Source organism: Zooshikella harenae (assembly GCF_018837975.1).
GTDB classification, from domain to species: Bacteria; Pseudomonadota; Gammaproteobacteria; order Pseudomonadales; family Zooshikellaceae; genus Zooshikella; species Zooshikella harenae.
Genome location: NZ_JAGSOY010000005.1, coordinates 1 through 115,343, shown reverse-complemented (window position 1 = coordinate 115,343; position 115,343 = coordinate 1). Strand labels below are relative to the sequence as shown.

Annotated in this window: 83 protein-coding genes and 3 tRNA genes (1 of these 86 running past the window's edge); 33 read left to right on the top strand and 53 right to left on the bottom strand. The window is 40.5% G+C overall.

Features of this window, described 5'->3' with window-relative positions:
- On the top strand, nt 1-205 hold the end of the coding sequence (locus KCG35_RS03955; protein ID WP_215818367.1) for a Z-ring associated ZapG family protein. The gene continues 269 nt to the left of window position 1, outside the view; 205 of the gene's 474 nt are visible here — the last part of the coding sequence; its start codon lies off the left edge, out of view; its stop codon occupies nt 203-205.
- On the opposite strand, the gene KCG35_RS03950 is transcribed toward KCG35_RS03955, so the two are convergent.
- The 4 genes from KCG35_RS03950 to trxB all read right to left on the bottom strand — a co-directional run bounded on the left by KCG35_RS03950 (nt 198) and on the right by trxB (nt 5,535).
- Nucleotides 198-2,261, bottom strand: coding sequence for a flavohemoglobin expression-modulating QEGLA motif protein (locus KCG35_RS03950; protein ID WP_215818366.1), 2,064 nt, complete (start codon nt 2,259-2,261; stop codon nt 198-200). The two genes, KCG35_RS03955 and KCG35_RS03950, sit on opposite strands and share 8 nt — an antisense overlap.
- Nucleotides 2,248-3,282 carry a glutathione synthetase gene (locus tag KCG35_RS03945; protein WP_215818365.1) on the bottom strand — a complete coding sequence of 345 codons (1,035 nt, stop codon included), beginning with the start codon at nt 3,280-3,282 and terminating at the stop codon, nt 2,248-2,250. The genes KCG35_RS03950 and KCG35_RS03945 overlap by 14 nt, the downstream gene beginning before the upstream one ends.
- Nucleotides 3,283-3,576: 294 nt before the next feature.
- Entirely contained in the window at nt 3,577-4,359 is a 783-nt protein-coding gene (locus KCG35_RS03940; RefSeq protein WP_215818364.1) for a GumC domain-containing protein, read from the bottom strand.
- A 219-nt stretch (nt 4,360-4,578) separates the two neighbouring features.
- The gene (gene trxB, locus KCG35_RS03935) at nt 4,579-5,535 is read right to left on the bottom strand and encodes a thioredoxin-disulfide reductase (RefSeq protein WP_215818363.1); all 957 of its coding nucleotides are present in this window, start codon (nt 5,533-5,535) and stop codon (nt 4,579-4,581) included.
- 445 nt (nt 5,536-5,980) lie between these two features.
- On the opposite strand from trxB, the gene cysZ reads away from it, so the two are divergent.
- Complete coding sequence (gene cysZ, locus KCG35_RS03930) at nt 5,981-6,727, top strand: sulfate transporter CysZ (protein ID WP_215818362.1); 747 nt, start codon at nt 5,981-5,983, stop codon at nt 6,725-6,727.
- Nucleotides 6,728-6,805: 78 nt separating this feature from the next.
- Nucleotides 6,806-7,981: a glycosyltransferase gene (locus KCG35_RS03925; RefSeq protein ID WP_215818361.1), complete on the top strand. Its 1,176-nt coding sequence runs from the start codon at nt 6,806-6,808 to the stop codon at nt 7,979-7,981.
- Between the two features lie 12 nt (nt 7,982-7,993).
- Here the strand turns inward: KCG35_RS03925 and KCG35_RS03920 are convergent, their stop codons facing one another.
- From KCG35_RS03920 to KCG35_RS03910, 3 genes are all read right to left on the bottom strand, one after another.
- Entirely contained in the window at nt 7,994-8,596 is a 603-nt protein-coding gene (locus tag KCG35_RS03920) for a Yip1 family protein (protein WP_215818359.1), read from the bottom strand.
- A 518-nt stretch (nt 8,597-9,114) separates the two neighbouring features.
- Entirely contained in the window at nt 9,115-11,610 is a 2,496-nt protein-coding gene (locus KCG35_RS03915) for an ABC transporter permease (RefSeq protein WP_215818358.1), read from the bottom strand.
- On the bottom strand, nt 11,607-12,287 hold the full coding sequence (locus tag KCG35_RS03910) for an ABC transporter ATP-binding protein (RefSeq protein WP_215818357.1): 681 nt from the start codon (nt 12,285-12,287) through the stop codon (nt 11,607-11,609). The genes KCG35_RS03915 and KCG35_RS03910 overlap by 4 nt, the downstream gene beginning before the upstream one ends.
- Here KCG35_RS03910 and KCG35_RS03905 point away from each other — a divergent pair.
- From KCG35_RS03905 to yihG, 4 genes are all read left to right on the top strand, one after another.
- Nucleotides 12,286-12,966 carry an arylesterase gene (locus tag KCG35_RS03905; RefSeq protein WP_230408988.1) on the top strand — a complete coding sequence of 227 codons (681 nt, stop codon included), beginning with the start codon at nt 12,286-12,288 and terminating at the stop codon, nt 12,964-12,966. The two genes, KCG35_RS03910 and KCG35_RS03905, sit on opposite strands and share 2 nt — an antisense overlap.
- A 573-nt stretch (nt 12,967-13,539) precedes the next feature.
- Nucleotides 13,540-14,730, top strand: a complete 1,191-nt coding sequence (locus KCG35_RS03900; protein WP_215818356.1) for an acetate kinase — start codon at nt 13,540-13,542, stop codon at nt 14,728-14,730.
- A gap of 108 nt (nt 14,731-14,838) precedes the next feature.
- Nucleotides 14,839-16,971 (top strand): phosphate acetyltransferase, encoded by a 2,133-nt coding sequence (gene pta, locus KCG35_RS03895; protein WP_215818355.1) that lies wholly within the window; start codon nt 14,839-14,841, stop codon nt 16,969-16,971.
- Nucleotides 16,972-17,247: 276 nt separating this feature from the next.
- On the top strand, nt 17,248-18,168 hold the full coding sequence (gene yihG / locus KCG35_RS03890; protein WP_215818354.1) for a 1-acylglycerol-3-phosphate O-acyltransferase, YihG family: 921 nt from the start codon (nt 17,248-17,250) through the stop codon (nt 18,166-18,168).
- A 57-nt stretch (nt 18,169-18,225) separates the two neighbouring features.
- On the opposite strand, the gene KCG35_RS03885 is transcribed toward yihG, so the two are convergent.
- From KCG35_RS03885 to KCG35_RS03875, 3 genes are all read right to left on the bottom strand, one after another.
- Complete coding sequence (locus KCG35_RS03885; RefSeq protein WP_215818353.1) at nt 18,226-18,822, bottom strand: OmpA family protein; 597 nt, start codon at nt 18,820-18,822, stop codon at nt 18,226-18,228.
- Nucleotides 18,823-18,925: 103 nt separating this feature from the next.
- Nucleotides 18,926-20,104 carry a hypothetical protein gene (locus tag KCG35_RS03880; RefSeq protein ID WP_215818352.1) on the bottom strand — a complete coding sequence of 393 codons (1,179 nt, stop codon included), beginning with the start codon at nt 20,102-20,104 and terminating at the stop codon, nt 18,926-18,928.
- A gap of 44 nt (nt 20,105-20,148) precedes the next feature.
- Entirely contained in the window at nt 20,149-21,795 is a 1,647-nt protein-coding gene (locus tag KCG35_RS03875) for a fatty acid--CoA ligase (RefSeq protein ID WP_215818351.1), read from the bottom strand.
- Nucleotides 21,796-22,215: 420 nt separating this feature from the next.
- On the opposite strand from KCG35_RS03875, the gene KCG35_RS03870 reads away from it, so the two are divergent.
- On the top strand, nt 22,216-23,403 hold the full coding sequence (locus KCG35_RS03870; RefSeq protein WP_215818350.1) for a thiolase family protein: 1,188 nt from the start codon (nt 22,216-22,218) through the stop codon (nt 23,401-23,403).
- Between the two features lie 121 nt (nt 23,404-23,524).
- On the top strand, nt 23,525-23,761 hold the full coding sequence (locus KCG35_RS03865) for a DUF3094 family protein (protein WP_215818349.1): 237 nt from the start codon (nt 23,525-23,527) through the stop codon (nt 23,759-23,761).
- A 96-nt stretch (nt 23,762-23,857) separates the two neighbouring features.
- On the opposite strand, the gene KCG35_RS03860 is transcribed toward KCG35_RS03865, so the two are convergent.
- The 3 genes from KCG35_RS03860 to KCG35_RS03850 form a co-directional block, all read right to left on the bottom strand.
- Nucleotides 23,858-23,933 (bottom strand) — tRNA-Lys (locus KCG35_RS03860).
- Nucleotides 23,934-23,938: 5 nt separating this feature from the next.
- Nucleotides 23,939-24,015, bottom strand: a tRNA-Pro gene (locus tag KCG35_RS03855).
- 5 nt (nt 24,016-24,020) lie between these two features.
- Nucleotides 24,021-24,096, bottom strand: a tRNA-Asn gene (locus tag KCG35_RS03850).
- Between the two features lie 415 nt (nt 24,097-24,511).
- Here KCG35_RS03850 and KCG35_RS03845 point away from each other — a divergent pair.
- Nucleotides 24,512-27,031, top strand: a complete 2,520-nt coding sequence (locus tag KCG35_RS03845; RefSeq protein ID WP_215818348.1) for a DUF1631 domain-containing protein — start codon at nt 24,512-24,514, stop codon at nt 27,029-27,031.
- A gap of 15 nt (nt 27,032-27,046) precedes the next feature.
- Nucleotides 27,047-27,412 carry a PilZ domain-containing protein gene (locus tag KCG35_RS03840; RefSeq protein ID WP_215818347.1) on the top strand — a complete coding sequence of 122 codons (366 nt, stop codon included), beginning with the start codon at nt 27,047-27,049 and terminating at the stop codon, nt 27,410-27,412.
- A gap of 48 nt (nt 27,413-27,460) precedes the next feature.
- Here KCG35_RS03840 and clpB read toward each other — a convergent pair whose 3' ends face one another.
- The 3 genes from clpB to rluD form a co-directional block, all read right to left on the bottom strand.
- A complete protein-coding gene (clpB, locus tag KCG35_RS03835; protein ID WP_215818346.1) occupies nt 27,461-30,034 on the bottom strand; it encodes an ATP-dependent chaperone ClpB in 2,574 nt (857 codons plus the stop codon).
- Nucleotides 30,035-30,407: 373 nt separating this feature from the next.
- Nucleotides 30,408-31,172, bottom strand: coding sequence for a peptidoglycan editing factor PgeF (gene pgeF, locus KCG35_RS03830; RefSeq protein ID WP_215818345.1), 765 nt, complete (start codon nt 31,170-31,172; stop codon nt 30,408-30,410).
- 32 nt (nt 31,173-31,204) lie between these two features.
- A complete protein-coding gene (gene rluD / locus KCG35_RS03825; RefSeq protein ID WP_215818344.1) occupies nt 31,205-32,167 on the bottom strand; it encodes a 23S rRNA pseudouridine(1911/1915/1917) synthase RluD in 963 nt (320 codons plus the stop codon).
- A 371-nt stretch (nt 32,168-32,538) separates the two neighbouring features.
- Here rluD and KCG35_RS03820 point away from each other — a divergent pair, with 371 nt between their 5' ends.
- Nucleotides 32,539-33,567, top strand: coding sequence for an outer membrane protein assembly factor BamD (locus tag KCG35_RS03820; RefSeq protein WP_215818343.1), 1,029 nt, complete (start codon nt 32,539-32,541; stop codon nt 33,565-33,567).
- A gap of 97 nt (nt 33,568-33,664) precedes the next feature.
- Here KCG35_RS03820 and KCG35_RS03815 read toward each other — a convergent pair whose 3' ends face one another.
- Entirely contained in the window at nt 33,665-35,275 is a 1,611-nt protein-coding gene (locus KCG35_RS03815; RefSeq protein ID WP_215818342.1) for an NAD+ synthase, read from the bottom strand.
- Between the two features lie 246 nt (nt 35,276-35,521).
- Here KCG35_RS03815 and KCG35_RS03810 point away from each other — a divergent pair, with 246 nt between their 5' ends.
- The 3 genes from KCG35_RS03810 (at nt 35,522) to KCG35_RS03800 (ending at nt 39,549) form a co-directional block, all read left to right on the top strand.
- Nucleotides 35,522-37,132, top strand: a complete 1,611-nt coding sequence (locus KCG35_RS03810; RefSeq protein WP_215818341.1) for a sensor histidine kinase — start codon at nt 35,522-35,524, stop codon at nt 37,130-37,132.
- Entirely contained in the window at nt 37,125-38,507 is a 1,383-nt protein-coding gene (locus tag KCG35_RS03805; RefSeq protein WP_215818340.1) for a sigma-54-dependent transcriptional regulator, read from the top strand. Before KCG35_RS03810 ends, KCG35_RS03805 begins: the two co-directional genes overlap by 8 nt.
- A gap of 409 nt (nt 38,508-38,916) precedes the next feature.
- Nucleotides 38,917-39,549 carry a GspH/FimT family pseudopilin gene (locus KCG35_RS03800; protein WP_215818339.1) on the top strand — a complete coding sequence of 211 codons (633 nt, stop codon included), beginning with the start codon at nt 38,917-38,919 and terminating at the stop codon, nt 39,547-39,549.
- Nucleotides 39,550-39,570: 21 nt separating this feature from the next.
- Here the strand turns inward: KCG35_RS03800 and KCG35_RS03795 are convergent, their stop codons facing one another.
- Entirely contained in the window at nt 39,571-39,795 is a 225-nt protein-coding gene (locus KCG35_RS03795) for a DUF2835 domain-containing protein (protein WP_215818338.1), read from the bottom strand.
- Between the two features lie 354 nt (nt 39,796-40,149).
- On the opposite strand from KCG35_RS03795, the gene KCG35_RS03790 reads away from it, so the two are divergent.
- Nucleotides 40,150-40,767 (top strand): carbohydrate binding domain-containing protein, encoded by a 618-nt coding sequence (locus KCG35_RS03790; protein WP_215818337.1) that lies wholly within the window; start codon nt 40,150-40,152, stop codon nt 40,765-40,767.
- Nucleotides 40,768-40,913: 146 nt separating this feature from the next.
- Here the strand turns inward: KCG35_RS03790 and KCG35_RS03785 are convergent, their stop codons facing one another.
- The gene (locus KCG35_RS03785; RefSeq protein WP_215818336.1) at nt 40,914-41,657 is read right to left on the bottom strand and encodes a substrate-binding periplasmic protein; all 744 of its coding nucleotides are present in this window, start codon (nt 41,655-41,657) and stop codon (nt 40,914-40,916) included.
- A gap of 318 nt (nt 41,658-41,975) precedes the next feature.
- On the bottom strand, nt 41,976-42,473 hold the full coding sequence (locus tag KCG35_RS03780; RefSeq protein WP_215818335.1) for a hypothetical protein: 498 nt from the start codon (nt 42,471-42,473) through the stop codon (nt 41,976-41,978).
- Nucleotides 42,474-42,867: 394 nt separating this feature from the next.
- Between KCG35_RS03780 and KCG35_RS03775 the strand changes: the two genes are divergently transcribed.
- Entirely contained in the window at nt 42,868-44,043 is a 1,176-nt protein-coding gene (locus KCG35_RS03775) for an efflux RND transporter periplasmic adaptor subunit (protein WP_215818334.1), read from the top strand.
- Between the two features lie 14 nt (nt 44,044-44,057).
- A complete protein-coding gene (locus KCG35_RS03770) occupies nt 44,058-47,171 on the top strand; it encodes an efflux RND transporter permease subunit (protein ID WP_215818333.1) in 3,114 nt (1,037 codons plus the stop codon).
- Between the two features lie 545 nt (nt 47,172-47,716).
- Here KCG35_RS03770 and KCG35_RS03765 read toward each other — a convergent pair.
- Nucleotides 47,717-48,595 (bottom strand): TPR end-of-group domain-containing protein, encoded by an 879-nt coding sequence (locus tag KCG35_RS03765; RefSeq protein WP_230408987.1) that lies wholly within the window; start codon nt 48,593-48,595, stop codon nt 47,717-47,719.
- Between the two features lie 656 nt (nt 48,596-49,251).
- On the opposite strand from KCG35_RS03765, the gene KCG35_RS03760 reads away from it, so the two are divergent.
- Nucleotides 49,252-50,544 carry a hypothetical protein gene (locus KCG35_RS03760; RefSeq protein ID WP_215818332.1) on the top strand — a complete coding sequence of 431 codons (1,293 nt, stop codon included), beginning with the start codon at nt 49,252-49,254 and terminating at the stop codon, nt 50,542-50,544.
- A 373-nt stretch (nt 50,545-50,917) separates the two neighbouring features.
- On the opposite strand, the gene KCG35_RS03755 is transcribed toward KCG35_RS03760, so the two are convergent.
- The 4 genes from KCG35_RS03755 to pdsR all read right to left on the bottom strand — a co-directional run bounded on the left by KCG35_RS03755 (nt 50,918) and on the right by pdsR (nt 57,607).
- Complete coding sequence (locus tag KCG35_RS03755) at nt 50,918-51,328, bottom strand: ASCH domain-containing protein (protein ID WP_215818331.1); 411 nt, start codon at nt 51,326-51,328, stop codon at nt 50,918-50,920.
- A 138-nt stretch (nt 51,329-51,466) separates the two neighbouring features.
- A complete protein-coding gene (locus KCG35_RS03750; RefSeq protein ID WP_215818330.1) occupies nt 51,467-54,712 on the bottom strand; it encodes a DEAD/DEAH box helicase in 3,246 nt (1,081 codons plus the stop codon).
- A 79-nt stretch (nt 54,713-54,791) separates the two neighbouring features.
- Complete coding sequence (locus tag KCG35_RS03745) at nt 54,792-56,897, bottom strand: ATP-binding protein (protein WP_215818329.1); 2,106 nt, start codon at nt 56,895-56,897, stop codon at nt 54,792-54,794.
- A gap of 8 nt (nt 56,898-56,905) precedes the next feature.
- Nucleotides 56,906-57,607 (bottom strand): proteobacterial dedicated sortase system response regulator, encoded by a 702-nt coding sequence (gene pdsR, locus KCG35_RS03740; RefSeq protein ID WP_215818328.1) that lies wholly within the window; start codon nt 57,605-57,607, stop codon nt 56,906-56,908.
- A 306-nt stretch (nt 57,608-57,913) separates the two neighbouring features.
- On the opposite strand from pdsR, the gene KCG35_RS03735 reads away from it, so the two are divergent.
- The 3 genes from KCG35_RS03735 (at nt 57,914) to KCG35_RS03725 (ending at nt 63,303) form a co-directional block, all read left to right on the top strand.
- Nucleotides 57,914-58,363, top strand: a complete 450-nt coding sequence (locus KCG35_RS03735; protein WP_215818327.1) for a transposase — start codon at nt 57,914-57,916, stop codon at nt 58,361-58,363.
- Between the two features lie 456 nt (nt 58,364-58,819).
- Entirely contained in the window at nt 58,820-60,067 is a 1,248-nt protein-coding gene (locus tag KCG35_RS03730; RefSeq protein ID WP_215818326.1) for an efflux RND transporter periplasmic adaptor subunit, read from the top strand.
- Between the two features lie 101 nt (nt 60,068-60,168).
- Nucleotides 60,169-63,303 carry an efflux RND transporter permease subunit gene (locus tag KCG35_RS03725; RefSeq protein ID WP_215818325.1) on the top strand — a complete coding sequence of 1,045 codons (3,135 nt, stop codon included), beginning with the start codon at nt 60,169-60,171 and terminating at the stop codon, nt 63,301-63,303.
- A gap of 103 nt (nt 63,304-63,406) precedes the next feature.
- Here the strand turns inward: KCG35_RS03725 and KCG35_RS03720 are convergent, their stop codons facing one another.
- Nucleotides 63,407-63,799, bottom strand: a complete 393-nt coding sequence (locus KCG35_RS03720) for a VanZ family protein (protein WP_215818324.1) — start codon at nt 63,797-63,799, stop codon at nt 63,407-63,409.
- A 210-nt stretch (nt 63,800-64,009) separates the two neighbouring features.
- On the opposite strand from KCG35_RS03720, the gene KCG35_RS03715 reads away from it, so the two are divergent.
- The 6 genes from KCG35_RS03715 (at nt 64,010) to KCG35_RS03690 (ending at nt 71,710) form a co-directional block, all read left to right on the top strand.
- On the top strand, nt 64,010-66,064 hold the full coding sequence (locus KCG35_RS03715) for a marine proteobacterial sortase target protein (RefSeq protein WP_215818323.1): 2,055 nt from the start codon (nt 64,010-64,012) through the stop codon (nt 66,062-66,064).
- The gene (locus KCG35_RS03710) at nt 66,054-66,668 is read left to right on the top strand and encodes a class GN sortase (RefSeq protein ID WP_215818322.1); all 615 of its coding nucleotides are present in this window, start codon (nt 66,054-66,056) and stop codon (nt 66,666-66,668) included. The genes KCG35_RS03715 and KCG35_RS03710 overlap by 11 nt, the downstream gene beginning before the upstream one ends.
- Nucleotides 66,669-66,727: 59 nt before the next feature.
- Nucleotides 66,728-67,171 carry a hypothetical protein gene (locus KCG35_RS03705; RefSeq protein WP_215818321.1) on the top strand — a complete coding sequence of 148 codons (444 nt, stop codon included), beginning with the start codon at nt 66,728-66,730 and terminating at the stop codon, nt 67,169-67,171.
- A 335-nt stretch (nt 67,172-67,506) separates the two neighbouring features.
- The gene (gene rhlB, locus KCG35_RS03700) at nt 67,507-68,973 is read left to right on the top strand and encodes an ATP-dependent RNA helicase RhlB (RefSeq protein WP_230408986.1); all 1,467 of its coding nucleotides are present in this window, start codon (nt 67,507-67,509) and stop codon (nt 68,971-68,973) included.
- 577 nt (nt 68,974-69,550) lie between these two features.
- Entirely contained in the window at nt 69,551-70,951 is a 1,401-nt protein-coding gene (locus tag KCG35_RS03695; protein WP_215818320.1) for a PhoH family protein, read from the top strand.
- A 339-nt stretch (nt 70,952-71,290) separates the two neighbouring features.
- Entirely contained in the window at nt 71,291-71,710 is a 420-nt protein-coding gene (locus tag KCG35_RS03690; protein ID WP_215818409.1) for a type IV pilin protein, read from the top strand.
- A gap of 47 nt (nt 71,711-71,757) precedes the next feature.
- Here KCG35_RS03690 and KCG35_RS03685 read toward each other — a convergent pair whose 3' ends face one another.
- The 18 genes from KCG35_RS03685 to murJ all read right to left on the bottom strand — a co-directional run bounded on the left by KCG35_RS03685 (nt 71,758) and on the right by murJ (nt 96,145).
- Nucleotides 71,758-76,260: a VWA domain-containing protein gene (locus KCG35_RS03685; RefSeq protein WP_215818319.1), complete on the bottom strand. Its 4,503-nt coding sequence runs from the start codon at nt 76,258-76,260 to the stop codon at nt 71,758-71,760.
- A gap of 18 nt (nt 76,261-76,278) precedes the next feature.
- Nucleotides 76,279-76,833: a hypothetical protein gene (locus tag KCG35_RS03680; protein WP_215818318.1), complete on the bottom strand. Its 555-nt coding sequence runs from the start codon at nt 76,831-76,833 to the stop codon at nt 76,279-76,281.
- Nucleotides 76,833-77,675: a prepilin-type N-terminal cleavage/methylation domain-containing protein gene (locus KCG35_RS03675; protein ID WP_215818317.1), complete on the bottom strand. Its 843-nt coding sequence runs from the start codon at nt 77,673-77,675 to the stop codon at nt 76,833-76,835. The genes KCG35_RS03680 and KCG35_RS03675 overlap by 1 nt, the downstream gene beginning before the upstream one ends.
- Before the next feature lie 11 nt (nt 77,676-77,686).
- A complete protein-coding gene (gene pilV / locus KCG35_RS03670; protein WP_215818316.1) occupies nt 77,687-78,067 on the bottom strand; it encodes a type IV pilus modification protein PilV in 381 nt (126 codons plus the stop codon).
- A gap of 12 nt (nt 78,068-78,079) precedes the next feature.
- Nucleotides 78,080-78,511: a pilus assembly FimT family protein gene (locus KCG35_RS26820; protein ID WP_215818315.1), complete on the bottom strand. Its 432-nt coding sequence runs from the start codon at nt 78,509-78,511 to the stop codon at nt 78,080-78,082.
- 472 nt (nt 78,512-78,983) lie between these two features.
- Nucleotides 78,984-81,248, bottom strand: coding sequence for a selenide, water dikinase SelD (locus KCG35_RS03660; protein WP_215818314.1), 2,265 nt, complete (start codon nt 81,246-81,248; stop codon nt 78,984-78,986).
- Entirely contained in the window at nt 81,200-82,291 is a 1,092-nt protein-coding gene (gene mnmH, locus KCG35_RS03655) for a tRNA 2-selenouridine(34) synthase MnmH (protein WP_215818313.1), read from the bottom strand. The genes KCG35_RS03660 and mnmH overlap by 49 nt, the downstream gene beginning before the upstream one ends.
- 76 nt (nt 82,292-82,367) lie before the next feature.
- Nucleotides 82,368-85,577 carry a VWA domain-containing protein gene (locus KCG35_RS03650; RefSeq protein ID WP_215818312.1) on the bottom strand — a complete coding sequence of 1,070 codons (3,210 nt, stop codon included), beginning with the start codon at nt 85,575-85,577 and terminating at the stop codon, nt 82,368-82,370.
- Between the two features lie 21 nt (nt 85,578-85,598).
- The gene (locus KCG35_RS03645; protein ID WP_215818311.1) at nt 85,599-86,045 is read right to left on the bottom strand and encodes a pilus assembly PilX family protein; all 447 of its coding nucleotides are present in this window, start codon (nt 86,043-86,045) and stop codon (nt 85,599-85,601) included.
- Nucleotides 86,046-86,057: 12 nt separating this feature from the next.
- The gene (locus KCG35_RS03640; RefSeq protein WP_215818310.1) at nt 86,058-86,843 is read right to left on the bottom strand and encodes a PilW family protein; all 786 of its coding nucleotides are present in this window, start codon (nt 86,841-86,843) and stop codon (nt 86,058-86,060) included.
- A 1-nt stretch (nt 86,844) separates the two neighbouring features.
- Nucleotides 86,845-87,471: a type IV pilus modification protein PilV gene (gene pilV, locus KCG35_RS03635; protein WP_215818309.1), complete on the bottom strand. Its 627-nt coding sequence runs from the start codon at nt 87,469-87,471 to the stop codon at nt 86,845-86,847.
- 42 nt (nt 87,472-87,513) lie between these two features.
- A complete protein-coding gene (locus KCG35_RS03630) occupies nt 87,514-88,002 on the bottom strand; it encodes a GspH/FimT family pseudopilin (RefSeq protein ID WP_215818308.1) in 489 nt (162 codons plus the stop codon).
- Nucleotides 88,003-88,566: 564 nt separating this feature from the next.
- Nucleotides 88,567-89,526, bottom strand: coding sequence for a 4-hydroxy-3-methylbut-2-enyl diphosphate reductase (ispH, locus tag KCG35_RS03625; protein ID WP_215818307.1), 960 nt, complete (start codon nt 89,524-89,526; stop codon nt 88,567-88,569).
- A 2-nt stretch (nt 89,527-89,528) separates the two neighbouring features.
- Nucleotides 89,529-90,032, bottom strand: coding sequence for an FKBP-type peptidyl-prolyl cis-trans isomerase (gene fkpB, locus KCG35_RS03620; protein WP_230408985.1), 504 nt, complete (start codon nt 90,030-90,032; stop codon nt 89,529-89,531).
- Nucleotides 90,033-90,049: 17 nt separating this feature from the next.
- Nucleotides 90,050-90,559, bottom strand: a complete 510-nt coding sequence (gene lspA / locus KCG35_RS03615) for a signal peptidase II (protein WP_215818306.1) — start codon at nt 90,557-90,559, stop codon at nt 90,050-90,052.
- Between the two features lie 107 nt (nt 90,560-90,666).
- Nucleotides 90,667-93,489, bottom strand: coding sequence for an isoleucine--tRNA ligase (gene ileS / locus KCG35_RS03610; protein ID WP_215818305.1), 2,823 nt, complete (start codon nt 93,487-93,489; stop codon nt 90,667-90,669).
- A 45-nt stretch (nt 93,490-93,534) separates the two neighbouring features.
- Nucleotides 93,535-94,470, bottom strand: coding sequence for a bifunctional riboflavin kinase/FAD synthetase (gene ribF / locus KCG35_RS03605; protein ID WP_309227276.1), 936 nt, complete (start codon nt 94,468-94,470; stop codon nt 93,535-93,537).
- 94 nt (nt 94,471-94,564) lie between these two features.
- The gene (murJ, locus tag KCG35_RS03600) at nt 94,565-96,145 is read right to left on the bottom strand and encodes a murein biosynthesis integral membrane protein MurJ (protein WP_215818304.1); all 1,581 of its coding nucleotides are present in this window, start codon (nt 96,143-96,145) and stop codon (nt 94,565-94,567) included.
- A gap of 360 nt (nt 96,146-96,505) precedes the next feature.
- On the opposite strand from murJ, the gene rpsT reads away from it, so the two are divergent.
- Entirely contained in the window at nt 96,506-96,775 is a 270-nt protein-coding gene (gene rpsT, locus KCG35_RS03595) for a 30S ribosomal protein S20 (protein WP_215818303.1), read from the top strand.
- Between the two features lie 100 nt (nt 96,776-96,875).
- Here rpsT and proB read toward each other — a convergent pair whose 3' ends face one another.
- The 4 genes from proB to rplU all read right to left on the bottom strand — a co-directional run bounded on the left by proB (nt 96,876) and on the right by rplU (nt 100,085).
- Nucleotides 96,876-98,015, bottom strand: coding sequence for a glutamate 5-kinase (gene proB, locus KCG35_RS03590; protein WP_215818302.1), 1,140 nt, complete (start codon nt 98,013-98,015; stop codon nt 96,876-96,878).
- Nucleotides 98,016-98,140: 125 nt separating this feature from the next.
- Nucleotides 98,141-99,337, bottom strand: a complete 1,197-nt coding sequence (gene cgtA / locus KCG35_RS03585; protein WP_215818301.1) for an Obg family GTPase CgtA — start codon at nt 99,335-99,337, stop codon at nt 98,141-98,143.
- 154 nt (nt 99,338-99,491) lie between these two features.
- Nucleotides 99,492-99,749: a 50S ribosomal protein L27 gene (gene rpmA / locus KCG35_RS03580; protein ID WP_027707084.1), complete on the bottom strand. Its 258-nt coding sequence runs from the start codon at nt 99,747-99,749 to the stop codon at nt 99,492-99,494.
- Between the two features lie 21 nt (nt 99,750-99,770).
- Nucleotides 99,771-100,085, bottom strand: a complete 315-nt coding sequence (gene rplU / locus KCG35_RS03575; RefSeq protein ID WP_215818300.1) for a 50S ribosomal protein L21 — start codon at nt 100,083-100,085, stop codon at nt 99,771-99,773.
- 562 nt (nt 100,086-100,647) lie between these two features.
- Here rplU and KCG35_RS03570 point away from each other — a divergent pair.
- The 3 genes from KCG35_RS03570 (at nt 100,648) to KCG35_RS03560 (ending at nt 103,558) form a co-directional block, all read left to right on the top strand.
- On the top strand, nt 100,648-101,628 hold the full coding sequence (locus KCG35_RS03570) for a polyprenyl synthetase family protein (protein WP_215818299.1): 981 nt from the start codon (nt 100,648-100,650) through the stop codon (nt 101,626-101,628).
- Between the two features lie 347 nt (nt 101,629-101,975).
- Nucleotides 101,976-103,055: a GIY-YIG nuclease family protein gene (locus tag KCG35_RS03565; protein WP_215818298.1), complete on the top strand. Its 1,080-nt coding sequence runs from the start codon at nt 101,976-101,978 to the stop codon at nt 103,053-103,055.
- 245 nt (nt 103,056-103,300) lie between these two features.
- Complete coding sequence (locus KCG35_RS03560) at nt 103,301-103,558, top strand: hypothetical protein (protein WP_215818297.1); 258 nt, start codon at nt 103,301-103,303, stop codon at nt 103,556-103,558.
- Here the strand turns inward: KCG35_RS03560 and KCG35_RS03555 are convergent.
- The 3 genes from KCG35_RS03555 to gorA all read right to left on the bottom strand — a co-directional run bounded on the left by KCG35_RS03555 (nt 103,520) and on the right by gorA (nt 109,731).
- Nucleotides 103,520-104,845, bottom strand: coding sequence for a Na+/H+ antiporter family protein (locus KCG35_RS03555; protein WP_215818296.1), 1,326 nt, complete (start codon nt 104,843-104,845; stop codon nt 103,520-103,522). The two genes, KCG35_RS03560 and KCG35_RS03555, sit on opposite strands and share 39 nt — an antisense overlap.
- A gap of 492 nt (nt 104,846-105,337) precedes the next feature.
- Complete coding sequence (locus KCG35_RS03550) at nt 105,338-108,100, bottom strand: response regulator (RefSeq protein WP_215818295.1); 2,763 nt, start codon at nt 108,098-108,100, stop codon at nt 105,338-105,340.
- Between the two features lie 263 nt (nt 108,101-108,363).
- Complete coding sequence (gene gorA, locus KCG35_RS03545; protein ID WP_215818294.1) at nt 108,364-109,731, bottom strand: glutathione-disulfide reductase; 1,368 nt, start codon at nt 109,729-109,731, stop codon at nt 108,364-108,366.
- A 134-nt stretch (nt 109,732-109,865) separates the two neighbouring features.
- Here gorA and KCG35_RS03540 point away from each other — a divergent pair, with 134 nt between their 5' ends.
- The gene (locus KCG35_RS03540) at nt 109,866-111,005 is read left to right on the top strand and encodes a methyltransferase (protein ID WP_215818293.1); all 1,140 of its coding nucleotides are present in this window, start codon (nt 109,866-109,868) and stop codon (nt 111,003-111,005) included.
- A gap of 66 nt (nt 111,006-111,071) precedes the next feature.
- Here the strand turns inward: KCG35_RS03540 and KCG35_RS03535 are convergent, their stop codons facing one another.
- Entirely contained in the window at nt 111,072-112,604 is a 1,533-nt protein-coding gene (locus tag KCG35_RS03535) for a TolC family protein (RefSeq protein ID WP_215818292.1), read from the bottom strand.
- Between the two features lie 422 nt (nt 112,605-113,026).
- On the bottom strand, nt 113,027-115,343 hold a 2,317-nt coding region (locus KCG35_RS03530; protein WP_215818291.1), incomplete at its 5' end, for a beta strand repeat-containing protein.

Sequence of the window (115,343 nt, the reverse complement as noted above, 5' to 3'; positions counted from 1 at the left end):
AGATCCAACAGCATCTCACCAGCTTACTGATACATTATTAGCCAGCCAAACTTTATCTCCTGAGCCTGAGAGTCGTGAAAAGAGTGACGATACCTTATTAACGCCTCCCAAAGACTATGCCCCTAAATCAACACCCGATGAAAAAGGGACGTTGTCAGAGGAGTTTGGCTTACAACAACCAATACAACCACAGCCAGCTAAATAGCTTGTCTGATCTCACTTGTTACTTTTGGCATCATCATTGTTGCTTGATGCCTGTTGACATCAAAAGGCTGAATGGACTGCAATAGGTAGTCCATTACAGGACCTGCTTCCACAGGACTAGAGAGAAACTCAGGTAACCACTCCGGCTTTTTAGCCATACCCCGCTCTATCATTTCATTGATAATGGGTAAGAAACGAAAACCTGTTTTACCAATAAATAAGTTACGAATAGGTTGCTTTTTATGGAGTTGCAAAGCCTGACAAAGACCTTGTAAATACAAATAATCTTTAGTAAAGCCTCCGCCACGATGAACACGGGTCGTTAAACGAAATGCCTCATCAGGCTTCATATGATGCTCTTCAGTCAAATACAGCCAAGTATGACGAAAATCCCGGTAAAGTAGCATTTGCTCAACAGCAAGCACACGAAGCGCAAGCATCTTCAGACGTTTTAAAGTTAAATTCCCTGATAAATGCTCACTCAAAATCGCCAACCCTTCTTGAGTTAATGTGTTATCTGGAAGCCCCAGTGAAAACACCTTTAATGGCTGTAAACTGGCATTCAAGGTGGTCACCATATGAACACCCAACTCATGATGTGCTAACGCCTGTAATTCTGTTGCCGTTACCCTAGCATCCTTACGAACCAGTAAAGCACGACGCCCATTACTCACCATAGCCGCAGCCACTAAGCGAGAGCTGGTTTCAACTTTACAGTTCAACCCCCAAGCAGCAGCCTTTTCCTGCAAAATGTCACGCATCTGCTCAGCCTCATAAGCAAGATTCTCCTCCTGCTCAGCAATTGCAGGGGCATAAAGCAAAAAGCGTGCATTATCAATATCCTGCTTACCTGGCTCGCCATAGTAACGCAAAGAGTTATAAATAAAACGTTCACTACCAATGCTTACTAGCAGATCAACCTTCATAGAAATGGTATCAATGACCTCACGATACAGTTGTTGAATGCCAGCATCTCGAATTTCATCAACAGGTAAGCGATATAATTTTTCTCTTAGCAAGTAAGGATCCATCGCCAGCTGCCGATAGGTAAAATCAGGTTGATAGTTTGTTCGATGCGAAAAAAATCGCTTCATTTCATGAGAAATGTTAATGGGGTTTACATAATGTAAAGTGCTAACCCCTTTAGCTAACTGATGCAGCGCTCGATCAACTCGCTTAATCGCAGGGTCAACTAAACTTGCCAGCATATGCTTACGCTTAGCTTGTTTTTTTTGTGTAAAACGTCGCGAAAAAAATGCTGCCGTATCAACTACAGTATGCTTCATTCCTTCACTTAAACTCTGCAATACTAATGGGTAAAGCTCACCACTTTTTTCATCCATAAATACCTTTTTGATTTCAGTAGGGATAACCAAGGTATTTTCAAAGCGGCTATTTACATGGGCGATCATATATCCTCGCCCATAAAATACCCGATTAATTTCGACACTTGTCTTCACGTTAGGTAACTGCAAAGCTTGCAAACTATTTTGATAACGCTCTATAACAGGCATCCAACGATCCATATCCACTTGCTCCAATCCCAAGTTAAATACTGGAGCATCATCAGGTTGTCGCCCTTTGTTATAAGAGTGAATATCAAATACAAGACAGGCACCAAAACGTTGTTCCAGTGCTGCTACTAATACATCAAGTATGCGATAAAATTGGCGGTGTTTTTCCGTGCTTCGATGCCACTGCTTATCCGTTAATGGCGAACGCCAAACCTTTAATCCCCATGCCCGTTTATAGACACATTGCGCTAATGGACGGTTTAAGTCGTATTCATAACGAGAGTCACAAGCCACCAATGTTATTGGCAAAGACCGAATTAACTCTCCTGTATAGGGATCTTCCTCAAAATAACGCTGCCCCTCATCCAGCAGGCAACGGTTTACTAGCTCTGAACGTAGCTGACAACCGTTATGAATTGCAGTACAAATAAAGGGGATATAATCCTCTACTTTAATAAGAAAAGAGCCATCTTCAATACTGCACTCAAAGGGTTCTCCTGCGTTAATCGCCTTGATAATGTCAGCTTCACTACGCTTCTGCATCTTCAATTACCTTGCGAAACTCAGTTTTTCGCTGTGCTATCATTTCTTTAGCAGAAACCACATTTTCCACAAAGTCGATTACCTTCTTCTGTAACTTCGTTCTATTAAGGCGATTAATACGTGTAATTCCACCAGGACTTAATACATTTACCTCAATCAACTTACCATGGATGACATCAAGCCCGGCAAAGAATAATCCATCACGCGCCAGTTTAGGTCCTATTGCCAGACATAACGCTTTTTCTTCTTTGCTCAGAACGTGTTTAATTTCAGTACCACCCGCATGTATATTTGAACGCACATCATTTTCTGCAGGTCGACGACGCATGGCTCCTATAGGCTCACCATTCAACATTAGGATACGCACATCACCGTTTTCAGCACCCTCTACAAACTCTTGCAGAATGACATAATTGCTTTTATCACCACTGCCAATATAAAAATCCAAAAGTGAGCGAAAGCTTTGCCGCGCCCTTTTTTCAATTACAATAACACCCTGGCCACCAAAACCATTGAGTGGTTTAAGAATCATTCGGTCTGCTTCATTTTCCATCAACACACGCTCTAAGTACTCTCGGCTCTTTGATACATGTGTAACAGGAATATACTTTTGCGCCTCACCACTAAAAGAAGCTGTATACAGCTTATTATTAGCAATACGCAGACCATCAATATCATTCATAATGAATGTATCGTCACGAACAGAATCTAAAAAGTTTAACGCTACCGTATCCAATGGTGGATTTGCCCGCATAATAATGGCATCAAAACCCGCTAAGGGTAATTTAGACCGTTTAAAGTCTGCTGTTTTATAAAAGTTGGGAATATTTGCAGTTAGTTTTGTCGTTTTCTTAAATACATTACAAAACGCATGCGCCGTATTATCACGAATGGTTAAACTATTGGGTGTTGTCAGGGCCACCGTGTGACCACGACTAACTGTTTCGTGTATCAAGCGCAGAGTTGTATCCGTCTCAGGAGAAATACGCTCCCAAGGATACATAAGAAAACAAATTTTCACTTAATTACACTCCAAAGGCCGGACTGGCACAGATTAAATGATAGCTACGCCAAACTGTGGAAGAGATACAGGGAGTATCAGCAGTAGGAAGAGAAAATCAGCGTAACTTAGGAGTCTTTTTATACTGAATAGGGTAGAAAAACAATCTTTTTATCTTGTTTATTGGTAAAGATTTTTACACCTATCCATAACCACCCAAAGACCCAATCTTATGCCATGGTTTAACACAAAGTTTTACTCTTTTTACCTCTAGTTGATAGGCTGGTTAATTTCATTATTATTATGAATAACTGTCTACGTAGACATAGATAAATTAAAACGTACCCGATTAACTAGCTCAACAATAAAGGCCCCAAACATTCCAAACATAATCGCTAGCAAACAACCAATAATAATCAAAACAATTTTACTTATACCCTTTGGCTTCAAACTTTGTGTTGCTGTCTCAATAATTGCACCTGGTTGTAATTCATTAAGCTGATTTTCTAGCGAAGAAACTCTCATTAGTAATTCCATTGTCTTAGCCGACTGTGAATTACCTTCAACTTGCTCTAGCATTTTCTGCCCAGACAATATTTGTTGTCTCATGCTCCTTGATGCCTGTTCAACCATTTCAGTTTGTGAAACATGAATCTTGTCAACGATGATCTTATGAAACGCCCTTACTTTATCTTTCTCACTTAGGCGTGCATCACTGGATATCATAATTAAGCCTGTGTCTTTTAACGCCTGAAAAGACACCTTAAAGGGTAAATCTGTTAATTGATATTGTTGCGTAAACTCACGAGATACTTGTGGGTAGTAAACTCTATTTGCTTTCTGAACAAGCGCTTCAGGAGGCTCAATGAAGTCACTCCAGCTCCGTTTCGCTAACTGATAAATACTGACAAAGTTGTATGTATCGGGTTTCATTAAAGCCACTATTAATGTTGCAGCAATAATTGTAGAGGTAATTCCACATAGCCAACGCCAATGGATTACTAATACTTTAACAATATCAGTCAAAGAAATTTCATCATCTACCGATGTCATCGGCTGCAAAGTATGACTGTTTTTTAACGGTACTTGATTATCCATGGCTCGCAGTCCTTGCGATATTTAATACAAAACAGAGTATATTGCTCATTTTTTATTATCAATATTTTTAAAGTAGCACATAAAGTCTTCTACTTTAAAAATTAAATAACCTTGTCAACAATTTATCATCACATGTCTTTTTTATTAGAAGCAAATTATTCACAACAAAAAAAGCCGGCAGTGCCGGCTAAATCGTTCACATGTAAAGTCTTTAATGTTTCATTTTTTCATCTCATCTAAAAAACGCTCTGCATCAAGTGCTGCCATACAGCCTGTTCCTGCAGAGGTGATTGCTTGGCGGTAAACATAATCCATCACATCTCCAGCCGCAAAAACACCTGATACGCTTGCGGCTGTTGCATTGCCATTCAGTCCACTGTTGACCTTAATATAACCATCTTTCATGTCTAACTGATCAACAAACAAGTCTGTGTTAGGTGTATGACCAATGGCAATAAAGACACCTGAAACAGCTATTTCTGCAAGATCACCTGACTTGACATTTTTCACGCTGATGCCTGTCACCCCTTGCTCATTACCCAAAACCTCATGCAAGGTACTATCCAACACTAGCTTTATATTGCCATTATTAACCTTCTCAAGTAGCTTTTGCTGCAAGATTTTTTCAGCACGAAACTCATCACGGCGATGCACAAGAGTTACTGATTTAGCAATATTTGACAGGTAAAGTGCTTCCTCAACGGCAGTATTACCACCACCAATGACAGCTACATCTTGTTGTTTATAGAAAAAGCCATCACAAGTGGCACAGGCTGAAACACCTTTTCCTTTATAAGCTTCTTCACTCGGTAGCCCCAAATAACGTGCGCTGGCACCAGTAGTGATGATCAGAGCATCGCAGGTATAAACACCACTATCACCTTCTAGTCGAAATGGGCGCTGGGATAAGTCAGTCTTATTGATATGGTCAAAGATAATCTCTGTGTTAAAACGCTCTGCGTGTTCACGCATCCTTTCCATCAAAGCAGGACCTTGCAACCCTTCTACATCCCCAGGCCAGTTATCAACATCTGTTGTAGTGGTCAGCTGCCCCCCCATTTGCATGCCAGTAATCAATACAGGATTAAGATTAGCTCTCGCGGCATAAACGGCTGCAGTGTATCCTGCAGGACCTGACCCTAATATCAACAAACGTGCATGCTTTGTTTCGGCCATTACTTATCTCCAATTAATTCTTTGCAAAGCCTTATTAGTTCACTGTATTAGCTGGATGTTATACTGAACCTTACCCAGTTATAAGGTTAAGCAGGCGATAAATCCAGCCAACAAATGAGTATGTCACACAAAGCCGTAATATTAACATCTTACATGCACTCTCTCGCCTTCTTATTTGGTGAGAAATAACATCCACTGTGAGAGATATACAATCGACAACGCTTTTCAGGTCATTATGATACGTTAACTACACAACAATTTAATAGTTGATAAAAACAATCACGCTAATAAAGAAAAACTATTTAGTATCAAAAGGCTCTTATTAGTGACATGTTTGCTTAAAGAGTCAGGTATTAGATGGACTTGATGAGCATACTTATGTTCCAAGGTATACTCAGCATTTACAACGAAGATTAATCAGAATTATCCTAAAGCTATGGCGACTATGCAGCAATCCAATCATTCGACCCACTACTTTTTTGCAGGCTTACAACTTATTTTCCAACCAGGGATGCGTCGATTTGTATTCATTCCATTAGCAATCAATATCATCCTGTTCTCTGTGATGATTTACTACTCCATTGGTTTCATTGACACACAAATCAACAACTTTACTGCTTGGCTACCAGAATTTCTGAGCTTCCTCAGTTGGCTGATTTGGCCTATAGCCTTAATCCTAATGTGCTTACTGGTGTTTTTCTCTTTTTCCCTGGTAGCCAACTTTATTGCTGCCCCATTTAATGGTTTTTTATCTGAAGCTGTTGAAAAACATACCCGTCAACAATTAGGCCTGTCAGTATCAGAAACTCCTTTAGACTGGAAAGAGCTTTCTTTGCTCATCCCCAGAACACTAAGCCGTGAGCTACGCAAGTTAGGTTACATTCTTCCCCGTTGGCTATTGTTAGTGATATTGACATTTGTTCCAGTGATTAACTTTATTGCCCCTGTTGTATGGATAATATGGGGAGCATGGATGATGGCAGTTCAATATGCTGACTTTCCTGCCGATAATAACAAAGTACCGTTTCCTGCGCTTATTTCTAAACTAAAACAGCGTAAAAGTATGACGTACAGCTTTGGTGGACTCGTGTACCTGATGACACTTATCCCTTTTGTCAATTTACTGGTTATTCCTGCAGCCGTAGCCGGTGGAACGATTCTTTGGGTAAACGAAAAGCTCTACGACCAATAATATTAACATCATATTTTTTTCATACAGTCGTCATAGTGAAGTTGCATAGTCTCTGATAATCTGACTAGTAGCTTCCCTATGACCCCCAAACCAAACACTATCGCTATCGTCACCAATACACCTGTGCCTCTCGATCAGGCGCACAATACTATGCTGTGCCATTTGATGGATGGTATGCTCCATCTTGGTTTACAAGTACAGTTAATATCTCCTCATATCCGAGACGAAGATCACCGTTATCACCCAGCCTTAACCTGCCTAGCACCTTCACACATAACAACAAGCACCAAATTACCACAGCTGTCGTCTATATCATGGCTTACGGACTACTGGTTACAACACCCTCCTGATGCCGTATATATCGCTTCGCCAAGTTTAATCGGCTGGCAGGTAGCTCGCTTAGCTAACAGGTTAAACATCCAAACTGTAACTGGCCTCTTTAGTTACACAATGGCCTCACCCTTTCATTGTGTTCAGCACTTAATCAATCATTTAGTGCTGCCATGGTTTAACAGCAAAAGCAAATATACTCTGGTCAACTCAATCCACCACGCTAAGCAGTTTAAATCTCTACGCTTAAAACGTTTAGCCATTCTTAGTCATGGTGTTGATAGTAAACGTTTTGCCCCATGTTACCGAAGTAATGAACTCCGCCAACAGTGGCAAGCAGACCGCCATGATTTAGTTTTTTTATATACAGGCCCTTTAGACCAGTACCATAATGTTGAGCTCGCTTTACGTACATTTCGGATTATAAGAGAACACTTCCCTAATAAAAAACATAAAATGGTATGTATTGGCGATGGCAAAAATGCAGAGAATTTAAAGCACAAATTCCCAGGCATCTTCTATATAAGCCATGCCCCTACCAGTCAGTTACCAGAAATATATGCTTCAGCCGATATATTATTACAACCGAATAAACAAGGGTTACTCGGAAATAATATAATAGAGGCTATGGCTAGTGGTGTTGTTGTGGTTGGATTTCAACGAGGAGCTGTAGCTCAACATATACAAAACCATGTATCAGGGCTATCCATTCCTTTAAACGGTGGCTGGGTTGATGGTGAAACCTTTATTGACCGGGTATTAGCATTGTGCGATCGCCCAGACAAAATTGCCTCAATAAAACGTAATGCCCGCTATACGGCATTACGTCAGGATTGGCAGTATGTTACTCAACAGTTTATCCACTTAATGCTCTCTCCTGCACCACATACTCCCAAAAAACAAATTCAACAACCTTCTCATTAATAAATAGTTGTATTAAAAGCTATAGACGGGGCCTATACCAATTCCCCAGAAAATTGCGGTCACTACTTTCATCGATACTAATAAAACAAGACCAACACACACCACTGAAGTAGAAAATAAAAAGCCTCGCTCAGGCGGTATTTCCATTACACGAGGAATTCCAATATACAACAAATAAGCAGTATACCCGATGGCTAATATAATTGCGGTCATTGTGATTGGAATGGATGGGTAAATACCTACAATACCCACCAAGTACAGTGGGGTACCAACATAAGCCGTAAAAATAATACACTTTAGTAAGCTAGGGTTAGTTCCGTAGGTTTTTGCCATCCAATGAATGAAGCCTCCCATTATAAACACCGCCCCAATAATCGCTAAATAAGACAGGAGGGACATTGTCAAGGCACTTGTGGCTGTAAGTTTGGCCGCATCCAGTTGACCTACAGACCACCCTGTCCATGTCGCGCCAATATAAGAACTAATGGCAGGCACAGCAGCCAGAATCAAAACATGAGATAAATAGCGGTTTTTATTTACCAGCGTTTCTTTGCGAATATCCACCCATTCTTCGCGGGGATGAGTAAAAAGCCCCCATACATGATTAAGTACCATCGCCGATCTCTCCCTTACATTTGCTTAATCTATAGCACTAAAAGCACAATCCATGTAGCACATAAAGATCACTTTCTTCTACATTTTCTCCCGCTTAAGTTTCTCCCGCTTAAGTTTCTCCCGCTTAATCGCAGTAAACTTTTGGCAAGAGTTTGACAATAATTCACTGCGACCAGTGTGACTTACTTAATGGGCTTGACACAGGTAATGGAGCGTTACCGTTTTTAGTCCCGAAGCCAACAGGTTCCTATCGTCTTTATTATTGGTTTTATAGCAGCTTTTTGTGCCTGGGTTGGAGGTATGATAAGTACTACACATGACAATTATCGAATAGTGCTTTATCACAAACATTTAAAGAAAGGAAAATTTATACTTACTAGTGGATATTAAACCATAACCGTTAGTCAATGTGCGGTAAAGAATACAACAGCAAACAAGTGCATTATGGGCCTACAATATAGGCCCATTCGATGGTACACACTTTTTAACATGCTCAAAATTTCTAGCAAAACCAATCACTAACCACTGCTTGTTAAAAGCTTCATTGGTGAAACTGTGGTTACCTGTCGAGTTGTTAACCAGCCTATGGCACCAATCAAACATGTTCCACTTATAGGTAATATAAACCAGTACTGAATATGCAAACTAAAAACCAGGTTAAATACCTGCTCATATAAGAACCAGGTAATTAACTCAAGTCCAACCACACCAAGTACACCCGCTAAGGCGCCCAATAAAGCAAACTCAGTAATAATGGTTCGTCGGATGCGTACTGTCTCAGCACCTAGCGCTCTAAGAATCACCGCCTCTTGAAGTCGTTCATCGCGACTTGATGCAATAGCCGCAGCCAATACAGCCAATGCAGCCGCCAACACAAACCCCAACACACATTCAATAGCTAAAGTGACTTGCGCCAAAATCTGTCGGACTTGTCGTATAACTAAGTCAATATCCAACAAAGTCACACTAGGAAAACGCTTAATTAAATCAATTATAAAGCGCTCCTGACCTGGTGGCAGATAAAAACTCAATAAATTAGTTGCCGCATATTCATCCAACACTTTTTTAGGAAATATAAAATAAAAGTTTGGCTTAAATGACTCCCAGGTTACTTCACGAATGCTGGTGACTTTTACCGTAAATGCCTGCCCCGTGATATTGAACATCAATTGATCACCAAGGGTTATGCCCAACTTTTTAGCCAATTGCGACTCTATTGACACCTCTGAGGAGTTAGCCCCCTTGGACCACCACCGCCCTGCAACCAGTTTATTATCAGCAGGCAACTCATCAGACCAAGTAAAATTAAGTTCTCGCCGAAGGGCATTATTATCTTGTGCCTCTTTAGTCACAGCCTGTTTAATAGGCACTTCATTAAGCGCTTGCAGCCTGCCACGAATGATCGGGTAGACTGCTGACCGGTTGATTTGTCCCTGCGTCAACTGCTGTAAAAGCTCAGGGACCTGGTCAGACATTATATTCAATGCAAAATAATTAGGTGCCTCGATGGGTAACTGCTTCTGCCAATCGCTCAGTAAGTCCGTCCGTAATAAAAAAATTAATGCCATCACCATCAGCGTTAAACCAAGCGCAAGGACTTGCCCTACCACAAACCGAAGATGACGTAATAGACGGCGGCTCGCAAAGCGCAACAAAAGAGGTAGTTTCTGCTGCTGCAGGCGCTGTAGTAAAAGCCTGATCGCAATCAGCAACAACATGCTTAATACAAACCCAGAACCCAGCATACCCAGCAGAACTGCAACGGCCAAAACCCAGTCCTGAGTTATCCACCACATCAACAGTCCCAAGGTGATCAAAGCAACGCTGTACCACAATTGGCTGCGGATTGAAGGGGGTAATAAATCTCTGCGCAGCACTCTTAACGGAGGAACTTGTTTGAGCTGTAACAAGCTTGGCAATGCAAACCCTAACATGACGCCTAACCCAGCAAACAAGCCAATACCCCATGGCTGCCAACCAACAGGAGGAAGAGACGGAGGTAGAAGCTCCCCCAGAATTAAAATAACTCCTTGGTGAATCACTAGACCCAAAATTGAGCCAATAAACCATGCCCCACAAACCAAGAACACCAGTTGTAGCATGTGCAATTGCAACACTGCAGCTTGGGTGTAACCCAAGGCCCGCATAATCGCAACAGCATCATAGTGTCGCTGAGCATAACGTTGCACGCCAACCGCAATTGCCACGCCAGCCAGCGCTAATGCAATTAAACCTGCCAACCTCAAATAGCGCTCTGCTCGTTCCAACGCATTCCTTAATCCTGGTCGACTGGCTTTTACATCTAACAAGCGCTGACTGGGTTGTAACTTGGGTGTGAGTCGTTCTTTAAGTTGCTCGATATGTTCAGGTGAGCCACTGAATAAATAAAAGTAGGCTACCCGGCTACCCGGTTGTATGACTTTAGTCTCAGGCAAAAACTTAAGATTAAAAAGCACACGAGGAGATAATGTGTAAAAATCGCCACTTCGGTCTGACTCATAAGTAAGCACCTTCGTCACTTTGAAGTTAGCATCACCAATCGATAAAGTGTCTCCAAGCTTGATATTGAGTAACCCAAATAGTCGAGGTTCTAGCCATACTTCACCCTCAGCAGGAATGGTTTGAGTCTTCTTACCAGGACCATAAACCTGTTGCCCAACTCTTAACTCACCACGTAATGGGTACCCCTCGCTCACCGCCTTAACGGCAGCCAGTTGAAAGTTATCATTAACCACGACAACACTTGGAAAAGTAACTGTTTCTGCTCGCTTTAACGGCAAATCCTTTGCTAAAGCCAATAGCGAGTCTTTTGCCGGATAGGCACTCCGTAACACCAAATCAGCCCCCAATAGCTCAGTCGCCTGGCGGCTCATCACTTTTTCCAAACGCTCTGTAATGCTGTTTATTGCAACGACTGTAGCAATTGCCACTAACAATGCTGCAATAATGACATTGAGCTCTCCTGAACGAATATCACGTAATAACAGGCGTAAACTTAACAGCACTTGTTTCATGATGACGTTACCAGCTGTCCAGCATCAATATGAAGTTGTCGTTGACATGCATTTGCTAGTTGCATGTCATGAGTAACCAGAATAAGTGTCGTATTCTCCTCTTCATTTAACTGAAACAGCAATTCAATAATACGCTCGCCTGTATGAGTATCTAAATTACCTGTTGGCTCATCCGCAAATAAAATAGGAGGACGACAGACAAAGGCTCGTGCAATCGCGACACGCTGTTGCTCACCACCAGAAAGTTGTTTTGGATAATGCTGCAAACGGTGAGCTAACCCTACACGGGTCATAAGTGACTTGGCTTCAGCTTCAGGTGAAGGATGTCCTGCAAGCTCCAATGGCAACATTACATTTTCGAGAGCAGTCAGTGCAGGAATTAGGTGAAATGCCTGAAAGACAAAGCCAACTTTTTCACCTCGCAGTTTAGCCCGTTCATCTTCATCTAAGACGCTAATGACCTTTCCATTTAGCATGACTTCCCCCTGGCTGGGGGTATCCAAACCCGCTAATAGCCCTAACAGGGTGGACTTCCCTGAACCAGAAGCACCTACTACAGCAACAGATTCCCCCTGCTTGATCTCAAAGCTAATCCCCTCCAATATAGTGAGCACTCCATTGGGGGTTGTGACATGTTTTCCGATATTTTTCGCCGCTACAGCACTGGGTATCGACATGGAAATCCTTCTTTCGTATTGGCAACAGACTGTTCGAGTTATTCTGATGATATTGACTCTCAGCTTAACGCAAAATGTATTTGCGAAAACCCTTTTAGTCGTGGGTGATAGCCTTAGTGCTGGCTATGGTATTGATCCATCTGTTGGCTGGGTTAGTCAATTGGCTACGCGGCTCAAGGAGGAAAGTATCCCTTTAACCATCGCTAATATCAGCATAAGCGGGGAAACCTCTGCAGGAGCCTTACGCCGTTTACCCACAGCACTCAACAAATATACACCTTCTATTGTATTGATTGAACTTGGTGCAAATGATGGACTACAAGGTCTTCCCTTAAAACTACTTGAGCAAAATCTTCGAAAAATGATCCAGCTATGTAAGCAGCAAAATGCCTTACCTGTGCTATTTACAATGCATATTCCACCCAATTATGGCAAACGCTATACGGATGCTTTTAACGAGCTTTTTACGACAATTAGTCAAGACGAAAACATACCACTTATGCCTTTCTTCCTTAAAGGTGTTGCTGGCAACCCAGACTTTATCCAAGCTGATGGCTTACATCCCAACCAAGCCGCTCAGCCTATTATTTTAAAAAATGTATGGCCCGTTCTAGAGCCTATCATTAAACAGCAAATGCTTATTGAAAAGAGTGAGCACTCTGCAGTGAAGCGTTCATAAAGCCATATCAAAACAATGTATTAGCATATGTGCGCTCCACCATCTTCCTGCTTAACTGAATGTGCAGCATAGGCATTTAAAGTGTACAACTCTGACAACTTTTTTGTGTAACCAGCAATAAAAATCTTACAAAATGGCAGCCTTATTGTAGTAATTTTAACAAATTTGTACGTATGAAAAGCTTATAAAGCAAGTGAATCATTTTCCAAAACATGCAGCTATTTCAATCTGTTCAACAACCTCCTACTCAGATCAATTAATACGTGTTTTTCCGTAGCTTTACGTATACCCTGCACTACTTTTCCGGTTACACTTCCCTGCATAATCGCTACAAGTCCATAATCACCCGTCATTAACCCATTTTCAGCACTATACTGACTTGGGACAGAATGATATGGGTGATCAAACAGCAGCGTCTGACACCACGCGTTTAAGAAAACATACCGGTATATTTCCGGACTCGTGTAAATGATCGTCCCCTACAGCCTTCGGCCTCTGACACCGCAGGCATAGACGACATAGTCAGTGTGTAAGGCCTGTCAAACTCTAGCTTTAGCAGTTGTGAAGGTAACTATGAGTAAGCAAAATATTCTTGTCATTAATTCAGGCAGTTCCTCGATAAAGTTTGCAGTCATCAACCCCCAAAATGAACATGAATATGTCAGTGGTCTCGCTGAACGTTTAAGCCAACCAGAAGCGCGAATTATTTGGAAGCAAGATGGTGAAAAAACCATTTATGACATGCCCAATGCAGACCACGACATCGTCTTCCAGAAAATTTTACACTTACTGGAAGAACAACAACTTACTGATACGCTTGCAGCCATTGGGCATCGTGTTGTTCATGGTGGTGAGCTCTTCAAGGCTTCTACCCTGATTAATGATGAAGTAGTTCAAGCTATAGAAGACTGTATAGGTCTTGCCCCCTTACATAACCCTGCACACTTGCTGGGTATTCGCATTACCCAAAAGTATTTTCCTAACTTGCCTCAAGCGGCTGTATTTGACACTTCATTCCACCAGACAATGCCTTCTAAAGCTTATCTATATGCTATCCCTCACACTCTGTATCGTGATCATCATGTGCGCCGTTACGGTGCACATGGCACCAGTTACCGCTTTGTTACAGGAGAAGCCTGTCAGCGCCTTAATATTCCAGTAAATGAAAGCAACATTTTGTGTGCACATTTGGGTAATGGGTGTAGTGCTGCTGCCATCTATCACGGTCAATCTGTAGATACAACAATGGGTTTAACACCATTGGAAGGACTGGTCATGGGCACTCGCTGTGGAAATATTGATGCCAATATCTTCAACTTCCTGCATAAACAGCTTGGTTATGATATTGACCGTATTACCACACTGCTTAACAAAGAAAGTGGTTTATTAGGCCTTTCTGAGCTAAGCAATGATTGCCGTACACTTGAAGAAGCCATGGAACAAGGTCATGAACAAGCAACGCTGGCAATCGATGTATTCAGTTATGTGTTAGCAAAATCATTAAGTGGTCTTGCCTGTGCACTGGACCGTATTGATGCTCTCGTCTTCACTGGTGGTATTGGCGAAAACTCACGAGTAATACGTGCTAAGGTTTTACAACAGCTACGTATTTTTGGTTTTCAACTTGATGCTGATGCCAATGCCAACAATGGTAAAAACAATAACGGCGTTTTTACCACTGCTAATGGCCCTGTTGCTATGGTCATCAATACCAATGAAGAGCTCATGATTGCTCGCGACGCAGCTCAACTTGCAGGCTGTTAATTTGAAGATATAGCCACAGCAAACCCATGATAGCCATACATTATTCTTTGCTATGCTCAAAATGGGGTTGCTGAGGGTCTATACAGTTGCTGTAGAAGGATTAACTGTATGCATACTTTTTTTCTTGCCCCCACAAATTCCGGAGTTGGACTGACATCAGTATCTATGGGGCTGGTTCGCGCCTTTGATAATGTCGGCCTTCGGGTTCATTTTTTTAAGCCCATTGGTCAGCTTCACATTTCTGATCGGGGCCCTGAACGTTCAACACATATTATTCAACAGCATATGGGACTTAACGCTCCCACTCCGATCTCCTTGAGTGAAGTGGAAGATTTGCTGGGTGACAACCAAAAAGATAAGTTACTGGACCGCATCATTGAGCTTTTTGATCAAAGTGCTAAAGATGCTGATGTAGTAGTCATAGAAGGGCTAGTTCCTACCCGGAGTGCTCCTTATGTCACTCATTTAAATCGTGAAATAGCAAAAGCGATTGGTTCAGAAGTCATTCTTGTTGCTTCATGTAATGAAAGCACGTTGGAAGAAACCGCAAATCGGTTAGAGATCGCTGCTGAAAATTATGGAGGAATTGGTAACAGCAAACTACTAGGCTACATTCTTAACAAAGTGCCAAACACTGACTACAAAAAAATCTGTCCTGGCAAACCTATAGAACTACGAAAACTTGCTGCCTTTAACCGCAAAGATTTTGCACCTATTGGCGCCGTTCCCTGGGATGAAGCATTATCTTCCCCCCGCACCAAAGATATTGCCGAACTACTGGATACTAAGATTATCTACGAAGGTGATATTACGTCGCGACGTGTTACGTCAAAAGTGTTATGCGCGCGCACTGCTGCCAATATGAGTCATCATCTCAAACCTGGTAAATTGATTATTACTCCTGGTGACCGGGATGATGTGATTTTAGCGTCAAGCATGGCTGCATCTAATGGTGTACCCCTTGCAGGATTAATGCTCACTAATGGTATCGAAATCGATCCACGGATTTTTGAGCTGTGTAAAAAAGCAATTCATGAAAGTCGATTACCTGTACTACTTACCGGCTTAGACTCTTTCAATACTGCAGCTGCACTGACACAAATGAATACAGAAGTACCACTTGATGATTATGACCGCATGGAACAGGTTATGAATTTTGTGGCAGACCACCTAAATGCAGAGTGGCTGAAAGAACGTTGTGGTACCGCTATTGAAACGCGCATGTCTCCTGCTGCATTTCGTTATCAGCTCACCAAACGCGCTAATGAAGCGAAGAAAAGAGTTGTTCTGCCAGAAGGCAATGAGCCCAGAACTATTCAGGCAGCCGCAATTTGTCATGATCGAGGTATTGCACAGTGTATCCTGCTGGGCAACCGGGAAGAAATCTATCAGGTAGCCGCTAATCACGGTGTTGAACTACCTGAAACAGTGATTATTATGGACCCTGAAGCCGTCAGAGGGCGCTATATACAACCCATGGTTGAGCTACGTAAACACAAAGGCCTTAATGCACCTATGGCTGAAGCGCAACTAGAAGATAATGTTGTATTAGGCACAATGATGTTGGCTATGGATGAGGTTGATGGATTAGTTTCAGGTGCAATACATACAACCGCGAATACCATTCGCCCAGCTTTCCAGTTGGTTAAAACTAAGCCTGAGGCTAAATTAGTATCTTCTGTTTTCTTTATGTTATTACCTGACCAGGTATTGGTATATGGAGACTGCGCTGTTAACCCAGAGCCAACTGCAGAAGATCTGGCCGATATTGCCATTCAGAGTGCTGAATCAGCAAAAGTATTTGGTATTGAGCCAAGAGTTGCGATGATCAGCTATAGCACAGGATCTTCAGGGTCTGGCAATGAAGTTGAAAAAGTAAGAAAAGCAACAGAGATAGCACGTAGCAAACGTCCTAACCTGTTGATTGATGGCCCCTTGCAGTATGACGCTGCCGCTATCGAGAGTGTTGCCAGCAAAAAAGCCCCTAATAGCCCAGTAGCTGGTAAGGCAACCGTCTTTATCTTCCCCGACCTTAATACTGGGAATACAACCTATAAAGCCGTGCAACGTAGTGCAGATGTTATCAGTGTGGGCCCAATGCTTCAGGGGTTAAATAAACCTGTAAACGATTTATCTCGTGGTGCTCTGGTTGATGATATTGTCTTTACTATCGCCTTGACGGCTATTCAAGCTGATCAAGTTCAACGTGAAGCTGCGGCAAGAAAAGCAGAAAATCATTAGACTACTTACAGCGTATGCCTAATTAAGGCATACGCGTCTTAATATTCTCTCATATTTCCCCTCCACATTAGCGCAAACCAAGTGAAATCCTACCCTAATCCTGTCAAACTCCGCGTTACTCATCGCCCTTATGTTGCATTTTTATTAAAATTCATCAATAAATAAAGCGTAGTTGTTTTTAGTGATAAAAATCAGTCATGGCTTTGGATCAAGCAAATAACTAACACTAAAAACCCGTCGCGAAGGAAATCATAAGTAAAAAGAGACGAAAAACACATGCTGTATTTTTTACCATCAACAATTCGTGGTTGCGTAGCAGGATTACTGCTGGTGCTTAATACGCTGACCTTATGTTGGCCATTATTTTTTATCACTCTACTAAAACTGATTGTGCCAATCCAACGCTGGAGAGCATGGTGTGCCCAAATATCTATTCGAATTGCCGAACTATGGATGACACTTAATAGCGGTTGGATTCACCTCACCCAAAAACCCAAGTGGCATATTGAGGGACTTGAGCAACTACAAAAGGATGGTTGGTATTTAGTGACAAGCAATCACCAATCTTGGGCCGATATTACAATTTTACAACATACACTTAACGGTCGTATTCCTATGCTTAAGTTTTTTCTTAAGCAAGAGTTGATATGGGTACCTTTTATTGGACTATGTTGGTGGGCTTTAGACTTTCCTTTTATGAAACGCTATAGCAGGGAATACCTAGACAAACACCCAGAAAAGAAAGGCAAAGACTTAGAAACAACAAGAAAAGCCTGCAAGAAATTCCGCAACACACCTGTTGCTATTTTTAATTTTTTAGAAGGTACTCGCTTTACACCACAGAAACATCGAGACCAACAGTCTCCTTATCAGTTTCTACTAAAGCCCAAAGCTGGAGGGATTGGTTTTGTACTTGGTGCAATGGGCGATCAACTAAAGAGCATGTTAAATATTACGATTTATTATCCATCAAAGTACCGCTCTTACTGGGACTTTTTATGTGGCAAGTTTCGTAATGTTGTCATCAAAATAGAACAAGTTGAAATTCCTACCGAGTTAAAAAATAAAGATTATACCAACGATCAAGAGTTTCGGGAGCAATTCCAATTATGGGTAAGTGAGCTTTGGCAAAAGAAAGACCAACTACTGACGGATATTCATCACCAGTATCATCAGAAAGCACACACAAAGTCTTAAAATTCAGACTTTACTAAGTGTATGATTTTAGCTGCCAATTAGGCAGCTAAACTGTATTTAAGGAGAAGGAGGCTTAATATTAATTTCAACTCGCCGATTCATCATACGACCCGATAATGTATCATTACTGGCTATAGGATTATCTGGCCCCATACCATAAAACGTCACACGAGATGACCTTATGCCCCTCTGAGTAAGATGGTATGCTACTTCTCTCGCTCTTTCACGGGATAGTCGTTGATTAAATTGATAATCCCCCGTATTGTCAGTATGTCCAACAATTTCAACAGTATTTTGATTAAACTCTGCTAGAACATCCGCTATTGCATCTAGCACTTTACCAAACTCATCTCGAATATGCGCTGAGTTAACAGCAAAACTGGCATCCTCTGGCATCACTAACATTAAATGGTCTAATTCACGTGTAACACTTACCTTTGTCTTGCCTAATGCCTGACGAAAAGACTCTTCTTGACGGTCAATATAGAAGGTAGAATTTGCAGAATAGGACTGGTCGGTTTTCTCCATAGTATTTTGACTGGTTAATGGCTCCTTAAGCCAATCACCATCAACAAGCTTTTGACATCCAACAAGACCTATTCCCAAAAAAATAATGGCACCCCCTACTTGAACAAATCCCTGTAACTGCTTCATTATTTCCCCCACCTAATTAAATATTCTTGGCTTTCTATATCCTTCACCAATTATTTTAAGGTCATTTTTATTAGTTCTATGCGTCTAATTACAAAATTTATAATTAATTACTTTGGTGTTTCAATTCAGTATCAATAATATCTTTCAGTAAATTAGCACGACCTTCATACTCTTGCCCATTAATAACAGAATTCAACTTATAAACTAAACGCTCGAACTCGTTTTCGATGTATATACTTTGTTGAAAGACATTCTGCAGTTGCTTATTAGTCTCAGCCCATACTTGATCTATTTTCTCTGGCGTTGCGGGATAAGGTTTATCAGGCACCACATCGCCAAGTTGTGACGAGAGGTTATCAAATAAATCAGCGACCTCTCGAAGAGAGGCTTGATAGCCATCCTCCACTTTTTGAATAAAACGTTGCACCTTGGCAATGAAAATATTCATAAATGCCCGCTCAGCTTGTAATGCTGCCCCCATATCCAGTTGCAGAATTTTCTGCTCCACAATAGCAACATGAACACTTAACCATTGTTTAAAAACGTCAACCTCCTTTCCAGAAAAGTCAGGTAATTTTTTTAGCAGGAGGGATACACGTTCACTGTTAAATATGCAACGCTTACCAAATACATGCCACGTACCTTCCTTATGCAATTTATCCAGCAAGTTTGTTTCAAATGCTTTGGTCATGCCATGAGCTTCCATGGTTTTTTTACCAAACTGAGCGCGCAGTTGAACACTCGCCGCGATATCAAAGCTCTCTAACTGGGTAAGTATACATTGCCCGAGCTGATCAAGGTTTTCACTACTAAAACAATCCTGAACAAAGTCATAGGACACACCTTGAGGTAAATTATCGATACAGGTTAACTGTTGTCTTAATGAAAGACGTTTTTTCAGTTGCTGATTAGCTATCGTATGATAGATTTCTTTGGTGAGCCTGGCATGAAGTTCTGTGTCCCCCATTGCAACATGAATAACATCATTACACCCCATTTCATAAGCGTGCATCCGAAATTCAAGGTCTTTTTTGTAAGCCACTAATACAATTGAAGTTCCCTCAGTCAAGCCATTTTCATATAAATGCTGACACATAGATAACGCGGTCACCATCGACTCAACGGGAAAAATAACAATTAGCTTCACTGACTCATCGCTTGCGGCTTGTTGCATTTCCGCGACAGAATTAAGCTTAATCACACGAAAAAAACGCCCAACCCTCCCAGCCCACTGTGTTGCTGGCGTCTCGTCAAAAACAGCTACTTTGTACTCTAAGTGCATAGCACACTCCTTGTGCTATTGAGCTGAAGAGTGAAAGACAACTTCTAGTGTGCTTTTTTTGCACGTATCTTTTTCTTATCAATTTTTCCGACACTGGTTTTAGGAATACTATCAACAAACTCGATAACTTCTGGAATAGCCCATTTATGAATTTTCCCTTGCGTCACAAACTGCTGTAAATGTACTTGTATGTCTTTATCCTGAATTTGTTTATCTTTCAATACAACCAAAGCGCAAGGTCTTTCACCCCACTCAGGATGAGGTACCCCAATAACAGCTACTTCAGACACCCCAGGATGTTGGCTAATTAAGTTTTCTAAAGTAAGTGAGGAAATCCACTCACCGCCTGTTTTTATAACATCTTTAATGCGGTCAGTAATTTGAATAAAGCCTAGGGTATCAATAGTCGCCACATCGCCGGTGTGAAGCCAACCACTACGCCATAATTCTTCGCTGCCTTTTTCTTCTTTCAAATAACCTTGTGTGAGCCAAGGTGCTCGACAAACAATTTCACCAACCTGAAGACCATCTTGAGCTAAATGATTACCTTCTTCATCAATAATCGCCAAATCAACTAAAGGTGCAGGTATCCCTGTTTTAATTCGAAAATCAATTTGCTCATCCTCTGATAAATCCCTGAGTTTTTCATTAAGATAAGCAACAGACAATAACGGACAGGTTTCAGATAAGCCATAAGCACCTGTTAAAATAACACCTTTTTCTCTAGCAGCAACAGCTAATCCCTTATTTAAAGCTGAGCCACCAATTAAAATACGCCAACCCGATAAGTCAGCCTGCTTTGCAGCCTCTGAGTTTAATAACATATTTACTATGGTCGGCACACAATGAGAAAAACTGACCTTTTCTTTTTGCTGTAATTTAATCAGCAAATCAGGTTCATAACGTCCAGGATAAACCTGTTTAGCACCCATCATTGTTGCAGCATAGGGAACCCCCCAAGCATGCACATGAAACATAGGTGTTATTGGCATGTAAATGTCATCAGAGTTCATCAATGGCTGACCAGCCAAACTACCTAGCGATAAAGAAATCACTAATGTATGCAGAACTATTTGTCGGTGAGTAAAATAAACCCCTTTAGGATTTCCTGTTGTACCTGTCGTATAAAAAGTAGTGGCTACTGAATTCTCATCAAAATCAGGAAAATCATAAGTTGTTGCACTTTCAGCTAACAGCGCTTCATACTCTCCTTGGAAAGATAAACTGTTTGGCAAATCATCAGATGGATTATCCGTTAATAGCCAGTATCCCTCCACAGTATTTAATTTATCTTTTATTTGAGCCATTAATGGTACAAAGTCAGAATGAACTAACACCAACTTATCATCAGCATGGTTCATTGTGTATAAAATCTGCTCTGGCGATAAGCGAATATTAACAGTATGGATAATTGCACCTATCATGGGAATGGCAAACATACACTCCAGGTAACGATGTGAATCCCACTCCAAAACCGCTACGGTATCTCCAGGCTTTACACCTGCTTTGGTTAAAGCATTCGCTAAACGGCAGATACGTTCATAAAGTTCACAATAGGTATAACGAAAAAGGTCTCGATAAACTATTTCCTGCTGGGGCTCATAACGTGGACCAGATAATAAAATCTGTTTAATTAATAAAGGATATTCATACGCACTGGTTGTAGGTTTAATAATTTTTGTTTTTAGCATGAACTGTCATCCTTAACGAGTCATATTAGCGACTAAAACACGTCATAAAGTCTTCGACACTGAGATCATGAAATTGTAAAGCTTATTAGTAAAGCGTAAATGCACATAAACTGACCGTCGAGTTATCAACGTAATGCACTATTGGCACAATATTATGTGCATTAAGATATTGTTTATACCCTTAGCAGACTAAATATACGACATTAATCCTCTGTACGGCTAAACGTAAAAAGAACCTTATAAGGCAAAAAAATAATTAACACTGAACAGACTTATCAGTCAGTTATTACATGATATTTCCACGTCAAAAACAGTTAAAATCTTGCTTTAAAACGTAATAGTCATCACCATACCCACAACCAAGGGTATTTCACCATAATAAATCTAATAACATATATTCAAACGTGAACAGGTAAGCTCATGCAAAATAAGGATGCTGTTGTTCTGGTTGATGGTGCCCGAACTCCTATGGGTAGTTTTCAAGGCGTATTTAAATCAGTAACTGCTGTCGAATTAGCGGCTATTGCAGTCAAAGAAGCCATTCAACGAAGTGCGTTATCTCCCGATGATATACAAGAGGTCATTATGGGCTGTGTGCTACCGGCAGGTCTGAAGCAAGGCCCAGCTCGCCAAGCCAGTCTACAGGCTGGTATTCCTGCAAGTACAGGCTGTACAACCATCAATAAACTATGCGGTTCTGGCATGAAAGCCGTCATGTTAGCCCATGATTTGATTAGCGCAGGCACAAATACCATCATGCTTGCAGGTGGTATGGAAAGTATGAGCAATGCTCCTTTCCTACTTGAAAAAGCGAGACAAGGCTATCGCATGGGCCATCAGCAAGTATTAGACCACATGTTTACTGATGGCCTTGAGGATGCAGAGACAGGTAAGCTCATGGGTTGGTTTGCACAGCATACAGCAGATGAACATGAATTAAGCCGAGAAGCAATGGATCAGTTTGCGATTACATCGTTACAACGAGCCAATGATGCCATCCAAACCAATAAGCTCTCTGCTGAAATCGTCCCTGTTCCAGTACAAACACGAAAACAAACAACGCTTATCCAAACTGATGAGCAGCCAGGTCAGGCGAACATTGAGAAAATCCCCTCACTGAAACCTGCATTTGCCCAACATGGTACTATTACTGCTGCAAATTCCAGCTCAATCTCGGATGGTGCATCAGCACTCGTGCTAATGTCTGAGTCAGAAGCAATCCAGCGTGGATTCAAGCCAAAAGCACGCATCGTTGCCCACAGTACTCACTCTCAGCATCCATCTACCTTTACTACAGCACCCGTTAGTGCCATAAAAAAAGTACTTGATAAAGCGCAGTGGCAAAAAGACGATGTTGATTTATTTGAGATTAATGAAGCTTTTGCCATGGTTACAATGATTGCCATGCAGTCCTTAGATCTACCCCATGAGAAAGTAAATGTCCATGGTGGTGCATGTGCCCAAGGTCATCCTGTTGGCTCAACAGGCTCTCGAATATTAATAACACTCATGTATGCGCTTGAACATTATAACCTTCAACGCGGTATTGCTTCCCTATGTATTGGTGGAGGGGAGGCAACAGCAGTGGCCATTGAGCGTATTTCGTAACATCAAACGATCACAAACAACCAATACGTACTTGAAGCCTGGGCAAGGAAAAACAGGCTTCAGGTTATTATCCAAATGCTATACATAGTGGACAATAAAACGCGTGGAGTGAAATAAGGATATGTCAGCAACAACCCCTAATAAAAACACACACAACCCGTCGCACACCCCAAAATCACTTTCTACAGAAGACCAAGCGCGTGTAAACCACTATTTAAGCTCTCCCACTAATCAAATCGAACGCGCGCCATTTAAACCACTAAAACTACTTGGCTGGCTCTTGCTAATTATTATTGGACTAGGTGTCATCAGTCGTGAGTTAGGCAATTATTTCTTAAGCCAACTATTTGGAGGGTAGTATCAAAAAAGTAACCGGAATAATAAGACAATACTTTTTTATAAAGAATAAAACAGTACTTTTTGATTTAGATAATAAGCGGAAGGTATTTAATGATGGTGGGTCGTGCAGGATTCGAACCTGCGACCAATTGGTTAAAAGCCAACTGCTCTACCGACTGAGCTAACGACCCAAAAATGGTCGGGGTAGAGAGATTCGAACTCCCGACATCCTGCTCCCAAAGCAGGCGCGCTACCAGACTGCGCTATACCCCGTGATTTGGCTCCCCGAGCTGGACTCGAACCAGCGACCCAATGATTAACAGTCATTTGCTCTACCAACTGAGCTATCGGGGACCGACTCAGCGCTGAGGTTTTTACTGTCTCCCTCAACGTTGGTGGCGCGCATGATACCGTACTGGTAGAAACTGTCAACCCCTTTTGTGGTAAAATTAGCGAACTCTTTTGTAGGTAGACATATTTTAAGCAATTTCGTATAAACGCGCTCCTAAGCAATACCAGCTCCAAACAGCGTTGCTTGTCTTTGAGTTAAGTAAAGCAGCATATCTATCCATTCCCAATAACAGTTTGCCAACTATACTCAAGATAATGTGTTCAATAACCAACGCAGATGAGCTGGTTTATTCATCAAACCACTATCGAGCAGATTACCCGTGATCTACTCTCATCAGAACAAAGTAAGCCCTTTTTCTAGCAGGACTATACCGCCTGTTGTCCATGTTTTCGGGATTCCCAGAGCGCAAGGACAGATATGACAAAGCCTGAGAATAGCAAGATCGTCGATTTAGCCTCAAAACAAAAAGGCCCTCGCAAGCAGATAGAGCCTAGGTTTGAAAAACTACTGCAAAGTTGTCGTCAAATCACGATGAATCATACAGCAGAAATGCTGACCAACCTGTTTAATAACGTTGATGATGCTTTCTTTGCAGCTGCTGACCAAGCAGAAACAAACAGCATCCAAACCATCTTCTTTGATGCCATGCGTGAACTGCGCATGCAACGTGCTTCTATTGAGCGTGCTTTTCATCAACACTTAGCACAACACTTTGATCACCACCTTTATGGGTATCAAGATAAAAAAAACAGTGAGCTTGAAGATATCACTGCCGATCAGTTAAACCTTGTTCAACAAGAAGAATTTGAGCAAACGGTGTTACTGACAAGTATTGCCAGTAGAGCTGTTGCCAATAATAACGAAGCACTGTATAGCCTTAGCCAACGCTTTGCTTTACTCCTTAAAGCAGAGCGACTGCCTATAGAGCAGATCCCATTTGCTCCCATTAGCATTGCAGAATGTTTTGCTAAAGCCATCAACGCCATAGAACTTAATAAGCGTATAAAAAAAGCATTATTTGAACTGTTTGAGTTATACGTAATGAATGAGTTGGCTACCGTTTATGAGGCGCTTAATGACCGGCTTATAGAAGCAGACATATTACCAAACATTCGCTATACTAAAGTAAAATCTACCATTACTTCTCGCGGCCAAAGTTCTGATCAGCAACAAAATAATAAAGCAACTGCCCCCCCCTTTGCTTCCGAACAGACTTCAGCTACGGCAAAAACATCAACAGCAAAAAACCAACACCCAACAACCGAAAGTCCCTCGACATTTACGGATTGCATGGGGGATCCCAGTCAGAGAACAACAACACTATTCAATGCTATTCATGACCTTTTAGCTGACTATCGAGAGATTTTCAGTGACACTTCTCATCCTGTCGAGGGAGCAGACTCCCAACAGCCCACACCAAGCTCAATATCAGCAAGTAAAAATGAGGGTAGTGCTCAAACGTCCTCAGCAAACCGTCCTTTTCGCAGTATTCATCAAATTAATGCCACCGCTGAAAAGAATGCTCCAAACTACACTACAGAAGATGTAGTCGGTGCACTTAATACACTTCAAAATCATGCCCAACTTCCACTTACTGAGCCATTTCCAAAAGAGCAAGTGGTTAATGAGTTAAAAGAAGAACTTATTGCTACATTAAATCTGGGTCATGAACACGCTCAGCCTATCGCATCCAAAGATGCCGATATTATTGACCTGGTAGGCATGCTCTTTGACTTTATCCTTGATGAGCAAACCCTTCCAGATAAAGCTAAAGTGATTCTTAGCCACCTACATACCCCTTATCTTAAGCTTGCTTTAATAGATAAAGCGCTGTTTACCCAGCACACTCATCCTGCAAGACGACTGCTCAACACGATGGCTCAATCAGCTATTGACTGGGTAGAAAACAATGAGGACTGTCATGGGGTTATCGACAAAATTCAGTTTACCGTCCGCACAATACTTAACGAGTTCAATTCTGACATCGAGTTTTTCGAGTTACTTTTTCAGGAGTTTGATCAGTTTATCAGGCAACTGGAACGCCAGGCAGAAATCATCGAACGTCGAACTGTGGAAGCAGAAAAAGGACATGACCGGCTGCAAGCAGCGAAAGAAGAAGCAAAGCAAGTTATTGAACAGGCCATTGCTGGCTTCAAATATAAAGTGCCTCAGCCCATTCACCACTTTTTATTCTCACTTTGGCATGAAGTATTAGTTTTTCATTACTTAAGAAAAGATGACAAACACAGTGAGTGGCAAAAAGCTCAAGATCTGGCGCATGAACTTTTGTGGAGTATATCACCCAAGTTAACACCTGGAGACAAAAGCTTACTCAGGCAGTCTCAACCCCACCTGATTAACGAATTACGCCAGTTTATTCTTACTCTGGGCGGGCACCAAGAAAGCTACATCAAAGAAGCTATGCGTCCACTTGTCAGTTGCCAGCGTGCTGCGCTGAATGCAATTGAAGAGGAGGTGATTCCTCAATCGCCCCCTTCAGTTGAGATAAAACCTCAATCAGCTCAAGAACCCCTTCTTGATGAAAAACCCGAAGCAATAGATCAACCTTCAGCTGAGCCTCAAAAAACATCAGATGCCATTGCTGACCCAGAAGCTGTTGAAGCGCTAGAACAGTCGTTGTCACTTAAACAAAAGCTTAGCAACATTGACTACGGAACTTGGTTTTCATTTAAGGTGAAAGACGATTGGATTAAATTAAAACTATCCTGGTATAGCAATACAACCTTCCACTATATGTTTGTAGACAGCTCGGGCCACAAGACTATGGTCAAAACCTTAAGTGAACTGGTTGAAGACTTTCAGAACAATAAAGCAGACTTTTATACACTCCCTACCAAAGTCCCGCTAATGGATCGTGCACTAGAAAAGGTCCACTCTTTTTTAAAGCGGTTTTCCCGTACTAAAAAGTCTAAATGAATAAAGGTTTAGGGTATGAATGACCGGCGCAAAGAACAACGTATTACCATTGCCCAACCACTTGAGGTGTACGATGTTCACACTGAGCATAAACTAGGCTCACTAGTCGACCTGTCGTACAACGGATTTATGCTACTCACCTCTCAGCCAATATCACCTAACCGAATATTCCAATGCCGCATACATTTAACGGATGTACCTAAGGAAGAACGCACACTTAATTTAGGGGCTGAATGCTTATGGGCTACACCTAGCAATGCCCCCACCCTGTTTTGGGCGGGGTTTCATATCATTGATATTAGTAAACAAGCTCAAAGTGCTTTGGAGCAGTTTATTGATGCTCTCAGCCAAGACTATCAAGCCAGTGAGTCCAACAGCTAATACCAGGTTACTCCCTGACTTAGCTTGCTAGGTTATAGCTTAATCCGCTTATCCCTGGCGGAAGCTAATCTCATCATCAGCTAAATAAGCAACAATCGTACTTCCTGGCGCAAACTGCCCCCCCAAAATATATTGGGCTAATGGGTTCTCCAACCAGCGTTGTATAGCTCGTTTCAAAGGACGTGCACCATAAACAGGATCAAAGCCAACCTCAACCAACTTATCCATCACATCACTATGTACCTGAATGTTTAAATCCAAATCAGCCAGACGACGCTTCAAGAGATTTAACTGAATTTCTGCAATCCCTTTTATTTGCTCTGCGGCCAATGGGTGGAAAACTACCAGTTCATCAACCCGGTTAACAAACTCAGGCCTAAAGTGAGTCGCTACAATATCCATCAAGGTATTTTTAACCTTCTTAAAGTCATGCTCATCCATACGCTGCAGTACATCAGAGCCTAAGTTGGAAGTCATGACTATCACCGTATTTTTGAAATCAACAGTTCGTCCATGGCTATCAGTTAAACGACCATCCTCCAGTACCTGAAGCAATATGTTAAATACATCAGGGTGCGCCTTTTCCACCTCATCCAACAGTATCAGCGAGTAAGGCTTTCTTCGGACTGCTTCCGTAAGATAGCCCCCTTCTTCATAACCAATATAACCTGGAGGTGCACCAACCAAACGCGCTACAGAGTGTTTTTCCATAAACTCTGACATATCAATGCGCACCATGGCTTCCTCTGTATCAAACAAAAACTCAGCTAAAGCCTTACACAATTCTGTCTTACCTACCCCCGTTGGCCCAAGAAACATAAATGAACCATTAGGCCGGTTAGGATCAGCCAACCCAGCCCGTGAACGTCGAACAGCATTGGACACTGCTCGTACAGCTTCCTCCTGTCCGACTACACGATGATGTAAAGCTGACTCCATGCGTAACAGTTTATCTCGCTCACCTTCCAGCATTTTTGTCACAGGGATGCCAGTCCACTTGGAAACTACTTCAGCGATTTCCTCTTCACTGACCTTATTACGGAGTAATTTCATCGAGCTCATTTCAGCCTGACCCGCCAAATCAAGCTTCTTCTCCAGCTCAGGAATTCGCCCGTACTGTAACTCAGACATCCGGGTTAAATCCCCACTTCGACGTGCTGCCTCTAGCTCTGTCCGAGCACGCTCCAATTCTTCTTTAACCTTCTGTGAGCCCTGCAACGCAGCTTTTTCCGCCTTCCAGACTTCTTCAAGATCAGCAAACTCTCGCTCAAGTTTATCGATATCACCTTCCAGCTTTTCCAGTCGTTTGCGAGAAGCCTGGTCCTCTTCTTTTTTCAGTGCTTCTTGCTCAATTTTCAACTGAATTAAGCGGCGCTCAAGCCTATCCATAGATTCAGGTTTAGAGTCCATTTCCATCCGGATGCGACTGGCAGCCTCATCAATCAGGTCGATGGCTTTATCAGGTAACTGGCGATCTGTGATATAACGGTGAGATAACTTAGCAGCAGCAATAATTGCTGAGTCAGTAATATTGACCCCATGGTGCACTTCGTAACGCTCTTTTAAGCCACGTAAAATAGCAATGGTGTCTTCTTCACTAGGCTCATCAACCAATACTTTCTGAAAACGTCGCTCTAAAGCAGCATCCTTTTCGATATACTGACGATACTCATCAAGTGTTGTCGCGCCTACACAATGCAGTTCACCTCGAGCAAGCGCAGGCTTCAACATATTACCAGCATCCATGGCTCCTTCAGCTTTTCCTGCGCCCACCATGGTATGTAGTTCATCAATAAAAAGGATGATACGCCCTTCTTGCTTAGACAGCTCGTTAAGTACTGCTTTTAAGCGTTCTTCAAAATCTCCACGGAATTTTGCACCCGCAATCAATGACCCCATATCCAAGGCTAATATTCGCTTATCCTTTAAACCATCGGGTACTTCACCATTAATAATGCGCTGTGCCAAGCCTTCAACGATTGCCGTTTTACCAACCCCAGGTTCACCAATCAGCACAGGGTTATTTTTAGTCCTACGCTGTAAAACCTGTATTGTGCGCCGAATTTCATCATCTCGACCAATAACAGGATCAAGCTGGCTCTTCTCTGCTCGTGCTGTTAAGTCAATTGTGTATTTATCTAACGCCTGACGATGCTCTTCAGCATTAGGGTCATTAATGGCTTCTCCACCACGAAGATTGGTAATAGCATTTTGCAATGCCTGTTTACTGATCCCCTGCCGGCGCAAAATATCACCCAGAGCCCCTTTATCTTCCATAGCGGCTAGCAGTAAGGTTTCACTGGAAATAAATTGATCGCCTTGTTGCTGTGCCTGCTTATCAGCCATATTTAACAAACGTCCCAGCTCTGGTGACATTTGTACATTACCATCAGGCGTCTTCAAGGTAGGTAAGCGGCTTAATGCTAAGTCTAAGTCCTGGCGTAACTGTTGAAGGTTAAACCCTACCTGCATTAACAATGGTTTTACTGAGCCACCCTGTTGCTCAAGCAGGGCAACCATAAGATGTAATGGTTCTATGTAGTTATGGTCTTTACCTACTGCTAGAGACTGAGCATCAGCAATCGCTTCTTGTAGTTTTGCAGTCAGTCGGTCAATTCTCATCTTTGTTCACCCTGTCTTCAGCAAACTGTTGTTAAACCTACCAAGCTACGATGAGTATGCTCTGAATTCTCTTAGCAAACATTTTAGAAGTCAGCCCATTTATGCACTTGGCGTTGGGACTCTGACGGGAGAAGCTATCAACTGCTCAGTACTGCCCTTCTTCTCCAGAAAGAATTAACTTGTTTATTAATATGGAGGCCTGAGAAAGGGATTCAAGGTCAAAAAGTTGACTTCAATGACTTCAGATGTGAATTTACGGAAAGGAAAATAAATGCATAGCATACTGATAGCTCCTCTCAGCATGCTCTGCAGTTAACCCAGTAATACTATGAACTTGAAAAGTAACTGCAGGGTTAGGGAAAATTAAGTCAGGCTAAGAAAACCAAATAACACTTGCCATTCGGCCTGTTTTGTTTTCTCGCCGATAAGAATAAAAATATTCTGGCTGGTTAAATGTGCACAAATTACCACCATAGACAGCTTCAATACCCAGAGAATATAAACGTAGTCGCGCTAGCTCATACAAATCAGCATACCAGTGGCCTTTACGCTCACTTGGTTGAAAGCAGTGGTTCGCATCTTGGTGTCCTGCAAAAGACTCCATGACCTCTTCCCCAACTTCGTATGCTTGCTGACTTATAGCTGGTCCCAGCCAGACCATTAGCTGCTCTGGTGCTTCTTCTAAAATATGAACAGTGTTTTCAATTACACCTTCAGCCATCCCTCGCCAACCAGCATGAATTACAGCCACTTTACTACCACTCATATCAGTGACGAAAACAGGCAAACAATCGGCGGTTAATACTGCACCCGCCAGGTTAGGCTCCGTTACAATGACCGCATCAGCAGTACGCTCTTTACCGTCATTACTGGCATTAATAACTTCTGCACCATGTTCTTGATTCAACCATTGAATCGATTGTGAAAGCCCCCAATCTTCCATCAAGAGTTTACGGTTTTCGGCAACACGGTCTTCATTATCTCCAACATGAAGAGCCAGGTTAAAGTAACCATAAGGGGGTAAACTGTTTCCTGATACGCGAGTGGTCACCAAAGCATGAACATTAGCGGGGGCTGGCCACTCCGCAAGCAAATAACGATGCTTGCGAAGTTTTTCTGCTTTGGTTTCCAACTTCATTCCAATTCCTCTTCGTGTGATAGGTGTTGCACTTAACCTTGTTCAAATGCACTGATCAGCTGCTGAAAATCAGCAGGACGATCAACCTGCCATTCACAGTATTCCTCTCGACTTGGGTGAATTAACCCCAAACGTCTTGCATGAAGCGCTTGTCGAGAAAACCCTTGCAAGACAGACTGTAAATGAGGTGAGGCGCCTTTTGGCAGACGTAAACGGCCACCATAAAGCATGTCTCCCACTAAAGGATAGTGCAAATAGCTCATATGTACGCGAATCTGGTGGGTGCGCCCAGTTTCCAGCTTCACTTTTACTAACGTAGCTGATTCAAATCGCTGTATGACCCGATAATGGCTTACGGCTGGCTTACCCGTTTCCACTACTGCCATTTTCTTACGATCATGGAAATGGCGACCTATGGGTTGCTCGACAGTCCCACCCGCGGTCATCATGCCATATACTAACGCTTCATACTCACGGCTCACCGTTCTGGCCTGAAGCTGCTCAACTAAATCACAGTGAGCTGGTAAATTTTTAGCCACAACCATCAGACCAGTCGTATCTTTATCTAAGCGATGAACAATTCCAGCTCTAGGAACAGTGGCAAGTTCAGGGCAATGATACAATAGGGCATTCAATAGCGTTCCCTGGGCATGCCCTGCAGCAGGGTGAACGACAAGCCCTGCAGGTTTATTCAGCACAATGAGATCATCATCTTCAAAAACAATATCCAATGGAATCTCTTCTGCAACCCAGCGCTCTTCAGCTTGCAACTCTGCCTGCACCGTTAAAGTTTCACCACCAAGCAGCTTATCTTTAGGTTTCGCCTGCCGCTGATCTACCATCAGTTGCCCAGACTTAATCCAAGCCTGTAATCTTGATCTAGAATACTCACTGAAGCAGTGTGCTGCGACTTGATCAAGACGCTGTCCACTCATGGTCATGGGCACTACTGCTTCTAATACTATCTGTTTATCTTGCTGTGTATGTTCAGTCATAAACCTGCTGTCATGTCGCAAAACCGTAATAGGTAGCTTTTATGCTTTGGATTCAATAGGTTGCTGTGGTTAAATAACGCTATTGTGGGTCATTGAGCAAGAAATGCCTGACCGACAAGGCTAACCCCAGCGTTGCTGGCAGTAAGTCTATCATAGCCTTGTCAAACTTAGTGCATCATCTAGAGGATCTGCCAGCAAACAAGATTTTTAGAAAAAACTTGGACTGGTTCTAACCTCATTTCACTGATCCTATTGAACACTTAAGCAGAAAATTACAAGATAAATGGTTCACTGATTGCTGTTAAAGCACGAATCAATTCACTTAACCTGTTGGCCTACACGTTAAGTATTAATAGGGATAAGCACACAACATGCGTATTGCTAAACACTTAATCATTCTCAGCTTAATTAGCTTGTTAGTAGCATGTGCCTCAGACTCGAAAAAAGAGATTGATGAAAGCCTGACTGAGTCAGAGCTATACGAGCAGGCACAAGTGGCACTTGATACCAGTAATTACAACGATGCAATTGATAAGTTAAAAGCACTGGAAGCCCGTTTTCCCTTTGGCTCCTATGCAGAACAAGCTCAGCTGGATTTAATCTTCGCTTATTACAAAAATCAGGAGCAAGAATCGGCTATCGCGGCAGCTGACCGATTTATTCGTTTGCACCCCAACCATGAAAATGTTGACTATGCCTACTATCTGAAAGGCTTATCCTCATATACCGCTGATGTCGGTATAGTAGAGCGCTATGTTGAGATTGATATGAGCAAGCGTGACCCAGGCCAGGCACGTGATTCATTTAATGAATTTGCTGAATTATTACGCCGTTTTCCTAACAGCCGGTATGCCCCTGATGCTCGAAAACGGATGATATTTCTACGTAATCAATTAGCGGCTTACGAAGTACATGTAGCAAACTACTACATGAAGCGTAAAGCCTATGTCGCTGCAGCTAACCGTGGTAAATATGTGGTTGAAAACCTACAAGAAACCCCATCTGTGCCTGATGCGCTTGCAATAATGGTAGAAGCTTACCAACACTTGGGTCTGTCAACTGCTGCTGACAATGCGCTTGAAGCACTTCGTTTAAATGCACCTAAACACAAGTCGCTGGATAAAAATGGCAACTTTGTCAATTACAAGGTTTACCACGACGTTGATCCTTCAATATGGAACATTATGAGTTTTGGGTTGCTTGATGCTCCAGAAGATATCGAACCGCCTTCTCGTCGCAAAAGTCGTGATCAGCTTGAGCTAGAAGCAGAAGTAGGTCATGAGCGCTCCTGGCTAAACGTTATTAGTTTTGGATTGCTTGGTGATGATGAAGAAGATACAGATACTCCCAAAACAGGTAAAACAGAAACAGCAGAGGAAATCCTGCAGCGGGAAGAGTAAGCTTAGTTATCAATAAGCTTTTGAAAAAAACGGGGCAAATGTCCCGTTTTTTAATATCCACTAAAAAGTACTGTATTCATCCAACTGAATACAAAGTTTACTCACCCAACTGCCAACCATTAGTCACAGGGTAACGTCTATCTCGACCAAATCCACGACGTGTGATTCTTACCCCAATAGCAGCCTGGCGTCGCTTATACTCATTAATATCAACCAAACGCAACACACGATAAACGTCTTCTTTTGCAAAACCCTTTGCAACAATAGCATCAGCGCTTAAATCGTGCTCAATATAATTAGCTAAAATAGCATCCAGCACATCATAGCTTGGCAGACTATCTTCATCCACTTGCCCTGGTGCCAGCTCAGCTGATGGAGGTCGAGTAATAACTCGTTCAGGAATAACAGGTGAAATTGTATTTCGATACCAGGCCAACTCAAAAACCAATGTTTTTGGTACATCTTTTAGCACATCAAAACCACCTGCCATATCACCATACAAAGTTGCGTAGCCAACAGCCATTTCACTTTTATTGCCTGTTGTCAGTACCAGATAGCGCTTTTTATTTGAGAGTGCCATAAGCAACACACCTCGGCAACGCGCCTGAAGATTTTCTTCTGTGGTATCACGACCAGTACCTTTAAACTCATCTGATAAGGTAGACATAAATGCATCAAACATTGGCTCAATTGGTAGCACCTTATAGTCTACCTGCAATGCTTTTGCTTCAGCCTCAGCATCTTCCAAGCTCATAGAAGAGGTATAGTGATAAGGCATCATTACAGCAGAAACCCGCTCTTGACCCAGTGCATCAACAGCAACTGCTAAGGTCAGTGCAGAGTCAATCCCCCCTGATAGACCTAAAATAACGCCTTTGAAGCCATTTTTTTCCACATAATCTCTTACACCTAACACCAAAGCCTGATAAATACTTTGCATTTCTTCTGGCGGGTGAACTTGTGCACCAGTCACTATCGACTTTGATGCTAAGTCAAAAGAAAGAGGATAAAGCCCTTCCTGATAGTAGTTACCACCTACGGCAATTACGCCATCAGCATTCATAGCAAAGGAACCACCATCAAACACCAGCTCATCTTGCCCCCCCACTTGATTTACATAAATCATAGGAATTTGATTCTCAAGACAGCGCTGCCTAGCAACATGTTGGCGTTCAGCCACTTTATCCATATGGTAAGGAGATGCATTTAAGCAGAGCAACAGCTCAGCACCAGCCTGCGTAGCTGCCTTTGCAGGGCCTGGCTCCCAGATATCCTCACAAATACAAAGCCCAATCTTAATACCATCATGGTCATACACAGTAGTTTCATGGCCAGGAGCAAAGTAGCGCTTTTCATCAAAGACTTGATAATTAGGTAGCAGTTGCTTGGCATAACGAGCTTTAATTTTCCCGTCACGCATAACTAAAGCTTGGTTTTGTCCTGCGAAAGGCAAGCCGATAACAATATCAATACCATCAACATGACTTAGCTGGGTTAATGCCTGCTCAACCCTCAATTGCATACTGTCCCGTAAAAGCAAATCTTCCGGTGGGTAGCCACACAAGCTTAGCTCAGAAAAAACAATAATATCTGCCTGATATAACTGCTTTGCCTGCTCTACAGCCACAATAATTTTTTTCGCATTCCCCTGAATATCCCCAACTAAAAAATTCAGTTGGGCCATGACAATCGAAAGCTTCGCTGACATAAGAACCCTAGTGGTCAATTGAACAAATTACGCTATTTTGGGGGAAAGAATGCTCCCTGTAAAATAGCTTCGTAGATCCAGTCATCAAAGTTATTTTTAGTATTGTGACTTGCTATCTCTCCTCACAGAGCTGCCACCTTGAACAAACATTCATTTGCTACACTGAACTCAGACGAAAAGCCTCAAAACAAAAGGCTAACTAACCACCGGCTTTAATAATCCTAATAAAGCGTTATTTATTCCCATATGCCAATCACTGTTTACAACAACGAATTATCTAATCGACGATTTCATGCGCTGAGGGTATATAACCTTTATCGTGCTATTTTAGGTCTACTATTCTTAGCAGCCGCATTCAGCCCTATTGGTCAAGAACTAATCACACCAGATACATCACTTCACTTCAAAGTATTTGCATTTATTTATCTTGGCATCAATGTGCTTATCATTGTCTTTAGTAGCAAGCCACCTAATACCGTACAAATTTTCACTATTGTCTGCTTGGATATCGTTTTACTTAGTGTGCTGTTTTATTTAAGCCGAAAGCAAGCCACCGGCCTGGGCAACCTGTTAATTGTTGCTGTTGCAGCTGGCAATATATTATTAAAAGGGCGAACGGGTATTGCCATTGCGGCATTGGCAACCTTATGCATTATAGCGCTGAGTATTTATCAAACACTGGTTCCTGACGAACAAAGTAAATCTATTAATGCCGGTTTGTTAGGTGCAATTATCTTTGCCACAGCTATTTTTGTGCAAAGCCTATCTGACCGGATCCGCCGTAGTGAAGAAATTGCCAGACAGCGCAGCACTGAATACTATAACCTTCAAAAATTAAATCAGCTGATTATCCAACGTATGCGTACTGGAATTCTGGTTATTGATAACCATGAGCGTATTATTATGATGAATCAAGCCAGTCATTTTTTTTTAAACAGTCCAGAACAAACACCCACACTATTACAGGCAGCCCCCGACCTACATGCTTGCTTCCAACAATGGAAAGCACATCCTGAGTCTCCCCCCAAACCATTTCAAACAAGTCCAGACCGCCCTAAAGTCCAGTCAAGTTTCACCCAAATATACGATAATGAATCTAGCAAAGTTATTATTTTTCTTGACGACCTAACGGCATTAAATCAACAAGCACAGCAACTCAAGTTAGCATCGTTAGGCAAACTAACTGCTGCAATTGCACATGAGATTAGAAACCCATTAGGTGCTATTAGTCATGCAGCCCAATTACTCAATGAATCTGACCAGTTAAGTGGTGCAGATCAACGACTGATTGAAATCATTCAAAATCACTCGCGACGCATGAACATCATTATTGAAAATGTATTACAACTCACCCGGCGCAAAACCAGTAATCCTCACTCCCTTATATTAAGTGACTGGCTTAAACAATTTTTGACTGAAGAACCCTTTCCAGGCTTTAGCAACCCAGTTATTAGCTTCACCCCCTACCCTACACCTATCCTGATCATGGCTGACCCTGATCAGCTCACTCAAGTTGTCACGAACCTTTGCCAAAATGCTTTACGGTATAGCTTTAAAAAGAATCAACAAGCCACGCTACAATTACATACAGGGTTACGAGACGATAACGGGCTACCTTATCTTGAAATCATTGATAATGGACCAGGTATGAAGCCAGAGGTAAGAAACCACTTATTTGAGCCTTTTTATACCACTGAGCCCAGAGGAACAGGACTAGGATTGTATATATCAAAAGAGTTATGTGAAGCTAACCAAGCATCTCTTGAGCTAGTGCGTTATGAGTCAGGCTGTACCTTTAGGATTACATTTACGCATGGTCAACATGAAAGCATGCATTTAAACAGTGCCCATGAATAAGCCCAACGTTTTAATTGTTGATGACGAGCCTGATATTCGAGAATTGCTCGAAATCACCCTGGGCCGAATGCGCCTGAACACACTGGCAGTGGATGGAATAATGAGTGCGAAGTCTGCTCTAGCGGATAATACTTACAATCTATGTCTTACTGATATGAATCTGCCAGATGGAAATGGTATTGAACTGGTTAAACATATCAATCAATTCTACAATGATATGCCGGTCGCCATGATTACGGCCTACGGCAGCATGGATACCGCGATTGAAGCTTTAAAAGCAGGTGCATTTGACTTCGTTAGCAAGCCTATTGATTTACAACGACTCAGAGAGCTTATCAACAATGCCTTGCAACTTGCTACCCCAATAACAGATAACACCGTTATCAAACAAACTCAGCTATTGGGCCAATCAGCAGTCATGGCCAAGCTAGGCAAGCAAATCATCAAGCTAGCTAGAAGCCAGGCCCCTGTATACATTAGTGGTGAATCAGGCACAGGCAAAGAAATGGTAGCTCGCTTAATTCATGAGCAAGGACCTCGAGCCAATCATCCCTTTATTCCAGTCAACTGTGGCGCAATTCCTTCTGAACTTATGGAAAGCGAATTTTTTGGCCACAAAAAAGGCAGTTTCACGGGAGCCACCAGTGATAAGGAAGGTCTTTTTCAGTCTGCTGATGGAGGCACTCTGTTTTTAGATGAAGTGGCTGACCTACCAGCGCCCATGCAAGTAAAACTGTTACGCGCCATTCAAGAAAAAGCGATTCGCCCAGTTGGCAGCCAACAAGAAATAAAAATAAATACTCGTATTCTTAGTGCTACACACAAAGATCTTGCTGACATGGTTGCCAATGGACAATTTAGACAAGATCTATTTTATCGCATTAATGTTATTGAACTTAATGTCCCCCCTCTTCGTGAACGACAGGAAGATATTTTGCTTCTTGCTAATTTCTTTTTAAAACAACTTGCAGAGCCATGCGAAGTAGAGCCACCCCACCTTACACCTGAAGCTGAAAAGGCCTTACTTGCTTACAGTTTCCCAGGAAATGTTCGAGAGTTAGAAAATATTTTAGAGCGCGCCTTTACCCTTTGCGAAGCAGATGAAATATCGGCGAACGATTTAAAATTGAACGCCGAGAGTACAACACCCTCTGTCAGTGTAACCTCAGATTCAGAACAACAAACTATTACAGCGGCGTCACCGATTCCACTAGATGGCAGCCAATCTCTTGAGGACTACTTAGCAGAGCTGGAACGTAAAGCCATTGTTCAAGCACTAGAAGAGTCCAGGTGGAACAAAACGGCTGCAGCCAAAAAGTTAGGAATCACTTTCCGTGCTCTCCGCTATCGCCTCAAAAAATTAGGCCTAGATTAGGCATTAATTTACGTAAAAACCGAAAGCATTTTTTATATTTTTTTAAATGACCCCACAGACCAAGTCAATTAACAGCTGGTGTGAAGGTTGTTAGTAACACTCCTTAATTAACTGCATATCTACTAACCATGATAGCAACTTCTGATTGACCCGTAATGTATGCTAGAACAGCTTTGCTGATGTGTAGAAATAAGCTTTAGGAAATGTGTAAAAAATAATTCGTAATGAGTTAATACTGAGCCAAGTCAAGTGAGTTTAGAGATTATTTACAGAAACAAAAAAGTTGCTGAAGAATTAACAGAATTTCTCGCCCCAAACAATATGATTATTTTTTATACACCTTTTACTTTTAGCCTGCAGGAAAATCAGTTTACACAGTATAGATATACCATTAGACCAAGGAGGGAACATGCAATCATCTGCTACTCATCGTGATTTTACTCAAGTCAAAAAAAAATCATCATTTCATAGCACTGGCTCTCACTTTAATTCTCAAGGATTTACCCTAGTCGAATTATTGGTGACTTGCAGCATTCTTATAATGCTTGTTGGTTATGGCATACCTGCACTCAATCAATTTATACAAAGTTGCTCAACACGAACCAGTATCAACACCCTGCATAATGCTATTACTACAGCACGCACTCAAGCCGTAGTACATAAAACAACTGTTACCCTCTGCCCTTCTGCTGATGGTATTTCCTGTCAGTCTGAATGGCACCAACATATCATTGTTTTTAGCGATCCGAATAAAAACAAACAGCTTGATGATGAGGAAACGCTTTATCAAATACTCGATATAAACAATAAAATCAAACTATCAAGTCGTTTATCAGCAGGAAGAAGTTACCTACGTTTTAAACCTGATGGAATCATTTCAGGTACAGCAGGCACATTAACCATTTGCCCCTCCAACAACAATAATCATCATGCTAGGCAACTTATTGTCAGCTTTACAGGACGAACACAGCATGCTGCAGACATTGATGGTGATGGAATTATTGAAACAAGACAAGGCAAAGATATTCAGTGCTCTGGCTAACGCCACATAGTCCACAGTATGTTAACGAGAAATAGCTTTAACAGACTTAAAGTGCCCTTCACTATCAAACTCAATAACAAACTGTCCCTGTATTCCTTCATGAGTAAGAAAACGCTGTAAAATATTAGCAGGAAAACTAACTGATCGACCATCAAATGTGTGCGCTAACACTTGTTTTGCTGAGCCTTTATAATACCGCAAGTACTCTTCTGGAGAGATATTCAATGTAACTGTCACACTCGGCATAATGACAAATCACCCTTTCAACTTACAGTATACTTGGCTAGTTGAGTCCATTGAGCTACAGATATAAGCAGACACTTATAATTGAATTAGATCACATAATAAACTATTAGACTACTTCACACCTTTGCAAAACCCGCCTTGTGCCTTACATTCTAGATTAGCCTTTTTTACCCGATATTAAGATTTATAAGACTTACTCAATGATATTTAAGCAAAGCTCTAGTGCATCACTCACTCTAACTCATAACGGCTTTATCATTAGAAGCATAAACGTTTGCTCTTTTGCGTATTACGCATGAGTCAAATAGTCACAACGAAAAAACTATAAAAAAGTCTACCTATAAGGAGAAAGGTATGCTCAACCCCAGCAAGGAGCCAAAAACCACCCGTGTTTATCGCCACCAATTGTTATGGGGGATAATCAGCTTCATTTGCCTTATCCAACAAGCAGATGCTAACCACCTACAACCACACACAGAAAAACTTCACACGACGTATAATCATACCTCTTCATACCCTCAGAATACTTTACCAAGCCTACATTTTAATTTTGAGTATGGGACACAAAACTGGCAGGGAATGTTTGGTGCTCAAGTCGAGCAAAGTTATACCCAATCTGAACAGGGTGGCGTTTTACATGTTTTTAATCGCCATAAATGGTTTTCAGCCGCCAAGCTTCCAGTCAACAGGTTACTACTTGCAGGACATCAGTATCAATTAAGCTTTGAAATTAATATTCCAAATCAACGGCAATATAGTGATAATGTTTGTGTTCACCTCTTTATTGATAGTAATGAAGGCCTAAAAATACAAGACATCTTTCTTGGTAAAGTACCTACTCAGCAGTGGTGGCCTGTTACAGGCTATATCACAGCGCCCACACAATTAAATATTAAAAATCTGGATATTATGATTTTTGGACCTCATAGTGAACACTTTTTTATTGATAATATTCGGTTGTCACTACAATAAAAATTCCGTTTTAACTAAAGACTATCTGATAAAGGATAAGGAGAATCTTTCAACACAACGCTATTTAAATACTATTTTCTTAGGAACTCATAGTCTAAAACTTGCGTATTTATAATGAACGCTTCTAAAATGAATGACTTTAAACATCAATGCCGGAAGAACTCATCAATCCATCGTTGAATAATACCCGACTCTCTTAACTCAACGATGACTGCATTCATTTTGGGTTTTAAGTAGCGAAATTTTGAGCGTTTAGAAAAGGCAAAGTAGAACTTTTCTTCAACAACAGGGGGAGAAAGTACTTCAAAGTCTCCTTCATAACCATACGCTTTTAGCTGAACTGTTGCTGGATAAAGTCCATATAGAAAATAATCAATTCTGTTATGTGCAAGCTTACGGAAATTAGCTACAGACTCATGTTCCCACTCCATATAAAGGTACTTTTGAATAAAAAGATCAAATGCTTCGCCATAGCTTTCCCCTAAATTTGTGGAACCTTTCTTGCCAATTAGGTCTTTCCATTGTCGATAAGGAAATGTATTACCTGTCTTAACAAAAATTACAACTGGATCAGTCATAAACCACTCAGCATAATCCAAATATGTTTTCCTATGTTCATTCAAATATACACCTGCAATAATATCAATCTTCCCTTTCTTTGCAGCTAAGTGCACTCGTTTCCAGGGCCCTGACGAGACAAGTTTATATGGAATACCAAGTTTATCTGCAATTGCACTTGTTACTTTTGCTGCAACACCTGTAATTAAATCTCCTTCAGCCTGCGATACAGGAGGATAGCTTGGATGACCTGACACCAATAAGTCACGCCCATAACTATTACTAGATAAGAGCAATATCAGCCACAAAGTGGCACGCCAAATATTCACCATTGTTATCTTAATTTTTAACCTGACTTATTTAGTGTAGATTCGACTTACGCTCATTACCTTTATTACACTCACAAACCTTTGTTTTTCTAGAGCCAACGTGATGTCGCCGTTATACTAAGTTAATGTCCTCATCTACTTATATTGCACTAGCAATGCTTTAGTGACTGTTTGGTTAGCTAATGAATATAAAAAAAGCATTATATAAATAATGCTTTTTCTTAAAGGAATAGGTATCTGAAAAAAAATTGTAAAAATATACACTCTTAGCTTTCTTATGAAACCAGCACTCAACTATGGCCGACTATCACCTACTTTTCTTCAAGCCACCAATAACATCGAATGACAATCCCGTAATAACTTCCATGACTGCATAAACACATTAACCGTTTTACCTTCCGATCCATTATCAAAATGCTCTAACCAAAAATGCGCCAATTGATATGGATCTGCAGTCGCAGGTAATGCAACTCCCGATTGGAGATAAAGTTGCCAGGCAATTGCTGTTGCATATGAAAGATTACTTAAGAGTTCTAACTCTGGTTGAATTAAAAATAACTGTTGGGATGCCAAGCCTCGAACTTTACTGGCTAAATCAGGATGCTGTGCTAAGTACGCATCCCATAAATAGCGATGACTTGCAGCTGAAATATGATAGACCCCTAACCCCTCATTACCATCATATTGATGTGTGGCAAGACTACTTTCTGCATAGGCTGTTGTAACCATTAAGCAGGCTGCCACAGGAGAATTTACATTCAAATATGACAACGTAGCAGGAACCACTTTATGAAGGAGGTTGATCACTTGATTGTTCATCTCACACCTCCTGGTACATCTCTTTTAGCATCACATACTTCTTATATCGGCTACCTAATGAAAAAGATTAAAAAAATCAACAAAACTTTATTTTTTATGTCAATAATTACATTTCTAAAGCTAACTATAATGTAATATCACTCGGCCACTTAGACCACTATGCTCTTTCAATACTTTTTTCATCTCTATTAATTAAGATACTTAAGTTACATTTTTATATTCATGTTAGTTAATCATAACTATTATGCAGTTATAACTATTATCTATATGCTAAATACCAAGGGACCTGCCCACCATTGCTTTAACCATAAAACACTAAAATCACAAAGATGAACAAACAAATACGTACTTATTATTAATACTTGAAGTAAGCAATGCCTTAAGGAGCACAGGGATGTCGTTCGCATGCTATAAAAAGGATCAACCAATCAGGCTCATCAGTACTGTAATAATAATTGCTTTTCTAGGAATAAGCATAGTCAGTTGTGAAAAAGAACCCATCGTTCAAGAACCTCCTGCAGTCATTGTAACCACAGTTAAAGAAGACAAAATATTCCATTCCATCGACTTAGTCGGCCGAACTGAAGCAAGTGAAGATGTAAATATTCGATCCCGTGTCGAAGGTACATTACTGGAAAGACACTTTAATGAAGGAGATGAGGTTACAAAAGATCAGTTATTATTTACTTTAGATCCTGCCCCTTACCAAGCTGTTGTTGACCAAAGCCAGTCTGAAATTGAGCGATTACAAGCTATTTTAGATGAAGCAACGATAAACTTCGATCGAGGTGAACGTCTTGTAAAAAAAGGGACTATCAGCCAATCCCAAATGGATGAACTCACCAGTAAAAAAATCCAAGCTGAATCAGCACTTAAGGGAGCTCAAGCCCAGCTCGAAAAATCTTCACTAAATTTAAGCTATACCAAAGTTACAGCGCCACTTTCAGGCCGTATAGGAAAATCATTATTAAGCTTAGGAGATCTGGTCACCCCAAATCAGGATACTCTAGCAACTATCGTTAAGCTTGACCCAATCTATGTAAACTTTCAGGTTAATGAAAAAGCATTTGTGGACTTCCAAGAGGAAGCCAGAAAGCGTATTTCTGCGGGCCAGGAAAAACCATCTGTAGTCCCCCAATTACGACTATCAAATGATAAAATGTACCCTCATGATGGCAAATTAGACTTTATGGATAATAGGGTTGACCAGGCCACTGGGACAATAAAGGTACGCGCTGTATTTCCCAACGATAATAAAATACTGCTTCCTGGCCAGTACGTCACCCTTATTTTACGCCAAAAAACACCGCAACAAGCATTATTGGTTCCTCAAGCATCTGTTCAAGAAAATCAACAAGGTAAATTCGTTCTGGTTGTTAATAATGAAAAAGTTGTTGAAGCTCGCCCAGTGAAATTAGGACAACGAATTAAAACTCGCTGGGAGGTTATCGATGGATTAAAACCTGGTGAAGTGATTATTACAGAAGGTATTCAAAAAGTTAAAATTGGAGGAAAAGTCAAGCCGACTGAACAACAGGTAGCACCTTTTAATGAAACAAGCGCAAGCTGATTGGGAGTCACACTATGATCAGTCAGTTTTTTATTTATCGTCCTAAGTTTGCGTTTGTCATTTCAATTATCATTACACTGGCAGGATTTCTTGCTATTCCAGTATTACCTGTTGCCCAATTTCCCCCTATCACTCCCCCTGTTATTGAGGTCACAGCGAACTTTCCTGGCGCTAGTGCAAAGGTTGTTCAGGATACCGTTGCTAACCCCATTGAATCTCAAGTCAACGGGGTTGAAGATATGATTTATATGTCGTCTAAAAGCGCTAATGATGGCAGCTACCGATTATCAGTTACCTTTGCCATCGGCACTGACCCAAACATGGCGCAAATTAATGTACAAAACCGTGTCGCTTTGGCCAATCCTCAGCTTCCTGCTGAAGTCACACGACAAGGCGTAGCCGTTGATAAAAAATCATCTGACATGCTGTTAATTGTTAATTTGATTTCACCCAATAACTCTTATGACGGACTCTTTTTATCAAACTATGCCAGTATCAATATAAAAGATACTTTAGCAAGAGTATCAGGGGTCAGTGATGCCCAAATTTTAGGGGCTCAAGATTACGGTATGAGAATCTGGCTTGACCCTGCAAAAATGTCCACTTATGGCATTACCACTCAAGACATTGACAATGCCATCAACGAACAAAACGTTCAGGTACCCGCTGGTCAAATTGGTGCAGCCCCGTCACTACCAACCCAGCAATTTCAGTACGCTTTACAAGCTAAAGGACGACTTTCATCACCTGAAGAATTTGAGCAAATCATACTAAAATCTCGTAACGATGGGTCATCAATCTATTTAAAGGATGTTGCCCGAATCGAGCTTGGTTCTGCCTCTTATGGCTGGTTTGGTGAGCTCAATAATAGCCCCAGTGTTATTCTCGCCGTCTACCAATTACCTGATGCCAATGCCTTGGAGGTTGCACAGCAAGTTAAAAAAGAAATGCAACAGCTTGCTAAACAGTTTCCTAATGATATTAGTTTTGAAATTTTATACGACACAACACGCTTTATTGAAACCTCAATTGCAGAAGTAGTTGAAACCCTTATCGTTGCCGTTTTACTGGTCATACTCGTCGTTTTTATATTCTTGCAAGATTGGCGATCAACATTAATCCCCTCTATCGCAATTCCAGTTTCCCTGATTGGCACATTTGCCGTTCTACTCGCTATTGGTTTTTCAATAAACACTATTTCACTGTTCGCCCTAATTTTAGCCATTGGCGTAGTAGTAGATGACGCGATTGTTGTTATTGAAAATGTCCAGCGTTTAATGGAAGAAGAAAAGTTATCTCCTGTCGAAGCTACGGTAAAAGCAATGCAACAGGTAAGCGGTCCCATTATTGCCACAACCTTGGTATTACTTGCTGTTTTTACACCTGTTGCGCTAATGCCTGGTATTACTGGACAAATGTACGCTCAGTTTGCCATCACCATTTCTGTTTCTGTAATTATTTCTTCTATTAATGCGCTAACCTTAAGCCCGGCACTGTGTGCCACACTCCTTAAACCTTCAGCAGCACCTTCCTTTTTTATTTTAAGGTGGTTTAATCAGGGCTTTGACAAGCTTACTGGCAAATATCAACGTGCAGTAACTTCTTTGGTTCGCAAATTATTCATCGTAAGCCTACTTTTTTTAGCGTTAATCGCTATTTTACTTGTATTTGCTAAACAGCTCCCAACAGGTTTTATACCTGAAGAGGACCAAGGTTTTTTTATGATAGATGTGCAACTCCCTGATGGCGCATCTCTAAATAGAACTGCTGAAGTAATGCATCAAGTAACAGATATGGTAAAAACCGTATCAGGTGTTTCTGATGTAATGATTGTAGCCGGATACAGTATTCTTAATGGCGCAATGTCATCCAATGCAGGCTTAGCAATTGCCGTACTAAATCCTTGGGATGAGCGGGAAGAACCAGAGTTATATCAATCCGCCATTATCCAACAGGTACAGGCAAAACTTTCAACCATTGCCCGTGCCAAAGCAGCAGCATTCAGCACCCCAGCTATCCCTGGACTTGGAACCACGGGTGGGTTTGAGTTCGTCCTAACAGATCAGCTTGGTCGGGACCCAAGAGAAATAGCACAGGTTATGGGTGGTTTACTTTTGGCTGCCAACGCAACGAAAGAAATCGGAGTTGCATTTAGTACATTTCGTGCAAACGTGCCACAAATGTTCATTGATGTTGAGCGCGAAAAGGTCAAAAACTTAGGTGTACCTCTTTCTGATATTTTTGGCACACTACAAACACAGCTCGGCTCACTGTACGTTAATGATTTCAATAAGTTTGGCAAAACTTATAAAGTGTTACTACAAGCTGAACCAGAGTTTCGTAATGACGAAAATGACTTAAAGCGATTTTATGTTCGCAGTGCCTCAGGAGAAATAGTTCCCCTAAGTACACTCATTTCGGTCACGCCACTGCTTGGCCCAGATGTAATAAATCGCTATAACCTTTTTACCAGTGTTACCATCAATGGTCAGCCTGCAGCAGGTCATAGTTCCGGACAAGCGGTCACCGCAATGGAACAAGCTGCCAAAGCATCACTGCCTAATGGTTACAGTTTTGAGTGGACTGGAATGACTTATCAAGAGCTTGCAGCAGGTAACCTGGCACCTCTACTGTTTTCTCTTGCCTTGATATTTGTATATTTGTTTTTGGTTGCACAATACGAAAGCTGGCTTATACCCTGGGCAGTTATACTCGCAGTTCCTATCGCTATTTTGGGCGCTTTTTTAAATGTATGGATTGCACAATCAGATGTGAATTTATATACCCAAATTGGTTTGGTGCTACTAATTGGACTTGCCAGTAAAAATGCAATTCTGATTGTCGAGTTTGCCAAAGAAAAACACGAAGTCGAAGGTTTATCCATACAGGATGCCGCAATAACTGCTGCTACATTACGCTTCAGAGCTGTCCTCATGACTGCTTTTTCATTTATTCTCGGGGTTGTTCCACTTGTTATTGCCACAGGTGCAGGAGCAGCCAGCCGACACTCAATTGGTTACAGTGTTTTTGGGGGGATGTTGGCGGCAGGCATTGTGGGAACTCTTCTAGTACCCGTATTTTATGCCATCATACAACACTTAAGAGAACGCTTAAAAAAACAAGGCTAAGCAAGCAGTTACTTATAAACCTGTTTACCTCTATACTCATGGCATTTAGCTTCCACACTGAATGCTTATTAAAATAAACTAAGCATGCCACTATGATAATTCAGTACTCACGTGCTACTTTCATACATATTTGGGCAATACCTGAGTGACAATGATATATCCAATGCCACAAAAAATAGCCTGGATAAAGCAAGCATCTGAGTATAAAGGAGAACGTTTTCTAACAATAAAACCCTGAATTATACCAATAATAGGAACGCTTGAAATAAAGATCCCAAGGAACTTTAAAACGCGCATGAATGTTTTGTCCCCTTTGGTCTTTACTACTGTTAGCACACCAGCCAATATCAATATTGACAGCATGAAGATCAGTTGAATGAGCTCCATCAAAATGCCTCACTGGATAAACATCACACCGAAGTGTAGGTCAAAGCTTTGGCCGTTACCATTATCTCTGACAATCCAGCAATATACACATAAATATCAATGATGGCGTATTTGGATCATGTCTACTTTTAAATATACTGAAAATCCCCACACAAGCGCTAATGATGAGAAGTCAATGCTAAGAAGCGCTCATTTTCAGATAATGATTTAAACGAAGGTTCTTCCTTCATTTCATCAACATAGGTACTTGATAACTCAAGAGCTTTGGTAAGGTCATCCACCGCCTGATCATCCAAGCCTAACGTTGCATGAGCACATGCACGCTGATAATAGGCATAAGGGTATTCTGATGAAATTTCCAATGCTTTATTACACAAGCTCAAAGCCCACTGGGGCTCTTCAAGCTCTAACGCTGCGTCAGCTTTATACGTTAAAGCCTCTACATCTTCAGGGTTTAAACTTAAAACTTGGTCATATATTTTTATCTTAGATTGAGGCGTTGATTCTAAGCCAGAACGCATCCATAACGAGTGAATATTGTTAGTGAGCGCTATTTCTTCCTGTGCTTGAATAATTTGATCCGTACGCTGTCGAAGCTTCTTCTCAAGCTCTGCAAGTCGTTTTTCATAACCTTGAGAAATCAAACGTACCCTTGAGTCAACCAGCTCATCTACTTTACTTTTTACATCACGCAAAGAACTCCAGCCCGCAATGATCAGTATTGAGGTTGCAGCCGTGATAATAAAAAAAATGTTATTGACCGTATCAGTTGTATACTCAAGGGATCTATCCGCTGTTTGTAATTGCGTATTTGCTAAATCGCGTGTGACATCATTTTTGAGCAAAAGGAGATCTTGACGTAACGATTTTAACTCATCCAATACATATCGTTCCATGAGTGGACGTTCTAAAATACCGGGTTTATCTTCCGTTTCAGGGGAGGGCTTTTCAGCAGCTAAACTCTGCCCAACCTGCAACACCAGGAATAAAAAGATCATTGTAGTGATCACTTTCACTGGTTTATGCAACAAAAGCATTACACTCTACTCCTCACGACAAACAACACTGATTAAGTGGCTTAACTTAGTGCGCCACTACAAAACATGGATATCCCAGTTCATGCCTAACATTTAGCGTAAATATAAGATACCGTGGATGCTATGCATCTTAAATGCAACCTTATAAAAGTGTAACTGGTTCTACTTACTTTTCATAAAACCTGTAAAGCCTTTTGTTGAGGAGTAAAGGTCTGCGTGTTAACTTTTTCTAGTTTATTGTATGACTGACAACCCAAGCAAGCTGATTTAACTAACTCAGATCACCTGTAGTTTTCTTATGTACTAATTCTTCAAACTGTCTATATTCTGTTTTACTACTTATGAGGTAAGATGAAGCCTCCAGTTCGCTATTTATTACACTAAGCGCACTTGCCTCTGCTGATACTACCCCATAAGCAGCTGGCAACAAACTCGCAATAAAACTAGTGTGCACTCAACTATTCTCGGAATACCGCTTTATAGGAAAAACAATACACATATCAAGCACTAAAACAGTTTTAATAACAGACATTTGAGCCTAAACTCATCTTTTTCTAAAATGTCCAAGCTTTACCCAGCTATATCCAATGCGACGGGTATATGTTCTCTTGGAAAAGTATATCTTTCAGCGTTGAAGGTTTAACCCAATCACTACTATGTCATCATTAGTTCAACAGTACTTACAGAAGTATGCCGAAACTGAGGCCCAACAAATTCAACCAACAATACAAACAAGACAGTTTAATAGTGTGCTGGTAGTGCCCTGCTTTAATGAGCCTTTACAATTACTAGAACGTCTTCTGCAACCACTCCATATTGAAGACAACTGGCTAATAGTACTTGTTATTAACGCTCCCAGTAATGTTTCCTCTACCCAGTTGAATAACAACCATAAACTCTTAAACCAGCTCAATATTGATCATAAAACGAACCAGAATAGCTTAGTACCTTTTAAAAATTATTGGCTTTATGTCATTAACCGCTCAGCGGAATCCAACCTTATTCCAGTAAAAGCCGGCGTTGGCCTCGCTAGAAAAATAGGCGCCGATATTGCCTGCCATCTGATACATCAAGGCATTGTTCAATTACCCTGGATTTTCTCAACGGATATGGATGCAGTATTACCTGGTAACTATTTAAAGCAAGTCATAGAGTATCCATTAGCATCAAATAACTGCAGTGCCTTTATTTATAATTATCAACACCAGGCAGATACCTGCAGCTTAACTGTTAGCCAACAACTGTATGATATTCGACTTCGTTATTATGTATTGGGTTTACGTTGGGCTGGCTCACCTTATGCCTTTCATACAATAGGTAGCTTATTAGCTATTCATTCTGAAGCCTATGCAAAAGTCAGAGGGTTTCCTTGCCGGAATGCTGGTGAAGATTTCTACTGTTTGAATAAGCTGACCAAAGTGGGCCAAATCATTTCACTCAAAGGCCAACCTATTATCATTGATGCGCGCTTATCTGACCGCGTACCTTTTGGAACAGGTCCTGCGTTACAGTCCATTTCAACGCTAAACGAACCAAAAACAGATTACTTATACTATAACCCAGAATGTTTTAATGCCCTAAAAAAATTATTATCTGTCTTTAAGACAGAAAACACATTGACATCAGAATCACTAAAAAAGCAGTTTGATCACTTACCCCAGTATATAATTGATACTCTTTCTACTTTAAAAATTCACCAGTTTGAAAAACATATTACTCAACAAAAATTAACAGGTAAAAAACTAAAAGAACATTTTCACCACTGGTTTGATGGGTTTAAAACACTTAAATTAATACATTGTTTGCGTGATAATCATTTCCCTTCATTACCATTGAGTGAGCTTCAACAGCATCCATTATTTCAACAACTGACAAGCATTACAGTAAATACGTCACTATCTCCTGCAGAATTAGAAAAACAATTAGCGTTAAAAGAACTACAAGAGTAATCTTATTTATTACTCATTTGCAGATAAAAATTTCGTGATGAATATAGATTGTGCCTTTTAAACTAGCCATTCCTCATCAAACAGGGTAAAAGGGTCAAGTCTATTAATCACAACACATCATGCCAATGCAATACATGAATAGCTCATGTGGGACTGTTTGCGGCAAATAAGCATCCAGGGACGGATTCACCGCGTGTTCAACGAGCGTTATGCAGTCGTTGGGCAAAGGTGCTTAAAAAAATAGCTTTTGTAAAGGTAAAATTATATGTGATTGCCCTGTTTAAAACCAAATATGAAATAAACACTATAAAAATACCAATATTAATATTGGTATAATTTTAGATTAGAAAGCTTAAAACTGTCGTTAAATTTTTTACTGAATTTCTATCGCGTAGACACCATATTTTGCTATACCCTGCTTATAGCCCGGAAAACTATGTATCAACTCAATAGCATCCGCAACAGCCCCTAAAGTGGGTAACGTGTTTTCCATCCCCTCTGTATTAAGCAGTTCTTTTACTGTCTGGTAATGATCAACTCGAATAACGCGTCGTTCTAACGATTCTCCAGTTTGTTCATTAATCAATCGTAAAGTATGTCCAGGTTTAATGACACTATAATCAAATGGTCGGACATCACTATTAGCCCGTATCTCGACAGACTTTAAGCCTTGCTTGATCCACTCAAAAGGCATATCCATCAAGCCAATCACATGAATATCACCTTCTGAGTATTCTATTTTGACCGGCTTGCCCATAATTTCTATCATGAATCCTGATGACATTGTATATACCTAACTAACAACTCTTAGTAAATATACCCTTTACAATGGCATATCCTAAAAACCATCTGTACAAGCTAGACACAAATTAGTGGTTGCATTTATAGCTTTACAAACAAGAGCGAGTATGACCGCTCTTTCCTAGAAAATATCATTTTTAGTTTCCCCCCCAGGTGTAAAGAAGTCTAATATTTCCTCACTTGTTAATGCGAGTTGTTCACCTGCTTTATTATTATAAATACCATCCGCTAACGACTGTTTCCTTTCCTGCATCGCTAAGATTTTTTCTTCAACTGTTCCTGTACAAATTAATCGATAAACAAATACGGGTTTATCCTGTCCTATGCGATAAGCACGGTCAGTAGCTTGCTGTTCAACTGCGGGGTTCCACCAAGGATCATAGTGAATCACCGTGTCTGCTTGAGTTAAATTCAGTCCAACGCCACCAGCTTTTAAACTAATTAAAAATAGTGGTACATCACCACTTTGAAACTTACTGATAACTTCTTCTCGCTTACGAGTTTGTCCTGTTAGCTTAACATAGGGAATTTTCAACTCATTTATTTCTTTTTCGATAAGGGTCAACATACTGGTAAACTGAGAAAAGAGTAAGATTTTTCTGTTTTCATCTAACAACTCTACCAACAGTTCTTTTAGTAAAGTTAACTTAGCAGATTGCTTTACTTTTTTCGCTTTGTCCAATTTAACAAGTCTTGGATCACAACAAGCTTGGCGTAGCTTCATTAATGCATCAAGAATTTCTATTCGGCTCCGGTTTAAGCCTTTGGTTTTAAGCAAACTCCGAACTTTCTTTTCCATGCTGAGGCGAATACTTTCATACAGTTTCTGCTGACCAGCACTTAACTCTACACTTCGTATCATTTCTGTCTTTTCAGGCAATTCATCAGCAACAGCGTCTTTTGTCCTTCTTAGTAAAAAAGGTCCAACCTGCTGTGACAATGCTTGATGTCGCTGCTGATGCCCCTCAATTTCAATCGGTTTACGAAATAAACGATTAAAACTACGCTCATTACCCAAAAAACCTGGCATTAAAAAGTCATATAAACTCCATAGCTCACCAAGGTGGTTTTCAAGCGGAGTGCCGGTCATACAGAGATGATGGTTCGCTTTAATCAACCTAACAGATACTGATATTTTTGATTTACTATTTTTTATATACTGAGCTTCATCTAATATAAGCATGTGATACTCATATTCAGCTAGTCGCTCAGCATCACGCTGAAAGGTGCCATAACTGGTAATGATTAACTGGTTTTCTGGCAGTTGCTCAAAATATTCATTACGATTAGTCCCATACCAGACAAAGGTATTCAAGCCAGGGGTAAACTTAGCCGCTTCCTTTTGCCAGTTTCCTAGAACACTGGTCGGCACTACTACCATAACGGGTTGTTTTAACCGACCCCGCTCTTTTTCTAACTGAATGTGTGACAAAATTTGGATCGTTTTGCCTAACCCCATATCGTCCGCAAGCACACCACCAAACCTGTACTTTCTCAAAAACTGCAACCACTCAACTCCTTCTTGTTGATAGTCGCGAAGTGTTGCTTTTAAGCCCCTTGGCGGTTTAAGTTTTTTTATTCCTTTAAAGTTAACCAATTCCTTACCAAGTTTTTTTATTGACTTATCACCGAACCACCTCACCTGTTGTAATGCTTCAGCAAGCGCTTCTAGTCTAACAGCACTAGCATTATTTACTTTTAATTTACCATCTTCAGATAACGTTGGACGATCATAAAGCTCAACCAAGATATCCAAGATAGAATTAATAGTTTCTGCAGGCACTACAATCCACCCAATGCCCTCACACGCTAAGCAAACAGGTTTTTCTGCACGTGCTATTTTATCTCCCGAAGCAGATGTTAACCACTGGATAATAAGGGGTAACGCCGCAACTTTAGTACCATCAATATCAATATCTAATGCAAAAGAAAACCAGTTAGAACCTTCATCATGAGTCGTTATATCCCAGCTCTTCGCTGTTTTAAACTGCTCAGATATGGCCGTTTCGTCAAACTTCCACCCTTGCTCCTGCAACACTGGAAGAACTTCAGTCTTAAACTGATAATAATCACTTGGGTTATGTGCAATATTAAAAAGCAGCTTTTCATCTTGCCAAGGAAAACCAGTGTAATCATTATCTTCTGGCAGATAATTACTTTCAACTAGCTGTTTGACAGCTAACAGCTCTTGATCAGGGTGCAGTCTCACCGAGTATTCAACATTATTTTTAAACACAGTCTGTGGGTTTGCTGGCTGCTCTTTTGAATAGGGAAGTTCGTGTTCGCCATAAATAAAAATCAGCTCCCCCAAGTATTTTTGACCACCAGCACTCTTACTTATCAACAACTTGGGTATAGGTTGCTCATTAACCTCTGTTACTTTCCACTCCACTGGTAATGGTATGTCATAACTGCCTAGCCCAGATCTAATAAGAGCTGCGACTTCAAACTGCTGATCAACATCCAATGCTGGCAACCTTTGCAGCATTAACAGTACATCATAATTTAGTTGGGTATTAATACGACCAAATTGTTTTGTTATTTTATTAAAGTAGCATACTGGCTGGGTTGCTAATACCACCCAATCATCATCACTTACATTGGCTAAACATAACTTGAGTTGCTTTAAGTTATCTTGTGCTTGCCAATTAAACTGGATAGCAAGTAAGCGTCCTTCGGTTAACATATTATTAGGTTCAAACTCACCAACATAAGCACGACCACTATTAGCTAAATGAGTAAGTAATTGGTAGGGGTTACGGGTTTCAGATAAGTGATCAGCATTACCAGTTAAGTTTTTAATAATCTCATCTGCATTTGACCATACATGATTACCATACCAACCACGATAAACATCTTGAAGTGCTGAAAATCCACCTTTTTTGTACTTTTTAGTAGAGTAACAGTCAATGCTCAGATCATCATTATTCAGCTGTAAAATATAAACAACAAACTCCTTACCAGGAGTAGCGTCATACCTAAAAGGTGATGTCGTGTGTTTTTCTTGCGCTATTACAGATTCAAATTGTTGTTGCCATAAGCTAAAACTCAATTGAGATTCAGGTAACGTTTTTTCTGCACTCTTACCTCGCTGGTCCAAATACTTTAATAAAGCAGCAGCAACGTGTTTACAATTATAATCAACGGGGCATGAACAATAACCGTCAATATCTACTTCAGCATGGTATTTACTTACATGAATTTCCTGCGTATAGCGGTTTCGACCACTCACTACTGATCTGATAACACCGTCATCACTATCCCAATAGACTTTATCAACATGCCCATGTCGAAAATAATCCTTTCCTCTTCTTAAAAAAGTACTGGAAATATTATCTTCTATATCTTGATATCTAAGAAAATTCACAGCTGATCCTACTAAACTCTGTCGCGTTTACAATTTAGTTTGATATTAATGATGAATCATTTGCACAGCAAAGCTCAATTTATTTCACTGGTGTATAGCGATTAACTATGGGCAACACTACAGTAAATATCACACCATGCTCTTCTTCTGCATTTTCTGCCATAATACGCCCCTGGAACCAGTCAACAATTAATTTGGCAATATGTAAACCAAACCCTAAGTGCTGTTTAGAAGAGGTTTCTTTGCGAACAGATACCAAAGAATCAAATAGTTGATCACGCATTGAATCTGGTAAAGATGAGCCTTGATTAAATACCGTTAAATAATAGTTTTCTTGTTCTTGTTTAAGTGCTATTCGAATTAATCCTTGAGCAGGGGTAAAATCAACCGCGTTATCCACCAATTTATCCAACAACTGTACTATAAAATCAGCTTCTCCCCATAAAGGGTAAGATCCTGGCTGTATGTTTGCCTGCAAGCGATGTTCAGGATATACATCTTGATACGCTAGAACCATACCATTGACCACTTGATCAAGCGGGAAACACTCGGGTTCTGCCTGTGCTAAGCTTTGTTCTACACGTTTCGCTTCACTCATAGCATCAATTAAATGCCGTAACCGATCTGCCCCATCTTTAGCCCTTAATACATAGTCTTTCGCACTATCAGAAAGTGAACTTTCCATTTCCAGGTTTTCAAGTGAAGAACGCATAACCGCTAATGGAGTCCTAAGTTCATGAGCCAATTTACTCGATAAACTCTGTAAATAATGCATATAGTCCCAAAGACGTTGATGCAACACTTTAAAGCTTCTGGATAAATCCCCTATTTCATCCCTTTGCTTTGATGCTGGAAATACTTGCGCTAACTGCCCTTCTGCCGTTAATACCTGCTCAGCAAGACGACTCAATCGTCGTATACGGCTTGATAATAGAATCGCATACCCCACAAGCACAACGACAACAAGCGTAATAACCCAAAAAGTTACGCCTATCATTCCCAGCCAGGCTTTATCTGTCAGCGAGACAATTTCATCAGAAGCATTCACAACAAACACTGCACCAATGACCTTGTCACTTTGTACGACAGGTGTCCCCGCTACAACTTTATTGGTATATCGCTTACTTCCCTGAAACCATTGAGAAGCTAAACTATTCTGCAAAACATGCTGCATAAATTCAGAATTCACTCGGCCCGATTGCAAAGACCATTCTGGTAGAGGCGTTGACGAGGACAAAATCCAGTGTAACAAAGTCCTTTGCCAATAAGGTACTACCACATGCTGTTGCGCGATATCTTCATCCAATGCCGAATTTTTAGGTTTTGCTAAGGCAAGCACCCACCCTTGCGGTGTTACCAGCACCACTTCTTGCCCTAATGACGCAAAGGGTGATAACAGGGCCTGTAGATGTGGCGCTGGCGTAACAAGTAGGTAAGGTATGGATTCTGGCTGGGCCAGTGCAGCAATTAGACTATCTTCACCAATCACCGTCTCACTAAAAAGTGCCCCCACTGTTTGCACTTGGTTAATAAAGTCATAGTCAACCATACCCACAGCGACCCGATCCCCCACCTGCTGATGAGCAATACGTAACTCTATATTGATGCCCTGAGCTGTCTCTTGCCACTGCCCCTGAATATTCGGCTCGGGTATAAGGATAATTTGTTTTTCTTCAATAAGAATTTGTTCTGCAATGACTTTACCTGGTGCAGGTGTACGCACTAAATAAGCTTGATGCTCATTGCCTTTTTGGACTCGAATTAACAACGCATCAGATGCAAATATCGAGCGCTGCATAGGTGTTTGGTAGATGACGCGATCATCCTGATAAGTAATATGCAAGTAGAGTGCTTGGTCCCCACCTGCCCCCAAACGCATCACCATTGGTTCTTTTTTTAAACTAAGAAAGTTATTAATTTGTTGATTAAAAAACGGCCAATCTTCATGATAGCCATCAATCACCAGAGGCATATTCAACGGGTGTGCATACAGCACTTGCTCCCCCACCACACTGGGCCAGGTCACTGTGGTCAGTGTACTGGCAATTGCATTTGCTGTTGCTTGTACCGCTTGCTCCTGGCCACTACGTAGCGCAATTTCTGTCTCTTTTACGTACTGACAACCCGCCCAGGGTAACGCCAGGGTAATGAGACTAATAATAAATAATTGGATATGAAGTCGCATACAGACTGCTATTTTTGTGGATGCCAGCGATAGCCAAACCCATATACTGTTTCAATAGATTGAAAATTAGTATCCAGCTTCGAAAATTTTTTACGAATACGCTTAATGTGCGAGGTAATGGTATTATCATCAAGCACGACATTTGCCGCATCCATCAATTGCTGACGGTTTTTAACATGGCCTGGGTGCCTAGCCAATGCGTATACCAGCCAAAACTCAGTTAACGTCAAAGGTACTAACTGCGCTTGCCAGTTTGCAGTCATTCGATCAAGGTCCATCACTAAATCACCACAGCATAATTGTTGACCTTGCTCAGCAGGTGATTTTGACTGAAGTGCATCAACACGACGAAACAATGCAACAATTCGTGCAACCATATGTTCTAAACTGATGTCTTTCGTCAGGTAATCATCAGCACCTAATCTCAAGCCAGAAATAGCATCCAACTCACTGTCTCTAGCCGTCAAGAAAATGATGGGTAACTGTGGGGCAATAGCCCGAAGCTCTCGACAAAGATCAAAGCCTCCTTCAATTTCATCTTCCAAGCCAACATCAATGATGGCCAGCTCAGGAAGCTGCTTATTGAATGCCGCCATCGCTTCTCGGCGGTTACTATACATGCTGACATGATAACCATATCGAGTGAGTACTGCCCGATAGTTCTCACGAATGGCCACTTCATCTTCTACGATGGCGATATAACGCTGCATCTAAGCCTCCACCAGAACAAACAGTCGCCAATTATGCGGCGCGATAAACCCAATGACAACTACTACGACGATCAAGAGTAAGTAATCAAGATCAACAATGAACCACTTAAAGCTAAGACAGGAAAGGATTAACAGAAATTCAAGAACAGAGCTCTCAAGTAAAATGAGTAACAATCATTTTGTATGAGTTATAAATTACCCATCTAACTCAGCCGAAAAACCCTGATAGAGATCAATATACGTATATTGACGACTAATACAATGGACAAATCCGCAATACATTCATCATTGCAGAAGGGATTCATCATGGAAATTGATTTAGTATCGCTCGTCAAAGCTCAGGGGTTTGAACACTTCACAGATAAATTTGGCACAGAAAGTCAATGTCACGAGTTGTTATTTCAACTCCGCTGGCCTGAAGGTTTCCGTTGTCCAAGCTGTGGTTGCGCTAAGCATTGTACCCTTAAAACACGTCCGCTATACCAATGTAACCACTGTCACCGTCAGCAATCACTTATCAGTGGTACAATATTCCAAGGCACTAAACTTCCCCTTAAAGACTGGTTTAGAGCTGCTTATCTTCTTGCTCATCAAAAGAAACTGTCTGCATTATCACTTATGCATGAACTCAATGTTTCTTACGACACTGCCCGCAGAGTAAAACGAAAACTTCTTAAACAACACCAATCAACTACTGAAAAGTCCAAAACCACACATCGTGTTAACCAATTACCTATTATCACAACACCTTTGTGATTTCCTTAATCAATGCTCTGTGTGAGTTAGAAAACTCTTGCTCACACGAGTATATTTTTCAGTAAATATATTTTAATTTTTGCAGATTTCATTCATCACTGTACTTTTATTTTTCTCCAAATAAACATTTAATTTAGAAAAAAATTAAAAAAGTTTGAGATAAACCTCCCCTCCTTTGAAAGTACCACTACTACAAAATACAAAGAAAAACACCCTTCACACAAAAAACAAATAATATTCACATAACTTAGGATCATTTTTCATACTCTTCTGTCTTAGTTTGAGGGCTGTTATACAGGCTGGGAGAAAGAGGTCAAATCAGTCAGTGAAACTCTTATTAAGACTTTCTTAATAAAGTGAAATGTTCTTTGGCAGAGACTCTTGTTCTTGCTATGGTATTCGCCCTTATAAAATGACCCTGTCAGTTTGATTTGGCATCTAGGAGTACTTTCATTCATGAGGTGGCTTAAGGTTATCACCCCCATTGGTTTATTAGCATTGGCGTCTGCCGCTACCTGGCAGTTAAGTAATATGAAACCTGAACCAGCCAAATCTGAAAAACCTGTTACTCCACTTGTTGTAGAAACTAAACCGTTAACAGAAGAGACTGTACAGTTTCATGTTGCAAGTCAGGGTACTATCAACCCTCGCACCGAAACAACGCTGATTTCACAAGTGGCAGGCACAGTTCTGGAAATTTCTCCGGCGTTCGTCAGTGGCGGCACATTTACAAAGGGAGATATACTCCTTCGTATCGACCCCATTGACTATCAGGTAGCTGTTGAGCAAGCCAAAGCCCAGCTTGCTCAGGCAGAAGCCAAACTGATGGAGGAACAAGGTAAAGCCGAAGCCGCTCGTACAGATTGGACCCAGCGAGGACGCTCATTAAAGCAAGCTAATGACCTGGTATTACGCAAACCTTATGTACAAGAAACCAAAGCTGCCGTCCATGCAGCCAAAGCTGATTTACATAAAGCACAACAGTATCTTGCTCGTACAAAAATTCGTGCTCCTTATGATGGTATGACAAAAGCTCGTCAGGTTGATGTTGGACAGTATGTAACAACAGGAGCACAACTTGGAGATACTTTTGCTACAGATTATGCAGAAGTACGCTTACCCATCAAACGCAGTGACATGCCTTATCTTGATCTACCTGACTTTGGGCAAAGCGAATTCCAAGGACCAAAGGTAACACTGACTTCAAACCATAATCCTGACCATCAATGGCAAGCCATTATTACACGCCAAGAAGCTGTCGTTGACACTAAAACCCGTATGCACTATTTAGTTGCACGCATCAAAGATCCTTACTCACTCACTTCAGCAAAACAAAAAGCACAGGCACCACTACCAATTGGCTCATTTGTCAAAGCCACCATTGCTGGTATAGCAGCAGAAAGTGTCATTAAAATTCCACGTCACCTGTTAATTAACCGTCAACAATTACTCGTCATTGATAAAAACGACACTCTGCGTATACATCCAGTAAAACTTATTCGAGAGCAACGTGCCAGTGCGTTTATAAAGAATAACTTTAGTGATGGTGACAGACTATGCCTCACAGCTATTCCAAACCCTATTCCTGGCTTGCAAGTGAATATCACTAAAACAGAACAGCAATCAGCAGTCGCCATTAAATCAACACCAGCAGCATCCAGTAAAAAAGCTACATCCAGCGCAACACATTCAAGTGAAGGCTAAAGTGGACAGCGTAAAAACCGAGCATGCAAAGCTCAACTCCATGCGGCTTATGTGCTTAAGCACGGAGTTTCTAAGCAAGAGAAAGTTTTAGGCTAATAAATATGCAAACGACTAAGTCATCGTCAGGTATCATTGCTTGGTTTGCTGCCAATCCTGTTGCAGCAAATTTGCTTATGATGTTTTTACTCGCTGTAGGCATATCTTCAGCAATTAACATCAAAAAACAAATGTTCCCTGATTTCACCCTTGATAGCGTTGTTGTTTCTATCAGCTATCCTGGCGCATCACCTACTGAAGTATCCCAAAGCGTTACTTTAAGAGTTGAGTCAGCTATCCGAACGATCGCAGGCATTAAAAAAGTTGAGTCCTTTGCCATAGAGGGTTATACCAACATTACATTGGAAGTGACCAATGGCTATAGTGTTGATGACATTATGGATGAAGTGAGAACTGCAGTTGATAGTATTACTTCATTTCCCGATGCTGTGGAAAAACCTCACATCAGCAAAAGTGAGCGAAAAACCCGGATAATTTGGGCATCGTTATTCGGTGATGTCGATTATGCAACATTACATCGCGTCGGAGAGGAAATTCGAGATGAAGTTCAAGCCCTACCAGAAGTGAGTAAAGCAGAGCTCTACGGTATTCGCGAAGCTGAAATAGCCATTGAAGTTTCAGAGCAGGACTTACAAGCCTACAACCTGACATTTGATGAAATAGCCAATGCACTTAAGCGTAGCTCAATTGATATCGCCAGTGGTGTGATTAAAGCTAAAAGCGGGCGCATTCAACTACGTGCTGAAGGTCAGGCCAAAACCGTTGCAGAATTTTCCCGAATTGTCATCCGTGCGAATCAAGATGGTACCCAGCTGCTACTGGGAGATATTGCTAAAATAACTGATGGTTTTGCAGACACTGGTGACTTTTCTCGTTTTAATCAAAAATTATCCGTTGGCTTATATGTTGAGGCTGCGGGTGATGACGAAATAGCTACAGCAGATGCAGTAAAAAAATACATCGCAGATAAGCAAAAACAGCTGCCTCCCTCTCTGCAAATTTCCTATTGGGGCGACATATCTTTTTATCTTAAAGGCCGGCTAAATATGATGCTCGAAAATATGGGCATTGGGGCATTACTGGTTTTTATCGTCTTAAGTATATTCCTAAGAATTCGTGTTGCCTTCTGGGTCGTGTTAGGTATTCCTATCAGTTTTCTTGGTGCATTATGGTTAATGCCTCATGGACCTTTCCCTGTATTTGTCAATGTAGTCAGCCTTTTTGCATTTATTTTAGTGCTCGGCATTATTGTTGATGATGCCATTATTATTGGAGAAAGCGCCTACACTCATATTGTTAAATATGGCCATAGCCATCAAAGTGTGATTTCTGGCGTTAAGCGCGTAGTGGTCCCTGCAACCTTTGGTGTACTGACAACCATGGCTGCATTTGGTCCCATTCTTAATGTTGGGGGAAATGCTGCACCCTTCTTTGAATCCATTGCAATGGTTGTCATTTTGTGTCTGCTGTTTTCACTGGTTGAGTCAAAACTCATTTTGCCAGCTCACCTTGTAAGCATGAAATATCAGCCAGATAAAAAAACCTGGCTCACCAAGTTACAAGATCGTTTTGATGCAAAACTGCAGTCATTAATTCAGGGAGTCTACCAACCATTATTAGCTAGCTCCTATAAACAGCGTTATACCACAATTGCTCTGTTTACTGGCTTACTCATGCTTACCATAGGTGTTTTGCAAAGTGGTATCGTACGCTTTGTATTTTTCCCCAATGTGCCATCAGACTTTATTCAAGTTAATCTGACCATGAATGATGGTACATCCGACACCAGTCGTAATAATACGCTCAAACTTATTGAGCAAAAGGTAGTCGACATGAATGAAGGCTATAAGAAACAGTATCCTGAAGATAATGGATTTTTAAAACACCTTCTCACATTTACGACTGATGAAACAGGTGGTGAACTCGTTGTTGAACTAACCAAGTCTGAACAACGACAGTGGGATGCAAATACTATCAGTGATCGCTGGCGTAAAGCAGTGGGCACGTTACCCGGTGTAAAAAAGCTAAGCTTCGATTCCAGCACTAATGCAGGTGGTGGTTCACCTATCTTCTTCCAGTTTTCCAGTCGGGATCAGGATGTGCTTATTCAAGCCGCCGCAGAGTTTAAAAAGCAACTGACAACTTATGATGGCGTTTTTGATATTGAAAGCAGTTACAGTGCACCTCGCCCAGACTTTGTACTGTCTCTTATGCCCGAAGCTATTGCTTATCAGCTGCGCTTGGCCGATATAGGAAATCAGTTGAGACAAGGTGTTCATGGTGATGAAATCCAGACCTTCCAACGGGGTACCAGCGAAGTAAAAGTAATGCTGCGTTATCCTAAAGGTGAGCGTTCTGATTTAGGTGATTTAGCTAATTTTAAAGTACGGGTTGATGGTGAAAACACTATGCCACTCAATCAGGCTGTTAGTTGGCGACAGGAACCAGCACCCAGTGAAATACGACGAATAAATAGTACCAATGTAGTAACAATCAGCGCAGATATTGATCCTAGTAAAGTAGAGCCACAAGAAGTCATCAGTGACTTAGAGGATAACTTTATTCCATCGCTGAAAAGCCAGTTTCCATCGCTTAAAACCGACTTGGAAGGTGCTAGTTTAGAGCAGCAAAAAACCATCCAGAAAATGATTCAAGCGGCTATTTTTGGACTATTGCTCATTTATGCCCTGATAGCAATCCCCTTAAAATCTTATAGCCAACCTTTAATCATTATGGCTATTATTCCATTTGGTCTAATCGGTGCTGTTGCAGGTCATTGGTTTTTCAATGTCCCTATTAGCATGATGTCGATTTATGGACTCATCGCACTTGCAGGGGTCTTAGTCAACGATAGTCTCATCTTGGTAGATTTTATCAACAGAGAAGTTAAAGAACGAGGAACAAGTGTTAGCGAAGCCATTCAAGCATCTGGTAAAGAACGTTTTCGCGCTATCCTGCTAACTTCACTGACAACCTTTTTAGGACTAGCACCCATCATTTTGGAAAAAAGTCTTCAAGCCAAAATTGTTATTCCAATGGCAATAGCCCTAGGTTTCGGTATTCTCTTTGCTACAGTAATAACATTGTTCCTGATTCCATCACTTTATGGCGTTGTAGAAGATATTAGCCAGTTAAAGAAAAAAGTACGTATTTACGTATCGAAAAAACAAGCCGCGTAGAACAGCTAAAACAAAATATTTCCTCCCCTTTAGTAACTTTCGCCAAAGGGGGGGGGAATAAGCACAGACAAAGCAAAAATCGATAAAAAAATGAATTTTATTGCTAATCAATAAGCATATTGAGTTGTTTTCTTCGATAAAAAATATAGGGCACCCATGAAAAAATAGTTATACCAACAACATCTGCAGTCAAATCGATCAACTCAAAGGTTCTTTGAGGAAAGTAAAGCTGGGTTATTTCTTCCAGTAACGCAAAACTAAAAACAATCACCGCACCTAATAATATAGATTTTCCTCTTAGTTGTATTAACTTGTAGTTAAGGGCACTATTTAACAACCAAGTTAATACCCCATATAAAAACACATGACCTAATTTGTCACCATAAGGTACACCAGCCATCATTTTCATAAAAATGATTTGCTGACCACTGTCCGCACTCACTATTACCCAACAAATAAAACCAAAAAAAGCAACAACGGGAATGTATCTGAACATGAAATCAGTCACCTTTAGGATCATAAACTAAATATTTTCATATTATTTAGATAAATGATGGGTTAAAAAGCAACTTATGTCTTTTAAAATGCCAAGTCTGTCATTTGTGCCATATTTCGCCACAATTGCTCCCAAAATTATCATATTAGACCAACAACAATGGCGCTTTTACCTTGTTAAATAAACAATAACGAGGAAGGAGCATTTAGAATGAAAGACGATTTCGCAGCACTTAATCAATATCTAGGGTGGTTGGCCATTGGTCTGTGGCTATTTTGCTTTTTAAGCCTGTTAGGCTTTAGTGCTGCTAAAGCCAGTACCACCAATCATTACCACGAGATATACCAAAGTCCAGAGGAAGTCACTTCTGGCAGTTTGCTTCTCAAAAATAAAACCACCTACATCAATGCACTACGCTTAGACAATCATGTAAACATTGATGTAAACGGTATAATTGCTGCTGTCACTGTCACTCAGCGCTTTAAAAACAGTGGTTCAGAATGGGCAGAAGGTGTTTATGCTTTTCCTTTACCCGAAAATGCTGCAGTTTATGCTATGGAAATGACCATTGGTAACCGAACGATCAAAGGCTTAATTAAGCGCAAAGAGGAAGCAAAACACATTTACACGACAGCAAAAGCTGCTGGTCAACAAGCCTCACTCTTATCACAAGATCGACCCAATTTGTTCACAACACAAGTCGCCAATATTGCCCCCGAAGAAACCATAGAAGTTAAAATTTCTTATATGCAATCAGTGCCGTACATTAGTAATCAGTACCAGTTGCGATTTCCAATGACGATCACACCAAGATACAAAAGCGCGCAAACCACTAAGACAGATACAAACTTTCTCTCCTCGCCACAGACATCATCACTACCACCATTACCACAACGCCCTGCCCCTCAAACACCTTTAAAAGTAGACTTAACTATTAATATAAATGCAGGTTTACCATTAGTCAGTTTGAACAGCTCAACTCATAAACTCAAAATCAATAAGAATGACCATCAATACATAGTCCAACTGAAAAATGATGCGGTTATCTTTGACCGAGATTTAGAGTTAACATGGCAACCACAAACGGCCTTCCAACCTCAGGCAACCTTTTTCACTGAAGAGGTTCATAATGAAACCTACGGCCTGTTAATGGTTGCACCACCTAAAATGAAAAAAAATAAAACGCCGCTAAGCAAAGAACAAATTTTTATCATTGATACTTCTGGTTCAATGGCTGGAAGCTCCATAGTACAAGCAAAAACCGCCTTACAATTTGCATTACGACAATTAAACCCGAATGATCGGTTTAATATTATTGCGTTTGATTCAACAACAAGAACCCTTTTTGAACGCTCTCAGCGAGTATCCATGTTAAGTATGGCTGATGCAATTAAGTTTATTGATGACTTAGCCGCAAATGGAGGAACAGAAATTCTGCCTGCTTTACAAGCAGCTGTCACATTGCCACTTACAGACGTCGAACTCAGTCAAATTATTTTTATAACCGATGGTAGCGTAGGGAACGAAGTAGAAATACTTCAATTTATACATCAAAATTTAGCCCCACGCCGCTTATTTACTATAGGCATTGGGTCTGCGCCTAATAGCTATTTTATGCGTAAATCAGCTGAGTTTGGACGAGGTACATTTACATACGTTCCTCATATGAATACAGTTGAACAACGTATCACGCATTTATTTAATCAAATTCAAAACCCAATTGCCTCCGGAATCACTGTAACCTGGCCAGATGGTCAACAACAAACAATCTCAGATTTATACCAAGGTCAGCCATTAATTATCACAAAGAAACTAGAGTCACTTAAATCTTCGCTAGTGATTAAAGCCAAAATGGGTAGGCAGCCTTGGGAGCAAGTCATTCCACAAACACAGCTTCATCAGCCTGCAAACGGTATTGGTAAATTATGGGCAAGACAACAAATTGAAATGCTTCAAGATGAGTATATTCAAACAAATAACAGCGAACTACCAGAACAGATTACGCAAATTGCGCTAACACACCAACTTGCCTCACGCTATACCAGCTTCGTTGCTGTTGCAGAGCAAATTGTAAAGCCGGCTCATCAACAAACTCAATCCACTAACATTTCTAATGCACTGCCCCATGGTAATGCCTATCAAACAACAGGTTTTCCTCAAACAGCCACCACTGCGCCATGGCATCTGCTAATGGCTTTTATCTCAGCATTACTCGGTTTGCTTTGTTTATGCTGGAGTACGATGAGGAAACATCATGAAATATAAATTTTTCAAGTACTTAGGTCTTATTCTGTTGTTAGGCTCTGGGTGGCATACACTGCATGCTGGCTACATATATGGAAAAGCAACACTCGCTCAATTTCTTCTTGAGCAAGCCTGGCAAAACAGCGAACAAGGTAAACAGGTTCAAAAACCATGGCAGTGGGCGGATACATGGCCTATAGCACGACTCTATTTGCCACACCAAAAACCCATGATTGTCTTATCTGGCGCTACTGGGCGAGAGTTGGCCTTTGCGCCAGGACATCTTTCCGCCTCAGTTTTACCTGGAAATCCTGGTACTGTGGTGATTAGTGGTCATCGTGACACTCACTTTAGCCCGCTGGCAGAACTAACTACAGGAGACGTATTAACACTTGAAGCTCGCCAGCAAAAAATTCATTATCAAGTCATAAAAACTAAAATTGCTGATACCCGTACCGAAAAATTAGTGCTTGATAATAGCTTTAATCAACTTATTTTAGTAACCTGCTATCCCTTTGATGCCGTAGAGGCTGGTGGACCTTATCGTTATATAGTGCAAGCAATACAGAAAAAAACAAAACAGCAACTAAAAACATTAACAAACGCACAGCACTTTACCATTTAATCTCTATACTGCATTACATAAGGCAGGCAATTAAATTTTCTTTTGCAGCTTGACGACCCATGAAAACAACAACGCTTTACCGCCCAATTGGTCCAGAACAACTGGCACACCTGAAGCAACGGGACTTTGCTGCTTTTCCGGGTGAGGAGATGCAACAAAAGTTCTTCTACCCATTGCTTCATGAATCATTCGCTCGCAGACTTGCTCTCGAGTGGTATCTTCCACAATTTGGTGCTGCCCATATTGTCAGCTTTGATATTAATTCTCATTATCTTGAGCAGTTTGAAGTGAAGCGTATTGGTGGTCCCGAACATACAGAATACAGAATTCCAGTTATACAGATTGATAGCTTAAATAAACAGTTACTAGGCAAGATTCAGTTACTGTCTTCTTATCAAACAGGAGCTTTAAATAGTGCAGGCCAGGTGATTACACCTGCTCGCTCTAACTTTTTTCACCTTGCTGGCCAGCTAAGCAATAGCTCTCTTCGCTGTCTAGCCTAGTGCCTACCCTACACTTGAGTGCTTAGACACTAAAGCATTTATGCTTTGATGCCTGAGCACTCGCACCTCCCTTGTTGGTCTTATATATTGTTAAAAGGACTAATGTGCATTCAAGGCCAAAATTAAGCTGTATACTTAATTTTGCAGAGGTGATAGAAGTGACTAACTGACCGAATGAAAAGCATGTGCTTGCTGTGAAGGTTATATAAGGGCACCTCTAAAAATAGTCATTCTTGATGATTCACAATGACTATACAAAAATAGCGTCCAGACTTTGCAATTTCCTCCACTGAGGTAAACTAAGCACATCATTCAATTCAATAGAAAGGTGAATTTTGTTAAAACGCATCAAACATATTCTAAAAAAGCGCACCGACAGTGCGCCAGAGAACACAACGAATCACGCTAGCAAGCCCAATCAAAATCAAGCAGGCGATCACAAGAAAACTGTTCACGATCAACATAAATCAACTCGTCAACAGCCAAAAAAGCGCAAGCCCGATAATCAAGTAGTCAAAGCTAAACGCCAAACAAATTGGGATATAAGCCAATTTGTCGTTCATCCTGAACCAGGTAAGACCCGCTTTCACGATTTTAACTTGCCCTCTCCTCTTATGCATGCCATTCAAGACCAAGGCTTTCATTACTGTACGCCCATTCAGGCTGAAGTTTTGGGAATTACCCTGGAAGGATGTGATGCCATTGGGAAAGCACAAACAGGTACAGGTAAAACTGCCGCATTTTTGATATCAACCATTAAACAGTTGTTAGAAGTCCCTCCACCCGAGCCTCGTTACACAGGAGAACCTCGAGTGCTAATCTTAGCACCCACGCGAGAACTGGCACTGCAAATCTGTAAAGATGCTGAAGTACTGACCAAATACACCGCCTTAAATGTCATTAACTTAGTCGGCGGCATGGACTATGAGAAGCAGCTTCGTCAACTAAATTCAGACTACTATGATATCGTTGTGGCAACACCTGGTCGCTTACTGGATTTTATACAGCGCAGGGATTTATTCCTTGATCTGGTTGAGATCCTGATAATAGACGAAGCTGATCGTATGCTTGACATGGGTTTTATTCCACAAGTCCGTCGTATTGTCCGAGCAACACCTCGTTGTGGGGATCGTCAGACGTTGCTATTTAGTGCAACTTTTACCCAAGATATTTTAAATTTATCGGAACAGTGGACCTATAAACCGACTAAGGTTGAAATTGAACCAGAAACAGTGGCAACCAATACCGTTGAACAAAAACTATATTTAGTGACGGAGCAGGATAAATTCACTGTTTTATGCAATATACTTTGGGGACGGGGACAAGAGGAATGTCGCACTATTGTATTTGCCAACAGAAGAGATGAAACTCGCCACATTGCAGACAAACTCAAAGAGCAAGGATTTAAATCTGCACTATTATCCGGTGAAGTACATCAGCAAAAGCGTATTAAAACACTGGAAAACTTCAAACTTGGTATTATTAATGTGATGGTTGCAACGGATGTTGCTGGTCGTGGTATACATATAGACGACGTTAATCTAGTCATTAATTATGCACTTCCTGAAGATCCTGAAGATTATGTTCATCGTATAGGTAGAACCGGTCGTGCAGGCAAGCATGGTATGTCAATTAGCTTTGCAGGTGAAAATGATGCCTTTGCAATTCCTGCCATAGAAGAACTCTTAGGCAAAAAACTGGACTACCAGCAACCACCTGAAAATGCTTTTAGACCTTTAGACATTACTCCTCAAAAGATCCAACGACGTCCTCGCAAGCACTATAAAAAACATCACCGTTAAAACGAAACTCTGCTAGCGACTGTAAAAAATATAATTAATTAAAAACTACAGTTGTTAGCACTATGCTTAACACCCTTTCTCCATTGTGAATCATTTCTATAACTCCGCCTTTACTTCATGGTCTAATTTTTCTAACCCTCAAGTATGTCTATTGCGTTACAAATGACGTACACCTTTTCTTTCTGATCAACAAACTATTTATAATACATCATGTATCACAACCCCAAATGGGTTGTATTTTCATAATAATTTAATATTTTCTTAACCTTGCCAGTCACGAATTCTTAGTTAATATTTATAGTAAGGATTGGTATTAGCAATCAGTTTATATCTTAGTTATTTTTATTTTAACAATCCGAATCATTGTGCGACGAATTATAAAAAGGGGGATAAATAAAGCGTTTAAAATTGAATAGTTGTTCTTAATAGTTAGTGCGAATATCTTATACCCGTAACGAATGGTGTGCCCAAAAACTAAGGGCATATAACCACAATGAAGGGTATACATCAAACAAGGTATAAACTGGTAGAAAGGATTGTTACTTTTATCATTAGCCCTAACAAGGTAACCATCACTATGGACAACCTGATTCAAGCAAAACCCGATTTGTCTCTACCCATCAACTATGTCCTCGACACTAATGTTTTAATTCATGACCCCAATGCGTTACTCAACTTTGATGAACATCGCGTAATAATCCCTATGACTGTTCTGGAGGAACTGGATAAATTAAAAACGGGTAAACACACTATTGCAGCTGACTGTCGTCAGGCTATTCGCGCTATTGATACCATTCTGGGGTCAGCGTCTCCCCAAGAAATAGAGCAAGGCGTCCCTATTCGACGAGGGGATAGAAGCCCACCGAATGGTTCACTTACTATTCTTATGCCACAACACGCAAACAACGTTTCATACCTCCCCAACCATATCAACGATAACACCATTATTAATACCCTCTGCCAAATGCAGCAACATCGCCCTGATGATCGTATTGTCTTGGTTACAAAAGACATCAATATGCGTCTGAAGGCAAGAGGGTGTGGTATTGAGTCCGAGGATTACCATAACGATCAGCTGGTATCAGATATAGCTCAATTAAGTAAAGGCTATTACGAAATTGCAGGAAATTTTTGGGATAACATCGCTCAGGTAGAAACTATTCAGTTAGAAGGTAAAACCATCCATTACCTACCCCGCGAAGGCATTCTACAAGACGTATACCCCAACATGTTTATCCTTGATGCCCAAGGCATCATTGGTCGTATTACTGAAGTCACAGAAGAGCAGGTGACCCTCTTACACTTGCATTATAATCAGCTCATTGACCAAGAAGCGTGGGGACTTAAACCACTTGATATCTATCAGGCAATGGCCCTCAACTTACTGCTTGATCCTGATGTACATCTGGTGAATCTAACGGGTGCTGCCGGCTCAGGTAAAACAATACTCGCGCTAGCTGCCGCAATTGAGATGACGGTAGTAACAAAACGCTTCCGTCGTATAATCGCAACTCGAAGCGTTCAAGGCTTAGATGAGGATATAGGCTTTTTACCCGGTACTGAAGAAGAAAAGATGGAGCCATGGTTGGGGGCCATTACAGATAACTTGGAAGCACTACACTGTGATGATGAATGCACAACAAGTAGTGTCGATTATATTATGGAAAAAGTCCCGCTCCACTTTAAATCACTTAATTATATCCGTGGTAGAAGCTTCCAACAAAGTCTAATCATTATTGATGAGTCACAGAACCTGACACCACACCAAATTAAAACCATCATTACTCGAGCAGGCAATGCCAGTAAAGTGATTTGTTTGGGCAACTTAGCGCAAATAGATACACCCTACCTGTCAGCCACCAGCTCAGGCTTAACCTATTTAACAGAACGCTTTAAAGGCTTTAAGCATGGAGGGAATATACAGTTAAAAGCCGTACCACGCTCACTCTTAGCTGAGTTTGCGGAGGCTAATTTATAATTCGTCTTCAAAAACAGCTTATTTCGTAAGTTTTGAAGTTGCATATCCCGCTCTCTTTGAGCGGGAAAATTGCTAATTCTTTTTTACTCATTTGAAGGTCTTGCACACAAGCAGATTTCCATTCTTGGCTTGCGGAACTCGCTCCGCTCAAACAGTCCTCGCCAAAATGGAAACCAGCTTGTGTAACCAAACATCATCTAAATCTCACCATCTGTCAAAAAGCAATATCTGAAAAAAACCATCCAAGGTATACCCACCCCAGATCAGTAAAATCAACCATTGTTTGATTACAACTGAAGTACTAATGGTTAGAGATAAAATATAGGTAAAATTGTAGTGATGAAAAAAAATACAACGGGTTTTTCGCTTATAGAACTTATGATTGTAGTAGCAATAATTGCTATTTTGGCGGCAATCGCTATACCCAGTTACCGGGAATATATTCAACGAGGCAATAAGTCAGAAGCAAAATCTAAATTGATGGAGCTAATGCAAGTACAGCAAAAGTATTTCACACAACATCTGCGATATGCTGAAAGGCTAAAGCCCAACGGCGCAGGCCCAGACAAATGCAATAATAGCCTTTGTTATCCAGATAACTTTTTAACAGTTGATAATAAATATAGCATTGGAATTAGAAAAAATAGGAATACTATTACTATTTTTGCTGATCCTACTGATGGAAAAAATACCTTTGGAACAGGAGATGATGAAATTTCATTAAGCAGTGATGACACAAAAAGTCCAAACTGGAATTAAAAAAAGCCCCTAAAAGGGGCTTTTTATCTTAAACATATTTTCAAAGGTTAGCTACCAGAAGGATCTGAAGACTTACCACCAGCATCAGAGTCAGAATCAGCAGAACTACTAGCGCTGTCATCAGCATCCTCAAATACTCTAGAATAGCTACCTTCAGTTTTTAACCAGTTTTTCCAATAGACCATATTCATACTTACATCGATATCTTTACATTCTTCAACAGCACCAGCTGCACCAAACAGGCAGTCCATAGGTTTCTTAATAGCCCTACGTTCTCTTTCGCTAATCTTACCATCACCATCTAAATCAACAGGCTTCCAAAATTCATTCTTTTTACCTACAACATAGTAAGTACGAAATAGCTGAGGACTTTCATAAAAACCTGCTCCAAGCTTTATAGGATCTTTAGTCGTCAACGTTTTTAAACCATAACTATACTCCAAAGATTGCCCTAAATCAGCACCACATAAAGTTTCCATAGAGTCATCATTTGAAGGAGTAAACGCTGTGAAGCGAACTTGATGATCTCTTATAGTCACTGGAGACAAAATTTTCCAACCTTGAACGAACATCTTTTTCCAGCCACCACTAGCAAAGATTGCTTTTTGAACTTCAGCCACCTCGTTCTTATTTATCTTAAGTTTATTATCTGTGTATAACGTATTATATTCCTTCTCAGCATTAGAGTATTGTTGTTCATACTTTTTGATAACTTGGGAATATGCTTCCTTCACACGATCGATTAGTCCTGCAGTTTTAAGAGCCGTAGATTCAACGTCAGTAAAATAACCTCTATCAATAAAAGCATTTGAGAATTCAGAAAAGTCAATTTCTTTTTGATTCGAGTCTAGCTTTGTACTTAGGTTGAAAAGATGTTTCCAATATTCACTTCGTATTTCTATTTCATCTTTTACGCTCATCAATTCAGAAATGCTCGATATTTTACTATTATAAGACTCTTTTTCAGAGGTATTATCTTTTAGATACTTTTCAAGCACATCTTTCTTCAATTTAACGCCGTCAGATAACTTAAGATTACTTGCAAGTTTTTCGACATCTTCATCAGGTAATAAGCCACTCAAGTCATCTTTATCAAAGTTATCTGGTAAGCTCTCAACAGCCTTGTCAACATTTTCAAAAGCTTTTTTCCCCTTAATTATTTTTGCAACCTTACCGAGTTTATCGACTATCTCACCCAGCGATAAGTCTGATAATTTTTTACCTGTAACATCTATTAGCTTTTTAATATTATCTTGATGAGCGGAAGTGATCACCGAACCCAAAACAACGTTTTGATTAATTACGCTTATTTTAGCAACTTGACTCTTAAGTGCTAACAACTTATCTTTTTTATTTTTTAAGCTGGAAATTTTTGAATTAGCACTACTTATCTTACCCTTATAATCCGTTTCAATTTCAACACGATTCTTATTTTTTATAGCAAGTTTTGAGGGAATATCCTTTTGCTCATTTTCATACTTAGCAATTAAATTTTTGCGCTCGTTAATGTACTCTTCACCCTCTTCTTTTTTTCTCCCCTCCCCCATACTTTTAATCTCTTCCCTTTTTGTAACTATCTCAGCATTCAGCTTAGGGATTTCATTATCAATGAATTTATTTCTATTATTTAAAATGGTTATCTCCGAGTCAATAAGAGCAAGGTGATCACCTTTAAGTTTTTTATATTGTTCAATTGACTTCAAGTAAGTCTTTTCGTCAATCGACATAAGCTGTCTTTTAACATCAAACCATATCGTCACATTTTTATCGAAGCGTTTTTTTGCTTGCTTAACACTTTCAACTTTTGTTTTTTCTGTACTAATTTTACTTTTAGCATCACCTAGTTTTTTTTCTAACTTATCACTTATAACTTGCTTACCGCCAAAGCTAGATATATCTTTCAAGTCACCATATTTAACTTCGTTAACTGAATCGTAGTTAATATCCTGAAATATCACAAAAAGTCCATTATTCATCGACTTGTCACGTGGGTTTGCTCTGTTGCCTGATCCGATTGCAATAGAATACTTTAGTATTTTATTAGGATCTTTTACGAATGCTATTCGTGGTACAGTAAAAAAACGTGTATGTCTATCTTTGTGACCCAAACTAGCTATTTTTTTTGCTTTTATTTTGTTAACACTACCCCCTGGTAAATGAATACGAAATATATTCCCACGTACATCAGCAGTGAATATATCATCTACAAAGTTATCACCATTTTTATCAACAACGGCAACACCTCCAGGCAAACTGTAATTCATTCCATCTACTATTAAACTTATATCCCCACCATCTGTTTCACCAGTAGCTTTTTTTATTAATTCACCTGTCTCTGCATTTACAATAAAAACAGCATTACCTTTGCTAGTTGTGCCATAATTTTCAGTGTAATTTTGATCATCATTGACAGGATCATATCCTCCTGAAAAAATTATTACTTTAATTTTCTTTCCAGCATCACTTTTAATATATGTTACAATTGGTTTAGACCATGTTTGCGCCAATTCAGAAAAATCATTTTTATATGTCAATAAACTATCAACTTCAGTATCTTTTCCTTTAAAAACGTAACCTTCATCTTTTTTTTCTATCTCTCTTCCATAACGCTCTTTTACCCCTAAAGCACTTCCTCTGATAACCCATCTAAATTTTGGATGATCAATATCAGTAACATCAAGTGAGTAATAGGAAGTCCCTCCTCTTCGCATACCAACATATAAATTGGCATACTTAATTGTTTTCACATAGTCTCTATTACTAACATCAGTACCTTTATCGCAATCCTTATCAGTACCTTTTTCTTTACACTTTAATTCGTAGTCATAATCAGCGGTGATCGGGCCATCAAAGCCATATAGTTTTTCACCTGGGTTATTTTCTACATAACCACGAATATTTCGATAAAATTCTTCAGGAATAAATGAGAATTTTTGCGTACCCGTTTGCACATCAAATGCGTGCACATAGCCATCATTACTACCTGCAAATAAATATGCATCACCCTCTTTTTTATTACCTTTCAAAGATGGAGTATCACTGTATGATGATCTATACGTTATTACTGTTGGGGTACTATGGATAATATCTCCTAACCAATTAGAACTATTACCACTTTCATCTTTACCCACTAAAAATCTTTTAATTTTATTACATTTTTCCCCTTCAATAACATCAAACAGAGTACATTCGATAGTATCTATATCAATAGCTGTTAAGTTTTTTTCTACAGAACTCTCATCATAGGTAAGAAAACTCCATTCTTTATTTTTGTTATTTTTCATTGCACTTCTTATGCCACCAGCATTTACTTTTCCTCCATCATAATTATCATCGATGGGATTCCATAAATCTAAAGTTTCAGCTTTTACAGTATTAGTAGCATCAAGAATATTTTTATTTTTTTTATCTTCAAGGAAAAGCTTAACCTTGTACTTCCTCTCTTTCATCTCTTTAAATGTTGTTAGTTCACTATCAGGAATAACATTACCACTATCATCTACAAACCGAGAAGCTAACTGATATTTTTTTATATTACCTTCCCATCGACCGCTCGTAGAAGGCTTAAACATTGCGTAAAATGTATAATTCTCATGGCTAGCTTTTGAAAACTGATTTACAGTAATTGATGAAGAAGAGACTGTAGAGGTATTTTCATTTGTCGCTTCAACAGCTTTTGTAAAAGCAACCTCTATTTCTTCTTCATTAGTTACAGAAGTATATATCCCTTTTGAGTTTTCAGCCGTACTCTTCAATAGTTTTATTGCCTTGTCAGCGCGATATTTAGGTAAACTGTCTAGGTCAAAGCCAACAGTGTATACTTTAATAATCTGATCACCATCAAAGTACGGATTACTGTCATTATGGCCCAAAAACCAAGCAAGCTCATCCAAACAGTTATAACCATCTTTACATGGATTATCCAAGCTATCAGGTAAAGTTTTTCCAGAAATTAAAGAATCAATAGAGTTATCTGCCCGCTGTGACTCACTTGGTTCACCATCAGTAAATAGAATGATACTATCTGTTACTCCACAAGCAGGCGCTTCATCTTTTGAAATAGGCGACTTATATTCTCCACTTGCATCAAGAAAACTTCTTCTTACTTCATAATTTTCATCATCTTTGTCTAGATAATTTTCAAACCTTGGTTCTTCACCATAAAAGTATAAGTAGGCTTCATACAATGTTTCCGAAAGAGGAGTGCTGCCATCTGCATTTAAGCTATTAACTCCCTTAATTAAATCTCTTCGATGACTGTCTGTTAACTTTCTCACTGGAACAACGAGTTTTCCATTATTAAAATTCATTAAACCAATATTAATTTCACCATTTTTTTGTTTATTTATAAGATTCTTTGTAGCTCTTTTTAATTGAGGCATAAAATAACCTTTCATACTCCCTGAGTCATCCAGCACAAAAAGAATATTTGACTTTCTTTCACCAGATATCTTTATTGGCTTGTATAGCTCTAAGTCGTCAGAGTATGAAGTAAACGAAACACTCAAAGCAAGCAAGCTAGCTCCAAATAACGCAATTTTATTTTTCATTTTTTGAGAAACCACTAATTAGTCTAGTCTTTTTATTACAAATCCTGCTTGTTGCTCTTCCTCGCCATAAATATCAACTTTATCAGGATTAGTGTTGCTAGCGAGGAATCCGCTTACCCTTAAACTAAACATATGATACGAGTCAGAAGAGCCATCTCCAACATTGATCTGATTACCTGTATTTAAAGCAGGCACTTTCTTTTCATAACGCAAATAATTTTGAAAGCAGTTTATATGACCGCCACCTGAATCTTCACAAAGACTTTCATCAAGTACCACACCTTTTATTTTAACAAAATTTATTCCATCTACTTGCTTTACATCAAAACTTGGAATAAATTTTTTAACCCTTTGCATTGTTATATCATCATCTGCTAGCCAATACTTTTGCTCATAAACTTCCGATAGAGTATTTTGCTCCGTGATTGTTTTATAGTAATTATAAGCTGTTGCTTTTTCAGAAGTCTGAGAAAAGTAAAACGCAGACATTCCAGCTGCACTTAGCAAAAACATAATAATTAAGGCAACTACTAACAATGCACCTTCTTGTTTCGCTAGAGAATATTTCAGCATTATAGTCGCTTAGCTCCATAATTTATTGCTTGAACTGTAGTAATATAAACTTTATTTACTTTATTATTATACCTATCAGGAATATTAAATTTATCACTATCATCAGCTAAGCGATTGCCAAATACATTAACGCTAGCTGATGGGTTTAATCCTCTATCTGATGAGGTAACCACTACACCAATTTTTACGCCGTTTATCTTTTCCCAACGTGTATCAACAGCCATACCAGCTGGACTATCCTTATTAATGGTGTTAATTAATCCAGTATTAACGCCATCTTCATAGTAATATGCCAGCTTTAATCCTATTATATTTTTGACCAGTTCTACTGTATTACCTCTAGCTACGTATCCATTTATACTTTGGTCATAATAATATGCCTTACACTTGAGGACATCTTCATCACTATCTATAAAAAAAGACACCGCTATTCTAATTGGATCAGTGTTTCTGAATTCTTGAGCACAACTAAATTGTTCTTCATTTTGATAAATGTAACTTACCGTCAAGCTATCATTTGCGTCTTGATTTAGTGTATTACAATGATTAGGATTTAAATCTTTGTCCTCACAGTCAGCTTGATTATGAGGAAATCCTGGTAATTGTGATAGTTCAATAGGAACATTATTATCATCAAATGGAACATAATGCGCATTACGAATTGCTTGACGAATATAGCTTAATCCAAGTCGGCCAGCCTCTTCATGTTGCATTTGGCCTTCTGCACTCATTAAAGTCTGCTTCCCTAAACTAAATATTTTAGTTATTCCCATTAATAGCATGACACTGAGTGCTAATGCTATCATCAACTCAATTAATGTAACTCCTCGTTGAAATTTCATTATTAATTCCATCATTCTTTGTTATTTAAAAGAAGTCTAACATTTTGTTGATTTACATTATTTTTACAAGAAGTACAATTCCACGTTATTTGCATATATTCTTCACGACCTATTGCCCTTACATTTTGGCCTGCTAATTTATTCACTAAGTCGTGTTCACTTTCTACTTGACTTTTAATTACATCTTTATCTGAACTAATTCCTATTCTATACCGTTCAACAAAGTCATTTGCTGCCCACACTGCTGTAGTACGTTGAGATGCATCGAAAGTACTTTGCATAGATTTAGTCAGTAGTGCGGCCAATCCCAATAATGCAACACTGGTAATTACAATAGTAACTAATACCTCAATCATGCTCATACCAGCTTGATTCTTAATTTTCGTTTTCATCATCATCCTTAATTAATTTTTAATTATTTGACCAGAACGATTAATTGAAATAGTCCTTGTAGCAATACCTGAATGCGTTGAATTGATATTAATTTCAACATTATTCAGACTGGAGGGAGTTAAAAATCCATCTTTATTAAAACCAAATCCCCTGCTTGGTGTCACCTGATAGGTTAATTCATTTGGTAGCTCAACTGTTTTTCTACTACCATTATTAACAATATTTATTTCCTTGTTTCTTATTATAATTATATACTCCCTGCGTCTTGTCATTGCTTCTGTTTTAAGCTCTTTTAGTGCGCTTAATATCCTATTGGTGCCTTCTGCAGCCTTTTCACGGCGCATCATGTCCACCATCGATGGCATTCCAATAGCCGCCAAAATTCCTAATATGGCTACTGTCACCATCAACTCTATTAACGTAAACCCTTTAATTTTGCTCATTATTTAACCACTGCAGTACAATAACTGATGATGCTTTATACAACAGGTTTTGGCTACGTGTGACGAATTCGTGACAGGTGGGAGGTTTGTATTGATAAAACGGGATACGACACTTCAATTGTAAGAATAAACAGTGCTAATCAATCTACAACGCTATAAAGATTAAATTCTGTAGGTCGAAATGGAGAGAACAAAGGCTGGGTAATGCTCGTCGAACTGTTTGCCGCAAGGAAGCGGCAACCAAGCCTCCAGGGAAGGATTAACGGCGTGTTCGAGAGGCGTTATGCAGACTTTCGACAAAGGTACTTCAGAAATTGTTTTAATAAAGGTAAAGTTATAGCACTATCTCAGCAGCCAAGCGTCCAGCGATAAATTCACAGCATATTCTCTATAAACTGTCAGGCTCTAGTCTGTAGCAATTTGCACTTCGTAGGATGTATACTTTAAAAATTATTAACAAAGGACAAGCTGTCTATTTTTTTAGATAAACTGTTGTTGTCGTTTGTTCTTCCTTTGGAAGAATTTTCCCTACAATCGCTGCTTGTGGATAGTCTATTTGCAGCCCATTAAGGCAGTCATAAGCAACATCCTCACTAACAGCAACCAATAACCCACCAGACGTTTGTGGGTCAAATAATAAAGGATAGTGAGCCTCTTTCAGCCATTGATTTGCTTTATGTAAATAATGACGGCTATTTTCATTCGCAGCTTGGAGAGTGCTTTGCCAGCCATGACGAAATAAGTCTGTTGCCCCCTCTAAGACAGGTAACTGCCCCAGATCCAACTCAGCACTTAACTGCTCAGGTTTCAGCATTTCTAACAAATGTCCTAGCAACCCAAAGCCAGTAATATCAGTTACAGCGTGAGGTTGGAATTTTTTAACTATAGGCACAGCTGCTCGATTACTGAGGAGCATCATTGCTAACATTTCTTCAACCCAGTTACCCTTGGCTTGAGCTGCTTTGTTAGCAGCAAGTATCACTCCAGTGCTGAGGGGTTTGGTAAGGATTAATACATCACCTGGCTTGGCTCCTGTTTTTTGCCATAATTTACCCAGCCCTCGTCGTCCATTGGCCGTGATCGCTACACTTAATTCTGCACCTTCTGCTGTATGTCCTCCAACCAAAGCGCACTCGGCTTCATCTAATTCATACTGAATGCCCTGCATGAGTAATAGCAGCTCTCGCTTTAAACAGTTCTGTTGTTGATAGGGTAAGGTGATCGCTACCTGTACACTATGGGGCTTGCCTCCCATCGCATAAATATCACTTAATGCATGTACTATAGCTATTCGCCCAAACAACCAGGGATCATCAATAAAAGCTCTTAATTGATCAACCGTCTGCAGTAAAAATTTCGCTTCTCGCCAAGGAATTACTGCCGCATCTTCTGCTTGATAATTAACGCCTATTGTTTCTAGCGTTTCTGCAAGTATATCCTGACTAATTTTGGCACCACAGCCATCGCAACGCATCACAGGACTAGAATTTTTAAAACGATAGAACTTGGTCAGACTTGACATTTCAGCAAGAGACAGTTGCTGAAACGCTTCTATAAACTGACGATCCAGGAAGTCTTTCCAACGCCACACCCAAGGACCATGAAAGGAAAATGGTACTCGTTCACCAATAGCGTCTTTCTCTCCACACGCTAGCAGGCTTAAGAAATGCTTTTGAGGTTTAAATAACTTTAATGATCTATTCGCTAAAAGTGCACAAATATTATGAAACAGTATTGGTGCCATGCGTACTGCATATACGCCCGCTTTTGGATTTGCCTCGGGTGTTAAGTGTGCAATATCTCCTGCTGCAAAAATGTTATCAAACTTCAACGCCTGCAATGTATTTTTCACAAGGACAAAGCCTTGTTCTGATATGTCAAGTAACGTGTTTTTTAGCCAGTCAGCACCTTGACCATGAGTACACCAAAAAATTTTGTCCAGAAGCACTTCTTCATTATTTTGATTATAAATCCCATGGCTACATACATTACTCACCTTGAAGTTTTCATGGATGTTGACATGAGCCTGAAATAATTTATGCCTCACATGCTGCCTGGTTTTAGGCAAATAGTCAGGCAAAATATGCGCGCTTGCAGTAAAAAGATGAATAGTATAGTGAGCATTTACAGACTTCAAACTGTACGAAATAGCTAAAGCCAGTTCTATACTCCCAGCACCTCCTCCAACAATACCGATAGTGTAGTGTGATTGCTTATCTTCTGTAACTCGCTGCTTTAAAGACTGCCATTGAGCAAAAAAATCACTTATAGGCTTTACAGGTATAGTATGCTCAGTTGCTCCAGGAATGCTCAAGTCAGGTGTTAAGCCGATATCTAACGAGAGAACATCATAATTAAGCTGAGGATAATTTTTTAAAGATAAATGTTGAGTATCAGGTTCTATGTCTACCACTCGATCCTGAATAAAGCGCACACCTGCCCACTGGCACAACCTCCGCAAATCTATATGCGTTTGCTCAAAGGTATAGTGTTCAGCAATAAGGCCAGGAAGCATGCCTGAATATGGGGTATAGACCTGTGGTGAGATTAAGGTCAAACGGGTATCAGGTAGAGGTTTCATTTTCCAGCGTCGGATAAACAACACATGACTGTGTCCCCCACCCACTAATACAATGTCTTTTGCATAAACTGTTTGAGGTGTATTCAAACTAATAACAATTCCTTTCCTTAACAAGTCAAAGTCTTTGATTCTTTTTGCACTTTTTCTACCACCCAATCACTCACCTCTTGAGCATTACCTTTGAACAAGGGCTGTGTTTTATATTTTTGCTGATGGTAATAATACATAGGATCATAATACTCAATTAGCATCATTTTTATGACACAACGAAGTAAAGATCCATCATTCATACTTCGATACTTTGCCATACCTTCTTGCACCATTTGAGTTAACGTTGAATAACGTTCTCCAGCCAAGCGACGTTTTATTTTAGTCAAAGCAGACATTAAGTGTTGTGCAACTAATTCAAGTGGATAAGGGCTGTTTTCAATATAATCCTGAAAAGCATTTTCGATACGCTCTTCAATCGATGCTGTTAACTCAATATAAGATGATTGCCACATAACACGTTGCAAGGTTTTTGGTAGCGCACAACGACCTATTAAATGACTTTCATCCTCTAGTAATATAGGACAACGATACTTTTCTTTAAGTTGCATCAGCTTGACTGCCAATGCATTTTCAAAGCTAGCCTGTGATGGTTGCTCTACATTCAAAGTACCAAAGGCTGAACCTCTGTGTTTTGCTATTCCCTCTAAATCCAGATGAGCAGAAAATTGTCGCAAAAATAATGTTTTACCCACACAGCTCAAACCTGAGAGAATAATAAAAGATGGATAATTGTCTTCTCTTTCCAGGTACGTTAATAGATAGCTCCTAAGTGTTTTATAACCACCGACAACTCGAGGATAATCAATACCAGACTCCACTAGCCACTGTTGAGTGATTGTTGAGCGTAATCCTCCCCGTGCACAATACAAAGCACCATGTGGATTTTGCCGAATAAACTGCAACCAACTATTTATCCTTGTTTGTTTAATCTCAGGCGTTGCAAGCTGAAAACCTAAGGTAATGGCTGCATTTTGACCTTTCTCTTTATAACAAGTACCTACCAACTTTCGCTGCTCATTATTCAGCAAGGGAAGATTGACTGAAGAGGGAAAGCTTCCTTTTCGAAATTCAATTGGAGCACGCACATCAAGTAAGGGAGTATCGTTTAATAACAGTGTTCGCCACTGTGCTTCATCCAGTAAAAACAAAATAGCCACTCCATGCTAATGAAGTGGCTATTGTATTGGTTAGGGTTTAAATTGTCTTCTTTCTTACTACAAGGTATTAAGGGCCAGTTGTGCCTGTGCCTGTGCCTGTGCCTGTGCCTGTGCCTGTGCCTGTGCCTGTGCCTGTGCCTGTGCCTGTGCCTGTGCCTGTGCCTGTGCCTTCCAGGTTTTCACGCCAGAACACTTTCTGTAAAGGGTTTTCACTGGGTGGTTTTAAACACTCACCAATTCCTCCACAAACACGCTTAACAATCACACTTGAAGAGCTACCACTTGTAGTACCAGGCTGTTGGAGTACTGCAGGCCGACCAGGGATTCCAGTAGTTGAAAGTTCCATATATCTATTTTTAGTTTTCGTTTTATCTCCAAATAATCCTGCAGGTGGTGTCGCATCATTTATATTCATTGCATACATTCGTGCTTTTCCTTTTGAAGGAGAGCATGCAGAAGTCGCTTTTTCTACATTCGGTTGATAAGTTGTAAAAAAGATAATACCTGAAGTTATTGAAGCTTTTGCAAGGATTTTTTCCCCTTTAATATCTTTAGTATCATTTAAGTCATGAATATCTATATACCATCCATATTTATTATTTATTAACTCATTATACGCTTTTACAGTATCCTTTTCCTCATCTGTATATTTATCTGCAGCTTTACCCGATTTAATTAGCCCATCGTATTCGAAGCCAATATTATTTGTTGCATTGTACAAGTTTGAGTCTTTTATAACATCACTATCAACATAAGTATAATCAGTTGAGCTTGTTGTACCTGATGTACTAACTGGTGCAGAATAAACATTATAGTCCTTAAGCAAATAAAACCTATCTTGAATGGTTTCATTAAGTGGATTAGTTCGAACTCCAGAACCAACAGCAATAGCCAAATACTCTGCTGTACCACGCTCGCGCATTAAAGCCACACTAGGAGCATTAAAAAAGTGCCGAGAAGTTGCAACCTTACTATCTGACAACTTTGCTATTACACCTCCTGTAGCAAAATCAGATGCTTTTGATGTTTTAGAATGGCTTGCATCTATATCAAAACGCCATAGCTGACCTGCAATATCAACTGTAAAAATACGGTCAGCATACGTATCACCATCAATATCAAACACCGTCAAATCTGCAGGAATACTGTAAGTCATATCATCAACTTTTAGGCCTGTATCATCTTTAACAGTACTAGATGTCCACCATAAGCGGTCTCCCGTTTTAGCATCAACCATGTAAATAGCCCGACCCATGGTACTTTTCGATTTAACAGTTCCATCTTTTTCAACAGTTCCTAATGTATGGGTTGATTCACCCGATACATCGTGCACCTCATCATACCCCCCAGCAAAAAATAAAACGTCTTTTACTTCACCTTTCCACTTTACTTTTGTTAGAACTGGCTTAGACCATGATTGACCTAACTCTATAAAACTGCCCTCACCACCACTGATAACCCACTTCAGAATGGGAGCATCTCTACTTGTTACATCCAGTGCATAATATTTTCTTCCACCACGTCGTTCTCCAATGAACAAATAGGCAAAATCAGTTGTACCTTTAGTCGTATCAGATTCTGCTGCAGAACCATTTGCGGATGTAACTATTTTTCCATTACCATTTGCGTCATTAACCCATGATGTAATAGGACCATCCAGTCCGTAAACTCTCCCTGCATTGCTATTTTTATATTCTAAAATATTTTTAAGGTGGTCTTTTGGAATAAAAGCAAATTTTTCCACGCCTGTTTGAGTATCAACGGCATGTAAAAAACCCTCATTGGTTCCAAAGAAAACGGTTGCATCTATTGTTTTTGGTGTTGCTGTATCATCAGTATAATATGTGATTACCGTTGGAGTTGTATGTAATGGATCACCAATTCTCTTATTATTATTCAAGTGATCTATTATTTCATTTACTTTATCAACTGAGTCAACACTTGCAGAAAACTTGTTAACAAAATCACTCGCATTAGTTTTATTTAAAGTGTTAGTTTTAGTTGTATCATTAAAGTGAGTGCCTGTTACATCAGTTAATATAGTACGGTCATCAGGTAACTTGCTAGCCATGCCTCCTTTTGTTACATCATTTCCATCTACAATATCTGACCAAAAACTTCGGGCTGTTTTTTTTATAACACCATCAGAAAGGATTGAGTTTGTGTCTTTAACAGTCGACTCATCTCCTTTAAATATTTGGTCTGTTAAAACTCCCCCTATCAACTTATACTTTTTTAAATTACCTTTCCAATTAGCATCTTTACTTGGTTTGAACATAACATAATACTGTTCGTTATTATGTTGAAGAGGATTAAAGTAATCCAAAGATACAGAAGGTGTAACAAAGGTTGATGTCTCTTCTGCTATTGTTTTAATTGCTTTTGAAAACGCCTTAGCAAGCGCCTCAGGGTTATCTGCTGACGTATATGTTCCACTTGAATACTTTGCAGCACTTTTTAATAATTCAATGGCTGTAGTATCTTTTAAAGTAAAACCAATAGTGTGCACACTAAATGTTTGTTTATCTTCTAGTGTGGTGTCATAATCATAAAATCCCAAAAACCATGCCATTTCATCTAAGCAGTTGGACGAAATACATTTCTTATTCAGTTTATTAAAACCTGTTTTATTATAGTCTTTTAGCTTGTAGTCCTTAATTAAGTTTTCTATCTCGACTGGTGACTCATTAGGAGAAGGCTGTCCATCTGTTAACAATATCATACTATCTTTTGCACCACATGCAGTTGATTCTCCCTTTGGTATAGGTGACTTATAATTGCCTGAAGCATCTAAAAACTCAGTTTTTTCGGCATCACTCACCTTAGAGTATTTACCAAATTTGGGTGTTAAACCATAGTAGTAAAGATAAGCCTCATACAGTGACTTTGATAAAGGTGTCCCTCCACCGGGTGTCAGTTTATCCATTTCTTTCAACAGTTTTGTTCGATGATCCTTCGTTAGTAGCTTAACCGGTGTTAGTAGTTTTCTATCGCCATTAAATGTCATCAAACCGACATTCATTGAGTTTAATCTTTCATCATTGTTAAGTAATGTTTTGGCTGCTTGGCGTAGTTGATACATCCTCTTATTTTTTTCAATTGAAGTTTTACGGCCATTTTTATCCCAATCCATACTCCCTGAATTATCAAAAACAAATAAAATATTTGATTTTCTATCTGTAGAGCCTGCTTCAGGAGTGGCTGTAAAAATTTCAGTATCATCGGCTACTGCTAATAACGATAAAAAAAGCAAGGGAGCACATAATAACTTCTTCATTGTTAAAATCCTTTATGACTACTATCCACCAGTTCGAATTTCGTACTGGACACCCAGAGTTTGATTAGTTTGCACATTTGCATTGGTGACGACGATATCTGTATCAAGGTGATAACGGTAAGCCTTTGTTTCAGGTAAGTCTTCGCCATCAGGAATACTTGCATCAGACATATAGGTTAATTGTGTAGTAACAGTAGATCCAGTATCACTCACAATTTCAGTTTGGTCTTGAGCCTCACCTTTATGTTTAATTGCTTTTACTAGCTCATCGGTATCACTTCGCATATCAACGAATTGTGAATTTAATTCAGAAATACCAAGTTGGTAGACCTTAAGCTTATTTTGAGAGTTAGAGGCCATTCTTTCTTCCAAAACAGTTGTTCTTGAAGCAGAAAATCCAATAACAGTTAACACTATTAATATAATCAGACTAACAATTAATGCTGATCCTTTTTGCTTTTCCATCATATTTCATATCTCCTATATGTAGTCTGATGATGAGTTATTTATAACTATCGTGGTTGTATAAATATATCGATTCACATTATCCGTGATATCAATCTTTCCACTATCTAAAACGGTATAGCTTCTGGTTTTTCTTTCTACAGATCCTGACGGAGAACCAGCACTAACTAATAAGCCTACACGTACTGCTCTTACTTTGGTCCAATCATCAACATCGTCTTTATTTACATATTTTTGTATAGCATCACCTGATGTATTAGTTACACCATAAAGAATTTGCATTCTTTCTATACCATCAACAAGTGGCTGTTGAGCACCGACCCATGAATTATCTGTTCTATTCCAACCGCGACAATATAAACTCGCAATGCCGTCTTCCTCGTCAATATAATAGAGATTAATAATTACATCATCTTCATCAATACCACTTGTGTTTCCAATACAGTCTGTATCATTTATTGGATCAAACATTATTGCTAGTATGTCAGAGTTATTTGCATCAACAGCATTGGTTGAACAATTATTATCATCACTATTAGGACAATCAGCTGATGCCACCGCAAAAAAAGGCAAAATTTCACCTTTATCAGGATCACTGTAACCCGCCATGCGAATATCACGCGCTAGAATATCAAGTGCGAATCTTGCATTTTCTTGGACACGAGCAATGTCGCCTGTTAATCGATAAGTTTGCGATGTCCCTAAAAATATTTGAATCACTCCAGCTACTAAAAAAAGCCCTAAAACTAGCGCAATCATTAATTCAATAAGCGATAGTCCTTTCTGTTTATTTAAATACATATTAAATTCTCACTTTTAAAGTAACAGTGGACTTATCTTTAACGGGTGTATCTGCATCTGCGCCAAGCCTTTCAGTGGATGACCAGCTTAGTTCAATATCAATATCTGAGCCTGCAGAACATGGTTTATCCGCACCATCCCCTGTATCTCCATCAGAGCAAGTAATCTCTGCTGATAGTTCTGGTAATGTATCAATTACAGAGGATTTCACTGCATTTCCATAGGACTGACCACACATTATCTCCCATGCATCAAACGTCGCCATTTCTTCAGTAGTACAATCTGATGCTGCATCAGCGGTAGCAAATTTATCTCCACTATCAGAATATGCACTGCATATCTTGGTTGGTTTTGTTCCGCATTTTGTAGAGTTATTCGGTGTTCTAGCTGCAAATTTGCTTGTACTACCTTCGGTAAGATAATAGCCTTTTTCTTTTCCTGCCGGATTTGCACGCATCCTTTCAGCTATCTCCTGTGCTAACCACATAGCCTGTGATCGTTGTGATGCTTGATAGGTATTTTTCATCGATACTGACTGTAATCCTGCAAGCCCAAGCAAACCAATGCCAATCACTAAAATAGTGATTAGAACTTCGATTAATGATATTCCTCTATTTTTCATTTTCATTTTACCTATCCCAAAATTCGGTAAGTCTTTCAGCTTGCATCCTCAATCTTTCAATGTAATTCTGGTTTGCCCAGATAAATTAACATTCACAACACGTTTTTTTACACCTGAACGATCATCTGTTACTGTAAATTCAGCACCCGTATTAGGTGCACTTAGCCTGCCATTTCCAGAAAATGCTATTTCCTTAATATTGGTACCAGCACCAGTATTAGTTGCATTTATAGTAACTACACCAGACACTCCTTCAAAAACACGTATTTCTTCTGCTCCTACTTTAACAACCCAGCCACCATTCCATTCTTTTTTTTCTGTAGTCCCTGAAGCTTCAATTGTTATTACCTGATTTCGACTAAGCGCAGTATTTCTCGCTAAATTAAAGCTATCTATAAGTTGATTAGTAACACTCTGTAATCGGTAGTTTTTAATCATAGAATCAAAAGAAGGGACAGCAATAGCAAGGATAATTCCCAGTACTACGATAGTTACCATCAACTCAATCAGCGTAAATCCATTATTTTTTTTGAACATATATTCTTACTTCTTTGCAGAACATCATTATTCACACAGTATAGATTGAAGCAGGAAATATGTAATAGAAAGGCTATCGACCGATAATCAATCAATTTTAGAGGATTGAATTAACAAAAAAGGAAATAGAATATATATAACAAACATTTAATAGCCAAAAAGAATATTTAAAATTCAATTTAAAATCATAGAGTTACCAGAAAAACTAGCGATAAGCGGGGCAAAAAAAATACCAAACGGTGTCACTTAAATAAATCCCCCTTAAAGACAAACGGTAATTTTTTTATCATCAATGGCCAACCTATTTAATAGTGTTTAAAGAGAACTATTTTTTTATTTAATATAAACACAAAAAATAGTATTTGTGTGAAGTAAAACAACAATTACAAACCGATAAAACTTAACTAACAGTAAATAAGTTATTTTCTTGAGATCATTGAGCAAAAGCTATGGCTTTCACTCTTATTATGGCGGGACAAAAAAATGATCGGTAAAGAACTAGAACTGAAGGGCAAGGTAAATAGACCCTGTAAATATTTACAGGGTCTTAACAATGGAAAATAATTAATCGTCAACCATTTTTACTCTAAGCTCTCTAGGCATTGAAAATACAACATTTTCCTCTCTGCCTTGTAGCTCATTGGGATTTCCTTTTGCACCAAGTGCCTGCAACCGTTCAATAACATTTTTTACAAGCACTTCAGGTGCAGATGCGCCTGCCGTAATACCCACTGTTGACTTATCTTTCAACCAATGTTCACTAATTTCATCAGCCGTATCGATAAGATACGCTTGAGCGCCCATACGTTCAGCCAGCTCTCTCAACCGATTAGAGTTAGAGCTATTGGGTGAACCTACCACTAGCACTAAATCGCAGTCACTCGCGAGTGTTTTAACTGCATCTTGGCGGTTTTGCGTGGCATAACAAATATCATCTTTACGGGGACCTTTAATTAATGGAAACCTCTCTCGTAATGCATCAATGACTTTTGCCGTATCATCCATTGAAAGCGTGGTTTGAGTTACATACGCGAGCTTTTCGGGGTCATCGATTTGTAATTTCTTAACATCTCTTTCATTTTCAACTAAGTAAATACGACCACCGAAACTGTGGTCAAACTGACCCATTGTCCCCTCAACTTCAGGATGTCCATTATGACCAATCAAAATGCATTCGTAAGCATCCTGGCTATAACGAACCACTTCCATATGAACTTTGGTGACTAGTGGGCAGGTTGCGTCAAAAACTTTTAATCCTCTTTCTTTTGCCTGTTGCTGAACAGCTTTTGACACTCCATGAGCACTAAAGATAACAATCATACCATTAGGTACTTCATCCAGTTCATCAACAAATACTGCACCTCGTGCCCGCAAATCATCCACTACAAATTTGTTATGAACAACTTCATGACGCACGTAGATAGGTGGCTCAAACAGTTCTAAGGCTCTGTTGACTATAGCAATAGCCCGATCAACGCCTGCACAAAAACCACGAGGATTTGCTAATTTCACTGAAAAAGTCATCGCTAGTCACTCATCTGATCTGGTTGGCGCACAGAAATAATCTGCACATCGAAAGTAAGCGTTTTACCTGCTAGCGGATGATTAAAATCAACCCATACCCACTGTTCATCAAACGACTTAATTATTCCAGGTAATTCTGCTTTGTTAGCATCAGCAAATGACACCATAAAGCCCTCAGTTAACTCTATGTCTTGTGCAAACTGCTCGCGCTTTACTTTTTGGACATTATTAGGATTAGGCATGCCAAAACCTTGCTCAGGTTTTATCAAAAACGCTTGTCTGACACCCTCAGGTAATCCTATTAATACCTGCTCAAAACCAGGCAGTAAGCTACCATCTCCCATCGTAAACTTCGCTGGCTGCTTTTCAAATGTGGAATCCACTACCGAGCCATCATCCAGCTTAAGGGCAAAGTGAAGTTCAACAATACTCTGAGCACTGATCCGATTTACGATACTATCTTTAGCCGTAACCTCTTCACTCATTTCACGACTCGACGTTGGCATCTACACATTTCCTTAAGTTAGCGAGAGGGTTTACGTAATAAATCAATAATCAACATAAATGCACCAATAGTAATGGCACTATCCGCAATATTAAACGCAGGAAACATATGGTTTTCCCAATGCACCAGGAGAAAGTCTACTACGTGACCAAGTACTAGACGATCATAAAGATTACCCAGTGCACCTCCGAGTAACAGAGCAAAAGCTGCAGCCTGCCAACGATCATTTTTGGGTAGCTGTTTTAGCCAAAAAATTAATAATGCACTCACCCCACAAGCTATCAAGCTAAAAAACCAGCGTTGCCAGCCTGAAGCCTCGCTCAAAAAACTAAACGCAGCCCCTGTGTTATAGGCCAAGGTAAACCCAAAAACGGGTAACACAGGAATAAACTCATGCATTTCAAGCTGACTCTGTACAAACACTTTTGACGCTTGGTCCAAAATAATGACCAATACGGATAACCACAACCAGTGCAGCATACCTTTTTCTGCTTGTTCTGCTTTATCTGGATTCAATGCTTGCTCCATTCGCTAAGTCCCAATAGTGCTTAAGTAAAAAAGGGGCTCTCCCTCAGGAGAAAGCCCCATTTTATGCTGAAACAACTTATACAAAAAACCACGTCTCAATGCTGAGATCAACAATACTGGCGATGTTCACCACTACCTGTGACGTTGTCTACACATCGACCACAAAGCTCAGGATGTTCATGATGCTGACCCACATCTTCTCGCTGATGCCAGCAACGCACACACTTATTATGAGCTGAGGGTTTAACATTAACAGACAAGCCATCAAACTCAGTGGCAACAGCATCGGCAGGTGCATGACCGATATCCAACAGTGTCGCAGCAGAAGTAATCAGTGCAAAACGAAGCTCATCACCCAGTTTACTCAACTCAGCCTTAAGATCGGGCGAACAATACAGCTCAACCTCAGCCGCTAAACTACCGCCAATTTTGCCTTCTACCCGAGCATTTTCCAGTGCTTTATTAACAACTTGTTTCACATTTTGGATCGTGCGCCAAAAGGCCGCCCCCATTGCACTACTTTTTGGAAGAGGTTGAAGCCCTTCGTACCAAGTTGAAAGCAATACTGAATCAGCATGTTCTCCTGGCAAAGCTTCCCAGATTTCCTCGGCAGTAAAGCTGAGGATTGGAGCAACCCATCGTACAAAGGCTTCTGCAATATGATACATCGCCGTTTGGCAACTGCGCCGGGGCAGACTGTCATCTTGTGTGGTGTATTGGCGATCTTTAATCACATCCAGATAAAAGCTACCTAAATCCAGGCTACAGAAATGGTGAATCGCCTGATAAACCGCAATAAACTGATAGTTATCATAGGCCGCTTTCACTTCTTGCTGAAGCTGCCAGGCACGATCAACGGCCCAGCGGTCTAGCGCCAACAACTCATCAACGGGTAGTAAATCTTTAGCCGGATCAAAACCATTTAGGTTAGAAAGTAAAAAGCGTGCCGTATTACGAATACGACGATAGGCATCGGCTGTACGCTTTAAGATTTCATCAGAAACCGTCATTTCACCACTGTAATCAGTAGCTGCCACCCATAATCGCAGAATATCGGCACCTAACGTATTCATCACCTGTTGAGGTGCAACCACATTACCCAATGACTTGGACATCTTGCGACCATGCGCATCAACGGTAAAACCATGGGTTAATACTGCACGGTAAGGTGGCTCATTTCGGGTAGCAATAGCCGTTTTCAGTGATGATTGAAACCAACCACGATGTTGATCAGACCCTTCTAGATAAAGATCAGCAGGAAAACGTAGTTCATCTCTGTGCTCTAAAACAGCAGCATGCGTAACACCAGAATCAAACCAAACATCCAACGTATCGGTCACTTTGGTGTATTGGCCTGCTTCATCGCCTAACAATTCTTTGGAATCCAGATCAAACCAGGCATCCATACCCTGCTGTTCAACTTTAAGGGCAACTTGCTCAATTAATGCTTCTGTATTGGGATGCAATTCCTGCGTTTCTTTATGAACGAACAAAGTAATCGGTACGCCCCAGGTCCGCTGCCGTGAAATACACCAGTCAGGACTGCTTTCCAGCATCACTTCCATTCGACTTTGTCCCCAGGCAGGTGTCCATTTCACCTGTTTTACCGCAGCTTTGGCCTTATCTAACAAACCATTTTTATGCATACTGATAAACCACTGAGGTGTCGTACGATAAATCAATGGTGTTTTAGTCCGCCAGCAATGTGGATAACTGTGCTGTAACTTACTTTGACGCAGTAATGCTCCACAAGTCTCAAGTTCAGCAACAATTTTTTCATCCACTTTATAAACATGCTCACCTGCAAACTGCTCAGCCTTATCACTAAATACACCATGGTCATCCACCAGTTTAAGTGTACCCAAGCCATAACGCTGACCAACTACAAAGTCATCAGGGCCATGATCTGGCGCGGTGTGGACTGAACCTGTACCACTATCAGTGGTGACATGATCAGCCATCATCAGCATAGAAACACGATCATAAAAAGGATGCTTAATGCGTAGCTTATCCAGAGCATTCCCTTCTGCAGTACCAATTACCTGGTAATCACTGACTTCATAACGAGTCATCACTGATTCAACCATTGGCTCAGCCAGCATGATCACTTCCTGACCCATGCCAAAGTCTGCTTGCACCAATGCATAAGTTAGTTCAGGGTTGAGTGAAATACCTTGGTTTGAAGGGAGTGTCCATGGAGTCGTTGTCCAAATGACGACAGACATATTACCTTTTGGTGCCTGTTTAAGGTCAAAAGCGGCTAAAAATGCTTCTACATTTTCAGGAGCAAAGCGAACATCAATTGAAAAAGATGTTTTATCCTGATACTCAACCTCCGCTTCAGCCAGCGCAGAACCACCCACTACACTCCAATAAACAGGCTTCTCACCTTTATGTAAGTGACCATTTTTAACAACACGTCCTAGTGCACGAATAATATTCGCTTCAAAGGTGTAATCCATTGTTAAATAGGGATTATCCCAGTCACCAAGCACACCAAGACGTTTAAAATCTTTGCGCTGCCCCTCCACCTGTTTCATAGCATATTCACGACACTTTTGGCGGAATGCTTTGTGGTCGATCTTAGTACCAGCACGACCCACTTTACCTTCTACCTTATGCTCAATGGGTAAACCATGACAGTCCCAACCGGGTATATAAGGAGCATCATAACCAGATAGGGTTTTTGACTTAATAATAATATCTTTGAGTATCTTGTTGACTGAGTGACCAATGTGAATATCACCATTGGCATACGGAGGGCCATCATGCAAAATAAATTTATCCCGACCTTTGCTGACCTCACGAATTTTTTGATACAACCCTTCTTGGTACCAGCGCTTAAGCATCTGAGGCTCACGTTGCGCCAGATTCGCCTTCATAGGGAAGCTCGTTTTAGGTAGGTTCAGCGTCGATTTATAGTCAGTCATGATTGTTTATACCAAGTACTCAAGTTTGCTTTTACCTATTGATGATCATCGGTGGAACAATTGTTTGGCCATCACAATGTCCTTTTCGATTGCCTCGCGTAAGGCATTGATAGATGAGAACTTTTGTTCATCTCTCAGTTTGCTGACAAATTCTACCGCAAGCCGCTTACGATACAAGTCACCAGAAAAATCTAATAAATGTGTTTCTAGCATGGGCTGTTTACTGACAACTGTCGGTCGCCAACCAATATTTGCTACTCCATTTAAGGGTTGCAAACCATGCCCATGGACCTTAACAGCATACACGCCTTGAAGTGGCAATTGACAGCGCTTCAGTGCGATATTAGCGGTAGGCACACCCAGTGTTCGTCCCAGTTGCTGGCCACGAATAACACGACCTTGAATCGCATAAGGTCGTCCTAAAAGCTGTGTGGCAAGCTCGAAATCCGCTTCCTGTAATGCATGTCTAACCCAAGTACTGCTGATTCGTTTGTTCTGAAATAGCACACTACGCGTATTTGTCACGCTAACACCATGCTGTTCACCATACTCATTCAGCAGCTGAAAATCCCCTCTTCGATCACAGCCAAAACGAAAATCATCACCTACAACAAGGTACTTCACTGCCAACCCATTCAATAAAATGCGCTGAATAAACTCATCTGCAGTAAAAGCACGGAGCTGACGATTAAAGTGCAAGCACAGTACTTTATCGACATTGTATCGCTTTAAGAGATCAAGCTTTTCTGTTAGCGAGCACAGCCGAGCAGGTGCATTTTCACCATCAAAAAACTCTCTGGGCTGTGGCTCAAATAACACCACAACAGAGGGTAACCCAAGCAATTCTGCCTGTTCTTTTAACTGGCTTAAGATAGCCTGATGCCCTTGATGCACACCATCAAAGTTACCAATGGTGACAACACTGCCATACTGCTGTTTGAGGTTATGTAAACCACGGATGAGTTCCATTGCCTTACCCACTTACACTCCAGGGCCAGCCATTATATAGCAGGGCCTCTGTGCTGAACACCGGGAATTACGATGCTAGACTCTTAGAATTTTATTCAGCTGCATTTTAGTGAGCTAAATGCCGAGGCCTAAACCCGCTAATAAATAAAGCAGCAACATATGTCACTACACCTACCGATACCAACAAAGCAACCTGTAAAGCACGATCCATCCACCCCCAGCTTAACCAAAGAGATACATCTGCCATTAGCTCGTAAACCACCAATATCATCAGACTGTTGGCCAACAGCATACGCAAGCTCAACAACCGCCAGCCTGGTTGTAATTTAAATACGCCAATACGATGTAACCCCCAATACAGCATACCTGCATTTAATAAAGAGGATAGTGAGGTTGCAAGCGCTAATCCTGCATGCTTAAGCGGAATGACCAAAATGACATTTAAGATCATACTGACAAACATCGCTTTAATCGCTATACGAACAGGGGTTTTGGTGTCATGCCTTGCAAAGTACCCTGTAGCTAAAACTTTAATCAGCATAAAAGCAACCAAACCCAGCGTATAAGCACGTAGACTTTTAGCGGCATTAAAGACATCACTGTCTTGCATCGCTCCATAGTGAAATAAGGTAGCGATGAGTGGTTCTGCCAAAATAAATAAAGCCAAGGCTGAAGGAATACCGACAAGGCACACCAACTTTAAAGCCCAATCTATGGTTCGGGAAAAACTTTCTGATGATTGCTCAGCGTGTTTGCGGGATAAGCTAGGCAAAATAACTGTAGCAATGGCAATACCAAAAATACCTTGGGGAAGCTGAGTCAATCGCTCGGAGTAATACAACCAGGAAATACTACCACTCTCCAACAATGAAGCTAACACCGTATCAAACAACACACTTAACTGATAAACCGATGCGCCAAATAATGCAGGAACCATCAATTTCATAATCCGCTGAACACCCTCATGATGCCAACCCCAAAGCGGCCAAGAAAACAGCTTTAGCCGAATAAGAAAGGGTAACTGAAAGCACAGTTGAGCAATTCCCGCCAACATAACACCATAGGCTAGAGCCATAACAGGCTGATCAAACCACGGCGTCAAAAGTAAGGTAGATAAAATCAATGCAACATTAAGTAACACAGGCGTAAAGGCAGGAATGGCAAAACGGTTGAAGCTGTTTAGCACACTTCCACATAATGCAGTCAGCGAAATCAACATCAAATACGGAAATGTTATTTGCAACATATCAGCTGTCAGCGCAAGCTTCTCTGGCATTTGCCGAAAGCCAGGGGCAAAAATGGTAATAATCAAAGGGGCTGCCAAAACGCCAACGCTGGTAATGAGTAGCAAGCTCACCCCAAGCGTTCCCATGGTTCGTTTGACTAATTCCTGAACCTCGCTAAATGAGCGTTTTGTGTGATATTCAGTCAGAACAGGGACAAAGGCTTGTGAAAAAGCACCCTCTGCAAATAAACGTCGAAAAAAATTAGGGATTTTGAAAGCCACAAAAAAAGCATCTGCTGCTGCCGTAGAACCAAAATAGTTGGCAACAACATTATCTCGTGCCAACCCCAAAACTCTGGACAAAAGGGTCATCACACCAACAATGGCACTGGAACGAAGCAGGCCAAATGATTTAGAAGGTTTAGCCGGTTTTTCCTGACGTGAAGGTTCAGTTTCACTCATTACATGGTATCCAAACAGGTAATATCTATACCCACAGCGAAGGGTATAAGCTAAAAAAGGGACTTATTATAACTTTTTCTTACACAACTAAAGTGATATACCCACTTTTCTTTTACTTTTGTCCAGATCTAACACCGCAATCTGTCACGATAATAAGCACATAAAATGTTTAACTTTACGCTAGCCATTTGCATTAACCTACCCACCTGCCTATCCTGCTTAGTAAAATTGCAACGTTCCCTACCTTAAGCTACGTGATAAAAGCACGTGTTTTACTGGACAAATATTGACAATGACAGGCCAAATGGGCATAGTTGCGCGTCTAATTTTGTATGGTGATAGCATTCAAGGAGCAAGACGGTGGCAAATACCCCCTCTGCCAAAAAACGTGCACGTCAGAATGAGAAGCGCCGTAAGCATAACGCCAGCCTGCGCTCTCACGTACGTACAGTAATCAAGAAAGTTGTTTCTGCGGTTGAAGCCAAAGATATCGAACAAGCTAAAGCTTCATTCACTGCAGCAGTGCCTGTGATCGATCGAATGGCCGATAAAGGCATTATTCATAAAAACAAAGCAGCGCGTCATAAAAGTCGCTTGTCTGCTAAGATCAAGGCTTTAGCTGAAGCTTAAGGCTAAATGGCCTGATAAAGCCGGCTATCGCCGGTTTTTTTTGGCCTACGCTTCCTGTACATGCCTTGACGTTTCTAGGTCTCACTTTCAACGCTCCCTATCAATCTCTTAACAGCACAAGATTATCCCGATGAATCAACTCTGGTTCATCCACATAACCTAAAACACCCTCTATCTGATGACTTGGCTTGCCGATAATCTGCTTTGCTTCATCAGCGCTGTAGTTCACCAAGCCATTTGCTATAGGCTCGCCTTGTATATCAACACAGGCCACCATTTCCCCTCGTTGAAAATGCCCTTCAATAACAGAAACCCCCACTGGTAATAAGCTTCTGCCTTCTTCCATCAAAACTCTTACAGCACCAGCATCAATAACCAATCGTCCTCGCGTTTGAAGATGTCCTGCCAGCCATTGCTTACGAGCAGCTAATCGTTCTTGTTCAGGAGTGAGCAATGTGCCAATTTCCTCGCCAGTCGCTACTCTAGTCAAGACGCTAGGTTGAGCGCCGCCAACAATAACAGTTTGAGCCCCTGACCGTGCTGCCAACCTGGCTGCACGCACTTTCGTCATCATTCCTCCACGACCTAAAGTGCCAGCACTACCAGCAGCCATTTTATCTAGCGCTTTACTGGAAGCAGGTGCCGTACTTACGAGTTTGGCTGTCTTATGGATTCTAGGGTCAGCATCATACAAACCTTGTTGATCCGTCAAAATAACCAGAAGATCCGCCTCAACCAGGTTAGCTACCAATGCACCTAAAGTGTCGTTGTCTCCAAAGCGTATTTCATCTGTGGCAACCGTATCATTTTCGTTGATGATAGGAATAACACCTAACTCCAACATGGTTCGTAAAGCACTTCGAGCATTTAAGTAACGCTGTCGATTAGATAAATCAGCATGGGTAAGGAGTACTTGAGCTGGAGAGATATTATGCTGCCGAAAAAAACTCTCATATGCCTGAATCAGCCCCATCTGGCCTACTGCCGCTGCAACTTGTAGCTCATGGATTGCTCTTGGTCGAGATGCCCAGCCCAACCTAACCATTCCTTGGGCAACAGAACCCGATGAAACCAGCACCACTTCGATGCCTTGTCTACGCAAAGTAGCTATTTGCTCTACCCACTGCTGCATCGCTTCCGTCGCTAAGCCTTTACCATTCGCAGTAAGTAAAGCACTACCAATTTTGACAACCCAACGCTTTGCTTTGGTCAGTTTTTCTCTTTGATTATCTTGCTGCATAAAAGTTAACTACATGAGAACGTTAGCCCAATCTTGGCTAACAAATTGATGCTTATCAGCCATTTGATTAGCCAAAAAATATTAGTTTTACTTTATCAACAAATACGAAAACAGTCTTTTACTACTTACGGCACGTAAAAAACTTCGACATCACCATCATCATTGTCGTCGTCATCATCTTGATGTTTGGCTGCGCGTTTGCGTGCTTTTCGCTGCTCTACCAAAATACGCATTTGTTCCCGAGCTTCTGCTTCCATTTGAGCTTTAAACTCTGCCTCTTCTGCAGCAGCATCAGGGTTAGAAGCTTCTTCTTCAGCCTTAGCTTCAATGTAATTCATGATATCCTGACAAAGCTGTTCTGTGCCTTTTCTGGCCAGCGCAGAAACAGTATAAACAGGTCCCTGCCAGTTCAATGCATCAACAATATTTTGCTTTATTAAAGCTAAATCTTCTTCAGAAACTACATCCACTTTATTCAGCACCAACCATCGCTCACGTGCTGCTAATGTTGGGCTAAATTTTTCTAACTCCTGGATAATGGCACTGGCTACCTGGACTGGATCACTACCATCCATTGGGGCAATATCAACCAGATGCAGCAAAATACGACAACGTGCCAAATGCTTCAAAAAGCGTATACCAAGACCTGCTCCTTCAGAAGCACCTTCTATTAGCCCCGGAATATCTGCAATCACGAAGCCTCGATGCTGTTCAATCTTAACTACCCCAAGGTTAGGAACCAGTGTCGTAAACGGATAATCTGCGACTTTGGGTTTAGCATGAGATACAGCTCGTATAAAGGTTGACTTGCCAGCATTTGGCATCCCTACCAACCCAACATCCGCGATAACCTTTAGCTCCAGACGTAAATTACGTTTTTCACCAAGCGTACCTTTTGTTATCCGCCGTGGAGCTCGGTTTGTACTGGATTTAAAGTGAGTATTACCTAAACCATGATGACCACCTTTAGCCACTAATAATTTGTCACCCACATTAGTCAGATCACCAATTACTTCTCGCGTATCTTCATCAATAATCGTGGTCCCAGCAGGAACCTTCAGCACAATATCTCCACCTTTTTTACCCGAGCAGTTTCGGCCACGGCCATTTTCTCCGCGCTCTGCTCGATATTTAGGTTGGTAACGGAAATCAACTAGCGTATTCAGGTCATTATCTGCAATTAAATAAACACTACCACCATTACCACCATCACCACCATCCGGGCCGCCTCTCTCGACAAACTTTTCACGTCGAAAACTTAAGCATCCATCACCACCATTTCCAGCCTCAACATAAATGGAAGCTTCATCGACAAACTTCATGTATTAACCACCTTTCACAGATCGAGCCCAAACAGGAGAGAATCATCCTACTCGCGCAAAAAAATATTGCCAGCTTGTTTTCTATTTCAGTTTAGGTGTTGAAATAAAAAAGCCCCGACAAAGCGGGGCTTTTCATAAAAACTGGAAGGCGATTTTAAGCCGCTTCAATCCGTACATATTTACGGTTTTTAGGGCCTTTAACCTCGAAAACCACTCGGCCTTCAGCTTTAGCAAACAATGTATGGTCTGTGCCCATACCTACGTTTTCACCAGCATGAAAACGTGTGCCACGTTGACGTACGATAATGCTGCCAGCGGGTACCAGTTGTCCACCAAAGCGCTTAACACCTAAACGTTTACTCTGGGAATCGCGTCCGTTACGGGTACTACCCCCTGCCTTCTTGTGAGCCATGCTTCAGTCTCCTATCGTAAATTAGCCCGCATTAATGCCAGTAATTTTAACTTGGGTGTACCACTGACGGTGCCCCATTTGCTTGCGATGGTGCTTCCGACGTCTAAACTTGACGATTTGCACTTTTTTACCGCGGCCATGCGCAACCACTTCAGCAGAAACCTTGGCCCCTTCAACTTGAGGTGCACCGATTTTGATCTCTTCACCGTTAGCAACCAACAGTACTTTATCGAACTCGACAGCTTCACCTGTTGCTACTTCCAGCTTTTCTAACTTTAGGGTTTCCCCTTCAGCGACTTTATACTGTTTGCCGCCACTTACGATTACCGCATACATGTATCTATCTCCGAAAATCCACAGCCGCCTTTTTGTTAAAGGCATCCAGTCAGATCTGGAATTTACAAAATCGAAAATACCTATCCGCAACGCACACTAAAAATGGCGTAATGCATACTAAGATTACTTCCCATAAACACCTACAACATCATAATGACAGTGCTATATATCTGTCTTAACTTGATATTAATAGCGTTTATAACAAAAAGAAGAAATCCAGGATTTTCGCGCGTGAGCGCGCAATTCTACGGAAATCCCTTGAGTCAAGCAAGCATTACCTGCTTCCATTTTAGCCTATATCTGTTACCACCTATTTATAGTCCAAAAGCACAGCCTCCAGCCCTAAAATGTGACCTACCAAGAAATACTCTTTTGACTCACTTCCAATCTATTTATCAATTCCCCCTAATCTTCGAGCAAACAAATGAGATAAAGTGTTTTGCAAGTAAAAATCATTCACAGTGGGTATATCTGACATAGCATCCGCGTTATCATTCTTGACAGAACGTTTCTACCCCCCTAGCATGCGGGCGGTTTTCTTTAATCGTGCACATAAAATCTCATGCCTGAATCCAAGCTTGTTCAAGATATCTACGCAGTCGTCGCTGATGACTTTACTGCTGTTGATAAGTGCATCAACATCCAACTAGCGTCACAAGTTCCTCTCGTCACTAAAATAGCTGAATATATTGTTCAAGCTGGAGGTAAAAGACTCAGACCTTTGCTCGTACTTCTTGCAGCCCGTGCATGCGGTTACCAGGGAGAACAGCAAATCTCACTAGCCGCTATTATTGAGTTTCTCCATACAGCCACCCTTTTGCATGATGATGTTGTAGATACTTCAGATCTAAGACGAGGTAAATCAACTGCTAATGCCAAATGGGGTAATGCCCCAAGCGTGTTAGTAGGTGACTTTCTGTATTCCCGTGCATTTCAAATGATGGTGCAATTAGGGCATATGGATATTATGAATACTCTATCTTCAGCCACCAATATCATTGCTGAAGGTGAAGTAATGCAGCTTATGCGCATAAGGGATGCCAACACATCAGAAGCTGACTACCTGAAAGTCATTCATGGCAAAACAGCCATGCTGTTTGAGGCGTCTACACATACGGCAGCTCAGCTGGCAAAAAGTAACAAAGAAGTGTGTGAATCTCTTCGCCGTTTTGGTTGTCATCTTGGCATGGCATTTCAGCTAGTTGATGACGTGCTTGATTATCAGGGTGACACTGAAGCAATGGGTAAAAACATTGGTGATGATCTTGCTGAAGGCAAACCTACCCTGCCGCTGATTTACACTATTCAAACAGGCTCACCCGAAGCCGCTCAACGTGTCAGACAAGCCATTCAAAAACCCAACTTAGTAAATATAAAAGAAATCATTGAAATCATCACCCAAAGTGGCTCCCTTGACTACACCCTTAAGAAAGCCACAGAGCAGCAAAAATTGGCTACAGATGCATTAGCCATTCTGCCACCTTCTACCTATAAAACAGCATTACTTAACTTAGCCGAGTTTGCCATTAAACGAAGCTTTTAAGACCAGTATCATAATACTATTGCCGCCTATTAGTCATGGCGGCAACAATCTGGTTGCGTCCTAATAAGCTAGGCACAAACATTAAAAGTCCTGTCAACGAAAATGCCTCTTTCTCACCATCACTTATTATCAAACGTGAGATTTTCTAGTTAAGACTTTTGTAAGACCAATCTCCTTTTTCGTGAAAAGTAAACATGACTGAACATCAGTTTCCGTATATTTATTCTGATCCTTTTGCTTTTTATCACTTTTTTTCAAAAGAGCACTGTCAACCCCTACCAACATAAAACTTCCTCTGTATAATTTCGCTCTTTTTTTGGGGTCTATTCAGTAACGAAGGTGTCACCTTGTTAATCTTCACGGTAACAAACAAGATCACTAGTCAGGTTTATGTTGGTACGACACGTAACCAACTTGAAGTACAATGGGCGAAAATTGTTGCCGCAGCCGAAATGGATCTTGATTTCCCTCTATACAAAGAGATTCTTCGCTACGGCGCCGATGAGTTTAGTGTTGAAGAGTGGGATTATGCGGAAAGTAGAGACGAGCTTGCTGAGCTAGAGCAAGAAGCGATCAACACGTACAGTGCTCTAAGCTTAAAAGGCTACAAGTTGGGTTCATCATCAAATACTATTTGTCGCCCTGTACGTAGAAAAGCGCCAGCAAAAGCTAAACCAAGTAACCCTGACACGTCAAGCACTGGTGCTCAACAAGCAGCAACAGCCAAGCAGCAAGCTCCTGTTCCTGCTAAACCACCATCACCATCAGCAGAAACAATGGCTAAAATAGAAGCTCATGAAGGGCCTTCTATTTTACAACGACTTACAGCAAAGGCTAAATCTTATGATGCTTACACTCATCATAATGGTCGCAGTACTACTGAAGCTACAACAGTGCCACCATCTAAAAACAACACTGCTACATGTAGCCCAGCACCATTACCAGAAGCAGCTCCTGCAGCTCGCACTACCACTAAAGCAAAGAAGTCAGCTGTACAACCATTAAAAACAACTTCTGTCCAAACTCAGAACAAACCCACTGCAGAGGAAGAGCAAACATCTACAGTAGGGTCTATCCTTAAACAGCTAACTGAGCAGGCAAAAACCTATAACAACCACTCAAAAGCTGATGATAATCAAGAGAACTCAAAAGAAACTCAACTTTCTTCGCTAGCAACTTTAGAGCAGCATCAAGCTGAAGACATTAGTCCACCTGAACCAAAACCATTAACAGAAAAAGAGTTACAGATGGTTGCTGCTATTGAGGCTCAGCGAGATTTAACTAAGCAGAAAACACCTGCTGAAATGGAAAGTTCAAAGCAATCTCTGTTAGCAATACTGGAAAATTTAAATGAGATGGCTGAACAGCTCAAAGCTCAGTATTTACGTCCTCAAAGCTGCTGGCACACCTTAAAGCAAACAGCTTAATCCTTATAAAAAATTTATTTTAAGTGCTCTTGGCCTGCTCGGTTATCATTTGGCTACCTACCTTCACTTAAAATTTATATACGTGCTAATGACCTTCCCAGAATCAGGTGTCACCTATTCTGGGACTTCACTTTATCTTTTTAAGTTATCATTAACTTGAATAATTTCTAGCCAGAACTACATTTCTTTCATCTATCTCTGACGAACTATTAGGTTAATCTTTTAGTCAAAGGATTTACAGGGCTATGAGAACACTGACTATGTCGAGTCTTACAAACTCATCATTAAAGCAACTGCAACAAGCTGTCGCAGAAATGCAGCAGATGGAAGCTGCATTAGCGCTTAGTTATTACCAATGCAGTGAGGTTATCAAGCAAATGCAACAGGTAAGAGAAGCTTTTGGAAATCATTTCATGAAAGCTTCCCCCACCCCCATTATTACTTCTTCTCATAATAAGACACGACTACAAGATAATTGCAGCTACCCACCCAAAAACAAGTAAAGGCAAGTTATAGTGAAGAAACGTAGGTACCACTGTATCCCATATATGATTATGCTGCCCATCCATATTCAAGCCAGCAGTTGGTCCTAACGTTGAGTCAGAAGTTGGTGATCCAGCATCGCCAAGCGCAGCAGCTGTTCCAACTAAAGCAACAATTGCCAATGGAGAAAACCCTAACTGCATAGCAAGAGGTACATAAATTGCGCTTATAATTGGAATCGTTGAGAATGACGAGCCAATCCCCATTGTAATCAACAACCCTACAGCCAACATCACCAGTGCAGCTAAGCTCTTATTACTGCCAATCAATGCTGCGGAATTATTTACCAGGTTAGCAATGTCTCCTGTCTGCCTCAGTACTTCAGCAAAGCCAGCGGCAGCGATCATGATAAATCCCACCATTGACATCATCTTCATACCATCGACAAACACCCCATCTGACGCTTTCCAGTTAATGACGCCACTAAGAGAAAACACCAGAAAACCAATCATTGCTCCTAAGATCATTGAGTCAGTCAATAACTGAACAATAAATGCTGCAACAATGGCGACAATGGACATACCTAAGCTTTTTGCTGAGTAAGAGACAGAGATACTCTCAGCCTGTTGAATTTTCTCAAGATCATACTCACGCTTACCACGGTATGAGATAAAAACAGCTACTAATAACCCCATCAACATTCCCAAAGCAGGGATAAGCATGGCTTGTGAAGCATTAATTCCTTCAGTGGCCAGGCCATTATCAGCCAGGTTTGCCAACAATATTTCATTAAGAAAGATACCGCCAAACCCAACAGGCAAAAACATATAAGGGGTAATCAAACCGAATGTCAGCACACAGGCAATTAAACGACGATCAAGATGCAATTTCGCCATAACCATAAGCAGTGGTGGAATTAACAAAGGAATAAAGGCAATGTGGATGGGAATTATATTTTGAGAGCTAATGGCTACCAATACTAATACAGCAATTAACCCATACTTCAACTGTTTTACTTTTTGTGGTTGATCTCCATTCTTTCCCAACATCGTTACAGCTTTATCTGCAATTAAGTGAGGTAGACCCGACTTGGCAATCGCAACCGCAAACGCTCCTAATAACGCATAGCTCAATGCTACTTGAGCTCCCCCACCCAGCCCTTTACTAAAGGCATTAATTGTTTCTTCTAGGCCAAGCCCTCCTACTAATCCCCCGGCAATAGCACCAATTATAAGTGAAATTACCACGTTAGTGCGCAATAAGCTGAGCACTAACATGACCAAGACTGCAACCACCACTGAATTCATAGCTCGTTAACCACTTCATTAAGTCTGTTGTTTTTCAAAAGAACAAGATCATAACCGATCAGCTTTTGATCACCAAGGCCGCAAACCAGCTAAAAACCTGACTATTGATCTCTGAACAAGAAATGAAATGTGTATACAAAGTCTTTTCTAATTAGCGCTATACACGCTATTCGTAGTCCCCAACCTTATAAACCCAAAAAAGGTTAAACAGTTGGCACTTTACTTATAGCTATTATTTTTTTTCAAATAATTTCATTTTACGGGAAACTTTTAATCCACACCTTTGTCTTATTAATTACCATGATGCAACCAGATATGGAGTTATCTGGTTTTCATTGAGTCTCCCCGGATACAGGCAGCTTGTATGAAAATACAACTGTCTGTTTTTTTTGTTCTGCTAAACCAGCTATTATCACTAACCCGATAGCATTAAAGGTCCTCTTTAAGTACAGTAATGAACAATAAATGTTAGATTGGTTGAGGCTCAAACACTTAAACCATTTCAGCAGTGTCAGAGGAGCAAGCGTGATCACGTACCTCATCAATAAGCTGTTGAAAGTCAACTAACTTAACTGGCTTCGTCAAGTAATGATCCATGCCTGCTTGAAAACACTTCTCTCGTTCTCCCTCCAAAGCATTGGCTGTTAAAGCAACAATATATATATGTGAGCGTTCAGGCTCTAACGAACGAATTTGCCGGGTAGCATCATAGCCATCCATCACCGGCATATTGCAATCCATAACAATAAGATCAAACCCCTGGCTCTGCCACATATTAACCGCTTCTTGCCCATTATTCGCAACACTCACCTTACATTGTAATTTGCTCAACATTCTGGCTGCTACTTTTTGGTTAACTGGATTATCTTCAGCTACCAATACTTTAAGCTGTCCAGTATTTTCATCAGCCATTTGACTAACATCAAACACTTCAGGCAACTCTATATCTGGCTGAATATAACGGGTAATAAACCCATGTGATTTATTCAGCAAGGCATGACAGAGCGTTAGAAAATCTTTGTGTTTTGTGGGGTGCGATAAATAGCCATTAAAACCGACCACTTTAAACTGATTAGCTTCTCCACAACGAGGGAATAAGCTATACCAAATTATCGCTAACTGACGTATAGCAGGATGAACCGCACGAATATGCTGTAACAATTTGGGATAACTTTCACTCATTAGTTCACTACTAATAAGTATGCATTGATACTCCTGTAAGCTGTTTTTACCTACCCAATTCGCCAACTCTGTCAATGAAGATAAATGAACTAAATGTAAATTCACTTTTTTCGCTAAACAAGCAAGGTAATTATAAACGATAGAACTTTCGCCCAACCAAATCCCTTTTAATAAACTTTGAGAACTAAGTGCAGGCTTATTCATCAATGGGTCTGTAGTACACACAGTTGGTAAAGATAACGTTAAGGTAAATCGAGCAGGATTATCCAGTGTTGATTTTTCGAGTTTTCCCCACATCAACTCCGCTAACTGCCGAGCAATAGCCACACCTATAGAATCAGCGCTTTCATTTTCCTGAGCCGCTGATGTATAACGTTCATCAAATAGATCCCACGTTATTAATTGGCCACTATCATGAATAATAAATTTAACCACCGCTTCATCGATACTCGTGTGCCCCTGCACATCCAAGGCTATATATCCTTGGTCTGTGTGTTGAATAGTATGACTAACGAGGTTAAGTAAAACTTGACGAATTCGAGCAACATCACCCTCTAATTGTTCTGGCAAATAACTAGCAATATCATAGAGCAAAACAATTTGCTTTTGCGCCGCGCGAAAGGCACTTAAAAAAATCACTTCTTCCACAAGAGAGCATAGTAAGAATGGTTTACGTTGAAGAGAAATTCGTCCTGCTTCAAGGGTCGTATAATCCAACATATTGTGAATCATCGCTAAGGTAGCATCTCCAGACTTCAACGCATAATCAATATATTCTTTCTGCTCTGGTGTTAACTTGGTTGCATCCAATAAACTCAGCATGCCAAGAATGCCACTTAAGGGCGTTTTAAGTTCATGTGTGACATTAGTTACAAATAAGCTCTTTTGATAATTTGCCAGCTCAGCAGCTTCTCTGGCTTTAACCAAGTCATACTCTACCTGCTGTCTTTGTTCTATTTCTTGCTTTAATGCTTTATTGGTTGCTTCCTGCTCTGTCACTAATCGTTTACTGTTTTCAAGCAACGTGGCAGTTTGTTGGCTTTTTTCTATAAGAATACCTGCTGTAAATGCTAACTCTCCAAGCTCATCTTTACGATGCTTGCCAGGAATTTCTATATCAAGCTCTCCAATTGACAACAACCTAAATGCATTCGTAATTTTCTTAAGTGGGATAACAGTGCTCAAAATAAGGAATATTGCAATTAATACGCTGAGCAGACTTACTACAATGACTACCAACCACTTATTCTTTACGATATCCTGAAACTCTTTATCAAAAACCTTATCCGATTGCTCAACCTGAAGAAATGCATACTTTAAAAAGTCTTGGTAGCGGTTTTCTATATGTACAAGGTCAGTGGTTAATTTGACCCAAAGAGACTGAGTGTTAAGGTATGCTTGGATCAATGCATCTAAATCAGTCACCAACCCAGTTATTTGCAGTTTAGCTGATGCCTTCCTCTGCTTTAATATTGCTAATTCCTGCTTATACTTCCCTGCAGTGACCAACCACTGATTATTTAGATTTTTATATTGGTCGAATAAGCTTGTAGACAGTAACCATTGTTTTATATCTACAAGTATTTGGTTTTCTTCAGTATTTGATACTGGCTGGAGTGATTGAGTGATAATACTATCAACATCAATTAATAGCCTTGAGTGAAATTGCTGAAAGCGAAGATTCTCAGTTCGTAATGTATCGATGTGTTGGATGAACAAGCTAAATAGTTCAGATTGATCAGTCAGTTCACCAGGTAAAGAAGGCGGATTTACTAATTTAATTTTTTCAAGATTTGCGTAACTATCCCTAACCTCCAGAACTATACTTTTAAACTGTTCTATGCTAACCAGTGTATTTTTGTTTTTTCCCTGTAGAAAAAATCGCAGTTTACTGATTTTCTCTACAATATTCAGTAATTCTGTTCTACTTAATTCACTTGTCCTAATCTCATAAAACAACTCATTCACACTATTTACACTTTTCAAACCATTTGCCACCAACAAAACCATTGTTAGTAACAAGCAAAAAAATAGCGCAAATACTTTCCCTTTAATTGTCAAGCTATTTCGCATAAGGTCCATTTGCTTAATGTGTACACCCTTATCAATGGGTAGATAACAACTATTCCCTGCTAAATTTACTTTTGTAGTTTTAGTTAGCTAATAAAACTACATAAAACCTTAACGTTATTAACAAAACATAGAGTAAACCGAAAAATTTGTTCTCTTTATACTATAGTAGTCTACTTCAATCACTCCAAGCTCAATGCGTAATATAAAATTAACCTAAAAATAATTCGTAATGGATACAAAAGGGACTAGAAAGTCCCTAATGTTTAATTTTCAGCAACTGGCTCGCGCATGGTGACAAATTCCTCTGCCGCCGTGGGATGTATACCAATTGTTCTATCGAACACCGCTTTTGTTGCTCCAGCCTGAACAGCTACAGCCAGTCCCTGCATTATTTCTCCTGCTTCAGCACCCACCATATGACAGCCAATCACTTTATCAGTCACCTTATCCACAATAAGCTTCATCAGCGTTTTTTCCTCACTACCACTGAGTGTATGCTTTAAGTGGCGAAAGCTGGTTCGATAAATATCCAACTTACTGTATCGATCCCTTGCCTGAGCTTCTGTTAACCCTACAGAGGCAATATTCGGGTGAGAAAATACTGCAGAAGGCACCAATGAATAATCAATAGGTTCATTACTCTCCTGATACCAATGACGAACTAGGCTCATTGCTTCAGCTAATGCCACTGGCGTTAATTGCACTCGATTAATCACATCACCTAATGCATATATTGAAGGTACAGATGTCTGAAAGTGCTCATTGACAACAATTGCGCCATGTTGATCTGTTTCAATCCCTACCTGGGCCAAATTTAAACCTAAGGTATTAGGTACACGACCTGTAGCGTATAGCACCAGATCAGTGTTTATCTCTCCTCCCGTTTTTAACTGACATTGCAACGTGCCATCCTGCTGCTTATCTAAACGAGAAATATCTTCACTAAAACGTAACTGAATTCCTTTTTTATCAATTTCATCACGCATAAAGTGACGTACATCGTCATCAAACCCACGTAAAAAAAGCTCTCTTCTATAAATTAACGTTGTTTCAACGCCTAATCCATTGAAGATGCTCGCAAACTCCAGTGCTATATAACCTCCTCCTACAACGACTACACGTTTTGGTAAGGCGTCTAAATAAAAGGCATCATTTGATGTAATCGCATGCTCATGACCAGGAAACTCAGGAACAAAAGGCTGCCCGCCTGTCGCAATTAAAATTCGCTCAGCAGAGTAATGATCCCCATCTACCTCGACAGTATGATCATCAATAAACCGTGCATGACCATTAATAATGGTTACTCCAGCACTTTCCAGCAAACGCTGGTAGATGCCATTTAGTCGTTGTATTTCCTTATCTTTATTACGCCTTAATACTGGCCAGTCAAATTGTGTATCATCAATTGACCAGCCAAAACCGGTGGCATCACGAAAGTCTTCAGCAAAGTGCGCGGCATAAGAAAGTAGCTTCTTGGGTACACAACCGACGTTGACACAGGTTCCCCCCAAAAAAGTAGACTCAACAACAGCTACTTTTGCGCCCTGTGACGCAGCCATACGACTGGCCCGAACGCCACCAGATCCTGCCCCTATAACCAACAAGTCATAATCGTAATTCGAGTTCGCCATGAATAGCATCTCTTTAATTGCGCAGATAAAAACAAATTTCAGTATAATGCGGCCATTATAGGTCAGCCACCAAATGCAGCAACTCCCTATATGCATGAGCTGAATCTGTTCAAATATGTTTATTGACCGGCAACATGATGAAAACGTTTAGTAATGCCATAACTGACTTAAAGCTCACTCGCTACCCAATAAATACCAAAGACACTTTGCAAGCTTGGGATGCTGCTGATGAGTACTTGATAGAATTTATCGCAAAATCAACTAATAACTGGCAACAGCCCATCATCCTGAATGATCAGTGGGGTGCACTCTCGCTTGCTCTTCACCCAACACACCCTACTATTATCAGTGACTCTTTTCTCAGTCATCAAGGTATAATTCACAATGCTCAAACCAACTACATTGCAAGTGATGACTTCTCACTGCTCACCCCCTTATCTGCACTTTCTGGTAAATATGATCTTGTCATCCTGAAAGTACCCAAAAATAATGCGCTACTTATTGAGCAACTCATTCGTCTACATCCCTATATTTCTTCCAATACCACATTTGTTGCGGGTGGAATGATAAAACACCTCCCTCCCACGCTCATTCAAACATTAGAACGATACATTGGCCCAACTCAAGCATCTTTAGCGCAAAAAAAAGCACGTCTTTTCCACAGTACAATTAATACTAATGTGGCGACAGAAAAGTCTTTTCCAATCTCTTATACATTTAACTTCCTCAATCACACGCTTACTGCCTATGGTCATGCCAACGTATTTGCAAGACAAAAATTAGATATTGGCACTCGACTGCTTTTGCAAAACTTATCATCCTTACCACTAGAAAAGGCTCAACATATAGTTGATTTAGGCTGCGGCAACGGTGCGCTTGGTGTATGTGCAGGCATCATGAATCCTGAGGCCCAAATTACTTTTACTGACGAGTCATTTATGGCAGTCAATTCGGCTAAATTAACATGGCAGCACACTTTTCCAAACAGGCAAAATGCACAGTTTATTGTCAATGACTGCTTACAAGGAATAACACAAGAAGCAGATGAGATTCTGTGTAATCCACCATTTCATCAGCAGCACGCTGTTGGTGATCAAATTGCGCGGAGGATGTTTAAACAAGCAAAACAGAAATTAGCACTTGGTGGGGCTTTGACAGTCATTGGTAACCGACATTTAAATTACCATGTCATCCTTAAGCGACTTTTTGGAAATTGCACACTCATCGCCAGCGACCGAAAATTTGTTGTGCTTCGTACAATAAAATCACCTTAAACAAAAAAAGGACCTGCGCCATGGTCCTTTTTATCTTTCCATTAAAGCCTACAAATAAAATCAGTCTTATTTGCTGGCCACGTTCATTGTTTTCGCTTCAACGAGTACTTCTTGTAACTGTTTTGGTAATTGCTCTTGAAAATATCTTTTCATGGTCGACGTTAAAGCAGGCAAGTTATGACTGGCAACAACTTGTGGTAATGGATCAATACCTATTGAGTTTAGTATTAAACCAAACTGGCTTTGCATTTGTGCATATTGAAAGTGCTGATCTAAAGATGCAAGCAACATATCTGCTTTTGCCTGGGTAAGCTCCAACCTGGCAGTCATACCGGTATCACCTTGAGCACGGTACTGACGATAACGCTGGTTTTCAATATCTGTAGCAGACAAAGATAATTCATAGTCTTTTTTCGCAATTAAATAACTACGTACTGCCAATTCCATTTGCGCTAAAATAGCAGAGCTTAATGCACGACGCTGTAAATTAACTAGTTTATTACGCGAGTCTTGTAAAGCATTTACATCGGGTATTGTGGCAAGCTTAACTAAATCATAAGAAACCTGAACACCTGCTTCTGCCCAGCTTTGATTTAGTAAGAAACTATTGTCGTCATAGTAGCCACCTAGGGTAAATGATAATCCAGGCAACAACTCCAGCTTAGCTATCGTACCTTCTTTTTCGACAATACGTGCATTATAGTCCATCTCTCTTAATTCAGGCCGATAACGCAGTGCAGCTAGCTGCAAAGAAGTCAATTGTTGTACATTAAAAGTAAAAGAACTCTCTTTTCTAGGCATTGGCATGACACGATAATAAGTTCCTGGAGAAAGGTTCATCAGTCGTGCTAAATCAGCTTTTGCCAAAGCTAGCTCATCGCTTTTCTTCAACAAACCACGATAGGTTTTTAATAAGTCCCGCCGGTACTCAAGCGTTTGTATTGGTCTCTGTAATCCATCAGTCTTCATCCGCCTAGCGGTATTAAGAGCATTTTCAATGTCACGGATGGCCGAATGTAAATTCTGCTCAATCTCTTGCGCAGCTACAACACGCCAATAAGCTTGCCGCACCTCTTGAACAATATTCTGAACAACTTTACGACGTTGTTCTTCTGCTATAAGCACCTTATCTGCATGCTGCTGTTGTCTGAGATAGCTAACACCAAAATCCAAAACATTCCAAACAACCTGAGCTTGGGCTGTCCATAGTTCTTTATCCTGGGAGGTTGATGTTTCCAAAGATTCCACACCTCTACTCACAGAAAAGCTATTTGAGGCATTCTCATTATCCCGATGTTTATAGCCTGCAGAAGCCGCTAATCTTGGTAGTAGATCGTATTTAGATAGGTCAAGTTCTCTATTTTTGACCACTTGGGAAAGCATTTTCAGTCGATGATCAATGTTATATTTAACCGCCCGAGCCATCGCCTCATAAAGGCTTACTTCTCCCGACACAGGTATTTGTTCTTTAAACATTTGATCAATGTCATTCATCACTCGCTGTGCTGTTTTTTCAGGATTAATGGGTTCTGGTGTCACTACACACCCCCCCAATGTTAATAATCCCAAAAAAAGCATCCATCCGTGGATAATTTTCATGGCGCAACTGTTACCCCGTAAATAAAACCCTAATTAAACGTTTTTTGATTTTTCTAAGCAAAGGTCTAGTTTACGACCCCCCGAACTACATGCTAGCTATAGTAGTACAAAGAATGTAAGTAATAAGGGCCCTTAAGCCTTATTACTTACATATAACTATAGCTAATTCACTGCATTTTTTTAGATACTCGACTTTGGCCATTTAGAAGCTAAGGCATTGCAGGTAAAGCAATACAGTTAGTGTTTATAACCTGAATTAACTCATGTCTAATGAAAACCATGATATGAATTAATTCTAACCTGTTGTTTCTAATAGCTTATTTTTAGCTGTCATGTGTATTGAATGATGGCCAAAGTCGAGTTAGATAGAAATATAATTTATTTTTGTAACGATTTTCTAACTCACTTTTTCAGCTGTTTTTTTAATCCACTACTAGTTCGCTTTTCTCAGCATTGTCACTTGGTAGTGTAGCCACTAATGCATCCAATAAAGCCTGTTTTTTAATGGTATTATTCGCGAGCTGTAACTGCTCTGTAAAACTGGGCCTAAATGTCGAATTATTTGTATCACCACGACTTGGAGAGGAATCACCCTGATTACTATTCTGAGTATCACTATTTTCAGGAGATCCACTATCTGTAGGCTCCAAACGAGTATCATCATCCCCGTCATTACTATCATCAGGACTACTTACATCATTACTATCTGCTGGTCCTGTATCTTGATTAAATCCAGGGGGGTTACCAAAGTTACTGGGAGAGCCAAATGGTGTTGAGCTACTAATGCCAAATCCCCGACCAATTGCAGTATAAAAGTTGTATGTCGGAGAGAATGCTAATGGAGGTGGTACCTGGGTATTTATTGCGATATTTGTGAGTGTCGTACTATAGGTACGTTGATTAGCATCGATAACATTATTAACTGCGACAGCCTCCCTTGGTAATACGACATTTATGGTTGGAGGCTCATTATTCGTCCTGGGATTATCAGCACCTATATCATTACCATTTTGCTGGGTATAGTTGAGAGAAGCATCATCAATAACCGTTATCGTAAAAGGTCTCTCATAAGAACCACCCGCACCATCAATGGTTTTCACTCTAATAGTGTAAATACCACCAGACAAGTTAGCGGTATTCGCAGCCTTTATCACATTATTTTCAATCACAAATAAGCCGTTGTGATCACCACCCACACCACTGACTAGCACATAAGTATGTGTGTCTCCAATATCAGCATCTGTTGAGGATAATGAACCAACGATGCCCGTTGTCGAAGATAACCTTAAATCAGCATTCGATAAGCTCATGGCGGTAGGCACATCATTTACTGAAGTAACACCTATGGTTGAGGCAACAGATAAATTCTTCGTGTCACTGCCACCATTAGCTGTTCCACCATCATCGGTAATTTGTGTCAACGTAACTACACGAGGTGTCGTATTGGGTGACTGGCTGTTATTTTGGTAGGTTATACCATCAACCAGTGTCTGCGTTTGCGCAGCTGTTAAATTACCTCCTGTTAATACAACAGTCGCAGTAGAACCAGAAAAACTTACAGCATAATTTAATCCATTAATGGTGGTGGAGCCGGAAGTCCCATTCACGAGTAAAACCGAAGCCCCATCAATATTAATTATTTCTTGTGAGATGTTAGTGATATTAGTAACCGTCAATGTCAAGCCAGTGATATTTTGACCCGATTCGACTGTGCTAACCGTTGTGCCATTAAACACATTAACTGCACTACCATCCTCAACAAAATTAGGATTATTCGCATTAGCACTTAAAGTGGGAGCATCATTATTGCCAACGACGGTCACAGTGGAAGCGATGGCCAGTGAGCCTGTATTATCACCACCATTCGCAGTACCACCTGTATCCTGAATGCTGGTTAAAGTCACTACTCGGTTACTGGTATCGGGTGTATTACTGTTATTTTGATAACTAATACTATCCACCAGTGATTGCGCTGAAGCAGCTGAAATACTGCCACCAGAAAGAGAGACTGTTGCCGTATTACCCACGACAACAACCGTATAGTTAAAGCTATTTCCAACCGTAGTACCATTGGTTCCATGGGACAGCGCTATTGATGTACCATCAATATTCAAGACTTCACTTCCGCCATTAATAACATTAGTCACCGTCAGTGTAAGCCCAGAAATATTCTGCCCTGCTTCAACAGTAGAAATACTCGTACCATTGAATAGACTGGCCGCAGCCCCATCTTCAATAAAGGTTGGATTACTAGCATTTGCGGTTAAGGTAGGTTCATCATTGACGCCCACTACAGTTACCGTCGAAGCGACAGAGATGGAAGCAGTATCATCCCCGCCATTCGCCGTACCCCCGCTGTCCTGAACACTGGTTAACGTGACAACGCGGTTACTGGTACTGGGCGTATTGCTGTTGTTCTGATAACTCATGTTATCAATCAGGGTTTGCGTGGTGGCTGTGGACATCGTCCCCCCGGTCAACGCAACCGTCGCGGTGGTACCCACTACAGTGACACTGTAACTCAAGCTATTCCCGGCGGTGCTGCCACTGGTGCCATGAGTGAGCACAATGGCGGTACCGTCGATATTGATCGCTTCATTAATACCATTGGCCACATTAGAAATGGTAAAGGTGAAGCCCTTGATGGTTTGACCTGCCTCCACGGTACTAATACTAGTGCCATTAAACAGACTGCCAGCTGCACCACCCTCAGTAAACGTGGGGTTGCTGCCATTGGCA

Bases quoted from the DNA above. Each gene is read 5' to 3' on its own strand.
- KCG35_RS03950 (WP_215818366.1), bottom strand. From the start codon at position 2,261: ATGCAGAAGCGTAGTGAAGCTGACATTATCAAGGCGATTAACGCAGGA.
- KCG35_RS03940 (WP_215818364.1), bottom strand. From the start codon at position 4,359: ATGGATAATCAAGTACCGTTAAAAAACAGTCATACTTTGCAGCCGATG.
- trxB (WP_215818363.1), bottom strand. From the start codon at position 5,535: ATGGCCGAAACAAAGCATGCACGTTTGTTGATATTAGGGTCAGGTCCT.
- cysZ (WP_215818362.1), top strand. From the start codon at position 5,981: ATGCAGCAATCCAATCATTCGACCCACTACTTTTTTGCAGGCTTACAA.
- KCG35_RS03925 (WP_215818361.1), top strand. From the start codon at position 6,806: ATGACCCCCAAACCAAACACTATCGCTATCGTCACCAATACACCTGTG.
- KCG35_RS03920 (WP_215818359.1), bottom strand. From the start codon at position 8,596: ATGGTACTTAATCATGTATGGGGGCTTTTTACTCATCCCCGCGAAGAA.
- KCG35_RS03915 (WP_215818358.1), bottom strand. From the start codon at position 11,610: ATGAAACAAGTGCTGTTAAGTTTACGCCTGTTATTACGTGATATTCGT.
- KCG35_RS03905 (WP_230408988.1), top strand. From the start codon at position 12,286: ATGGAAATCCTTCTTTCGTATTGGCAACAGACTGTTCGAGTTATTCTG.
- KCG35_RS03910 (WP_215818357.1), bottom strand. From the start codon at position 12,287: ATGTCGATACCCAGTGCTGTAGCGGCGAAAAATATCGGAAAACATGTC.
- KCG35_RS03900 (WP_215818356.1), top strand. From the start codon at position 13,540: ATGAGTAAGCAAAATATTCTTGTCATTAATTCAGGCAGTTCCTCGATA.
- pta (WP_215818355.1), top strand. From the start codon at position 14,839: ATGCATACTTTTTTTCTTGCCCCCACAAATTCCGGAGTTGGACTGACA.
- yihG (WP_215818354.1), top strand. From the start codon at position 17,248: ATGCTGTATTTTTTACCATCAACAATTCGTGGTTGCGTAGCAGGATTA.
- KCG35_RS03885 (WP_215818353.1), bottom strand. From the start codon at position 18,822: ATGAAGCAGTTACAGGGATTTGTTCAAGTAGGGGGTGCCATTATTTTT.
- KCG35_RS03880 (WP_215818352.1), bottom strand. From the start codon at position 20,104: ATGCACTTAGAGTACAAAGTAGCTGTTTTTGACGAGACGCCAGCAACA.
- KCG35_RS03875 (WP_215818351.1), bottom strand. From the start codon at position 21,795: ATGCTAAAAACAAAAATTATTAAACCTACAACCAGTGCGTATGAATAT.
- KCG35_RS03870 (WP_215818350.1), top strand. From the start codon at position 22,216: ATGCAAAATAAGGATGCTGTTGTTCTGGTTGATGGTGCCCGAACTCCT.
- KCG35_RS03865 (WP_215818349.1), top strand. From the start codon at position 23,525: ATGTCAGCAACAACCCCTAATAAAAACACACACAACCCGTCGCACACC.
- KCG35_RS03845 (WP_215818348.1), top strand. From the start codon at position 24,512: ATGACAAAGCCTGAGAATAGCAAGATCGTCGATTTAGCCTCAAAACAA.
- KCG35_RS03840 (WP_215818347.1), top strand. From the start codon at position 27,047: ATGAATGACCGGCGCAAAGAACAACGTATTACCATTGCCCAACCACTT.
- clpB (WP_215818346.1), bottom strand. From the start codon at position 30,034: ATGAGAATTGACCGACTGACTGCAAAACTACAAGAAGCGATTGCTGAT.
- pgeF (WP_215818345.1), bottom strand. From the start codon at position 31,172: ATGAAGTTGGAAACCAAAGCAGAAAAACTTCGCAAGCATCGTTATTTG.
- rluD (WP_215818344.1), bottom strand. From the start codon at position 32,167: ATGACTGAACATACACAGCAAGATAAACAGATAGTATTAGAAGCAGTA.
- KCG35_RS03820 (WP_215818343.1), top strand. From the start codon at position 32,539: ATGCGTATTGCTAAACACTTAATCATTCTCAGCTTAATTAGCTTGTTA.
- KCG35_RS03815 (WP_215818342.1), bottom strand. From the start codon at position 35,275: ATGTCAGCGAAGCTTTCGATTGTCATGGCCCAACTGAATTTTTTAGTT.
- KCG35_RS03810 (WP_215818341.1), top strand. From the start codon at position 35,522: ATGCCAATCACTGTTTACAACAACGAATTATCTAATCGACGATTTCAT.
- KCG35_RS03805 (WP_215818340.1), top strand. From the start codon at position 37,125: ATGAATAAGCCCAACGTTTTAATTGTTGATGACGAGCCTGATATTCGA.
- KCG35_RS03800 (WP_215818339.1), top strand. From the start codon at position 38,917: ATGCAATCATCTGCTACTCATCGTGATTTTACTCAAGTCAAAAAAAAA.
- KCG35_RS03795 (WP_215818338.1), bottom strand. From the start codon at position 39,795: ATGCCGAGTGTGACAGTTACATTGAATATCTCTCCAGAAGAGTACTTG.
- KCG35_RS03790 (WP_215818337.1), top strand. From the start codon at position 40,150: ATGCTCAACCCCAGCAAGGAGCCAAAAACCACCCGTGTTTATCGCCAC.
- KCG35_RS03785 (WP_215818336.1), bottom strand. From the start codon at position 41,657: ATGGTGAATATTTGGCGTGCCACTTTGTGGCTGATATTGCTCTTATCT.
- KCG35_RS03780 (WP_215818335.1), bottom strand. From the start codon at position 42,473: ATGAACAATCAAGTGATCAACCTCCTTCATAAAGTGGTTCCTGCTACG.
- KCG35_RS03775 (WP_215818334.1), top strand. From the start codon at position 42,868: ATGTCGTTCGCATGCTATAAAAAGGATCAACCAATCAGGCTCATCAGT.
- KCG35_RS03770 (WP_215818333.1), top strand. From the start codon at position 44,058: ATGATCAGTCAGTTTTTTATTTATCGTCCTAAGTTTGCGTTTGTCATT.
- KCG35_RS03765 (WP_230408987.1), bottom strand. From the start codon at position 48,595: ATGCTTTTGTTGCATAAACCAGTGAAAGTGATCACTACAATGATCTTT.
- KCG35_RS03760 (WP_215818332.1), top strand. From the start codon at position 49,252: ATGTCATCATTAGTTCAACAGTACTTACAGAAGTATGCCGAAACTGAG.
- KCG35_RS03755 (WP_215818331.1), bottom strand. From the start codon at position 51,328: ATGTCATCAGGATTCATGATAGAAATTATGGGCAAGCCGGTCAAAATA.
- KCG35_RS03745 (WP_215818329.1), bottom strand. From the start codon at position 56,897: ATGCGACTTCATATCCAATTATTTATTATTAGTCTCATTACCCTGGCG.
- pdsR (WP_215818328.1), bottom strand. From the start codon at position 57,607: ATGCAGCGTTATATCGCCATCGTAGAAGATGAAGTGGCCATTCGTGAG.
- KCG35_RS03735 (WP_215818327.1), top strand. From the start codon at position 57,914: ATGGAAATTGATTTAGTATCGCTCGTCAAAGCTCAGGGGTTTGAACAC.
- KCG35_RS03730 (WP_215818326.1), top strand. From the start codon at position 58,820: ATGAGGTGGCTTAAGGTTATCACCCCCATTGGTTTATTAGCATTGGCG.
- KCG35_RS03725 (WP_215818325.1), top strand. From the start codon at position 60,169: ATGCAAACGACTAAGTCATCGTCAGGTATCATTGCTTGGTTTGCTGCC.
- KCG35_RS03720 (WP_215818324.1), bottom strand. From the start codon at position 63,799: ATGTTCAGATACATTCCCGTTGTTGCTTTTTTTGGTTTTATTTGTTGG.
- KCG35_RS03715 (WP_215818323.1), top strand. From the start codon at position 64,010: ATGAAAGACGATTTCGCAGCACTTAATCAATATCTAGGGTGGTTGGCC.
- KCG35_RS03710 (WP_215818322.1), top strand. From the start codon at position 66,054: ATGAAATATAAATTTTTCAAGTACTTAGGTCTTATTCTGTTGTTAGGC.
- KCG35_RS03705 (WP_215818321.1), top strand. From the start codon at position 66,728: ATGAAAACAACAACGCTTTACCGCCCAATTGGTCCAGAACAACTGGCA.
- KCG35_RS03695 (WP_215818320.1), top strand. From the start codon at position 69,551: ATGGACAACCTGATTCAAGCAAAACCCGATTTGTCTCTACCCATCAAC.
- KCG35_RS03690 (WP_215818409.1), top strand. From the start codon at position 71,291: ATGAAAAAAAATACAACGGGTTTTTCGCTTATAGAACTTATGATTGTA.
- KCG35_RS03685 (WP_215818319.1), bottom strand. From the start codon at position 76,260: ATGAAAAATAAAATTGCGTTATTTGGAGCTAGCTTGCTTGCTTTGAGT.
- KCG35_RS03680 (WP_215818318.1), bottom strand. From the start codon at position 76,833: ATGCTGAAATATTCTCTAGCGAAACAAGAAGGTGCATTGTTAGTAGTT.
- KCG35_RS03675 (WP_215818317.1), bottom strand. From the start codon at position 77,675: ATGAAATTTCAACGAGGAGTTACATTAATTGAGTTGATGATAGCATTA.
- pilV (WP_215818316.1), bottom strand. From the start codon at position 78,067: ATGAAAACGAAAATTAAGAATCAAGCTGGTATGAGCATGATTGAGGTA.
- KCG35_RS26820 (WP_215818315.1), bottom strand. From the start codon at position 78,511: ATGAGCAAAATTAAAGGGTTTACGTTAATAGAGTTGATGGTGACAGTA.
- KCG35_RS03650 (WP_215818312.1), bottom strand. From the start codon at position 85,577: ATGAAGAAGTTATTATGTGCTCCCTTGCTTTTTTTATCGTTATTAGCA.
- KCG35_RS03645 (WP_215818311.1), bottom strand. From the start codon at position 86,045: ATGATGGAAAAGCAAAAAGGATCAGCATTAATTGTTAGTCTGATTATA.
- KCG35_RS03640 (WP_215818310.1), bottom strand. From the start codon at position 86,843: ATGTATTTAAATAAACAGAAAGGACTATCGCTTATTGAATTAATGATT.
- pilV (WP_215818309.1), bottom strand. From the start codon at position 87,471: ATGAAAATGAAAAATAGAGGAATATCATTAATCGAAGTTCTAATCACT.
- KCG35_RS03630 (WP_215818308.1), bottom strand. From the start codon at position 88,002: ATGTTCAAAAAAAATAATGGATTTACGCTGATTGAGTTGATGGTAACT.
- ispH (WP_215818307.1), bottom strand. From the start codon at position 89,526: ATGACTTTTTCAGTGAAATTAGCAAATCCTCGTGGTTTTTGTGCAGGC.
- fkpB (WP_230408985.1), bottom strand. From the start codon at position 90,032: ATGCCAACGTCGAGTCGTGAAATGAGTGAAGAGGTTACGGCTAAAGAT.
- lspA (WP_215818306.1), bottom strand. From the start codon at position 90,559: ATGGAGCAAGCATTGAATCCAGATAAAGCAGAACAAGCAGAAAAAGGT.
- ileS (WP_215818305.1), bottom strand. From the start codon at position 93,489: ATGACTGACTATAAATCGACGCTGAACCTACCTAAAACGAGCTTCCCT.
- murJ (WP_215818304.1), bottom strand. From the start codon at position 96,145: ATGAGTGAAACTGAACCTTCACGTCAGGAAAAACCGGCTAAACCTTCT.
- proB (WP_215818302.1), bottom strand. From the start codon at position 98,015: ATGCAGCAAGATAATCAAAGAGAAAAACTGACCAAAGCAAAGCGTTGG.
- cgtA (WP_215818301.1), bottom strand. From the start codon at position 99,337: ATGAAGTTTGTCGATGAAGCTTCCATTTATGTTGAGGCTGGAAATGGT.
- rpmA (WP_027707084.1), bottom strand. From the start codon at position 99,749: ATGGCTCACAAGAAGGCAGGGGGTAGTACCCGTAACGGACGCGATTCC.
- rplU (WP_215818300.1), bottom strand. From the start codon at position 100,085: ATGTATGCGGTAATCGTAAGTGGCGGCAAACAGTATAAAGTCGCTGAA.
- KCG35_RS03570 (WP_215818299.1), top strand. From the start codon at position 100,648: ATGCCTGAATCCAAGCTTGTTCAAGATATCTACGCAGTCGTCGCTGAT.
- KCG35_RS03560 (WP_215818297.1), top strand. From the start codon at position 103,301: ATGAGAACACTGACTATGTCGAGTCTTACAAACTCATCATTAAAGCAA.
- KCG35_RS03555 (WP_215818296.1), bottom strand. From the start codon at position 104,845: ATGAATTCAGTGGTGGTTGCAGTCTTGGTCATGTTAGTGCTCAGCTTA.
- KCG35_RS03550 (WP_215818295.1), bottom strand. From the start codon at position 108,100: ATGCGAAATAGCTTGACAATTAAAGGGAAAGTATTTGCGCTATTTTTT.
- gorA (WP_215818294.1), bottom strand. From the start codon at position 109,731: ATGGCGAACTCGAATTACGATTATGACTTGTTGGTTATAGGGGCAGGA.
- KCG35_RS03540 (WP_215818293.1), top strand. From the start codon at position 109,866: ATGATGAAAACGTTTAGTAATGCCATAACTGACTTAAAGCTCACTCGC.
- KCG35_RS03535 (WP_215818292.1), bottom strand. From the start codon at position 112,604: ATGAAAATTATCCACGGATGGATGCTTTTTTTGGGATTATTAACATTG.